The 89,799-nt window shown below is 72.3% G+C and carries 56 protein-coding genes and 3 pseudogenes; 29 read left to right on the top strand and 30 right to left on the bottom strand.

Going from position 1 to position 89,799, the window contains the following annotated elements; all coding sequences use genetic code 11:
* A partial coding sequence (locus ACZ7KF_RS38110) for an alpha/beta fold hydrolase (RefSeq protein WP_471086084.1) occupies positions 1–1,418 on the top strand: 1,418 nt, incomplete at its 5' end.
* A 563-nt stretch (positions 1,419–1,981) separates the two neighbouring features.
* On the opposite strand, the gene sbnB is transcribed toward ACZ7KF_RS38110, so the two are convergent.
* The 6 genes from sbnB to ACZ7KF_RS38080 form a co-directional block, all read right to left on the bottom strand.
* Positions 1,982–2,989, bottom strand: a complete 1,008-nt coding sequence (sbnB, locus tag ACZ7KF_RS38105; RefSeq protein WP_471086081.1) for a 2,3-diaminopropionate biosynthesis protein SbnB — start codon at positions 2,987–2,989, stop codon at positions 1,982–1,984.
* 38 nt (positions 2,990–3,027) lie between these two features.
* Positions 3,028–3,975 carry a 2,3-diaminopropionate biosynthesis protein SbnA gene (gene sbnA, locus ACZ7KF_RS38100; protein ID WP_471086079.1) on the bottom strand — a complete coding sequence of 316 codons (948 nt, stop codon included), beginning with the start codon at positions 3,973–3,975 and terminating at the stop codon, positions 3,028–3,030.
* Positions 3,972–5,198 carry a glutamate synthase-related protein gene (locus ACZ7KF_RS38095; protein WP_471086075.1) on the bottom strand — a complete coding sequence of 409 codons (1,227 nt, stop codon included), beginning with the start codon at positions 5,196–5,198 and terminating at the stop codon, positions 3,972–3,974. Before ACZ7KF_RS38095 ends, sbnA begins: the two co-directional genes overlap by 4 nt.
* Positions 5,195–6,208, bottom strand: a complete 1,014-nt coding sequence (locus tag ACZ7KF_RS38090; RefSeq protein ID WP_471086072.1) for an asparagine synthetase A — start codon at positions 6,206–6,208, stop codon at positions 5,195–5,197. The genes ACZ7KF_RS38095 and ACZ7KF_RS38090 overlap by 4 nt, the downstream gene beginning before the upstream one ends.
* Positions 6,209–6,293: 85 nt before the next feature.
* A complete protein-coding gene (locus ACZ7KF_RS38085; protein WP_471086069.1) occupies positions 6,294–7,577 on the bottom strand; it encodes a methylaspartate mutase in 1,284 nt (427 codons plus the stop codon).
* A complete protein-coding gene (locus ACZ7KF_RS38080) occupies positions 7,564–8,034 on the bottom strand; it encodes a cobalamin B12-binding domain-containing protein (protein ID WP_471086067.1) in 471 nt (156 codons plus the stop codon). Before ACZ7KF_RS38080 ends, ACZ7KF_RS38085 begins: the two co-directional genes overlap by 14 nt.
* 365 nt (positions 8,035–8,399) lie before the next feature.
* Between ACZ7KF_RS38080 and ACZ7KF_RS38075 the strand changes: the two genes are divergently transcribed.
* Positions 8,400–17,237 (top strand): non-ribosomal peptide synthetase, encoded by an 8,838-nt coding sequence (locus tag ACZ7KF_RS38075; RefSeq protein WP_471086065.1) that lies wholly within the window; start codon positions 8,400–8,402, stop codon positions 17,235–17,237.
* 95 nt (positions 17,238–17,332) lie between these two features.
* Here the strand turns inward: ACZ7KF_RS38075 and ACZ7KF_RS38070 are convergent, their stop codons facing one another.
* Positions 17,333–18,328: a LuxR C-terminal-related transcriptional regulator gene (locus ACZ7KF_RS38070; RefSeq protein ID WP_471086062.1), complete on the bottom strand. Its 996-nt coding sequence runs from the start codon at positions 18,326–18,328 to the stop codon at positions 17,333–17,335.
* 578 nt (positions 18,329–18,906) lie between these two features.
* Between ACZ7KF_RS38070 and ACZ7KF_RS38065 the strand changes: the two genes are divergently transcribed.
* Complete coding sequence (locus tag ACZ7KF_RS38065) at positions 18,907–19,083, top strand: hypothetical protein (RefSeq protein WP_471086059.1); 177 nt, start codon at positions 18,907–18,909, stop codon at positions 19,081–19,083.
* 78 nt (positions 19,084–19,161) lie between these two features.
* Positions 19,162–19,368, top strand: coding sequence for a hypothetical protein (locus tag ACZ7KF_RS38060; protein ID WP_471086056.1), 207 nt, complete (start codon positions 19,162–19,164; stop codon positions 19,366–19,368).
* A 414-nt stretch (positions 19,369–19,782) separates the two neighbouring features.
* Here the strand turns inward: ACZ7KF_RS38060 and ACZ7KF_RS38055 are convergent, their stop codons facing one another.
* The 8 genes from ACZ7KF_RS38055 to ACZ7KF_RS38020 form a co-directional block, all read right to left on the bottom strand.
* On the bottom strand, positions 19,783–22,698 hold the full coding sequence (locus ACZ7KF_RS38055; RefSeq protein WP_471086053.1) for a helix-turn-helix transcriptional regulator: 2,916 nt from the start codon (positions 22,696–22,698) through the stop codon (positions 19,783–19,785).
* A gap of 259 nt (positions 22,699–22,957) precedes the next feature.
* Positions 22,958–26,137 carry a type 2 lanthipeptide synthetase LanM family protein gene (locus tag ACZ7KF_RS38050; protein ID WP_471086050.1) on the bottom strand — a complete coding sequence of 1,060 codons (3,180 nt, stop codon included), beginning with the start codon at positions 26,135–26,137 and terminating at the stop codon, positions 22,958–22,960.
* Between the two features lie 158 nt (positions 26,138–26,295).
* Positions 26,296–27,036: a Type 1 glutamine amidotransferase-like domain-containing protein gene (locus tag ACZ7KF_RS38045; protein ID WP_471086047.1), complete on the bottom strand. Its 741-nt coding sequence runs from the start codon at positions 27,034–27,036 to the stop codon at positions 26,296–26,298.
* A gap of 263 nt (positions 27,037–27,299) precedes the next feature.
* Positions 27,300–28,730, bottom strand: a complete 1,431-nt coding sequence (locus ACZ7KF_RS38040; RefSeq protein WP_471086044.1) for a cellulose binding domain-containing protein — start codon at positions 28,728–28,730, stop codon at positions 27,300–27,302.
* Positions 28,727–30,292, bottom strand: coding sequence for a beta-N-acetylhexosaminidase (locus ACZ7KF_RS38035; protein ID WP_471086041.1), 1,566 nt, complete (start codon positions 30,290–30,292; stop codon positions 28,727–28,729). Before ACZ7KF_RS38035 ends, ACZ7KF_RS38040 begins: the two co-directional genes overlap by 4 nt.
* Positions 30,293–30,343: 51 nt before the next feature.
* Positions 30,344–31,180, bottom strand: coding sequence for a carbohydrate ABC transporter permease (locus ACZ7KF_RS38030; protein WP_471086038.1), 837 nt, complete (start codon positions 31,178–31,180; stop codon positions 30,344–30,346).
* A complete protein-coding gene (locus ACZ7KF_RS38025) occupies positions 31,177–32,145 on the bottom strand; it encodes a carbohydrate ABC transporter permease (protein ID WP_471086035.1) in 969 nt (322 codons plus the stop codon). The genes ACZ7KF_RS38030 and ACZ7KF_RS38025 overlap by 4 nt, the downstream gene beginning before the upstream one ends.
* Positions 32,146–32,182: 37 nt before the next feature.
* On the bottom strand, positions 32,183–33,451 hold the full coding sequence (locus ACZ7KF_RS38020; protein ID WP_471086032.1) for an extracellular solute-binding protein: 1,269 nt from the start codon (positions 33,449–33,451) through the stop codon (positions 32,183–32,185).
* A gap of 278 nt (positions 33,452–33,729) precedes the next feature.
* Between ACZ7KF_RS38020 and ACZ7KF_RS38015 the strand changes: the two genes are divergently transcribed.
* Entirely contained in the window at positions 33,730–34,539 is an 810-nt protein-coding gene (locus ACZ7KF_RS38015; protein ID WP_471086090.1) for a GntR family transcriptional regulator, read from the top strand.
* Positions 34,540–34,580: 41 nt separating this feature from the next.
* On the opposite strand, the gene ACZ7KF_RS38010 is transcribed toward ACZ7KF_RS38015, so the two are convergent.
* The gene (locus ACZ7KF_RS38010; protein WP_471086029.1) at positions 34,581–35,174 is read right to left on the bottom strand and encodes a DUF4291 domain-containing protein; all 594 of its coding nucleotides are present in this window, start codon (positions 35,172–35,174) and stop codon (positions 34,581–34,583) included.
* 480 nt (positions 35,175–35,654) lie between these two features.
* Between ACZ7KF_RS38010 and ACZ7KF_RS38005 the strand changes: the two genes are divergently transcribed.
* The 7 genes from ACZ7KF_RS38005 (at position 35,655) to ACZ7KF_RS37975 (ending at position 42,197) form a co-directional block, all read left to right on the top strand.
* Entirely contained in the window at positions 35,655–36,608 is a 954-nt protein-coding gene (locus ACZ7KF_RS38005) for a phosphotransferase family protein (protein WP_471086026.1), read from the top strand.
* Positions 36,609–36,902: 294 nt separating this feature from the next.
* On the top strand, positions 36,903–37,190 hold the full coding sequence (locus ACZ7KF_RS38000) for a metal-sensitive transcriptional regulator (RefSeq protein WP_471086023.1): 288 nt from the start codon (positions 36,903–36,905) through the stop codon (positions 37,188–37,190).
* A 470-nt stretch (positions 37,191–37,660) separates the two neighbouring features.
* On the top strand, positions 37,661–38,890 hold the full coding sequence (locus ACZ7KF_RS37995; protein ID WP_471086021.1) for an NAD(P)/FAD-dependent oxidoreductase: 1,230 nt from the start codon (positions 37,661–37,663) through the stop codon (positions 38,888–38,890).
* 132 nt (positions 38,891–39,022) lie between these two features.
* Complete coding sequence (locus ACZ7KF_RS37990) at positions 39,023–40,381, top strand: MBL fold metallo-hydrolase (RefSeq protein WP_471086017.1); 1,359 nt, start codon at positions 39,023–39,025, stop codon at positions 40,379–40,381.
* A gap of 139 nt (positions 40,382–40,520) precedes the next feature.
* Positions 40,521–40,793 carry a rhodanese-like domain-containing protein gene (locus tag ACZ7KF_RS37985; protein ID WP_471086014.1) on the top strand — a complete coding sequence of 91 codons (273 nt, stop codon included), beginning with the start codon at positions 40,521–40,523 and terminating at the stop codon, positions 40,791–40,793.
* Positions 40,790–41,533: a sulfite exporter TauE/SafE family protein gene (locus ACZ7KF_RS37980; RefSeq protein WP_471086010.1), complete on the top strand. Its 744-nt coding sequence runs from the start codon at positions 40,790–40,792 to the stop codon at positions 41,531–41,533. The genes ACZ7KF_RS37985 and ACZ7KF_RS37980 overlap by 4 nt, the downstream gene beginning before the upstream one ends.
* Positions 41,534–41,621: 88 nt before the next feature.
* Positions 41,622–42,197: a rhodanese-like domain-containing protein gene (locus tag ACZ7KF_RS37975; RefSeq protein ID WP_471086007.1), complete on the top strand. Its 576-nt coding sequence runs from the start codon at positions 41,622–41,624 to the stop codon at positions 42,195–42,197.
* Positions 42,198–42,229: 32 nt separating this feature from the next.
* Here the strand turns inward: ACZ7KF_RS37975 and ACZ7KF_RS37970 are convergent, their stop codons facing one another.
* Positions 42,230–43,615, bottom strand: coding sequence for a helix-turn-helix domain-containing protein (locus ACZ7KF_RS37970; RefSeq protein ID WP_471086004.1), 1,386 nt, complete (start codon positions 43,613–43,615; stop codon positions 42,230–42,232).
* Positions 43,616–43,875: 260 nt separating this feature from the next.
* Between ACZ7KF_RS37970 and ACZ7KF_RS37965 the strand changes: the two genes are divergently transcribed.
* The 3 genes from ACZ7KF_RS37965 (at position 43,876) to ACZ7KF_RS37955 (ending at position 46,419) form a co-directional block, all read left to right on the top strand.
* A complete protein-coding gene (locus ACZ7KF_RS37965) occupies positions 43,876–44,487 on the top strand; it encodes a hypothetical protein (RefSeq protein WP_471086001.1) in 612 nt (203 codons plus the stop codon).
* Positions 44,488–44,609: 122 nt separating this feature from the next.
* Positions 44,610–45,068, top strand: a complete 459-nt coding sequence (locus ACZ7KF_RS37960) for a hypothetical protein (RefSeq protein WP_471085998.1) — start codon at positions 44,610–44,612, stop codon at positions 45,066–45,068.
* A 469-nt stretch (positions 45,069–45,537) separates the two neighbouring features.
* A complete protein-coding gene (locus tag ACZ7KF_RS37955) occupies positions 45,538–46,419 on the top strand; it encodes a GNAT family N-acetyltransferase (RefSeq protein WP_471085996.1) in 882 nt (293 codons plus the stop codon).
* Positions 46,420–46,467: 48 nt separating this feature from the next.
* Here the strand turns inward: ACZ7KF_RS37955 and ACZ7KF_RS37950 are convergent, their stop codons facing one another.
* A complete protein-coding gene (locus tag ACZ7KF_RS37950) occupies positions 46,468–48,828 on the bottom strand; it encodes an ATP-binding protein (RefSeq protein WP_471085993.1) in 2,361 nt (786 codons plus the stop codon).
* Positions 48,829–49,107: 279 nt separating this feature from the next.
* Between ACZ7KF_RS37950 and ACZ7KF_RS37945 the strand changes: the two genes are divergently transcribed.
* From ACZ7KF_RS37945 to ACZ7KF_RS37925, 5 genes are all read left to right on the top strand, one after another.
* The gene (locus ACZ7KF_RS37945; RefSeq protein WP_471085991.1) at positions 49,108–50,007 is read left to right on the top strand and encodes a PIG-L deacetylase family protein; all 900 of its coding nucleotides are present in this window, start codon (positions 49,108–49,110) and stop codon (positions 50,005–50,007) included.
* 82 nt (positions 50,008–50,089) lie between these two features.
* Positions 50,090–50,788 carry a DUF4232 domain-containing protein gene (locus tag ACZ7KF_RS37940; RefSeq protein ID WP_471085988.1) on the top strand — a complete coding sequence of 233 codons (699 nt, stop codon included), beginning with the start codon at positions 50,090–50,092 and terminating at the stop codon, positions 50,786–50,788.
* Between the two features lie 736 nt (positions 50,789–51,524).
* Positions 51,525–61,994, top strand: coding sequence for an HAD-IIIC family phosphatase (locus ACZ7KF_RS37935; protein ID WP_471085985.1), 10,470 nt, complete (start codon positions 51,525–51,527; stop codon positions 61,992–61,994).
* On the top strand, positions 61,987–64,443 hold the full coding sequence (locus ACZ7KF_RS37930; RefSeq protein ID WP_471085982.1) for a thioester reductase domain-containing protein: 2,457 nt from the start codon (positions 61,987–61,989) through the stop codon (positions 64,441–64,443). Before ACZ7KF_RS37935 ends, ACZ7KF_RS37930 begins: the two co-directional genes overlap by 8 nt.
* Positions 64,440–65,516 carry an alpha/beta hydrolase gene (locus ACZ7KF_RS37925; protein WP_471085979.1) on the top strand — a complete coding sequence of 359 codons (1,077 nt, stop codon included), beginning with the start codon at positions 64,440–64,442 and terminating at the stop codon, positions 65,514–65,516. The genes ACZ7KF_RS37930 and ACZ7KF_RS37925 overlap by 4 nt, the downstream gene beginning before the upstream one ends.
* 51 nt (positions 65,517–65,567) lie before the next feature.
* On the opposite strand, the gene ACZ7KF_RS37920 is transcribed toward ACZ7KF_RS37925, so the two are convergent.
* Together ACZ7KF_RS37920 and ACZ7KF_RS37915 are read right to left on the bottom strand one after the other, a co-directional pair.
* On the bottom strand, positions 65,568–67,784 hold the full coding sequence (locus ACZ7KF_RS37920) for a protein kinase domain-containing protein (protein WP_471085976.1): 2,217 nt from the start codon (positions 67,782–67,784) through the stop codon (positions 65,568–65,570).
* Positions 67,785–68,065: 281 nt separating this feature from the next.
* Complete coding sequence (locus ACZ7KF_RS37915; protein ID WP_471085973.1) at positions 68,066–68,680, bottom strand: TetR/AcrR family transcriptional regulator; 615 nt, start codon at positions 68,678–68,680, stop codon at positions 68,066–68,068.
* A gap of 68 nt (positions 68,681–68,748) precedes the next feature.
* On the opposite strand from ACZ7KF_RS37915, the gene ACZ7KF_RS37910 reads away from it, so the two are divergent.
* Positions 68,749–69,642, top strand: a complete 894-nt coding sequence (locus tag ACZ7KF_RS37910) for an NADP-dependent oxidoreductase (RefSeq protein WP_471085970.1) — start codon at positions 68,749–68,751, stop codon at positions 69,640–69,642.
* Positions 69,643–69,929: 287 nt separating this feature from the next.
* On the opposite strand, the gene ACZ7KF_RS37905 is transcribed toward ACZ7KF_RS37910, so the two are convergent.
* Positions 69,930–70,313 (bottom strand): hypothetical protein, encoded by a 384-nt coding sequence (locus ACZ7KF_RS37905; protein ID WP_471085967.1) that lies wholly within the window; start codon positions 70,311–70,313, stop codon positions 69,930–69,932.
* Between the two features lie 283 nt (positions 70,314–70,596).
* Here ACZ7KF_RS37905 and ACZ7KF_RS37900 point away from each other — a divergent pair, with 283 nt between their 5' ends.
* Both ACZ7KF_RS37900 and ACZ7KF_RS37895 read left to right on the top strand, forming a co-directional pair.
* Complete coding sequence (locus tag ACZ7KF_RS37900; protein ID WP_471086087.1) at positions 70,597–71,130, top strand: P-loop NTPase family protein; 534 nt, start codon at positions 70,597–70,599, stop codon at positions 71,128–71,130.
* A 400-nt stretch (positions 71,131–71,530) separates the two neighbouring features.
* Positions 71,531–72,286 carry an alpha/beta hydrolase gene (locus tag ACZ7KF_RS37895; protein ID WP_471085964.1) on the top strand — a complete coding sequence of 252 codons (756 nt, stop codon included), beginning with the start codon at positions 71,531–71,533 and terminating at the stop codon, positions 72,284–72,286.
* Between the two features lie 152 nt (positions 72,287–72,438).
* Here the strand turns inward: ACZ7KF_RS37895 and ACZ7KF_RS37890 are convergent.
* Positions 72,439–72,825, bottom strand: a pseudogene (locus ACZ7KF_RS37890) (ADP-ribosylglycohydrolase family protein); the annotation flags it as partial.
* Positions 72,826–72,995: 170 nt separating this feature from the next.
* On the opposite strand from ACZ7KF_RS37890, the gene ACZ7KF_RS37885 reads away from it, so the two are divergent.
* Positions 72,996–73,496: a hypothetical protein gene (locus tag ACZ7KF_RS37885; RefSeq protein WP_471085961.1), complete on the top strand. Its 501-nt coding sequence runs from the start codon at positions 72,996–72,998 to the stop codon at positions 73,494–73,496.
* Positions 73,497–74,022: 526 nt separating this feature from the next.
* Here ACZ7KF_RS37885 and ACZ7KF_RS37880 read toward each other — a convergent pair.
* The 3 genes and pseudogenes from ACZ7KF_RS37880 to ACZ7KF_RS37870 form a co-directional block, all read right to left on the bottom strand.
* Positions 74,023–74,208 (bottom strand): annotated as a pseudogene (locus ACZ7KF_RS37880) (IS110 family transposase); the annotation flags it as partial.
* A 191-nt stretch (positions 74,209–74,399) separates the two neighbouring features.
* The gene (locus ACZ7KF_RS37875; RefSeq protein WP_471085958.1) at positions 74,400–75,377 is read right to left on the bottom strand and encodes an L-threonylcarbamoyladenylate synthase; all 978 of its coding nucleotides are present in this window, start codon (positions 75,375–75,377) and stop codon (positions 74,400–74,402) included.
* Positions 75,378–75,425: 48 nt separating this feature from the next.
* Positions 75,426–76,545 (bottom strand): annotated as a pseudogene (locus ACZ7KF_RS37870) (MFS transporter).
* Positions 76,546–77,134: 589 nt separating this feature from the next.
* Between ACZ7KF_RS37870 and ACZ7KF_RS37865 the strand changes: the two are divergent.
* Complete coding sequence (locus tag ACZ7KF_RS37865) at positions 77,135–77,527, top strand: hypothetical protein (RefSeq protein WP_471085955.1); 393 nt, start codon at positions 77,135–77,137, stop codon at positions 77,525–77,527.
* A 183-nt stretch (positions 77,528–77,710) separates the two neighbouring features.
* Here the strand turns inward: ACZ7KF_RS37865 and ACZ7KF_RS37860 are convergent, their stop codons facing one another.
* Positions 77,711–78,325, bottom strand: a complete 615-nt coding sequence (locus tag ACZ7KF_RS37860) for an FMN reductase (protein ID WP_471085952.1) — start codon at positions 78,323–78,325, stop codon at positions 77,711–77,713.
* A complete protein-coding gene (locus tag ACZ7KF_RS37855; RefSeq protein ID WP_471085949.1) occupies positions 78,322–79,407 on the bottom strand; it encodes an LLM class flavin-dependent oxidoreductase in 1,086 nt (361 codons plus the stop codon). The genes ACZ7KF_RS37860 and ACZ7KF_RS37855 overlap by 4 nt, the downstream gene beginning before the upstream one ends.
* A 645-nt stretch (positions 79,408–80,052) precedes the next feature.
* On the opposite strand from ACZ7KF_RS37855, the gene ACZ7KF_RS37850 reads away from it, so the two are divergent.
* The 4 genes from ACZ7KF_RS37850 (at position 80,053) to ACZ7KF_RS37835 (ending at position 86,828) form a co-directional block, all read left to right on the top strand.
* Positions 80,053–83,442 carry a CHAT domain-containing protein gene (locus ACZ7KF_RS37850; RefSeq protein WP_471085946.1) on the top strand — a complete coding sequence of 1,130 codons (3,390 nt, stop codon included), beginning with the start codon at positions 80,053–80,055 and terminating at the stop codon, positions 83,440–83,442.
* A gap of 164 nt (positions 83,443–83,606) precedes the next feature.
* On the top strand, positions 83,607–84,521 hold the full coding sequence (locus ACZ7KF_RS37845) for a GNAT family N-acetyltransferase (protein ID WP_471085943.1): 915 nt from the start codon (positions 83,607–83,609) through the stop codon (positions 84,519–84,521).
* A gap of 304 nt (positions 84,522–84,825) precedes the next feature.
* On the top strand, positions 84,826–85,668 hold the full coding sequence (locus ACZ7KF_RS37840; RefSeq protein ID WP_471085940.1) for a hypothetical protein: 843 nt from the start codon (positions 84,826–84,828) through the stop codon (positions 85,666–85,668).
* 308 nt (positions 85,669–85,976) lie between these two features.
* Positions 85,977–86,828 (top strand): NmrA/HSCARG family protein, encoded by an 852-nt coding sequence (locus tag ACZ7KF_RS37835; RefSeq protein ID WP_471085937.1) that lies wholly within the window; start codon positions 85,977–85,979, stop codon positions 86,826–86,828.
* Positions 86,829–86,987: 159 nt separating this feature from the next.
* Here the strand turns inward: ACZ7KF_RS37835 and ACZ7KF_RS37830 are convergent, their stop codons facing one another.
* The 3 genes from ACZ7KF_RS37830 to ACZ7KF_RS37820 form a co-directional block, all read right to left on the bottom strand.
* The gene (locus ACZ7KF_RS37830; RefSeq protein WP_471085934.1) at positions 86,988–87,425 is read right to left on the bottom strand and encodes a universal stress protein; all 438 of its coding nucleotides are present in this window, start codon (positions 87,423–87,425) and stop codon (positions 86,988–86,990) included.
* 482 nt (positions 87,426–87,907) lie between these two features.
* Positions 87,908–88,435: a DUF488 domain-containing protein gene (locus ACZ7KF_RS37825; protein ID WP_471085932.1), complete on the bottom strand. Its 528-nt coding sequence runs from the start codon at positions 88,433–88,435 to the stop codon at positions 87,908–87,910.
* Between the two features lie 364 nt (positions 88,436–88,799).
* Positions 88,800–89,375, bottom strand: coding sequence for an AMIN-like domain-containing (lipo)protein (locus tag ACZ7KF_RS37820; protein ID WP_471085929.1), 576 nt, complete (start codon positions 89,373–89,375; stop codon positions 88,800–88,802).
* Positions 89,376–89,799: the final 424 nt, after the last annotated feature.

The raw sequence follows: 89,799 nt of genomic DNA, 5'->3' as shown, positions 1-89,799 counted from the left end.
AGTTCATCGGCCGGATCGACAACCAGGTCAAGCTGCGTGGCTACCGCATCGAGCTCGGTGAGATCGAGAACGCCCTGATCTCCCACCCGCACATCGACACCAGCGCGGTGACCACGCGCGAGGACACGCCCGGCAACAAGCAGCTCGTCGCCTACGTCGTCCCCACCCCGGGACACCATCCCACGGCCGCCGACCTGCGCACCCACCTGCAGCAACAACTGCCCGACTACATGGTCCCCAGTCTCTACGTCACCCTGGGCCGGCTCCCCCTCACCCCCAACGGAAAGGTCGACACCAAGGCCCTGCCCGCACCCGACCACCACCGACCCGAACTCGCCACCACCTACACCGCACCCCGGAACTCGACCGAGGAGACCATCGCCGGCGTGTGGTCCGACGTCCTCGGCGTCGACACCGTCGGCATCCACGACAACTTCTTCGAACTGGGCGGACAGTCGATCAGCTCGGTGCGGGTGGTGTCCCGGCTGCGGGGGGCCGGTCTGGGCGTCGCCCTCCAGCAGATCGTTCGGCACCCGACGGTGGCCCAGCTGGCGGCCGCGCTGGACGTCCCGCAACCGGCGTCGTCCGGGCTTGTGGTGCTCCTTTCGTCCGTGGCCGATCCCGAGCTGCCCGTACTGTTCTGCGTACACCCGGGTGGCGGCAGCACCCACCCGTACCGGGCGCTCGCACGGAGCCTGGCGGGCACGTACACCGTGTACGGCGTCCAGGCTCCGGGGCTGAACGCGGACGAGGCGCCGCTCGTCGGAATCGAGTCGATCGCGGAGCGGTACTGGCGAGAGATCCGCAGGGTGCAGCCCGTGGGCCCGTGCACGATCCTCGGATGGTCGACGGGCGCCGTGATCGCGCACGCGATGGGCGCGGGAGCCCCGGAGGAGGTGGCCGGTCTGTTCCTGCTGGAGCCGGCGGTGACCGGTGACGACCAGCGGGACCGCTTCCAGCGGCACGCCGAGGTGTACCGCCGGGTGAACGCGTTGTGGCGCCGTGGCCAGGACGAGCACGGCGCCGAACGGAGCGCCACGGAGCGGGAGTTGCGGCGCCTGGCACCGGAGATGAACCTGGACGAGAATCTGGTCACGCTCGACGAGTGGCTGCCCTATGCGGTGCTGGAGGCCGAGGTGCGCTCGCTCGCCGCCTACCGGCCCGGACGCTCGATGGCCAGGGCGACGCTGTTCGTCAGCGACACGGTGCGTGACGGCAGTGGCGACGAGGTGCCGGAAGCCCGGTACATCGCCCACTGGCGCGGGCTGTACCCGGCGGGTCTGGCCCAGCGGGCGATGCCGGGTCGCCACATGGAGATGGTCAGGGGCGACGAACAGCTGGACCTGGTGGTCGCCACGCTGCGGGAAGCCGTGCCTGCGGCCGCCCCCGACCGGCAACGGGAGCTGCTGCCGGCCTGACCGGCAGACTTCGCCGTTACCGGAGCCCACAGCCGACGAGGGGCCCGCCACGAACGTGGCGGGCCCCTCGTGCTGTTCATCGGCCGGGCGTCGTCCCTGAGTGGTGGGGCCGCGGCCCCGGGAGCGCGCCGTCTGGCTCGGCCCCTCCCCGCCCGGCGCCCCCTGCTTCACTCGGCGTCACCGGGTCTCGCCCGGATCGGCCAGGTCGCGGTGCGCGCCGTGCACCCGGGCCCGGAAGGCCGCCGCGGGGATCGGGCCTGTGCTGTCGGCCGGGGCGGCGGGGCTTCGCAGCCGGGGGACTTCGGAGCCTCGGGACTCACGGCCCTGGACCATCTCGGACTCCGCGGCCGGTGACGTCGCAGCCCCGCGCTCTCTCCACCCCCCGTCCCCCCGGCCTCCCCCCGTCCCCTAGCCCCCCGGCCCCCCCGTCCTGCGCCCCCGGGCCTTTCTTCTCCCCTCGCCCTCCGGCGCACGCGGCGACGCCCCGGTCTCGTGCTCCCACCTTGTGTTCGGTGGGAGCACGAGACCGGGGCGTCGGGGGCAGCGGCCGGTGCCGCCCGGCTTCACCAGCGCTTCAGCTCGGGGAAGAAGCCCGGTATCTCGGTGGCCCGGCCGGTGCGCACGGCGGTCCGGTAGATGTGGTAGCCGACGGCCAGGTCGAGGACGCCGAGGCCGAACGGAGAGAACACGGTGGGACGGTCGTGGCCGAGGGTCACGTCGCCGCGCAGCACGTCGGCCAGCGTGCCGTCGATGAAGTCGCGCGTGCCGTACTCCGTCTCCGTCAGATGGGGCGAGGTCTGTGCGGTGAGGCAGTGGTCGATGTCGTCCAGGACGTTGTGACACTTGATCATGACGGTGGGGTGGATGTCGCGCAGGGACAGGTTCAGGATGAGCTGGCCCGGCAGGAGGGTCTGCCCGTCCGCGAGCCAGGGCGCCGGCGCGGTGGTGGCGAGGACGACCAGGTCGGCGGTGGCCAGGGCCGCGTCGATCTGTGACACGGTGCGGGTCTGCCAGCCGTGGGTGTCGGCGGCATAGGCGGCGAAGGTCTGGGCGTACGCGTCGACGTGGTCGTGGACCAGGCATTCGCGGACTTTGGTGCCGCGGGCCGCGAGGAAGTCGGAGACGGTCCGGCCGATGATGCCGGCGCCGACGAAGAGGACCGTTTTCGGGGTGTCGCCGTCGGCGAGAGTCTCCACGGCGAGCGCGGCGGACGCCGCGGTGCGGGCGGCGCTGATGCCGGACGCCTCCAGGCAGGCGAACGGGTAGCCGGTCTCGGCGTCGTTCAGCAGGAGGACGGCGGAGGCACGCGGCAGGTTCTGGCGTACGTTCTGCGGGTAGCTGGCGATCCACTTCAGGCCGGAGACCGGTGTGTCACCGCCGAGGTGGGCGGGCAGGGCGATGATGCGGGCACCGGGATCGTGCGGAAAGCGCAGGAAGTGGCTGTTGGGGTTGACGGTGGCCCCGCGGCTGTGCTGGAGGTAGGTCTCCCGCACGAGGTCCAGGACGTCCGACGGCGCGGAGCCGATGACATCCTGGGCGACGGAGCCGTCGATCACGTGGAAGGTCGACATCGGTGATTGCCTTTCGAGGGCAGGTGGCGCGGGCGGGATCACGTCAGGGCGCCGAAGTTCCGCTCGACCCAGTCGTCGTTGTAGACCGTGCCGAGGTAGCGCTCGCCGAGGTCGGGGGAGATCGCGGCGATGCGGGAGCCGGCCGGGAGGGTGTCGGCCCGGCGGCGGACGGCGGCCAGGACCGAGCCGGTGGAGCCGCCGGTGAGCAGGCCGTGGGTGCGGGCGAGCAGTCGGCACTCGCGCACGGCGTCCTCCTCGGCGACCAGTACGACGTCGTCGGCGAGGCCGGGTTCGAACAGTTCGGGGACGCGGCTGGCGCCCAGTCCGGGGATGCGTCGCGGACCGGGAGCGGCGCCGAGGATGACGGAGCCGAGGGCGTCGACGGCGACGATCCGGGTGTGGGGCGAGAATTCGCGCAGGTACTGCGCGCAGCCGACGAAGGTGCCCGTGGAGCCGACGCCGATGAACAGGTAGTCGAGGTGCTGGACCTCCTTCAGCAGGGTGCGCGCGGTCTGCTCGTAATGGGCGCGCGGGTTGGCCGGGTTGGCGTACTGGTTGAGCCAGACCACGGTCGGGTCCGCTTCGATGTGGCGGCGGATGTGGGCGATGCGTGACTGGAGGAATCCGCCGTTGGCGTCGACGGTGTCGACGACGACCACCTCGGCGCCCAGGGCGCGCATGTGATCGATGCTGGTGGCGTTGGTGTTCGGGTCGACGACGCAGGTGAAGCGGTACCCCTTGGTGGCGCAGATGGAGCTGAGGGCGATGCCGAGGTTGCCGGAGGAGGACTCGATCACACGGGCGCCGGGCGTGAGGACGCCGCGGTGCTCGGCGTCCTCGATGAGGCTCAGCGCGGTCTTCAGTTTGACGGAACCGGCCGGGTTGAGGCCCTCGATCTTCAGGAAGACGTCCGAGCCGGGCACCATCCGGGGCAGCAGGACGAAGAAGTCGTCGGTGACCAGCTCATAGGCGTGCTCGTAGATCATGACCGGGGCTCCCACAGGTCTTCGGGGCCGGTCTCCTCCGCCGCGTAGCGGCCCAGCGCGCTGACGGCCATGCGCAGTTCCAGCGCCATGGCGTCCAGCAGGCGCTCGAGTCCGTGCTCGGGGTCCTCGTCGGCGGCGATCAGGGCGGCGCGGCCGAGACCGACCGCGCGGGCGCCGAGGGCGAGCAGCTTCACGGCGCGGATGCCGTCCCAGACGCGTCCGCTGGCGAGGAGGGTGCGGCCGGCGGGGTCGACACGGCGCAGGCATTCGGCGAGGGGCAGTCCGACGTGGCCGAGGAAGCCGACAGGGGCCCAGCCGGTGCCGCCCTCGGCGCCGTCGACGGCGACGGCGTGCGCGCCGGCGTCCCAGGCGACGGTGGCGGCATGGCCGACGTCGCGGCCCGGGAAGAGCTTCACCCAGCAGCGGGCGCGCGGGTAGTTGTTGCGCATGAGCTGGATCTGCCGGCGGAAGATCTCGTCGGTGAAGGTGCCGGGGCTCGCACAGCGCAGGATCGACGAGGCGCCGGGGCCGAGCCGTTCCACCGCGTACTGCCCGGCGAGGTCGGACGCGACCGCTTCGCTGATCATGGTGAGGCCGCCGAGGCCGGGCTTGGCGCCCTGGCCGACCTTGAGTTCGAAGCCGAGGCGGCCGGAGGCGAGGAGGCCGGTGACGGCGGGGTCGCTGTAGACGTGGTTCCATACCTCGGAGTCGGCGTCCTCGGTGCTCTGCTGGACGCAGATGCCGCCGACACCGTCGGGGAGTTCCTCGCAGTACGCCTGGATGCGTTCCAGCAGGCCCTTGCGGTGGTCGTCGCCGCTGGAGCGGAAGCCGTTCATGGGGGCGACGTTCTCGCCGATGACCATGGGGATGCCGAGGCGTCCGGCCTGGCGGCTGAGAGCGAGGCTGGTGCCGGCGACGCGGGTGGAGCCGAGCGCCGACAGGTAGACCGGCAGCGGGGCGGTGAAGCCGCCGAGGTCGGTGTCCAGGCGGACGTCCGAGTAGAGGGGTTCGCGGCCGAGGTCGATGAGTGCGGCGAGGCGGCCCGGCATGAAGACGGGCGGGACCAGGCGCAGCGCGTCGATCTCGTCGCCGGCGGGCTCGGGGGCGGCGCCGAAGACGGCGGTGCCGTAGCTGCCCAGGGGCGGGAAGACGGCGGCGGCGCCGTCGCGGGCCCGGGCGCGGACGGTGTCCTCGGGCAGGCCGGGTGCGGTCAGCTCGTTCACGGCGACACGACCCCCGCGATCTTCGGGAAGGCGGTGGTCCGCCAGGCGGAGTCCAGGCCGGTGACCCAGCGGGTCAGGCGCTCCAGGCCGATGCCGAAGCCTGCGCTGCTGGGGATGCCGTGCCGGGCGACGTCGAGGTACCAGGCGTACTTGGAGGGGTTCTCGCCGGTCTCACGCATCCGGGTGACCAGGGCGGCGTAGTCGTATTCGCGTTCACTGCCGCTGCAGAGTTCGCCGCAGCCCTCGGGGGCGATGAGGTCGAAGTTGAGCAGGGTGCCGGGCTCGGCGGGGCTCTCCTTGTCGTAGAAGCCGCGGGAGCCCTTGGGGTAGCCGACGATGAAGAACGGGGCGTCCGCCTGGCGGGAGATGCGCTCCTCGGCCTCCCACTCGATCTCGGTGCCGGCGGCCTGCGGATAGCCGTCACGGCGCAGGCCGTCGACGACCTCGCCGTGCGGGACGCGGGCGAACGGCCGGGCCACGTAGCGGCGCAGGGCGTCGGGGTCGCGGCCGAGGACGGCGAGGTCGTCGCCGCACTCGTCGACGGCGGTGGTGACGGCGTGGCGGACCAGCTGCTCGGCGACGGCCATGGCGTCGTCGCGGGTGGCGCCCGCGTACTCGACGTCGATCTGCCGGAACTCGGCGAGATGGCGGTGGGTGCTGCTGGTCTCGATGGGTTCGAGGCGGACGTTGGGGGCGACGAGGAAGATGCGGTCGAAGGCCAGCAGCGATGCCTGCTTGTAGAGGATCGCGCTGGTCATCAGCTTGTAGCGGTGGCCGTAGTAGTCGACGTCGACCTGCTTGGCGCCGCGCGAGCCCGGGTCGGTGACGGGGCCGATGACCGGGTGGGCCATCTCCACGGCGCCGTCGGAGCGCAGGAAGGCGCGGGCACCGGCCACGAGTGCCTGCTGGACGCGCAGGGCCGCGCGGGTACGCGGGTCGCGCAGGTGCTCCAGCGGCGAGGGCAGCGCGAGGGCCTCGGGCGCCGGCGGGAGATCCATCTGGAGAGTCATGTTCGTCGTGTCCTGTCCTGTCGATACCGGGTGGGAGTGACCGGCCACCGGTCGCGGAGGGGGTCCGGGGCGGCGGCCGCTCGGGTCAGCTCGCCCTGCCGAGGAGGGCGGCGGGGGCGTCGTAGCGGTTCTTGACGTGGTTGAGCGCGTGCAGCAGTCCGGACGAGGTCAGCCGCCGGGACGGCGTTGCGGCGGTGGGCCGGCCGAGCGGGAGCGATCCGGTGCGGGACCACTCCAGCCGGCCGCGGTCGGAGATGAAGCTGCGGGTGCGCCCCGCGTTGTCGGGGTGCAGGCAGAAGGGGACGTCGAGGTAGCCGTGCGCGAAGGCACGGATCAGGGCCTGGCCGGGATCGTCGTGCAGGTGCAGGACGGCCTCGACGAGGGAGCGGGCCTCCGCCTCGACGCCGGTGGACGGCGGCGGAGGGGCCGGCCGCGCGGTGCGGGCGGCGGCTGCGGCGGTCTCCAGCGCGGTGACGTTCTCCTCGACGGAGGGGATGCGGGCCGACTCCGCCGGAGTCTTGACGATGAGACGGGTGGCCCCGGTGCGCACGGCGAGCCGGGCGGCGTCCGCGACCAGCCGCAGCGCACCGGCCCGGGTCTCCGGGTAGACACCCATGTACGCGTAGACGACCACGTGCCAGGAGGTGTCCGGGAGGTGCTCGGCGGCCAGGGCGCGCAGTGCGTGGACGGCCTCCTCGTCCTGTTCGGGGCTGATCTGCTGGGCGTAGCTGAGGGAGACGCTGCGCAGGCCGTGCCGGCGGAAGAACGCGGCTTCCAGGACGGAGAGGGCGACGAGCAGGGAAGGCGGGCACAGCTGGCCCAGCATGCAGCCGCCGAAGGTCTCCAGGTGCGGTTCGGTGCCGGTCTCACGCAGGGCGGCGAGGCTGCGGCACGCTTCGGCCCAGGCACGGACCGAGGTGGCCAGCGGGGTGCGGCCGTAGGGCAGGCAGTAGGAGACGGGACCGCCCTCGGTGGCGTCGAGCCCGGCGGCGATGAGGGCTTCGACGATCCGGCCGGGCCGTGCGGAGCCGTGCCGCACCTGCACGGGGAAGGCGGGTCCGTGGACGCCGTCGAGGAGACCGGTGGTGGTCTCGCGGTCCATGCTGACCAGCGGATAGCCGTTGAGGTGGTGGCCCTGGGCGACGGCGCGGGCGGCGGCGGCGTAGTCGCCGACGCGGGTGAAGCTGTCCAGGGTGAGGGTGCCGACGGTGGTGGCGTCGGCGGCCCGGGTGGCGATCAGGCCCGAACGCATCCGGGCGGGGTCGGCGAAGCCCATACGGGGCTGCACGACGAGGGTGCCCGTGCGGGCGGCGTCGGCCATGAAACGGTGGAAGGCGCCGGCGGCGGGGGAGGCTTCAGCGGACGGCATCGGCGTGGGACCTTCCGTGCCGGTGCTCGGGCAGGGCGTCCAGCAGGGCGAGCAGGCCGGAGACGGCGTTCGCGCCGGTCAGGACGGCGTCGAAGCCGGCGTCGAGGAGCGAGGCGTGGACGTCCGGGGCGGTGGTGCCCGAGGTGTCCAGCTTCCCTCCGACGACGAGCGGCACCTCGGCCAGTGCGGGCACGGCGCGCACCGCCCGGGCCAGGCCCGGTGCCTCTTCGGCGCCGTGTCCGTTGACCGTGCTGACGACGATGAGGTCGGGCGTGCGGGCCGTGGCCTCCTCGACCAGGACGTCGACCGGGACGCACGCGCCGAGATTGGTGACCTCCAAGCCCTGTTCCTCGAGCAGCAGTTGCAGGAAGAGCAGGTTCCAGGTGTGTGAGTCCGAGGCGATGGTGGTCAGGACCGCGTGGCGCGGGCTGTCCGGGGGCTGGTGATGCGGGTACACCGGCTTTTCCTCTCGACACCGTGATGGGGCCGCGACCGCTGCGATCGGGCCGGGTGCCCGTGAAGGCGCCCTCGGTCGGGGCGTCCGGGCTGTCCACTAGTGACGCCGTCCATGGTGGCCAGCGGTGATCGCGGGCGGCACTGGGCAGTTGTGACCACCCCGCGGGGAGTCATTTGTGCCCACTGGGGGCGCCCGCCCGCGCGCCCTAGCGTGCTTCTCGCGGACGTTCTGCCGGGGTCGTGGTCTTGCCGGCGGCGCGGCTCCCGGCCTGCTCGGAGGTGCCCCGCCCCACCCCTCACCGCGCGTCGTACGACGTGCCGCCCGTGAACCGCTTGTACCGATGTCCTGACGATGGGGAGTGAACGGTGGCTGATCACCAGCTGGGGGAGTGGCGGCACGAGTCGGCGGGCCTGGAACCGCTGGAACTGCCGTCGGACCGCCGGCCGTCGGAAGACGGCCCGGGCCCCGTGGACCGCGTCCTGTTCGACGTGCCCGCCCGGACCGCCGACGCGCTGGCCGCGCTGGCCGGCGACGGCGGCGTGGAGCTGCCCGCGGTCCTGCTGACGGTGTTCCACACGCTGCTGAGCCGGTACGCCGGCCGGGGCGACGTCCCGGTGGCGGTGCCGGCGGACGCCCCGGACGCGGCGATCGTGGTGCGGGGCGCAGCCGGCGACCCGACGTTCACCGAGGCCGTGGCGCAGGTCGCGCGGGGCCTGGCGGACGCCACCGGCCGGGGGCCGGTGCCGCTCGCGGCGCCGGCGGACGCGATGGCGTGGTTCGCGTGGCGCACGGCGGTCCGGGAGGCCGCCGTGTTCCCGCGGGCCGCGCACGTCACCCTGGAGGTCGTCGCGGACGGTGGCGGGCTGAGCGGTGTCCTCGGCTACCGGACCGATCTGTTCGAGCGGGCCACGGCGGAGCGGATGGCGGGGCACTTCGCGACACTCGCGTGCTCCGCCGGCGACACTCCCGGGGAGCCGCTCAGCGCGCTGGAGATGCTGACGGAGCCGGAGCGGCACCGGATCCTCATCGAGTGGAACGGGCCGCGGTCCGCGTTCCCGGACACCGCCACCGTGCACCGGCTGGTGGAGGAGCGGGCCGCTCTCCAGCCCGGTGCGGTGGCCCTGGAGCACGGCGGCCGGCAGCTGACCTACCGGGAGCTGGACGAGCGGGCCGAGGGGCTGGCACGGTACCTGGCGGAGCGGGGCGTCGGCCCCGGCGCGCTGGTCGCGGTGTGCCTGGACCACGGCCCGGACCTGGTGTGCGCGCTGCTCGGCGTGCTCAAGTCCGGTGCCGCCTACGTGCCGTTGGACCCGGCCTACCCGTCCGAGCGGCTCCGGTACATGGTCGAGGACAGCGACGCCCCGGTGGTGGTGACGCAGTCCGCGCACGCGGACCTGTTCGCGCCGGGCACCGCGCTGCTGCTGGCCGACCGGGAGTGGCCGGCCGGCACCGGCACCGCCCCGGCCGTCGCCGCGGGCCCCGACGACGTGGCGTACGTCATCTACACCTCGGGTTCCACGGGTCGCCCCAAGGGGGTGCGGGTCGCGCACCGTGGCGTCGTCAACTACCTGCACTGGTGCGACCGGAACTACCCTCCGGCACCCGGCGCGCGGATAGGTTCGCTGCTGTGCTCGTCGGCGGCGTTCGACCTGACGGTGACCGCGCTGTTCCTGCCGCTGGTGCAGGGGCTGTGCCTGGTCGTGCCGCGGCCGGAACCGGGCCGCTCGGTGTTCGACGCGGCCGTGGACATCGTCGCGACCGGGGTCCCGATCAGCTTTCTGAAGGCGACGCCCTCGCACCTGGAACTGCTGACCGCCCGGCTGGAGCAGGACGGCGTCCGGCACGGCATCGTCACGGTGGTCGCCGGCGGCGAGGACCTGACACCGGCGCTGGCACACCGGGTGCTGGCCCTGGGCGGCGGGGACACGGCGATCGTCAACGAGTACGGGCCGACCGAGGCGACCGTCGGCAACGTGGTCAGCCGGTCCGTGACGGTGGACCCGGCGGCGGACCACGTCCCGATGGGCCGGGCGATCGACAACACCGAGGTGTACGTGGTCGGGGCGCACGGTGAGGTCCAGCCGGTCGGAGTCCCCGGTGAGCTGCTCATCGGCGGCGTCAACGTGGCCCTCGGCTACCTGGGCCGGCCGGAGCTGACGGCACGGCGGTTCGTGCCGCACCCCTTCTCGGCCGATCCCGAGGCCCGCGTGTACCGCACCGGCGACCTGGTGAAGTGGCTGCCGGACGGGCGCCTGGTCTACCTGGGCCGCATGGACGACCAGGTCAAGCTGCGCGGACACCGGGTGGAACTCGGAGAGATCGAGAACGCCCTGCTGTCCCGGCCGGACGTCGCGGCGGCCACGGTCGTGGTCCGCGAGGACGTCCCCGGTGACAAACGGCTGGTGGCCTACCTGGTGCCGGCCGGCGGCGCGGCCGTGGCCGTGGCCGGGCTGCGCGCGGCCCTGGCGCGGGAGCTGCCCGCGCACATGGTGCCCGCCCGGTACGTCGTACTGGAGCGGCTGCCGCTCACCCCGAACGGCAAGGTGGACCGGCGGGCCCTGCCCGCACCCGAGAGCCACCGCCCCGACGTCTCCGCCGCGTTCACCGCGCCGCGCACGCCCACGGAGCGGGCGATCGCCGGCATCTGGACCGAGCTGCTGGGCGTCGACGCGGTCGGCGCGGACGACGACTTCTTCGAACTGGGCGGGCACTCCCTGCTGGCCGCCCGGGTCGCCTCCCGGCTGCGCCGGGACCTCGGCGTGGACGTGCCGCACCGCACGCTGTTCGACGCGCCGACGCCGGCGCTGCTGGCGGCTGCCGTGGACACGCTGGGGCCGGGCACGTCCGCCGCGATCCCGCGCGCGGACCGGTCGGCGGGACCCCTGCCGCTGTCCTTCGCGCAGCAACGCCTCTGGTTCCTGGACCAGTTGGCGCCGGGCCGGGCCGAGTACGCGATCCCGGTGGGACTGCGGCTGGAGGGGGACTTCGCGCCGGAGGCGTTCGGCGCCGCGCTGACGGCGCTGATCTCCCGGCACGAGATCCTGCGGACCCGGTTCGTCGCGGACGGCACGGGACGCCCGTTCCAGGTCGTCGACGCCGTCCGGGAGGTGGCCGTGGACGTCCACGACGCCCGCCGGCTCGGGGCCGCCGCCGCGCGGGAGATCCTGCGCGAGGCGGCGGGACGGCCGTTCGACCTGGCGGCCGGGCCGCTGCTGCGCGCGGTGGCGGTCCGGGTGGCCGACGCGGAGTGGCTGCTGCTGCTCGCGGTGCACCACATCGTCTCCGACGGCTGGTCGGAAGGCATCCTGGCGCGGGAGCTGGGCGAGCTGTACGGCGCGGCGGTGGCCGGCCGGCCGGACACCCTGGCCCCCCTCGGCCTGCAGTACGCGGACTTCGCGAGCTGGCAGCGCCAGGCGCTGGACGGTCCGGCGCTGGCGGGGCAGTCCGCGTACTGGCGGGAGCGGCTCGCCGGAGTGCGGCCGCTGGAACTGCCGGCCGACCACCGGCGGCCGGCCGAGCGGTCGGGCCGGGGCGGCACGGTCTCCTTCTCGGTGCCCGCCGACGTGGCCGGAGCGGCCCGGCGGCTGGCGGCGGGGCAGGGGGCGAGCCTGTTCATGTCCCTGCTGGCGGTGTTCCAGCTGCTGATGGCGAAGTACAGCGGCCAGGAGGACATCGCGGTCGGCAGCCCGATCGCCGGCCGCAACCGCGCCGAGACCGAGGACCTGATCGGTTTCTTCGTCAACACCCTCGTCCTGCGCACCGACCTCTCCGGCGACCCCGCCTTCACCGAACTCCTGGACCGGGTCAAGGACACCGCCCTGGGCGCCTACGACCACCAGGACCTGCCCTTCGAACGCCTCGTGGAGGAACTCGCCCCCGACCGCGACCTGTCCCGCACCCCGCTGTTCCAGACGATGTTCGTGCTCCAGAACACCCCGGACGGCCACGCCTGGCGCCTGCCCGGAACGGCGGTGGAGCCGTTCGCGGTCCGTGCGGAGGAGGCCAAGTTCGACCTGACCCTGTTCCTCACCGAGCGGCCCGACGGCTCGCTCGACGGCGACCTGGTCTACGCCCTCGACCTGTTCGCACCGGACACGGCCGAGCGGCTGGCCGGCCACTTCACCACGCTGCTGCGCGCGGCGGTCACCGGACCGGAGCGCCGGCTGTCGGAACTGGAGGCGCTGGCCGGTGCCGAGCGGCGCCGGGTGCTGGCCGACTGGAGCGGGACGGGGCTCGCCGCGGACACCGGGGCCGAAGCCGGCGCCGGGGCGACGGTGCACCGGCTCGTCGAGGAGTGCGCCGCCCTGCGGCCGGACACCACGGCGGTGCTCTCGGCCGACGGGGACCTGACCTACCGGGAGCTGAACGCGCGGGCCAACCGGCTCGCCCGGCACCTGCGCTCCCGAGGAGCCGGTCCCGGTACCGCGGTCGCCGTGTGCCTGGAGCGCGGCCCCGAGCAGATCACCGCACTGCTCGCGGTCCTCAAGTCCGGCGCCGCCTACGTGCCGCTGGACCCCGAACACCCGTCCGACCGGCTCGCCCACATGGTCGCGGACGCGCGGGCCGCGCTCGTCGTCACCGACGGCGCCGGGGCCGCACGGCTGCCCGAGGAACCGGGCCGGTTCCGCACCGACCGGGACTGGCCGTCCCTCGCGGACCTGCCGGCGCACGACCCGGAACCCGCGGCGGCCCCCGGCGACCTGGCGTACGTGATCTACACCAGCGGATCCACCGGCCGGCCCAAGGGCGTCGAGATCGAGCACCGCAGCCTGGCCGGCCTGGTCCGCTGGACGGCCGACACCTTCGGCGCGGCCCCGGGACGGCGTGTCGCGCTGCTGGCGGGGGTCGGGTTCGACGCGGCGGCCTGGGAGCTGTGGCCCGCGCTGGCGACCGGTGCCACCGTGTGCGTACCCGACGACACCGTGCGGCTGACGCCGGCGCTCCTCCAGCGCTGGCTGACCGAGCGGCGTGTCACGGGCACCTTCGTCTCGACACCGATGCTGGAGGCACTGGCGGCCCTCGACTGGTCGGAGCCGACCTCCCTCGAGTACGTGCTGACCGGTGGTGACGCACTGCGCCTGCCGGCCGGACTGCGCCTGCCCTTCCGCGTCGTCAACAACTACGGACCGACCGAGTCGACGGTGGTGACGACCTCGGCCGAAGTCGTCCCCGGCACGGCCGTACCACCGATCGGCCGGCCGGTGCCCGGCACCTTCGTGTACGTCGTGGACCGGCACGGCCGGCCGGTGCCGACCGGAGTGCCGGGCGAACTCCTCGTCGGCGGGACCGGACTCGCGCGCGGGTACCGGGGCCAGGCGGGCCAGACGGCCGAGCGGTTCGTGACCGTCCACGTCGACGGCACGCCGCGCCGGGTCTACCGCACCGGGGACCGGGTGCGCTGGCTGGCCGACGGGCAACTGGAGTTCCTGGGGCGGCTGGACGAGCAGGTGAAGCTGCGCGGACACCGCATCGAGCCCGGTGAGATCGAGGCGGTGCTGCTGGCCGGCCCCGACGTCGCCGCGGCCACCGTCGTCGTCCGCGAGGACGCCCCCGGCGACAGGCGCCTGGTCGCCTACGTCGTCCCGGCGGCGGGCGGCACGCTGTCGAGCGAGGCCCTGCGCGGGCGGCTGCGCCGCGAACTGCCCGACGTCATGGTGCCCTCCGCGTTCGTGGCGCTGGAGCGGCTGCCGCTCACCCCGAACGGGAAGGTGGACCGGCGGGCGCTGCCCGCGCCGCGGCCCCGCGCGTCCACGGCCGGCGGTCCGGCCCCTCGTACCCCGGTCGAGCGCGCGATCGCGGCGGCCTGGTCCCAGGTGCTGGGCACCGAGGTCACCGGCGTGGACGACAACTTCTTCGAGCTCGGCGGCCACTCCCTGCTCGCCACCCAGGTGACGTCACGGCTGCGGGACGCGCTCGGGGTGGAGGTGCCGGTGCGGGCCCTGTTCGCGGCACCCACCGTCGCCGGACTGGCCGCGGCCGTGGCGGAGCCCGCGGCGGACGGGACGGCCGGCGCCGGACGGATCACGCCGGCCGACCGGACCGGCGGGCCGCTGCCGCTGAGCTACGCCCAGCAGCGGCTGTGGTTCCTCGACCAACTGGAGCCCGGACGCGCGGAGTACGCCGTGCCCTTCGCACTGCGCGTCAACGGTGCGCTGGACACCGCTGCCCTCGACGCGGCGCTGACCCGCATGCTGGCGCGGCACGAGATCCTGCGGACGCGGTTCGTCGCCGACGACAACGGCGAGCCGGCGCAGGTCGTCGATCCACCGGCACCGGTGCGCACGGCCGTCCACGACCTGCGGCACATCGCCGATCCCGAGGAGCGGCGGGAGGCGGCACGGAACTTCGCCCGAGCGGAGGCCGCCCGCCCGTTCGACCTGGCGGCGGGACCGCTGCTGCGCGCGCACCTGGTGCGGCTGGCCGACGAGGAGGCGCACCTGCTGCTGACGGTGCACCACATCGCCTGCGACGGCTGGTCGGAACCGCTCATGGCGCGCGAACTGCGGGAAGGCTATCGCGCGGCGACGACCGGCACCCAGCCGGAGGACACGGAACTGCCCGTGCAGTACGCGGACTTCTCCGTCTGGCAGCGACAGAGGCTCACCGACGAGGTGCTGGAGAGGCAGCTGGCGTACTGGCGGGAGCGGCTCGCCGGTGTGGAACCGCTGGAACTGCCGACCGACCACCGCCGTGCGGCGGGACGGCCCGGCGGCGACACCGTGACGTTCGAGGTGAGCGCGGCGGTGGCCGCCGGGCTGCGGAAGGCGGCCAGGAGTGGCTCCGCGAGCCTGTACATGGTGCTGCTGGCGGCCTTCCAGGTGTTGCTGGCCAAGTACGGCCGCCAGGACGACGTGACCGTCGGCAGCCCGATCGCCGGCCGCAACCGCGCCGAGACCGAGGACCTGATCGGCTTCTTCGTCAACACCCTCGTCCTGCGCACCGACCTTTCCGGCGACCCCGCCTTCACCGAACTCCTCGACCGGGTCAAGGACACCGCCCTCGGCGCCTACGACCACCAGGACCTCCCCTTCGAACGCCTCGTGGAGGAACTCGCCCCCGACCGCGACCCGTCCCGCAACCCCCTGTTCCAGACGATGTTCGTGCTCCAGAACACCCCGGACGAGCACGGCTGGAGCCTTCCGGGACTGGACGTGGAGCCGTTCACGGTCACGCTGCCGGACGCCAAGTTCGACCTCACCCTGATGATGTCCGAGGCCGCGGACGGCGGTCTGCGCGGCGCCCTGGAGTACCGGACGGACCTCTTCGAACGGGAGACCGTCGCCCGGCTGGCCGGCCACCTGGGCACCGTGCTCGAGACGGTGGCCCACGAGCCCGCGGTACGGATGTCCCGGCTCTGCCTGCTCACCCCCGAGGAGCGGCGGCGGACGGTGGTCGAGTGGAACGACACCGCCACCGCCTTCCCGGACACCGCCACGCTGCACGGCCTGTTCGAGGAGCGGGCGGCGCTGCAGCCGGACACGGTGGCCATCGAGGGGCCCCGGGGCACGCTGACCTACGGCGAGCTGAACGCGCGCGCCAACCGGATCGCCCACCACCTGCGCACCCGGTACGGAGTGCGGCCGGACATGCCGGTCGCGGTGTGCCTGGAGCGCGGCCCGGATCTGGTGACGGCCGTACTCGGCGTCCTGAAGGCGGGGGCGCCGTACGTGCCGCTGGACCCGGACTATCCGGCCGAACGCCTGGCGTACATGGTCCAGGACACCGCGACCCCGGTCGTCCTCACCGGCACCGCGCACACCGGCCGGCTGCCCGCGGACACACCGCTGCTGCTGCTCGACCAGGACACCGCGACGCTGGCCGGCGAGCCGGACACCGACCCCCGGCCGGTCACCGCATCCCACCACCTGGCCTACCTGATCTACACCAGCGGATCCACCGGCCGCCCCAAGGGCGTGCAGGTCGAACACCGCAGCGTGGTCAACCTGGTGCACTGGACGGCGCGGGAGTACGGGCTGGAGCCCGGGCAGCGGATCGCGCTGCTGGCCGGGATCGGCTTCGACGCGGCGGCGTGGGAGCTGTGGCTCGGCCTGACCCGGGGCGCGACCTGCTGCGTCACCACCGAGACCGTCAGGCTGACCCCGCACCTGCTGCGGGACTGGCTGTGCGAGCAGCGCGTGCACGCCACGTTCCTGTCCACGCCGATGCTGGAGGCCCTGGTGGCGCTGCCGTGGGCGGCGGACAGCACCCTCGACTACGTGCTGACCGGCGGTGACCGGCTGCGGATGCCGGCACAGGCCCGGCTGCCGTTCCGCGTGATCAACAATTACGGCCCCACCGAGACCACGATCATCGTCACCTCGACGGTGGTCGAACCCGGCGACCCGGTCCCGCCGATCGGCCGGCCCATCCCCAACGTCCTGGCGTTCGTGGTGGACCAGCACGGCCGGCCGGTGCCGGTCGGGGTGCCCGGCGAACTCCTCATCGGCGGGGCACCGGTGGCCCGCGACTACCGGGGCAGGCCGGAACTGACCGAGGAGAGGTTCACCGCGTACGAGGCCGAAGGGGTGAGCACCCGGGTCTACCGCACCGGGGACCTGGTGCGGTGGCGGGCGGACGGACAGCTGGAGTTCCTGCGGCGGATCGACAACCAGGTGAAGATCCGCGGCAACCGAATCGAGCTGGGCGAGATCGAGACCACTTTGCTGACCCATCCCGGCATCGGCGAGGTCAGTGTGATCGTCCGCGAGGACACGCCCGGCGACAAGCGGCTCGTGGCGTATCTCGTGGCCACCGGCGCGGACACGCCGAGCACCGCGGAACTCCACGCCCACCTGGGGCGGTTCCTGCCCGACTACATGATCCCGGCGGCGTTCCTCACGCTGGAACGGCTCCCGCTGACCGCCAACGGCAAGGTGGACCGGGCGGCCCTGCCGGCGCCGGACCACCAGCGGCCGGATCTGGGGACGGAGTACACGGCGCCGCGCAACGCCGTCGAGCGGACCGTCACCGTCGTGTGGCAGGAGCTGCTGGGCATCGAGCGCGTCGGCGTGCACGACGACTTCTTCCAACTGGGCGGGCATTCGCTGCTCGCCACGCAGGTCGCCTCTCGGCTGCGCAAAGCGCTGCGGGTCGACGTGCCGGTGCGGGCCGTGTTCGACTCGCCCACCCCGGCGCGACTCGCCCAGGGCATCGCCGACCTGATGATGGCGGCGATCACGGCGCAGTTCTCGCCGACCGGGTGACGGCGCCCGGTGCCACGCCGTGAAGGGGCCGGACCTCGTGGTCGTCGAGGTCCGGCCCCTTCACGGTGCGCCGCTCACGCCGGGTGCGGGACGGTTCAGGCCACGTCCTCGGCGCGGATGCCGCCGCTGGCGAGCGCGAGGGCGCCGAGTTGAAACCGGCTCTGGGCACCGAACCGGTCGGTCAGCTTCTCCGAGAGCCGGCGCACCGTGCGCAGTGAGACGTCCATCCTGCGGGCCGCCGCCGCGTCCGTGAGCCCTTGCGCCCACAGCTGGAGCACATGCTGCTCCTGGAGGGAGAGGTTGCCGCGGGTGCGGGGGCGCGCCTGCGCGAGCGGCAGGGCTTCCTTCCACAGCCGGGCGAACAGGGTCGCGAAGGCTTCCGTGACCGACTCGACGCCGCACGCCATCGCGCCGACCACGCTGCGGCCGCCGATGACCGGCACGACGACATGCCTCCGGTCGGAAAGGATCATCCACACCGGCAGCGACGGCAGGGTGCGGACCGTGCCGCCGCACTCCTCGGTCCGGCGCAGGCGCTCCGTCGCCCCGGGGTCGTTGCGGACGCTTTCCAGCACGATGGCGCGTGCGGGAGTGCCGCGTCGCCGCAGTATCTCGTCCACCGGGCGGCCCGCGTCGAGGACCGCCGCGTCCAGCCGCTCGGCCGGTCCGACGGTCAGCCATTCGTTCGCGCACTCTTCGGCGAGAGAGGTGATGTGCCGCCATACGGCGTCCGCGCCGGCCAGCCACTCGACGTCCGGAACGCTCTCCCCACCGCGCCGCCCGCGCTCCGACAGCAGCCGCGTCACCTCCAGCCGGCTGCCCTCCACCTGGAGGCGGTGGCGGGCCAGTTCGTCCTGCTGCCGGGCGAGCATCGCGGCCAGCCCGACCTCCGGATCGACCGGACGCCAGCCGCTCGCGGAGTCGCCCGGAACGACGAGCAGCAGGGCGGACAGCCGCTCCAGCCCGTTCCGGACCGATTCCTCGGTCTCCCTCAGATACTCGGCCAGCTCGGCCACCTCCGCGCCGGGCCGGTCGACCATCGCGATGTACACACTCCGCGCAACGGAGTCGATACCCAGAGAGGTCCGCATGTCGTCCACTCCTGTATGTCTTGTCGTACGGCACCTGTTGGCTGCGGGACACCGGTCGTCATCGGCCCGAGGGCGCTCGCTCGGGCCACGACCGCGGTCCGCCGGCCGGACACCAGTAGAGCGGGAGCCGCCGCGACGGCGGATGCGGGCCGATCACCCAAGTTCTTCCTGACCACCCGCGCGTGGGGCGGGCGAGGGCCCCGCCACGGGCGACGCCCGCTCGCGGACGCGCCGGTCCCCGGCGCGGAGGCCCCCTGCGCCCGGAGGGCGGGCCGGACCCCACCGTGCACGGTGGCGCGCGCGCCGGGTCGGGCAGGCCCCCATATACCCGCGGGTCCGAGCGCCCGCCCGTACACCCCTCGGCCACGCCGCACCCGGCCCCGTCTCCAGCCGCAGTTACGTCGCCGGCCTGCGCGTTTCATCCGGTCAGCCGGAACGGTCCGACCCGTCGTCGCCCGGCGCCGCGCGTTCCGCGGCCCCCGGCCCCCCATCGGTCAGGGGCGCCGGACATGGGCTGCCGGAGAATATGGGGGACAGTTCCCCATGCGGGCCCCCACCACATCTGTGACCTTGTTCTCGTGACCGAATCAGCCGCACCGGCGACTCATCCCAGCGCGAACCCCCCGGCCCCCGCCCGGCGGGCCGCCACGAACCTCCAGGCCGGGACCGGCCGCGACCCGCTCCGCACCGGCGTCCCCGTCCCGACCGCGCCGATCACCGAACTGCGCTGTACCGGACTGGCCTTCGCACGCTGAGAGTCACCGGGCGGACCTCCCGACGCCGCCTCGCTCACCTTCCCCGCACCCGCCCTCACAGACACGAGGTTTCTCACCATGGCCGAGCTGCGCCGCAATGACTCCTCCGTTCCCGCCGACCTGCCCGCCCGTCCGGCCGACGACACGGACGCCGCCGGCGGCATCACCCTGTCGGGCCGCAACCGCGCCTGCGCCCGAGCCCGCGTCCTGGCGGGCATGGTCCTCACCAGCGGTCTCGTCATCACCCTGACCTCGATCGACACCTCGGTCTCGGCCCCGCACTGAGCGCCCGCCCCTCCGTCGGGCGCCGAAGGCAGCCGGCCCGGCCGCACCCCGTCCCCACCGACACCGGGAGGCGCATCCCGCCGGACCGGCGGGCACGAGTCGGCGCTGGGGGCCGGGCCGCCCCGGCCGACCGGGCACGGCCCCTCCTGGACGCGGTGCGGCCGGCACGCACAGGGCTGCCACCCCGTGCCGCACCGGGTGCCGGACCGACACGGACGGCCGCCTCCCACTCGCCGGGCCGGCCCGGAAGTCCTAGGGCCTCTCGTTTGGATCATGCCGGGCTCGCGGGGTCTGGTGCCGCGCCTCGCCGCGTTGTCGTCGGTTGCCATGGCTCCGCCATGGCGCCCTCCTCCGACTTGCGATGCACGGCACCAGACCCCGCTCCCTGATCCGGCCTGATCCGAACGAAAGACCCTAGGCGTCCCGCAGGGCGGCCGACCGGGCGCACAGGTCCGCGCGGTTCACCGCCCCCGTCTTCGTGACCAGGCTCGCGATGTGCTTCTCCGCCGTGCGCGGTGAGATGAACAGCCGATCGGCGATGTCCTTGTTGCTCAGTCGCTCCGCCAGCAACCGGAACACCTCGAACTCCCGCACCGTGACGCCTTGGGCGCGCAGCCGGTCGGGAATACCGCTGGTGCCGGTGCGGTGCTGGTGCACGGAGGCGCCGAGCCGGCGCAGCCCGGCCCGGCAGGCGCCCGTGACGGCCTGGACGTCCCGCTCGTGGAAGTAGTGCTCCGCCCGCCGCAGCCAGCCCACCGGATCACCCCAGCCGTCCTGGTGCGCCGCGTCCGCGATCAGCCGCAGCCCGAGATGCTGGGCCAGCGGGTACGGCTCGGCCACCGCCAGCGCGGCCTCCATCGTGGCCGCCGCCCGCTCAGCGGCGTTCTCGCGGCCCAGCAGGACGGCCTCGGTGAGCAGCACGAACTGACGGTTCCAGCGCATCCGGGCGACGGCGGTGGCGGTGATCTCCTCGAGCCGGGCCCGGTCCGCGTCCCCGGCGAGCACGTCCAGCAGCAGGACCAGGCCGTGGGTGCCGCCGAGATGGTAGGTGGAGGGGTTGCCCGCCTCCAGAGCCAGCACCTGCCGCAGCTCCTCCCGGGCGAGGCCGCGGTCCTCCTCCAGCAGAGCGCAGAAGGCCCGGGCCAGACCGCGGCCGAGCGCTTCCTCCTGCGAACCGGCACCGTCCCACTCGGCGAAAGCCGCCAGCGACCGCTCCATCGCCGCCCGATCGGCGTGGTGGGCCGCCAGGACGGCCTGGGCCATCAGGACGTACCGCACGACGGGCGCGAGACGCAGCCGTCGTACGACGGCCATGCACTCGTCGGCGGCCGACCGGGCGGCGTCGTAGCGACCGCTCAGCACCGCGTCCAGGACGAGGATGCCGTCCACGGTGTGGACGATGTTCACCGAGCCGAGCCGCAGCGCCTCCTCGCGGGCAGCCAGCAGGCCCGTGGTGTCGCCGTCCTCCAGCCACGCGTTGCCGCCGAGCCGGGTGGCGGCGTACATGCGTTGCAGCGGGAGACGGTGGCGCTCCGCCGTGGCCAGTGCCTGCCCGAGCATCGCCGCCGACTCCTCGGGGTCCCGCTCGCGGGCCACCGTCGCGAGGAGTTCCCAGGCCTGGCAGGCGACGACGGGCAGACCGTGCCGTTCGGCGGTGTCGGCGGCGGACCGGGCCAGTTTCTCCGCGTGCTGGGTGCGGTCGGGCCCCGGCGTGTCGAGGGCCAGGTAGGCGGCCGTGACGTCGACGGCCGCGGCGGCCGACTCGTCCGGAGCCGCGGCCAGCACCTCACGGGCGCGGGCTATCTGCCGGTTGCCGTCGCTCCACCGGCCCGCCGTGTGGGCGACCTTGGCCAGCCGGGTGTGCAGCGTGGCCAGGCGGACGGGGCTCAACCCCGAGCCGTCCAGCGCGTGCAGGTCCTCGGCCAGGTCGAGGGCGCGGGCGAAGTCACCGGCCTCCGCGAGGGCCGGCAGCAGGTTCTCCAGCACCATGGCCCGCGCTTGCGGATCGCCCGCGTCGGCCAGCAGGCTCTCGGACCGGCTCAGCAGGGTGACGGCGGAGCCGAGCGCCCCGGCCGCCAGCGCCCGCCCGCCCGCGTCCGCGAACAGCAGGCCGGCGTCCACCTTGTCGCCCGCCGTGCTGCGCAGCCCGGCCGCGAGCGGGCACCAGTCACCGGCCAGGTCCGGGTGCAGCTCCTCGACGGCCTCCGCGCCCCGCCGGGCCAGGTCCGCGCGCAGGCCCGGGGTCATCTGCGTGAACAGGGCCTCCACGGTGAGCGAGTGACGGAAGGAGTACCAGTCCGGCGCGGGTTCGTCGGGAACCACCAGCCGCGCGGCCACCCCGGCGTGCAGATGGCTGAGCAGGGCCCGGTCGTCGACTCCGGTCATGCGCTGCAGAACTGTGAGCGGGAAGCGCCGTCCGAGCACGGCGGCGGCCGACAGCAGGGTCAGGCCCTGTGCGCCGAGTCGGTCGATGCGCCGCAGAATGCCACGCGCCAGCGACGAGGAGACGTCGCTGCGCAGGTCGCCGACGGCCTGCCAGCCCTCCGGCCCCTGCACCAGGGTGCCGGACCCGATCATCGACTGGAGTAATTCCTCGACCAGGTACGGGCTTCCCGAACTGTCCTCCCACAGCCGCTCCAGCACCGCCGCGGGCACCTGCTCCGGGCTGTCGGCGCCGAGTTGTGCCGCGATCATCTCGTGCGCCTGGGGCCGGGTCAGCGGCGGCAGTTCCACCAGGGTGGCGGCGCCGCGCCGGCGGGCGGACTGCGCGAGGTCGAGGGCGTCGCTGAAATCCGTCCGCACCGTGGCGAGCAGCAGGACGGGCGAGTACTCCAGGTTGTCCACCAGGTATTCGAGAACGCCGAGCGTTTCCGGGTCGGCGTCGTGCAGGTCCTCCAGCAGCAGCAACTGGCCCTGCCCGCGCCCGGCGGCGATGAGCAGGCGCAGCACGGCCTCGCCCAGGATCACCGTGGAACTGCTGTCCCGTTCCCCGGTGTCCCAGTCCGGGATCAGCCGCCCGAGGACCGGCCGGTAAGGGCCGAGCGCCAGGTCGTCCATGGGTTCGCCACCGCGGAACAGCGACATCAGGGCTTCGGTGAGCGGCCGGAACGGCGCGGCCGGTCCCGTCGTGCTGCTGCGGCCCCGCAGCACCCGCATTCCGGCGCCCAGGGCCCCGCCGACGGCCTCCGCGGCGACCCGCGACTTGCCGACCCCCGCCTCTCCCACCAGGAACACGACACCGCCGCGACCCTGGCGCGCGTCGGCCAGGGCACGTTCGAGCAGGGCCATTTGGGAGTCCCGCCCGAACAGAGAAGGCGTATGGGAACGCATGAGCGCAAATAGTAATCGGACATCGCGGCCCGCGGCAGGTCGCGCGGCCGGGGGCCGGCTCCCCCACCGCCGCGGCCGCCGTGCGCAGGCCCTCGCCGGCACGTCCGCGAGGACCGGGCCGGTGCCACCGTGTCGGCGGGAGGGAGGGGCCGAGCGTGCTGCGCGTGGTGACGACGCCGCTGGTGAGCACCATGGCGGCCCGTGCACGGGCCCCGTCGGGGCCCGCGAGCGTGGTACGAGGGAGCGGGCACGTGATCGGTCAGTGACCGGGCTCTTCCGGGAGCAGCAGGGACGGCACGGTTTCGGGGCGGGCGAGCCGGAGGAGACCGTAGCCGATGCCGGACAGTCCCGTCAGCAGCCCGGGGGAGGGGACGTGGTCGGGAGTGGCGCAACGGTGGCTCTGCGCCTCGACGAGCGCGAGCACCTGTCCGGAAGCTCGGGACAGCGCCCCGGCGGCCACCGTGTCGCCCCGCCCGGCGAGCAGGGCCAGCGCCTCCAGCGTGCCGAGCGTGCCCTGTCCGAGACTCAGGTCGGGGCGCACCTCGGCGTCGGCCAGGAAGGGCGTCAGCGCGCCGGCGGCGTCCAGGGGCGCGGCGGCGGCCACGCCGGCGAGCCCGGAGACCCAGGAGAGGTCCGCGGGCGCGGTCCGTGCCGTGCGGACCGCGGCACGCAGCAGGACGTCGGCGACGCCCGCGTGCGCGGCGCCGCGCTCCGGGCGACAGCCGGCGTAGCGCCGCAGGGCCCAGCCGATACCGGCCGCGCCGTCCGCGAACCCGGGTTCGCCGCCGACACCCGCAACACCCGCAACACCCGCAACGCCCGAGACGCCCGCAGCGCCCGCGACGCCCGCGGGCGGGCCCGGCCGGTCCGGTCCGCGCACCGTCGCCAGCAACAGGTCCGCCACCGCGTCGGCCAGCCGCAGGGCCTCAGGGACCCCGGTCGCCTCGTGCGCGGCGACGGCAGCGGTCAGCGCCCCGGCCGCGCCACCGGCCAGCCCCGGGTCGGAGCAGGCGGCGACGGCGTGCCCGAGCGCGGTGAGCGCGTCCGGCAGACAGCCCGTCACCTCCTCGCCGAGCAGTGCCGGCAGCCTGACGAGCGCGTGGACGATGCCGGCGAGCCCGGCGTAGGCGCCGGGGCCGGCCGCCGCGCTCAGTTCCGGATCGGCGGCCAGCGCCTTCATCAGGGCGGGCAGCGGCCGGACCGCCTCCCGGGCCAGCGCGGCATAGCGCCCGGCCCCGGTCAGCGCGTCCACCTGGGCCAGGAACAGCGCCACCCCGCAGTACCCCTGCCCCAGCCCGGCACCCATCGGCAGCACGGCCCAGTGCGGACCCGACACCTGCTCCAGGCCCAGCCAGTTGGTCCGGCCGCCGCCGCGTGTCGCGCGTGCGGCGATCTCGTCGGCGATGCCGCACGCGGCGGCCAGCAGCCGCGAGGTGTCCGGCACGACCGCCGGGAGCGGGGCGGGGGCGAGTTCGGAACGCCGCGCCAGGGGCGAGCCGTTGCCACGCGCCGCCAGCGTGGCCGAGATGATCCACTCCTGGTCGTGGCAGTCGACCTCGTCCATCCGGGCCAGCTTCTCACCCACCGCGGCCAGGGCGGCCACGGGCAGTACGTCCGGCAACCAGGTGCCATCGGCCGTCCGGACCCCTGTACCGGACGGCCGATGCACGAACAGGGGGACGTCACCGCGCCACAGCTCCGCGGTCTCGTGCTCGACCAGGCGCCGGCGCGCCTCGTCGTGCTCGGACTCGGTCCACAGCACCGCGAACACGCCCTCCCGAGCGAGGGCGTCGCCGAGCAGTGAAGGGTGGGCGGACTCCTCCAGCAGCGTGGCGTACAGGCGGGTGGAACGCGCGATGAGCCGCGCGGAGCTGTCCGCGTGCTCCGCCAGTGGCCCGCCCGGGGCGAGCAGTTCACGACCGTGCGCGGCCAGCGCCGCGTAGCCCGTGCGGAATCCCTCCAGCAGGGCCGCCCGGTGGTCGGCCCCTTCCAGGGGCACCCCCGCGGGCAGCGGCTGGTTCTGCGCGGCCGGGCTGAGCACCGGCCCCCGCACGGCCCGCATCGTGTCCGTGCCGCTGTCCTCCCAGTGCAGGCCCTCGCTGGGGAAGGTGCCCTCGGCGTTCCGGCCCAGCGCGGAGATGTCCAGCGCGCCTGCCTCGCCGATCAGCAGGTGGGGCAGCAGACAGGTGCGGTGCACGGAGGCGTGCAGGGCGTCCGCGGCCGGATCGGCGCCGGCCGTCATGGCCTGCGGAAGTCCGGTGTGCAGCAGGGTCTCCGCGTCCACCAGGACCGGCTGGTCGCCACAGGCGATGACGTTCTCGTAGTGCATGTCGGCGCCGTCCACCGCGTACAGCAGGGCCAGCAGCGCCCCCTGGTGCCGGTAGAAGGCGTCGGCCTCGGTGACCGACCGGCACCAGCGGTGCTCCACGAACTCCAGCCAGCCGTACCCCGGCCGGCGCACACTGCGCGGCGTGCGCAGCGCCAGGCCGGGCACCTTGGCGCCGAGCCAGTCCGCCAGGTCGTCCAGCAGGGCGTGCTGCTCGAGCGGCCGGGGCTTGTACACAAGCCGGTCGCCGCCGGCGAAACGCAGGATCGCGACCGCCCGGTTGCCCTGGTGGGCGTCGCCCAGACCGAGGTCCACCCCGGCGAGCGCACCGGGCCCGTGCCCGTCGAGGAGCCCGGCGACCAGGTGCTCCCGGTCGGCCTGGAACCGCGTCACCAGCTCCGCCGCGGCGTCCGCCGCGTCCAGCGCGGTCTGCGCGAGCATCCGGGCCAGCACCGGGTAGGCCGCGAAGAGGGCGGACAGGCCGCGCCGGCTGCCGGTGGCGGCGACGAACCAGGCGAACCGCTCACGCGGGCCCTCTCCGGCGAGCCGCCGGGCGCGCCGGGCCTGGGACAGCTCGTGGACCAGGGTCCGGGCGGCCTGCCGGGTCAGCTGCTCGGTCAGCCGCCGTTCGAACGCGTCCCGCCACACGACCCGTTCGGCCGTGGGAACGTCCGCCGTGCGGCGGGCGAGCCGCTCTGCGGCCGGGATGACGAGCGGCCGCACGACGGCGGCGAAGACCCCGGGACCCACGCCGTCCGCGGTCGGCTCGTCCAGGCTCTCGGGGGCGGCGGCCAGTGCCGCCTCGGCGTAGTCGGCCCAGCGGGGCTTGGCCGCGCGGGCGGCGAGGCGCTCGGCGGTTTCCGAGGCGAGGGCCGCCGCGGTCGCCCCGTCCACCCCCAGGTGGGCCAGCCGCAGGGCGAAGCCCTCGCCGTCCCCGAGGTCCCATGGAGCGCGCCCGGCGGCGGGACCGGCGGACGCCGCCGGGAGTCCGGGCGCGGCGAGCCGCTCCGCGAGGGTCAGTGCCGGGGCCCACCAGGTGAGCGGCAGGCGGGCGCTGAGCGGAGTCGGGAGGCTGGCGATCCGGGGAGCCGGGAGCTTGGCGGTCTCAGTCACGAGGAAGAAGGTGTCAGACCTCCGCGACCCCCACATGGGGAAGTGACCCCCATATTCCTGCGCGCCCGCCCCACCGGTGGGGCGCGGCCGCCGCGTGAACGCCCCGCACCGAGGGAAACGGCAGGCCGCGCGTGTCCCCCGACGGTGCCAGGAGTTGCTCAGAACCGGGGTGCAGGCAGCAGCCGCGGTTCGATCCGTTCCTCCACCGCCCCGGCGCCCGCGCGGCCGACCACGTAGGCTCCCTTGCCCGGCAGTTCCGCCACGGCCTCGACCAGTTCGGTGCCCCGGTAGACCAGGCCCACCCCGTCGTCGATGCAGTGGGCGGTCCGGAAGGCACCCTCGGCGACCAGCCGGTGGATCAGCGGACGCCGGCCCGCGTCGGAGTCGTAGTGCACGCCGTTGCCGTACGGCAGCAGGCCCAGCCCGTCGGTGACCGGGCGCAGCCCGGGGCCGAAGGAGTCGGTCGCGCCGCCCTCGAACCAGCAGATGGAACCCGCGCTGACCCCGGCGAGCACCACGCCCGCCCGCCACGCGCGCCGCATGATCACGTCCAGGCCGTGCACCCGCCACACGGCGAGCAGGTTGGCCACCGAACCGCCCATCACCCAGACCACGTCATGGGCGAGGACCGTGCCCTCGACGTCCTCGACGTTCGGCATGGGGAACAACTGCAGGGGAGTGAGGTCGAAGCCCGCCACCCGGGCCGCCTCCGCCACCCGCGCCGTCACGTGCTCGGCGTCACCGGTCGCCGTGCCGACGTACAGGATGCGGGGACGCCTGCCGTGGACGCCGGAGAGGTCGACCGCGTGGTGGACCAGGGCGTCGAAGAGCAGCCGGGTGCGCGTACCGACACGGTGCCCTCCGGACGTGGCGAGGATGGTCGGTTCCGGAGCGGTCACACCCGTGATCGTAGCGCCCCGAACTCCTCCTATGAACGGAGGATCCCGGCTGGAACCCCGTGTGGCATGTCAAGACCGTCCTGCTCCAAGGGAGCCTGCCCGTCACCGCGATGTACCTTCCCCCGCTGGTGACCCCGATGCTCTGCTGCCTTTCGTCGTCCGTCTCCTGACGCGGCGGCCCGAGGGCCCCGAGTCTGCACCGGCGTACCCGCACGACGGCGGCGGCGTGCGGGTACCCGGGCGGTTCGGGGCCGGCCCTCACATCACGTCGCGGGCACCGTGTCCTCGAAGGCGGTGCCCGCGCCGCGGTAGGCGGCGACCTTGGCAGCCACCTGCGCGGGGGTGAGCACCTGGTCCTTGACGTGCAGGACGTAGTCGACCTGCTGGTCGTAGGCGCGGGGGCTGGTGCTCGTGTTGCCGGCCAGGTCGATCAGCCACTGGTTGAAGTTGATCGACATGGGCCGCTCGGGAAGGTACTGCGCGTCGTGGGTGCCGAAGAGCTGCCCGTCGATGTAGTAGCGGATGGTGCTGTTGTCGATGGTGAGGACGAGGTCGTGCCAGCCGCCGTAGCTCTGCCGGCCCTCGGTGTGCTGGTTGACCGCCTGCCACGGGTCCGGGTTGTAGGTCTCCCAGGACGTCGTGTAGAGGATGTTCGAGGACTCGCCCCAGCCTCCGTTGGGGAGGTACTCGAAGTCGTACTCGGCGTAGTCGTCCGCCATCGGCGCCTTGAGGTCGTTGATGGTGAAGAACGTCTGCACCAGGTGGTCGCCGTCCGGGCCGCTCCTGGGCGCGTCCGCGAACTTGACGCGCGCCGCGTAGGTCCCGTTCTTGAACTTCATGGCCTTGGTGAGCACTTCGGTCTGCTTGGTGCTCTCGCCGGTCCCGGAGGTCGACGTCTCCAGGTTCATGACGGTGTTGCCGCCGGAGGAGGAGAACGTCACGTTCTGCGGCGCCCAGGTGGCGCCGGGCACGCCGGGTCCGCCGGAGTTGGAGCGCACGTTCCAGCCGTGGGCGGAGATCGCCGGGTCGTCGTACTTCGTGTAGCTGAAGTCGTCGAAGAGGGTGGCCCCGTCGCCGGGCGGGTCGGTGGGGTCGGTGGGGTCCGTCGGATCGGTCGGGTCGTTGCCCTCGGGGGCGGTGCCGAACACCGTCCTCCCGTCCAGTTGGGCGGTGACTTTGGTCCAGTTCGCGTAGGAGGTCTGCGCGGCGCCGAAGGAGTAGTCGTCGGTCTGGTTCAGGGGCTGCCAGTCGGAGCGGTAGAAGCGCAGCTGGAGGTCACCGCTGTCGGCGTTGGCGGCGAGGGATCCGGCGCCGGAGGTGAAGCCGATCTCCAGGTAGCGGTCGGCGGTCGCGGTCGGGTGGGCGAGCGTGCCGAACGTGCCGGTGACGTTGGCACAGCCACGCGTCGCCCATGAGCAGGCGAATCGGTAGGCTGCGCTCGCGGAGTCCGCCTTGAAGTAGTAGCGGAGCTTCACGCCGCTGAGAGCCACCGAGGACGACCCGGTGTTCTTTACCTTCAGCCACGGTTCGGCCTGGTCACTGCCGGTGGAGCCGGTGTGGTACTGCACCGACAGACCGCTCTCGGCGGCCGACGCCGCCGGCGGGAGCGCCAGCAGTCCCGCGCAGCCGAGCGTGGCGACGATGGCGCAACTGATCGATCGGGTACGGGCCTTGGGGCGGGAGTTCCTTCTCATGACGGGTCCTCTCCGGAACGCTGGGGGATGGGGCCGTGCGGATCGAGCGGCCCGTACCGCACCCTGAGTGCGGCGAGCCGAGCGACGTGCGTGACGATCCGGCCGCGGAAGCCGGGCCACGACGGGCTGCCGTGCCAGGCCCGGTCGGCAAGCGCGCATAACCGGGGAAAGGTCAGATAGTCGATGTGGTCGGCGCCTGGGGCGAACTCGGTCCACACCTGCGCCTGTACGCCAAGGACCCGCCCGGGCATGCCGGTGTCGTCCGGGGGCGTGTGGGCGTGAACCGCGCGCAGGTCGACGACGTCGCCCGGCTGTCCCTGAGGTTCCTCGGGGCGCGCGGACTGCGCGTAGTCCAGGTAGGTCGCCTGGTGCTGTGCGCTGATCACGTCGTGCCCGCGCTTCAGCGCGATCCTGGTGTGCTCGGGGTCCCGCCAGGTCATCAGGGTGAACTGTGGCGGCAGGCCCTCGCCGGTCTCCGCCCACGCGGTCGGGATCCGTCCGCGTTCGATCAGATGGTCGCCGACCCGGCCGAGGAACCAGCCGTGCAGGGCAGCCGTGTCCGCCAGCCCCTCGGCGGCGGCTCGGGCGCGGGCCGCCGGGCTCGCCGCCCATTCCGTGGTGGGGCACTCGTCGCCGCCGATGTGCACATGCGGCGATGGAAAGACGTCGAGGACCTCGTCGAGGACCGTGCGCACGAAGCGGAACGTCGGTTCGTGGACACCGAGGATGGTCTCGCACACCCCCCAGTGGGTCCACACGTCGAGCGGGCGCTCGGGGAAGTTCCCGAACTCGGGATAGGCGGCAAGGGCGGCCCGCATGTGTCCGGGCATGTCGATCTCCGGGACGACGGTGATCCCGCGCGCGGCGGCATACGCCACCAGCCCGGTCACCTCGTCCCGGGTATAGGCGCCTTCGTGGGGGACACCGTCGAAGACACGGCTGCCGGCGGGGCCCACCATGGACTCGGCGCGCCGTCCGCCGACCTCGGTGAGCCGGGGATATGCCGCGATCGGCATCCGCCAGCCCTGGTCGTCGGTGAGATGGAGTTGCAGCACGTTCAGCTTGTGCAGCGCCATCAGGTCGACGTACCGGCGCACCAGTGTCATCGGCTGGAAGTGCCGCGCGACATCGAGGAGGAACCCGCGCCAGGCGTGACGGGGCACGTCGGTGATCTCCACGCAGGGCAGCCGCCAGGCCACGCTAGGCCGCGGCTCGGGCGCGAGAGCTTCGGGAGGAAGGAGCTGGCGCACGGTCTGGACGCCTCGCAGCAGCCCGGTGGGATGGGCGGCGCGCAGAAGTATCGCGTCGGGAGAGACCGTGAGGCCGTACCCCTCTTCGCCCAGACCACCCAGTCGCGGATCGAGCGCGAACACGAACGGCCCGTCCGGGGAGGCGTACAGCGGCAGGCCGGTGGCCGGGGCGAGGAGGGTGCGGAGCAGCGCGGCGGCGGGTGCCGCGTCGTGGGGGACGCGGAGCGTGGTGGTGGCGTCCAGGGTGAAGTGGCCGGGGCGGAAGGCGAGACGGGTGGGCAGGGGGACGAGGGCAGGGCGCGGTGCGGGCACTGCGGACCTCCGGACGGGGGGCGGGGCCTGCGGACGGGGGAGCGGGGAAGGTCAGCCCTTGACGGCGCCGGACGCGAAGCCGGACGTGACGTGCCGCTGCAGCAGCAGGAAGATCACCAGGGCGGGCAGTGCGAACAGGGTGGAGGCGGCCATCGTGGCGCCCCAGTCGGTGCCGAACGTGTTCTGGAACGAGGACAGCCACACCGGCAGCGTCCGGTGGTCCTGCTGCTTGATGATCAGGAAGTTGGCGTACGCGAACTCGTTCCACGCCGTGATGTAGCCGAACAGCGACGTGGCCATCAGCCCCGGCGCGAGGAGCGGGAACGCCACGTGTCGGAACGCGCCGAGCCGCGTACAGCCGTCGACCTGCGCCGACTCCTCCAGTTCCGCCGGGATCGTGGCGATGAAACCGCGCAGCACGACGATCGTGAACGGCAGCGTCATCATGAAGTAGATCAGCGTCAGCGTCGGCAGCCGGTCCAGCATTCCGGTGTCCCGGGAGATGATGTAGACGGGGATGACCAGTGATTCCCAGGGCGCCATCTGGGCGATGAACACCAGGAGCATGAACTGCCGCCGGCCGCGCCAGCGCATCCGGGCCACGGCGTACGACGCGCCGAGCGCGACCACGAGTGCGAGAAGCACCGCGCCGAGTGTGACGAGCACGCTGTTGCGCCAGAAGAGGCCGAAGCCGTCGGCGTCGACGGCCCGTCGGAAGTGGTCGAACGTCCAGCTCCGCGGCAGCAGTTGCGGGTGGTCCGACTGGATGTCCCGGTTCGGTTTGAAGGCGGTCGTGACCATCCAGTACACGGGGAAGAGACAGACGGCCACGGTCACCGTCGCGGCGAGGTGGAGGGGGAGGCGGCGCAGGGCACGCGGAGTGGTCACCGCTCGTTCTCCTGTCGGAACATCTGCCGGAAGTACGCGACCAGCACCCCGGACATCAGCAGCACCGTCACCATCGACGCCGCCGCACCCAGGTCGTAGCGCTGTCCGGACAGAGCCGTCTGCACGGCGTACACGGGCAGGATCGTCGTCGCGTCCCCCGGGCCTCCCCGTGTCATCACCCAGATCTGGACGAACGCCTTGAACGTCCAGATCACTTCGAGCGAGAGCACCAGCATGAAGAGGGGCCGCACGATCGGCAGGGTGACCGAACGGAAGATCCGGAAGCCGGACGCTCCGTCCAGGCGTGCGGCCTCGTACAGATCGGCCGGCACGGTGGTGAGCGCCGAGTACAGGGTGATCGCGGCGAACGGCACCGACTGCCACACCACGAGCGTCACCAGGATCGCGAACGCCGCGGGGCCGTGCGCCAGCCACGGATAGCCCTCGAAGGAGGAGAAGCCCAGACCGGTCAGGGTGTGGTTGACGATCCCGAACTGCGAGTGGAACAGCCACTGGAACACGGTGGTCGCCGCGACCACGGGCATGGCCCAGGTCAGCACGAGCGCGCTGAGCACCGCGGTTCGCCAGGCCTGCCCGAGCCGCTCCACCATCAGCGCGACGAGCGTCGACAGTCCCATGATCAGGGCGACGTTGACGGCCATGAACAGGAACGTGCGGTGCACCACGGCCCAGAAGCGCGGATCGGAGAGCAGGGTCGTGTAGTTGTCGAATCCGGTGAAGTGGGCGTCGCCGAGGATGAGTTGGCGCAGTCCGAAGTCCTGGAAGGAGATCAGGACGGCCCGCGCGAGTGGGTAGACGAGCAGGTACAGCATGCCGAGGACTGCGGGTGCCACGAGCAGGTACGGCCAGCTGCCGGACATGGTGACGCGGTGGGTGCTGCCCGGTGTGCGCCGGGGCGGTCGGGATGGTGGTCGGGACACCACCGGGTCGCGGACGATCGTCACGGCGCACTCCTCTCGGTGCCGGGGGTGAAGGGGGCGGTCAGGAGCCCGACTTCATGGCGTTGGTGATCGCGTCGGACGCTTCGGCGGCCTTGCTCTCGGGGTCGCCGCCGGTGAGGACGGCGGTCAGGTAGTCCTTGATGGGGTTCTTGGCCTCGACCGCGGCCCAGCCTGGCGTGTTCGGCGTGGCGTGGCCCACGGCCGCGCCGACCGCCATCGCGGAGGCGCCCGGGTCGCCGGCGACGGCACCGGCGAGCGTGGTCTTGTTGGGGACGTAGCTCATGGCGACGGCGAGCTTCCTCTGCCACGTGTCGCCGGTGAGCTCCTCGATGAAGGTGAGCGCGGCGTCGTGGTGCCGCGAAACGGTGGGGATCACCAGGTCGGAGCCGCCGGTGAAGACAGCGCCCGGGGTATCCGCCGTCTTGCCGGGGATCGGGAAGAAGCCCAGCTTGCCCTTCAGTTCCGGGTTGCTCTGGGTGACGACGTTGGCGCCGCCCGGCGTGCTGATGACCTGGGCCACCCGGCCCTTGGCCATCACCTCGGCCTGGGGCGGCTGCGCCTCGTCGGAGTCCTTGGGCCCCTTGCCGAGCGCCTGGAGCCGCTTGTAGAAGGCCGTGGCGCGCAGCGCCTCCGGGCTGTCCAGGGAGCCCTTCCACGTGCCGTCCGACTCGGTGGCGAGATCACCGCCCTCGTCCCAGACGAAGCCCGCGAAGGTGTACCAGTTCTGGCCGGGCAGGTAGATCCCCTGCTGGGGGCCCTTGTTGAGCCTCTTCGTCGCGGCGATCCACTGGTCGCGGGTCTTGATCTCCGCAGCGTCGACGCCGGCCTTCTCGAAGAGGTCCTTGCGGTAGATCACGACGCGGTTGGCGGCGTAGTACGGAATGCCGTACTGCCGGCCCTCCCAGGAGCCCGGCTCGGCGAGCCCCTTGAGCCAGTCCTTCCCGCCGAGGGCGTCGACCTTGTCGCTCAGGTCCAGCAGGCCGCCGCTCTGCGCGAACTGGGCGACCTGTGTGTTGCCCGTCTCGATCACATCCGGCGCGTCGTTGCTGGCCAGCGCTGCAGTGACCTTCTCGCCGATGCCGTCCCACTCCTGGATCTGGATGCGGACGTCGATGTCCGGGTGGGCGGCCTCGAAGCCCTTCTCGAAGTCCTTCTGGAAGGCCGCCGATACGCTGTCACGCATCAGCCACACGTCGATCGCGGTCTTCCCGCCGCCGGCGGACTCCGCGTCACCGGAGCCGGACGAACAGGCACTGAGTTCGACGACCGCGACGAGCGCGGACGCACCGGCGAGCAAACGGAACTTCACGGTTCACCTCTGTAGTTCCGGACCTGACCAGTGGCTAACTGGTCAGGTGACCTCTGGTGAGTGAGAAAGCTGGCATAGACCAATGGCCGCGTCAACCCCACTGCAATAGGGAGGAGTTGGCGGGCGAGTTTGTCGATCTCCGCGCTCTCGTGGTCAACTGGTCAGGTAGCTGGTCGTACGGATCAAGGGGGCGGACAGTGGCCACCAAGGCGAACGACGCGAACGACGCGGGCGGAACAGCGGGAGCGTCGGTCGGCCGCCGCTCCTCGGGAGCGGTACTGAAACGCGAGCGGGTCCGCGATCATCTGCTGCAGCTCATCGAGTCGCGGCGCCCTGGTGAGCCGATTCCCTCCGAGCGCACGCTCTGCGCGGACCTGGGTGTCTCCCGCCCCACCCTGCGCGCGGCCGTCGACGAGCTGGTCGCGGCGGGCGTTATCGTTCGCGAACACGGACGCGGCATGTTCGTTGCCCCGGAAAAGATCACCCAAGAGCTGATCGCGCCCGAGCAAGGACTCGAAGTGCCGCGCGCGGCGGGCGCCTGGTCCAGCCGGCTCCTGGAGTTCACCACGATTCAGGCCGGTGCCCGCGTCGGCCGCAAGCTGCGCCTGTCTCCCGCCGCCCGGATCGTCTACGTGGCGCGGCTACGGCTCGTCGACGGCTCGCCGATGGCCATCGAGCACCTCCACATCCGCGCCGATCTGGTGCCCGACCTCACCGCGCGGGAGTTGGAGAGCGGCGATCTGTACGAGCACCTCCGCGAGCACCACGACGTTCATGTCCGCGAAGCGATCCAGACCATCGAGCCGACGGTGGTGACCCGGGCCGAGGCCGAGGTGCTGGACGTGCCCGAACTCTCCCCCGCTCTGCTGGTCGAGCGGCTGACCTCGGACACCTCCGGCTGCCCGGTCGAATACGTCCACTCGCTGTACCGCGGGGACCGCTACCGCATCGTCTCGCGCCTCACCCTCGGCCCGGCCGCGACCGAGCCGGAACCGCTGCCCGGCCATCATCCCGGCATCCCACCGGGAGACTTCGCCCACCGTGACACGGTCGTCTCCTCCACCCGCGGTGACGTGCAGGCCCTCTGACGGAGCGGCGGGCGGTGCGTGGGGCGGTGTGTCACGTGCACCTACCGGCGTAGATGAGCCAGGGCCTCGTCGCTCACGGGATACGGCCGTTCACGGGGCAGGAGTTGTCGTGCGGCGTCCAGGTCTCCGTCTCGTACCTGCGCGTGGATCGTGTGGGCGAGCGATGTGACGTCGGTGATGGAGACGATCCACTCATCGGCGTAGAGGCGCGCGGCTTCGCCGGTGAGGCCGAGCTGGAGCGACCGGTGGGCCAGCGGCTGAAGGTGCAGATCGCGTTCGGGGTCCCATTGCACCCGGGCCGGAGCCCGCTTCAATTGGCGCTTCCAGGTGGCGCGGTCGGTGTGGAGCCCCTGCTCGTAGTGGGACAGGCAGGCGTGTTCCAGTGCCCACTCGAAGCCGTCACGGGCGATCTCGACGGAGAGGACGGTCTCCTGTCCTTCTTTGGTGCCCCACCCGCAGCGGTACATCATCCACAGGAACGACGGCTTGATCCATGTCATGCGATCCCGCTGCCACATCGCCGGGAAACGGCCCTCCCGAGCCGCCGGCAAGCCTATCTCCGGGGTATACGCCTGGTACACGGTGACCGTGGAGTCCGTGTGCAAAGCTCGAATCTGGTACTTGGGTTCTGCCACGGGGACCAGGGTGGGCGCACTGCTGCGTACGCGCCATCGAATTACCGCACGCGAAGCCGCCGGACCACGGACGGCATCCTGTGGTCGACGACGGTCGCACGTGGGTGATCACCTGCCCCGGGACTCGACCGATCCGGTCGTCGGGGCAGGGTCGGGTGTTCCTGGTGCCTCGCCGATCACATGCCGCCGGGCCCTGCCGTGGGGAACTGGGGCGGCGGCACGTAGTGGCGGGCGAGCCCGGCATCCCGGTTGTGGCGGGGGAGACGGTGTGCTTCGGGGTCGCCGTACTTCGCAAGTCGACGGCGGCCGGAAACAACGTCCCGGAGGAAAGTGCCGGCTCGGATCAGCAAGGTCATAGACGTTCTCCCCGTGTGTGCTTGTGCCTAAGGAGAACTATGCGACTGCCGCTCGGGGAGTACGCGTGTTTTGAGCGAACCTTGAGCCTGCCGCGCCTGAGACCTCGACTGGTCTAATACGCCGATGGAGACCAACCCGAACGCGGAAGCCTCATTCTCCGACCCATGGCTTGCGTACTTCGCCGACCGCGGGCACACGGGTGTCCGCCGTATCGGCGCTGGTGTCGAGGGCGTCGTCTACGGGCTGGGCGAGGGCCGGGCCGCCAAGGTGTGGAGCGGTCGGCCGCCTGCCGACTTCGGTCTCACCCGCCAGGTGTACGCGGACATCGCGCGGCCCCCGCTGCCGTTCGCCACCCCGGAGATCTTCGACGTCGAGCACCACGAAGGCGTCCTGGTGACGTACGAGCGTGAGCTGCCCGGAGCCCCGATGCGAGTCGACTCCGCGCACGCGGCCTTCGAGCGCGAGCTGCCCACGCGTCACAGTGACGCGCTCCTTGCCGTTCTGCGTGGTCTGGCCTCCGTGCCGGGCACCGACGCCATGCGCCAGTTGACCGTCCAGGGTGACGACCGTCCGCTGTGGCGGGACCACGACTGCTTCCGCGACGCCCTCGCGGCCCTGGTCGTCCGGGCAGCGGCACGGCACGGTGCCGCCCTGGCCGCTTATGTGACGGACTTCGAGGCGGGAGTTGCACGCACGCAAAGGGCACTGCGCTCGCTCCCCGCCGCCCCGGTGACGGCGATCCACGGCGACCTCGTCCCGCCCAACATCCACGTCGACGCGGCCGGTCGGCCCGTCGCGGTGCTCGACTTCGGCTTCTACACGACCGCGGGCGACCCGGCCTTCGAGGCCGCCGTCACCGCCGCCGTCTGGGACATGTACGGGCCGTACGCCGAGCAGCACACCACGGAACTCACCAGGCTCTTCGCCCACGAGCTCGGGTACGCGCCGGTGACCCTCACCGTCTATCAGGCCGCATACGCCCTCACGACCTACGACCTCTTCGGCCTGGACGACCGAGACGGGCACTTTCGGTGGTGCGCAGACCAGCTCCGCCGCAACGCCGTGTTCAGCGCCTGAAGCGGGCATCCGTCACGGCCACCCGTCGATGGCAGCGACGAGGGCGGTCGCGTCGTAGCGGACCGCCGGTTTGTCGTATTCCGATGGCGATGGCGATGGCGCGGTGCTTCTGCTTCTGGTGGCGGTCGATACCGCGCTCGGCCGGTTCGGGGGGCCCGGTGTCCCGGCGGCGGATGCGGCGGGAGAAACGCCGACCTGCGTCGGACCCTTGGCCACGGGCCTGTCCCGCCCGAGGGTCGCCGCTGTGCCGGACCGGGACGTAGAGTACCCCTAGGGGTATGGCGAGGAGTGATCGTGGAACTGGAGCTTGAGGGTGCGTCCCTGAAGGCCGTGCTGAACCGGCTGCGGCGGGCGCAGGGCCAGATCTCCGGCGTGATCCGGATGATCGAGGAGGGCCGGGACTGCGAGGACGTCGTCACGCAGCTGGCCGCCGCCTCGCGAGCGCTCGACCGTGCCGGTTTCGCGATCATCGCCACCGGACTGCAGCAGTGTGTGAGCGACATCGAGTCGGGCCGCGGGAACGGCGAGAGCACGGAGGCGATGCGCGCGCGCCTGGAGCGACTCTTCCTGTCACTTGCCTGAGGAACTCCTGGCAGGGGCGGCAGGCCACGGGGTGACGGGGGCCTTCTCGATGTACGCCCCGAGCGTCCTCGGCGCCGGCGATCCACCGCGCTCATCGAGCCGGGAAGCCGACAACCTTCACCGGACGCTCCGATAGCGCCGGCGGGCGGCGCCACTCTGATCACGCTGACCACTGTCGTCACGCGGTATTTGCCCCACAGGCAAATACCCGCTGGGGTATTTGACCCGCCTCCTGGGGACCCGTAGCCTCGCCTCGATAAACCCCCCGGGGTATTTGAGACGGCAACCGCTGGTGGGCGGAGGGACTCGCGCCGTGTTCCCGCCGCGAAGCACCCGCGCGCGTCGGCACTCGCCACGCGCCCTCGCCGCCGGTTCGCACCAGCACTGCAGGCACCGGCGTACCGGCGTACTGGCGTACCGGCACAACCCTCTGCCTCATGGCCTCAGGGCCGACGGGAAGGAGTACGACCATGGTCGACAGCCCCTCGTCACGCAGCGACATGATCGCCGGCCCGCACCGCGTCGCCGTCATCGGCGGCGGCAGCGCCGGAATCAGCGTCGCCGCCCGCCTGCGCCGCGCCGGCGTCACTGACATCACCCTCGTCGAACCGTCCGACAGCCACTGGTACCAGCCCCTGTGGACCCTGGTCGGCGGCGGTCAGGTACCTCTGCGCAGGACCCGGCGTTCCGAGGCGTCCGTCATTCCGGACGGAGTGCGCTGGATACGCCGCCGCGCCCTCGCCGTCGACCCCGACGCGCGCACCGTCACGCTCACCGGTGGCGCCCGACTCGCCTACGAGTACCTCGTCATGGCTCCCGGACTGCAACTCGACTGGGATGCCGTGCCCGGCCTCGCCGGAGCGGTGGGACATGGCCCGGTCTGCAGTAACTACGCGCCGGAACACGCTCCGCGCACCTGGGATCTGATCAAGGGCATGCGCTCCGGCACCGCCGTCTTCACGCATCCGGCCACACCGCTGAAGTGCGGCGGAGCACCGCAGAAGATCGCGTACCTGGCCGCCGACCACTGGCGCAGGCGGAAGGTCCTGGACCGCATCCGGATCATCCTCGTCATACCCGACCCCGTCCTGTTCAAGGTGCCCGAATGGGCCCGCACCCTGGAACGGGTGGCCGACAGGTACGGCATCGAAGTGCGGCTTCGGTCGGAGATGACCGCCGTGAACGGCGACCGCCGTGAAGTCGTCCTCACCGACCACATGAGCGGTACCGACGAGACGGTCCCCTACGACTTCCTCCACGCAGTGCCTCCGCAGAGCGCGCCCGACTGGGTCAAGGACAGCCCGCTCGCCGACCCCGCGAGTCCCTGGGGCTTCGTCGCCGCGGACAAGAACACGCTGCAGCACCCGCGATACGCCGACGTCTTCGCCCTCGGGGACGTGGCCAACCTGCCGACCTCCAAGACCGGTGCGGCCGTCCGCAAGCAGGCTCCCGTGGTGGCCGCCAACCTGCTCGACGTGATGAACGGTGAGAACCCGGCGAGCCACTACGACGGCTACACATCATGTCCGCTGGTGACCGCCCGCGACCGCGTGCTCCTCGCCGAATTCGACTACGGCCTCGAGCCGTCACCCACTTTCCCGCTGCTCGACACCTTCAAGGAGCGGCGCGACATGTGGGCCTTCAAGCGGTACCTCCTGCCGCAGATGTACTGGCACGGCATGCTGACCGGCCGCCTCTGACCGACCGGCCCGGGCTCCCCCCCCGCCCGGGCCGGTCTTTCGCACCCCCACCCTTCCAAAATACCCCCCGGGGTATTGATGCTAGGGTTGCGCATACCCCGGGGGGTAATTTGGCGGGAAGGAAAGATCTCCGTGTTCTTCATCGAAACCATCGACCTCGCGGGCCTCGGCAACCGCAGCTACCTCGCCGGCGGCAGGCAGACGGCCGTGGCCGTGGACCCACCGCGCGACCTCGACCAGGTACTGGCAGTGGCCGCGCGTCGCGGCGTACGGATCTCGCACGTGGTGGAGACCCACATCCACAACGACTACGTCACCGGCGGTCTGGAGCTGGCACGGGTGACCGGTGCCGCCTACCTGGTACCGGCCGGGGCTCACGTGTCGTTCACGCGGGTACCGGTGGCCGACGGCGACACCGTCCCCATCGACAGCGAGCTGGAACTGCGCGCCGTCGCCACCCCCGGCCACACCCCGCACCACACCTCCTACGTCCTCCAGGAACGAGGGCAGCCGGTGGCGGCGTTCACCGGCGGGTCGCTGCTGATCGGCACGGTGGGCCGGCCGGACCTGGTCGAACCCCGCCTGACCGAGCACCTGGCACGTGCTCAGCACGCCTCCGCGCATCGCCTGGCGGCCGAGCTGCCGGACGAAACGCCCGTCCTGCCCACGCACGGCTTCGGCAGCTTCTGCTCCTCCGCACAGAACGCCGGGGACGCCACCACCATCGGCAGGGAGAGGACCGCCAACGCGGCGCTGACCACCGACGCCGACTCGTTCGTCGCGCGGCTGCTCGCCGAGCTGGACGACGTCCCCGCGTACTACACGCACATGGGTCCGCTCAACGCCGCGGGGCCCGCACCCGTGGACCTGACCCCTCCTGCCGTCGCGGACGCCGACCAGATCGCCGCCCGACTCGCGGCCGGCGAGTGGGTCGTGGACCTGCGCAGCCGGGTCGCGTTCGCCGAGGCCCACGTCGCGGGATCCTTCAACTACGAGGCCGACGGCAAGATCGCCACTTACCTCGCCTGGATGATCCCGTGGGGCAAACCCCTGACGCTGCTCGCCGAATCCCCCGGGCAACTCGCCGCCGCGCAGCGCGAACTCGTCCGGGTCGGCATCGACCGGCCCGCGGCCGCCGCGACCGGCACACCGCGCGACTGGGTGCCCAAGGGTGACAGCCCGGCCTCCTTCACCCGCTCCACCTTCACCGGGCTGGCCGAGCACCGCATGGACGACATCGTCGTCCTGGACGTACGGCGCGACTCCGAGCGAGCCGCCGGCTACATAGAGGGCTCCGTCCACATCCCCGTCCACCAGCTGCACAAGCGGCTCGGCGAGGTGCCCGCCGGCACCGTCTGGGTGCACTGCGCCGGCGGCATGCGGGCCGCCATCGCCGCCTCCCTGCTGGACGCCGCCGGCCGTGACGTCGTGGCCGTCGACGACGGCTTCGACGCGGCCGAGGGCGCCGGGCTGACCGTCGTCGCCGGCTGAGCCGACGGCTCCGGGCAACCGGCAGAACTCTCCGAGAGGTTGTGTGATGTCCCCTTTCCCTCGTAGCGCAGACCGCGTCACCATGAACGAGGCCCACCGGCGCACCCGAGGCCCCGACGCTGTGACGGTTCCGCCGGACGTGCGTGAACCACCCGAGTGGAAGACCGGGCACGCGCCCGACGCCGCCCACACGCCGCTGTCCCGGCCGGCCGCCGGCGCAGCAGCGCCCGGCGTGGCCCCGGCACCGCCGCCGGTGGTGATCTGCCGCAGCGGGCACCGCTCGCGGCAGCCCGCCCGACTGCCGACCGCACGAGGCGCCGACACCGTCGACGTGAAGGGCGGCATGCGGGCATGGGCCGCCGTCGGTCACCCGGTCGTCGAGCAGCAAGGGAACAACGGCTCGACAGCATGACCACGCTGATCCTCGCGCTCGTCGCCGGTGCCGTCATCGGCCTGGCCCTGGGCGGACTCGGCGGAGGCGGCAGCGTCCTCGCCGTCCCCGCCCTCATCTACCTGCTCCGCTTCACCCCGGCCGAGGCGACGACGGCCGGCCTGGTCATCGTCACCCTCACCTCGGTCACGGCACTGACCGCCCACGCCCGGGACGCCAACGTCGCCTGGCGGACGGGACTGTTCTTCGCCGCCGCGGGCATCGTGCCCGCGACGATCGCCGGAGCCGTCTCCAGCCGCCTCCCCGCACCCATGCTGACCGGCGCCTTCGCCGCCACAGCCGCGGTCGCCGCCCTGCGCATGCTGCGGCCCACGCGAACCGAACCGGCCGGCAAGGCGCACCCCGGCACGGCCGGAGCGGCCGGCGCCGGACTCGGCGCGGTCACCGGGTTCCTCGGCGTCGGCGGCGGTTTCCTCGCCGTACCCGCGCTGGTGAGCGTCCTCGGTCTGACCATGCGCCGGGCGGTCGGCACCAGCCTGCTGGTCATCACGATCAACTCCCTGGCCGCTCTCGCGGCCCGGGCCGGTACCGGCACGCACCTGGACTGGGCGGTCATCGCGCCGTTCACCGCGGCGGCGATCCTGGGTGCCTGGGACGGCAAACGCCTGTCCCGCAGGCTCAAGGGCGTGACCCTTCAACGGGTCTTCGCCTGCGTGCTCCTCACGGTCGCCGCCTTCATGCTCGTCGACGCGCTCCGCTGACCGAGGAGCTTCTCCAAGAGCCCGCGCAACTGCTCACGGGCCGCACCGGATTCGTCGCCGTGGCCCACACCCGAGGAAGAAGTTCGCCATGACCACCCCCACCACCCTCGACCCCCGCCAGGCCCACGGCCGCCTGCACGAACTCACCGTGATCGACGTGCGCACCCCCGGCGAATACGTCGGCGGTCACATCCCCGGTGCCCTGAACATCCCCCTGGACCAGCTCCACCGGGCACTGCCCGACATCCGCACCGCCGCCCACCGCGGTGAAATCCTCGTCGTCTGCGCCTCGGGCGCCCGCTCCGACAACGCGTGCCGCACACTCGCGGAAAACGGCATCCACGCCGCCACGCTCGCCGGAGGCACCGGCGCCTGGGCCGCCCAGGGCCACGACCTGCACCGGCCCGAGGGCCCGCGGAAGGCGACCTGGGGCATGGAGCGCCAGGTGCGACTCGTCGCCGGTTCACTCGTCCTGCTCGGCCTGGCACTGGGCGAGGTCGTTCATCCGGCCTTCCGGCTGCTGTCCGCCGGCGTCGCCGGTGGGCTGGTCTACTCCGCCCCGACGAACACCTGCGGTATGGCCGCCGTGCTGGCCAAACTCCCGTACAACCAGCCCCGCAGGGCAGACCTCGACGCGACGCTGGCACACCTGAGGGGTAACTGACGCCGCCACAGGGCCCGTCGAAGAGACACGTGCTAGCCGCCGTACGGGACCCAGGCACGCACGCCTGCGTCGTTCGTGCCGTACCAGTAGCGGGGCACTCCCTTGATGCCGGTGGTGTGGAACGGACGGCCGTGGTCGTCGATGCGGATCGTGCCGGTGCGGCCCTGGCAGGACCAGTCGAGTTCGAGGTACCAGCGGGCGTCGTGGGTCTGTGTCGTCGCGTCGACCAGCAGCACCTCCGGGTCCTCGGCGGACACGCGGTAGGGGAAGTGCACGGCCGGGATGGTGTGTTCGCTGTCGGCGCCGTCCTTCGGGCGGGCGATGGGCCGGTCGGCGTCGAGGTTCACGGTGAAGCGACGGGGCGTGAGCTCGCCGCCGCACCCCTGGTCCATGGCGTACGCGTTCCCGGCGGCCGGGTTGCCGCGGCTGACGATCCGCACGCGCAGCGACTCGAGCACCACGGCCGTGGACGACCGCCCCTGCACCGAGATCTGCACCATCGTCTGCCGCCCGTGCAGCGCGCCCTGAGTCGCCGCCCACGCCCCGGCGTCCTGCTGCACCGGCGGCGGAGGCACCTGCGCGGGCGACTTGTCGATGACGTAGTCGTGGCCGCAACCCATGTTCCATACCTGGGAGTCGGCGCTCCAGGTGAGCGGCAGCCCGCCGGCCGGCTTAGCGGCCGAGGTGGGACCGCCGCCGGTGGCGGACGGGGCGGGGGCCTTGTGCCGGAGGCCCGGCGACGCACTGCTCTTGGAACGGGAGGGGGAGGGCGAGGCTGAGGGGGAGGGGGGCGCCGATGGTTTGGCCGAGCGGTGGGGTGTGCCGGGGGTGGTTGTCCGCGGGCCCGCGGAGCGGGAGGCGTCCGTCTCGGGGGAGTGGTCGTCCGACAGGGCGGACGTGATGCCCAGAGTGGCGAGCAGTACGCAGGCGACGGCGGTGGACGCCACGATCCGTCGGCGGCGGTACCAGGGGCGGGCAGCGGGCGAGGGAGCGGGCGAGGGCACGGGAGAGGAGGCGGTCGCGGGGGCGGGTGAGGGGGCGGGCATGTCCGGGGCGGGATCGTCCCCGGGCTGCTGAGCGGAGTCGCTTTCATCGATGCCCGCCCCGTCCGCTTCCGGCACCGGAGCCAAGGCCGTCGCCTGCGTCGAACCGGCCCTGGGCACCCGCTGCCGAGCCGCCACCGCCGACAGCCACAGCCGGTGCAGTTCGAGCCGCTCCTGCGGTGTCGCCTCACAGAACGCCGCGAGCCGCTCCACGGGCGCGAAGTCCTGCGGTACCGCCTCGCCCGCGCAGTACCGGTGCAGCGTGGAGGTGTTCATGGTGAGGCGGCGGGCCAGGGAGCCGTAGCTCCGGCCCGTGCGGTCCTTCAGCCGGCGCAGCAGCGCCGCGAACTCCTCGACGTCGTCGCGAACCGACACCCGTTCCCCCGTCGTCCGCCCGCGATCCCGTATCCCAGGCACTCATATACCTGCACGTCAGATGGGCTGGGATGGTTCCACCGTCGCCAAAAGGGCGCCGGTCGTTGCACGGGGATCCACTGACCGGCGATGCTCTTGGTGTCGCGCCGACCAGGGCCGGACCGACCAACCGGCGTCGGGCGACATCCGCCACGTAAGCACCGCACGTATGCGTTCACCGCACTCGTGCAACCACCGCACTCGTCTATGGGGGGACACCCATGCCCAAGCGCACCCGAGCAGGCGCGCTCCTCGCAGTCGCCGTCACGGGGCTGACCGCGGCGCTCGCCGGACCGGCCGTCGCCGCTGCCAAAGCGCCCGGCTTCCTCGCGGCCGCGGACCTGCCACCGCACCCCACTTCGTCCTGGACGGCCGGCCGGGTCACCGCCGGCGTACCGGAGGAGACGGACCGGGACACCTGCCTGCGGGCGCTGCCGGGCCACGGCTCCGCCTGGCACCGCGACTTCCGCACCGACCTCGACACGAACGCCCGGCAGATCACCGTCGTCCTGCGCGACACCCGTTCGGCGAAGCAGCTGACCTCGCGGCTCAACAAGGACATGAAGTCCTGCGCGGCCCGCATCGAGCAGCGGGAACCGGACACCGAGGCCACCGGCAAGGACTACGGGAAGCTGTCCGTCGAGGAGGGCGCCCACGTCTACGGCGTCCACACCGAGACCTCCTGGGGCGCGAGCGACGTCCGCCTGCTGTCGGTCGGCCGGGACGGCCGCACCGTCACGGTCGTGAACTGGGCGCAGCTCGGCGGCTTCGCGGGCGCTCCGGTGAAGGCATTCAAGAAGACGACCGCCCAGGCCGTGAACAAGCTCCGCTGACGGGGCCCCGGCGCCGTCCTCCCGTCACGGGGGTCGGGAGGACGGCCCGGCACCCACGGTCACATCACAGCCCGACCACTCGACCACTCGATCAATCGATCACTCGCAAACGGAGAACAGACATGAACAGCAAGACCCGCACCGCCCTCACCGCGGGCGTCCTCGCCGTCGCCCTCGGCATCGGCGCCACCGTCCAGGCCTCCGCAGGGACCCCGCGCAGCGTCAGCGGCAAGCCGTCGGACAACATCACCCGCATCGCCGACTTCTACGGCGCCTACATCGACGCGGTGACCGACGAGGACAGCGGCGGCCTCGGGAAGGCCCTGCGCAGCCACTACCTCACCCCCGGCTTCCAGAAGGAACTGAACGCCTGGGAGGAGAAGAACCACGCCAACGGCGTCCTGCGCGCCCAGAACGTGCCGCTCGCCTGGAAGGTCACCGACAACGGCACCGCCGACTACACGGAGGCCGTGATCACCCTCACCTGGAGCAAGTCCAGCACGACCAAGCTGATCGTCGACATGACCCGCGGCAGCCACAAGATCTTCCACATCGGGGAGAAGGGCATCGGCGGTAAGTGACGACCGGCACGGGTCCGGTCGGTCAGGTGCGGAGCCGGATGACGTGGGCCGCTGCGGTTGCAGTGCCGTGGAGGACATAGCCGCGGACAGGGTGGGCGAGCCGCCGGAGCCTGGTCGGCGGGCGGCAGCGGTCACGGTGTGAGCGGCCTCGATGCCGGTGCCCTCGGGGAGGGCGCCGGCATCCTGGGCGCGAGGGGACGGCTACCGCCCTGCGTCTGCCCACCCCGCCCCATCCGAGGCCGCACGCTCGACCTCGATCTCCCACCGGCCCGTTCCCGCTCCATCGCGGCATGGCACGCCGCGTCCCGGCCGCGAAGAGCGGCCCGCAGAGACGCAGGCCCGGCGGCCCGCAGACACGCAGGCCCGCAGGCCCGCAGACACGCAGGCCCGTCGGTCCGTCGGTCCTTCGGTCCGTCGGCCGGAGGGTAATTGGGAGGCGCGGTGCGCCCGGCGGGTCAGATCATGGGCCATGCCCTTCGACGACTGGTACCTGACCGACGACCTCACGGAATACCTGACCCGCGCCGACGGCTTCCTGCGCTCCCGGCCGGACCGGCATACCGTGCAACTCACCGTGACGGAGAACCTGCGCACCCGTGGCATACGACACTACGGCGAGGCCCCGCCCGAGTTCGGGGTGCTGCAGGCGAACGGTGCCGTGCGGGCGGCCTTCCTCCGCACCCCACCGCACCCCCTCGTGGTCACCCCGCTGACCGAGGAGGAGGCCGACGGCCTCGCCCGCCGGCTCGCCGCGGCCGGACGCATGCCGGACGGCGTCAACGCCGACCACGACACCGCCGCCGCCCTCGCCGCGGCATGGGAGCGGCACACCGGCATCCCGTCCGCGCTGCACAAACGCCTGCGCCTGTACAGGCTGGGGGAGCCGACGGCGCCGCAGCCGGTGCCGCCGGGACGGGCCAGGGTGGCGGGAGCGGCGGACCGCGCGCTGATGGCGCGCTGGTACGCGGAGTTCTGCGCCGAAGTCGGCGAGTCGGCCGGCCGCGCCCCCGGGGACTGGGCCGACGACCGGACAGAGCGCGGCGACCTGCTGTTCTGGGAGACCCCCGACGGCACCCCCGTGTCCATGGCCGGCACCTCCCCCCGGGTCGCCGGGCAGATCCGCGTGGTCGCCGTGTACACCCCGGCGGGGCTTCGCGGCCGCGGTTACGCGGGTGCCGTCGCCACCGAGGCCGGCCGTGCCGCGTGGTCCCGCGGGGCGGAGGAGGTGCTCCTGTTCACCGACCTCGCCAATCCGACCAGCAACGCCCTGTACCAACGCATCGGCTACCGGCCGGTGTCCGACTTCGCGATCCACCGCTTCGGCGACCGGAATCGCCCTGTTCCGGAGTGAGCCGGACCGGCGGCGGATGCGGGCGGCCGACTCGGACGCGGAACCCGTTCAGGAGGGGAGCCGGGTACGGCCCCTGGCCGCCGGCGGCGCGGCGGTGCCGGCACCGGCACCGGCACCGGTCTCGTCGAGTGCGGCGAGTGCCTCGACGGCCTCGACCTGCCGCGGGCTGCGCAGCGCGGCGAGGGCGTCGCGAGCGGTGAGCAGCGTCTCCCGGGCCTCGGGATGCCCCGTGGCGCCGAGCACCTGCCCCAGGTCGAGCCGGGCCTGCTCCGACCAGGCCGGCATCTGCGCGGCGTCGAAGGCGGCGAGGGCCTGCCGCAGCGGCGTTTCGGCCTCGTGCCACCGTTCCAGGGCCGCCAGGTCGTTGCCGATCTGCTGCCTAGCGACCGCGTGGTACAGCGCGATCACCTCGTCCGTCCGGCCGGGGACGCCCGCGCGGCAGATCCGTTCGCTGCGGCGGTGGATGTCCAGCGCCTCGGCCGCCCGGCCGGTCTGGCGCAGCAGGGTGCCCAGGGTGTTGAGGATCGTCAGCTCGGCCAGCCGGCCCTGCGGGGACTCCTGCGAGGCGAGGCAGCGGGCCGCTTCGCGCAGGCGCTGTTGGGCCTCCTCCGTCCGGCCCAGCCGGTGCAGGGCGCCCGCGCCGTAGCCGAACGCCCAGCCCTGCTGGAGCCCGTCCCCGCAGTCGCGGGCCGCCGCCAGCGCGCCGTCGGCGGCCGTCAGGGCGGCGCGGGGGTCGTGCACGCAGAGGTTGTAGGCCCAGGCGAGGTAGTTGAGGTGAACGGCCTCCTCCTGCCTGGCGCCCAGGCAGCGGGCGGAGTCGGCGGAGCGCTGGAAGACCTCCACCCACTGCTCCCAGTGCTGGTTGAGGTCGGAGAACCAGTGCATCGCCTGTGCCGTGTCCAGGACCTCCCGGTGCAGGCCGGTGTCATGGGCGCGGCGCAGGGCGGCGAGCCACTGGGCCCGCTCGGCCTCCAGCCAGGCACGTGCCTCCTCCCGGCCGGTGGGCGCTCCGTCCGGGTCCGGGTCGCTGTGCGACGCGGTCCGTTCGTGGTCGACGTCGAAGTGCAGCGCCGCTGCGGTGGCCCGGCGCAGCATCCATTGCGTGGTCCGGTCGAGGGCGGCTTCGCGTACCTCGGGGCCGTCCTCGGCCTCGACCTGTTCGGCGGCGTAGAGCCTGAGCAGGTCGTGCAAGCGGTACCGTTCGGCCGCGGGATCGCTCTGGAGCAGCCCGGCGTCGGTCAGTTCCTCCGCGCAGGCGACCGCCTCGTCGTGGGTCAGGCCGGCCAGGAGGGCACCGGTCTCGGGGCTGAAGTCCGCTCCGGCGGCCAGCGCGGCGCGGCGCAGCAAAGTCCGTGAGTCGGGCGGCAGTTGCCGGTAGGAGAGCGCGAAGGCGGCCCGTACCCGCAGGCTTCCGGCCTGCAGGCCGTCCAGTCGGCGGCCCTCGGCGGCGAGACGGGCGACGAGCTTGCCGAGGCGTTCGTGCGGCCGGCTCAGGAGCCGCTGGCCGGCGATCCGCACGGCCAGCGGCAGGTTCCCGCACAGGTCGGCGAGATCGCGTGCGGCCTGCGCCTCGGCCCGCACCCGGTCCGGGCCGATGATGCGGGTCAGGAGTTCCACCGCCTCCTCGCGCCGCAGCAGGGCCAGATCGGTGCGGTGGACGGACTCCAGACCCGCCAGGGCGTGCCGGCTGGTGACGATCGTCAGGGACGGACCGGTGCCCGGCAGCAGCGGGCCGACCTGGGACTCGTCGGCCGCGTTGTCCAGCAGCAGGAGCATGCGCCGCTCACCGGCCAGGGACCGCCACAGGCCGGCCCGGTCGTCCGTGCCGGACGGGATCGCCGCGTCGGCGACCCCCATCGCGCCCAGCAGCCGGGCCAGCGCGTCCCGCGGGGTGGTCGGCTCGGGGTCCATACCGTGCAGGTCCAGGGCGAACTGCCCGTCCGGGAAGTGCGGGGCGAGGTGGTGCGCGGCGTGCACCGCGAACGCGGTCTTGCCCAGGCCGGGCTGCCCGGCGACCACGGTGACCGCCGGCCGGCCCGGATCGGCGTCCCGCGCCAGTTCCAGCAGCCGGGCCAGGGCCGGGCCGCGCGCGGTGAAATCCTGGATGTCGCGCGGCAGGGCCAGGGCGCCGGAGCCCGCCGGGCCGGTGGCCGCCCGGGGGCGCGGACGGCCGACGGCGGCGGATTTCTCCAGGGCCGCCGACTCGGAGTCGTCCAGTCCCAGTGCTTCGGCCAGCGCCTGCACCGTGCGGCGCTGCGGCCCCCGGGTGCGTCCGCGTTCCATGTCGGCCAGCGCCCTGACGCTCACCCCGGCCGCGTGCGACAGCGCCTCCTGGCTCAGCCCGGCGCGCACCCGCAGGTGCCGCAACTGCTGCCCGAAGTCCCCGGTGGAAGCCGTGCCGTCGCGCACCGTCGTCGTCCCCGATCATCCGGCTCGTGCCGATGCGAGCCCTCGGCAGAAGTATGACCGACGGTAGTTCTGCCGGGAGAACCGCCTGGGCGAGCGGGACCGGAAATGATCGACTGAAGGCAGACGCGGGACGCCCTCCAGGTACACGCACTCCGGTCGACACCCCCCGGCGAAGTCCGCCGAAGGACGGGGCCGGTGCGGTGCGGGGACGGCGCCGACCACCCGCGGTCGACAGACCGTCACCTGCATGCCGTAGCCCACCGAACGGGGACCTCCCACATGAACCACAGCACCGAGCACACCGCAGGGCCGACCAGGCGGAGCGTCCTGGCCACCGGTGCGCTGGCCGCCGCCGCAGTGGCCTACCAGACGGGCCGTGCCCCGGCGGCCTCGGCCGCCGCCAAGCCCGCCATCTTCTACGCCCCGCACCAGGACGACGACGCGATCGGCCTGGCCGGGTCGATCCTGGAGCACAAGGCGGCGGGCCGGCCCGTCTACCTCGTCCTGGTGAGCAACGGCCGCAACCCCGATCTGGCCGTCCGCATGAACAGCGACCCGTGCCCCCTGACCCAGTGGTCCAGCCCGCACCCGTGCGCCGCGGGCGGCCGGCACAACCTGTCCTGGCCGACCGATGGAACCACCCAGGTCGTCGCCGCCCGGACCGCCGAGTTCATGGCCTCCGCGAAGGCGCTGGGCGTCGACAAGGTCATCAACTTCAAGGTGGTGGACGACGGTTTCGCCAGCACCTCCGCCTACAACAAGCTCGTCGACCGGATCGACGCGAAGGTCAGGGCGCTCGCCGCGCGGTACCCCGGTGCCTCGCACAAGTTCACCGCCGGCTGGCTCGAGCACACCGAGACGCACAAGGGGTGCAGCGACGTGGCCTACCGCCTGATGAACGACGGCACGATCTCCGACGTGCGCTTCAACCACGTCTACGCCTACGAACGTCCCCGGGAGGACCGTGCGGACGGCGCGGCCTACGTGCTGAACATCCCCGGCGCCCACATGAAGACCAAGCGCAACGCGATGTACGCCTACAACACCTGGGACCCGAGCCGGAACCTGTACGCCCTCGGCTATCACAGCGTCCCGGAACTGCTGGAGGCCGCACACGCCGACCCGCGCGAGTTCGTCCACACCCTGCCCTCCGACTACCGGCCGGGCAAGGGCAACTGACCACCGAAAAAAGCAAACAGACGGAACGACACCGGCCGACGGCACCGGGCCGCGGCCCCGAACCACTCACGGGGAACTCTCCATGAACACTCTGCTTCACCGCTCCACGCTGCTCGCCGTCGCGGGCACGGCTCTCGCGATGTCCCTCACCGCCTGCCAGAGCGACTCGGACACCACCTCCTCGTCCGCGGCGACCCCCGCGGCCACGGTGGCGTCGTCCCCGGCGGCCACCGCGTCGACGGCCGACAAGGGCACCGGCACGTCCGGCGCGACGGGATCGACCGCCTCGGCGGGGTCGGCGGGCTCCACCGACGCCTCGGCGGGCTCGGCGGACGCGACCGGCGAGCAGGTTGCCGCCTCCACCCCGGCGTGCACCGCGGGGGACGTCCGCGTCACCGCCGCCCGGCAGGACGGTCCGCCCACCACCCACATCGTCCTGACCGCGAAGAACACCACTCGGCACTCCTGCCGGCTGACGGGCTTCCCGCACGTCCAGTTCCTGGAGAGCCACAAGCAGGACGTCCCGGCCGTCGCCAAGAGCAAGCCGGCCACACCGGTCGTGCTCACGGCGGGCGCCCCCGCCTACGCCCTGGTGAAGCTGTCGGACGGCGGGGTCGACGAGGACAACGAACCCGTGTCGGCGTTCTCCCTCACACTGGAGGGCGACTCCACGGTCATCGCCGTCACCGCGCCCGGCAGCGGCGGCATCGCCGTGGACCCGGCGAAGGCCCTCACCGGCTACTGGACTCCTGAACTCCGCAACGGCGCGGACGACTTCTGAGCCCTTCCGCACGGGACGGCGTCCCCCGGCGGCAGGCACAGGACGGCCGTTGCACGAGCCCTCCCGGCCGCCTGAAACGCGCCCACATCATCACGGGCGCACGCCGGGCGGACGGCCGCCGGAGGGACGTTCCCGGCCGGACGGCAGGCGGGACACCTCCGGCCGGATCACCGTCCTCTCGACGAGGAGCTGTCCCGGGCCCGGGCATTCCCCTTCCCGCAGCGGCGGGTGCCCGGGACAGCAGCCCCCACCTGCTCCTGGGCCTCACAGGACGCCACCCGCACCGGCCTCTCGGGCCTTCCGCAACAGCGTGGGCCTTCGCGAACAGCGCAGCACGGGCCGGACGCACAGGGACACGACGACGCCTCGGCGAGCCCCGTCGCACGGCTTCGTCCGGGCGTCCCGAGGGCCTTTCCGAACCTGGCCAGAATCGAACAGAGCGATCCAGGCCCTCTTATACAGTTGCCCGCGTCCTATACCGACTCACGTACCACCGGACCGTCCGAATGATCACCTGACGACACGATCCGTCGCGGGAAACGCCGGTCTTTCCCGGCTGATGGTTGTTTGTTGGCCATGCTCACGGGCGATCTCGACACGTTGAACGGCGCATGAACACGCGAGCGGTGCGATTGCGCCCTTCCCGGGACTGTGCAGAGCGTCTGGTCGACAACACAGCGTCGTGTCGTTGGTCGTGCCTGTTCGATTCGAGGATGAGCTCGGCAGGAGGCCCTCCGTGAGCGCTCTGCGGGATGATTCATCGCCGGACACCACGCCGCTGACAGGCGAGGCGGCCGGCCTGCCCCGGGATCCGGACACCGCGCCCTCGGCCGACGCGGTCCCCTGGCTGCTCGCCGCGGACGGCCCGGACCGATTACGGGCATGGGCGGGGCGACTGGAGACCTTCCTGGCCGGGCAGCCGGACTGGTCGCCGCGTGACGTCGGCGCCGCACTGGCGCGACGAGCCCGAAGCGCGGCCGAACACCGCGCCGTGGTGACGGCCGGCGCCCGCGAGGACTTCCTGGCCGGCCTGACCGCCGTGCGGCTCGGCCGCACCGCCCCCCACTTGCTGCGCGGTACGGCGCGCGAGGGCCGGATCGTGTTCGTGTTTCCCGGGCAGGGGCCGCAGTGGCCCGGGATGGCCGCGACGCTGGCACGGCAGAGCCCGGTGTTCCGCGCAAAGCTGGACGAGTGCGCCCAGGCGCTGGAGCCGTTTCTCGACTGGCCGCTGGACGCGGCGTTCCAGCCGGACTCCGCTGTCGGCGGCGACCTGGACCGGGCGGATGTCGCCCAGCCCGCGCTGTTCGCGGTGATGGTGGCGCTGGCCGAACTGTGGCGCGCGCACGGCGTGACACCCGCGGCGGTGGTCGGCCACAGCCTGGGCGAGATCGCGGCCGCGGTGGTGGCCGGCGCGCTCTGCCTCGACGACGGCGCCCGCATCGCGGCCAGATGGAGCCAGGCGCAGGCGACGCTGGCCGGGCAGGGCGACATGGTGTCGGTGCGGGCACCGGAAGCCGAAGTCGAGCGATTGCTCACCCGCTGGAACGGCCGCCTGGTGGTGGCCGCGGTGAACAGCCCCGCCTCCGTCGTGGTCGCGGGCGACCACGACGCCGCGGCGGAACTCCTCACCCTGCTGCGGCAGCGGGACGTCCGGGCCAGGAAGGTCGCGGTCGGACTGGCCGCGCATTCACCGCACATCGACCGCATCCAGCCCCGGCTGCGAGCGGACCTCGCCGGCCTGCGCGCGCAACCGCCGACCGTGCCGATCTATTCATCGTTCCTGGGCCGGGCACTGGGGGACACCCCGCTGGAAACCGACTACTGGTGCCGGGCGCTGCGCGGCACCGTGCGCTTCGCCGACGCCGTCCGCGCCTGCCTGACGCACCCCTCTTCGCTGCTGGTGGAGGTCGGCCCGCACCCGGTGGTGACGGCCGCGCTCGACGAGATCTGCGCGTCCGCCGGCGCCCGCACGCAGGTGGTCGGCACCCTGCGCCGTGACGACGGCGGGCTGGACCGCTTCCACCGCTCCCTCGCCGAAGCCTATGTGGCCGGCGCGGAACCGGACTGGACAAGGGTGTTCCCGACGTCCGGCCGCCCGGTGCCGCTCCCCCCACCGGTGCCGGCCGAGCCGCCGCCCGGCACGGCGGCGGACGAGGACGACGGCGCCGGCCGTCCCCTCGAGAGCGGCGACGGTGCCGGCCGTCCCCCCGGGAGCGACGACGGACTGCGGACCGACCTGGAGCGGCTGCCGGCCGCCGCGCGCCGGGACGAACTGCTGGACCTGATCCGCCGGGAGCTCGACTGGTTGTCCGCGCAGCAACGGCCCATCGGCCCGGACGAGTCACTCCACGCGTTCGGCTTCGACTCGGTCACCGCCGTCGAGGCCGGCAAGCGGATCGGCACGGCCCTCGCGACCACGCTGCCGGTGACGGCGCTGTTCGACCATCCCACCCCGCGGCGGCTGGCCGCGCACCTGGCCGCAGAACTCTACGGCGACGGCCTGTCCGCCGAGCGGGGAGACCCGGCGCAGGTGCGCCCCGAGGCCGCCGACGCCGACGACCCGGTGGTCATCGTCGGCATGGGATGCCGGCTGCCGGGCGGCATCACCGATCCCGAGGGGCTGTGGCGGCTGCTCGCGTCCGGCGGCGACGCGGTGACGGCGTTTCCCCAGGACCGCGGCTGGGACGCGGCCGCCGCCTACGCCGATGGCCGCTACTACCAGCGAGAGGCCGGATTCCTGACCGAACCGGACCGCTTCGACGCCGCCTTCTTCCGGATCTCGCCGCGCGAAGCGCTGGCCATGGATCCCCAGCAACGGCTGCTTCTGGAGACCACCTGGGAGGCCCTGGAACGGACCGGCATGGACCCCACGACGCTGCGCGGCACCCGGACCGGGGTGTTCGTCGGCGCGATGACCATGGAGTACGGGCCGGGCCTGGACCAGGAGTCGCCGGCCGGGGGCTATCTGCTGACCGGCCGTACCGGCAGCGTCCTGTCCGGCCGCATCGCCTACACACTCGGGCTGCGCGGGCCGGCCGTCACGGTGGACACCGCGTGCTCGTCCTCGCTGGTGGCCCTGCACCTGGCCGCGCAGTCGGTGCGGCTGGGCGAGTGCGAACTGGCGCTGGTCGGCGGAGTCACCGTCATGTCCACGCTGGGCATGCTGGTCGAGTTCAGCCAGTTGGGCGCGCTCGCGCCGGACGGCCGGTGCAAGGCGTTCTCCGCCGCCGCCGACGGATTCGGCCTCGCCGAGGGCGTCTGCTCCCTGGTGGTGGAACGCCTGTCGCAGGCGCGTCGCCGCGGCCACGAGATCCTGGCGGTGCTGCGCGGCAGCGCCGTCAACCAGGACGGAGAGTCCAACGGCCTCACCGCGCCCAACGGCATCGCCCAGCAGCAGGTCATCCGGCAGGCCCTGGCGAACGCCCGGCTGTCCCCCGCAGAGGTGGACGCGGTCGAGGCGCACGGCACCGGGACCAGGCTCGGCGACCCGATCGAGGCCGGAGCGCTGCTGGCCACCTACGGCCGCGACCGCACCGATCACCGGCCGCTGCTGCTGGGCTCGGTGAAGTCGAACCTCGGGCACACCCAGGCGGCGGCCGGCGTGGTCGGCGTACTGAAAATGATCCTGGCGATGCGCAACGGGACGCTGCCGGCCACCCTGCACGTGACCGAGCCCTCGCCCCAGGTGGACTGGGCCGAGGACCGGCTGAAGCTGCTGACCGAGGCCGTGCCGTGGCCGCAGACGGGCCGGCCGCGGCGGGCGGGAGTGTCCTCGTTCGGTGTCAGCGGCACCAACGCCCACGTCGTGCTGGAACAGCCGCCGGCGAGCGAACCCCGACGAGCACGGCCGACCGCCCCGACGCCGGGCGAGCCGACGGTGGTGCCGTGGGTGCTGACCAGCCGGACGGCCACCGGACTGACCGGACAGGCCGACCGGCTGCTGGCCCGGGTCGTCGACGACCCCCGGGTGCGCCCGGTGGACATCGGGTTCTCGCTGGCCGTGGACCGGACCGCGTTCCAGCATCGCGCGGTGGTGCTGGGCGGTGCGCGCGCCGAACTGATCTCCGGCCTGCGGCAGTTGGCCGAAGGGACCGCGACACCCACCGTGGTGACCGGGGTCGCCGCGCAGGATCCGCAAGTGGCGTTCGTCTTCCCCGGTCAGGGCACGCAGTGGGCCGGGATGGGACGGGACTTGCTGTCGTCCGTGCCGGTGTTCGCCGAGCGGATGGCCGAATGTGACGCGGCACTGCGCGAGCACGTGGACTGGTCGGTGCTCGACGTGCTGCGGGGCGCGGACGGCGCGCCCGGCCTCGACCGGGTCGACGTGGTGCAGCCGGTGTCGTTCGCGGTCATGGTGTCGCTGGCCGCGGTCTGGCAGTCGCTCGGCGTACGGCCGGCCGCGGTGCTGGGCCACAGCCAGGGAGAGATCGCCGCGGCCTGTGTCGCGGGCGCGCTGACCCTGGCCGACGCCGCCCGGGTGGTGGCACTGCGCAGCGCGGCGCTGCGGACACTGGCCGGGCAGGGCGGGATGCTGTCGGTGCTGCTGCCGGTCGAGCAGGTACAGAACCGGCTCCAGGGCCGGGCCGGCCGGCTGTCCGTGGCCGCGGTCAACGGCCCCGGCTCGACCGTGGTCTCCGGCGACACCGAAGCGGTGGCCCAGGCGCTTGCCGACTGGCAGCGGGACGGCGTGCGGGTCCGGCGGATCGCCGTGGACTACGCCTCGCATTCCGCCCAGATGGAGCACATCGAAGCCGACGTGGCCAAGTCGCTGGCACCGGTCGAGCCGCGCACCGCCGAGGTGCCGTTCTACTCCTCGGTGACCGGCCGATCGCTGGCCGGTACCGCGCTGGACGCCGGCTACTGGTACCGCAACCTGCGCCAGACGGTCGAGTTCGAGGCGGCCACCGGCGCGCTGGCGCGGCGCGGAATCGGAGTCTTCCTCGAGGTGAGCAGCCATCCGGTGCTCACGGTCGGGATGCAGGAGACGATCGACGGACTGGGCGCCACGGCGGTGGTCCTGGACACGCTGCGCCGCGACGACGGCGGCCTCGGCCGGCTCCTCGAGGCCGCGGCCGAGGCGTTCGTGGCCGGGGCGCCGGTGGCGTGGGAGAAGGTGCTGACCGGCGGACAGCGGACGCCGCTGCCCACCTACGCGTTCGACCGGCAGCGCTACTGGCTGCCCGACACGGCCGGCACCACCGGGCTCGACGCGGCCGGCGTGCCGCCGCTGGACCATCCGCTGCTGCGCGCCGCGGTGCTGCTGCCGCAGGAGCGGGGCGCGGTGCTGACCGGACGCGTCCGGCCGGGCACGCACCCGTGGCTGGCCGACCACCGGGTCCGGGGACAGGTGCTGCTGCCGGGCGCGGCCTTCGCGGAACTCGCGCTGACCGCCGGCGCCGAACTGGGCTGCCACCATCTGCTCGAACTGACCTTGGAAGAGCCGCTGATCCTGACCGAGGACCGGGGAGTGCGGCTGAACGTCCTGGTCGGCCCGGCGGACGGGGCCGGTGTCCGGTCGGTGACGGTGCACTCCGCGCCCGACGCGCCCACGGACCGGCCGGCCTGGACCCGGCATGCCGGCGGACTGCTCGCCGCGCGGGACGATGCCGCACCCCCGCCCGCCATGGCGGACCTGGCCGGGACCTGGCCCCCGGCGCAAGCCCGTCCGGTAGCGCTGGAGGAGTTCTATCCCGAACTGGACCGGTCGCTGGGCCTGGGATACGGACCGGCCTTCCGCGGGCTGTCGGCGGCCTGGCGGCGAGGCGAGGAGATATTCGCCGAGGTCGCCCTGCCGCCCGAACTGGAAGCGGACGCGGAGCACTTCGAGGTGCATCCGGCGCTGCTGGACGCGGCGTTGCAGGCCGGCGCACTGGGCGGCCTGCTGGGCTCCGTCCGGGAGTTCCTCCCGGGTCCGCCACGACGGTCACGACACCCCGCCGCGCCGTCGCAGCCGACAGAGTCGTCGCAGCCGTCGGAGTCATCGGATCTGTGGGAGTCGGCGGAGCCTTCGGAGTCATCGGATCCGTGGGAGTCGGCGGAGCCTTCGGAGCTGTCGGGGGCCGTGGAGGGTGTCCGGTACGAGGCCGGTCCTCCGCCCCGCGACACACCGCACCCGACGCCGCGCCCCGACCCGCGAAGAACGCCCGGGCAGGACACGGCCGACGCTGGCGCGAAGGAGCCCGTCCGGCTCCCGTTCGCCTGGACGGGGGTCACCCTGGCCGCGCGGGGAGCCACCGCACTGCGGGTGAGGATCGCCCTGGAAGGCACGGACTCGGCGACCATCCAGCTGGCCGACCCGGCCGGTGCGCCCGTCGCGTGGGTCGACTCACTGCTGGTGCGCCCGGCCGCCGCCGCGCGGCTCGGCACGGGACGCCGCAGCGAGGGCGCGGAAACCCTGCTACGGCTGGCCTGGGTCGAACACCACCTGCCCCCGGCCGACTGGCCCGCCGGCCTGGCCCTGATCACCGGCCCGGACAGCGACGGCGGGACGGTACCCGGTGTCGCCGAGCGGGCACAGGTGCACGCCTCGGTCGAGGACCTGGCGACCGCCGTGCGCGATGGCGCCCCGTCGCCGGACGTGGTGCTGCTGGCGATACCCCCGTCACCGGCCGGGGCGGACGTGGTGCCCGAGGCACGCCGGCTGATGCGCCGGGTCCTGCGTGACATCGCGCGCTGGTCGGCCGAGGACGCCCTGGCCTCGGCCCGGCTGGCGGTCCTCACCCGATCGGCGGTCCACACCGGAGCCGAGGCCGAGCCGGCCCCGGATCTCGCGCAGGCACCGCTGTGGGGCCTGCTGCGGACGGCGCAGGCGGAGAACCCGGGGCGGCTCGCCGTCATCGACCTGGACGCTGCCGCAGGTCCCGACGCGCTGGCCGCCGCGCTCGCCGCGGACGCGCCCCAACTGGCGGTCCGCGGCGGCCGCGGCTACCTGCCCCGGCTGCACCCCCTCGCCCCGCCGACCGACCCGCCAACCGCCCCGCGGACCGCCGCGTCAACCGACCCGCCGACCGAGGTGACCGACGTCCCGCCGACCGCGCTGGCCACCGGAACGGTGTTGATCACCGGCGGCACCGGCGGCCTCGGCACGGAACTGGCCCGTCATCTCGTGCGCCGGGGCGCCCGGCACCTGCTGCTGCTCTCCCGCAGCGGCGAGCACGCCGAGGGAGCCGCGGCACTGCGCGCGGAACTGGCCCTGTCGGGAGCCGAGATCAGCATCCGGTCGTGCGATGCCGGCGATCGCGACCAGCTCCGGGCGGCGCTGACCGCGATTCCACCGGCACACCCCCTGACCGTCGTGGTCCACGCGGCCGGCGTACTCGACGACGGACTGATCCCCTCGCTCACCCCGGAACGGGTGGACACGGTGTGGCGCCCGAAGGTGGACGCCGGCTGGCACCTGCACGAGCTGACCGAGGGCATGGACCTCGCGGCGTTCGTGGTGTTCTCCTCGGTGTCCGGCGTACTCGGCGGACCCGGACAGGGCAGCTACGCGGCGGCCAACGTCTTCCTGGACGCGCTGACGCAGCACCGCCGTGCCACCGGACGCCCGGCGCTGTCGCTGGCCTGGGGACTGTGGGACGACCGTACCGGCATGACCGGTCAGGTGGCGGACACGGACCTGGACTGGGTACGGCGCGACGGACTGACCACGCTGAGCACCGAACAGGGAATGGCCCTGTTCGACCTCGCGTTCGACAAGGTCCTGGCCAGTCCGGAGGCAGGCACGGTCGACGAGGCGATGCTGGTGGCCGTAGGACTGGACCGGACCGCGCTGCGCGCCGCCGCCCCGAGCCGGCTGTCACCGCCGCCGGCCGACTTGCTTCCCCGACCCCGGCAGGCCGCCCCCGCCCCGCCCCGGACCGCGCCCCCGGCCCGGCCACGCAGCCGGGACACGGTACTGGCGCTGCTGCGGGAGCGCGTCGCCACCCTGCTCGGCTACCCGGCCGGCCGACTCGACAGCACCACACCCCTGGTCGACCTGGGCATGGACTCGGTGACGGCGATGCGCACCCGCTCCCTGGTGGAGTCGGACCTCGGCGTGAACCTGCCGGTCGCACGGCTCCTGAACGGCGCGAACCTCGACGACATCGCCGACCAGGTGCTGGCCGGGTCCCCGCGCCGGATTGCCGAGAGCCGTCCGGCCACGGAGGCGGCCGGGATCAACGCCCGGCACCCGGCGACAACCTCCGAGGACACGAGCGCCCGGCTCCCGGGAACGGCCCCCGAGGACACGAGCGCCCGGCACCCGGGAACGGCCCCCGAGGACACGAGCGCCCGGCACCCGGGAACGGCCCCCGAGGACACGAGGGTGCCGCGGCCGGCGACCGACCCCCAGGACGCGAGCGTGCTCCGGCCGGCGACGCGGGATGTGCTGCGCCTGCTGCGCGCGGAGCAGCAGGGCACACCGGGCGTCACACACAACATCGGCTACGCGATCGCACTCGACGCCCCCACCACGCCGGACGTGCTGGCCGAGGCACTGCGCGCACTGGCCGCCCGGCACGCGGCGCTGCGCACGACGATCGTGCCGGACCCCGAACACGGCGCGCGACTGCGGACCCGGCCGGAACCCCCCGCCGATCTGCTGCGCTGGTCGGTGGTCGGCGCGCGGACGGACGTCCAGCAGCGGTTGCTGGACCTGCTGGCGACACCCTTCGACCTGGCCGAAGGCCCGCTGTGGCGCTTCGAGTTGCTGGCCGGTCCCGCCGACGAGCAGGTGCTGATCTACTGCGCCCACCACGCCGTGTCCGACGCGCCTTCGCTCGCGCTGGTCGCGGCCGAGATCGGCACCGTACTCGCCGGTGCCGAACTGGACACCACCCCGACCGACCAGGACATCGAGGATCTGCTGAAGGCGCAGCCGGTCAGGCCGGCCGACCGCGACCCGATGGCGGCGGAGCGGCACGAGCAGTTCACCGGCTGCTCCCGGTTGGAACTGACCCTGGCCGGCCCCCGGCCGCCCACCCGCAGTTTCCGCGCGGGCAGCCATTTCGCCGAGGTGCCCGAGCAGCTACCCGAACGGATCGCCCGGCGGGCCGGCCGGCTCGGCATCACCCCGGCCGCGTTCTGGCTGGGCACACTGACCGTCCTGTTGGCCCGGCTGCGCGGGCGGCAGCGGTTCGCGCTCGCGGTACCGGTGGACACCAGGGCGCAGGTCGGCGCGGACCAGGCCGTCGGCTTCTTCGGCGTGCCCATCCCGTTCGCGGCCCAGGCGGCGCCGGACGAGCCGATCGAGGCGGTGCTGCGGCGGACCGACGCCCGGCTGCGCGGCGTGCTGGACCGCGGCGCGTCGTTCTTCGACGCCATGTCCACCCTGGTCCGGCAGGGCCTGTACCGCGCGAACGCGCCACTGATCGAGGTGTATTTCAACTACCTCCGCGGCACCTCCCGGCCGGGACCGGGCCAGCGGTTCCTTCCGGTCGGCACCGGCCACTCCGATCTGGACCTGATGGTCACCGTGCTGTCCGACCTGGGGCACGTCCGCATCGACTACAACACGGACATCATCGACGAGGCGGCCTGCGTCCGGTTCGCACAGGACTATCTCGACCTGCTCGCCGAAGTGGCCGAGAACACCGAGGCACCCGTCACGGCCACGCCGCCCCGCGCCGCCGGAACCCTTGCCCTCGCGGCCACCTTCACGCTCGGGAACCTGCCGGCGCTGCTGACCTCGGCCACCCGACTGCCGGTCACCGAGGCGCCGTACCACCAGGTACTGGCGAGCATCCTCGATCCGGCCGGAGTGTTCGCCGCGCCGTCGACGACGGCCGGCGTGGTGCTGCTGCGCGCCGTGGACTTCGCCCGGTTCGCACCCGTGACCGGCCGACTGCTGGCGCAACTGGCCGAGGAATACCCCGCCGCGATCCAGGAACTGTCCCGGCGGACCGGCCTGCCGCTGATCGTCGGTTTCCCTCCGGCAGCCGGCGCGGACGACCGGATGCGCCGATGGGAGCGGGAGCTGGCCGCGCGACTGCGCCTCCTACCCGGCATCGCCGTGCTGGACGGCGAGGACTGGCACCGGATCGCCCGGGTGGCGGAGCCCTTCGACGAGCGCACCGAAGCCATCGCGCACCTGCCGTTCCCCCCGGAGTTCCAGGCGGTCGTCGCGCTCACCGTCGCCGAGGTCCTCACCGCGATCCGCCGGACACCGCCCAAGGTGATCGTGGTCGACGGAGACGACACCCTGTGGAGCGGCGTGGCCGGGGAGATCGGGCCGGAGAACGTGGACCTGACCGGCCCACGAGCCGAGCTGGCCGCCCGGCTGGCGCAGTGGCGGACCGCCGGGGTCCTGCTGGTGCTGGTGTCCAACAACGACGAGGACACCGTACGGGCCGTGCTCGACCGGCCGGAAAGCGTGCTGCGCGCGGAGCACTTCGCCGCCCTCTCCGCCGAATGGCGGCCCAAGCCGGTGCGGCTGGCGGAGGTGGCCGAGCAGTTGCGGCTCGGCCTGGACAGCTTCCTGTTCCTCGACGACAACCCGGTGGAGATCGCCCGTATGCGGTCCGCCCTGCCCGAGGTGCTGAGCGTGACCTGCCCGCCGCAGCAGCGGCTCAGCGACTTCGTACGGCGGCTCTGGCCACTCACGCCCCGGCCGGCCACCCGGGAGGACGCCGCGCGGGCCGAGTCCTACCAGCAGGAGCGGCTGCGCGACCGAGCCCGCGCCGAGTCGGGGTTCGCCGAGTTCCTGGAGCGGCTGGAGATGAGGATGGACTTCCGGCCGCTCACCGCCGACACCACGGAGCGGTCCATCCAGCTCAGCCGGCGGACGAACCAGTTCAACCTGCGGCCCGTGCCACTGGACGCGGAGGCATTGGCGCGCTGGCGGCGGGACGGCGAGATCTGGACGGTGTCAGCCCGCGACCGGTTCGGTGACTACGGGCAGATCGCCGTCCTGGTGCTCCACCCGGACGGTGCCGTCCTCGAGGTGATGGCCTGGATGATGAGCTGCCGCATACTCGGCCGGGGCGCCGAGGAACGCGTGCTGCGGTGGCTGGCCGAGCGTGCCGAGGCGCTGGGCGCCGACGCGGTGCGCCTGGTCGCCGAGCGCACGCCGCGCAACATTCCCGCCCGGCGGCTGGTGTCCGCGCTGGGCGGCGGAGATGTCGACGACGAGCAGTTGGTGGTCCTGGCCGCCCCGGCGGAACTCCGCGAGTTCGCGTCCCGGGCCGCCGGTCAGGCAACGGTTGGGGAGGTGGGCAATGGATGAACCGGACGGCATGGCCACGGCACGCAACCCGGGGGTCGACCGCCGGCACGAAGGCGAGTTGATCGAGACCGGCCTGACCGGACCGGCGGCAGTGGCGGACCTGCTCGCCGGACTGCGGCCACCGACGTCCGCACCGCCCGCCCCACCCACCCCACCCGTCCCGGAGGGGCCGGACACCCCGGACGGACGTAACGGGCCCAACGGCCCCAACGCGCCCGGCGGCCCGGCGACCACCGGCGCGGACGACCGGCCACGGGACCGGCCGTGGGACCTGCCGAGCCTCGCCTCGGCCATCGCCGCCACGGCGTCCCGGTTCCTCGACCACCGCACCCTCGATGTGGAGACGGACTTCTTCGACGCCGGAGCCTCGTCGGTGAGCGCGGTGGAACTGGTCGCCGCGCTCGACCGGGAACTCGACGTCCGGATCAGCCTGGACGACGTGTTCGCCGACGGCCGGCCCCGAAGGCTGGCCGAGCGCTGGCTGCGCGCCACCGGCCAGGCCACCGCGACCAGCACGGACCTGCTGGTGGCAGAGCCCCGCCACCTGCTGCCGCACTCCTTGGCGAACGAGGAACTGGCCATGATCGCGGCCGACCTCGCCATGGCGGACAGCCTTCCGTTCCGCCCGGAGCCGCTGCGCCTGGCCCCCCGGCGCATCCTGCTGACAGGCGCCACCGGATTTCTCGGCAGCCACCTGATGTTCGATCTGCTGCGCTACGGCGACGCGCACGTCGTCTGCCTGGTGCGCGGCGAAGACGACAAGGCCGCCGAGAAACACCTCGCCGAGTCGCTGGCCTCGTTCGACCTGCCCTGGACGGGCGAGCTCCGCCGCCGGATCACCGTGCTCCGCGGGGACGTCCGCGAACCCCGGCTGGGCCTGACCGAGAACCGCTGGAACGAACTCGCCAGGGACACGGACGCGATCGTCAGCGTGGCCGCGGCGGTCGACTTCCTGCGCGGCTACGCCTCGCTGCGCAACACCAACGTGCTCGGCCCACTGACCCTCGCCGAACTGGCGATGACCGGCCCGCCGAAACCACTGCACCACGTCTCGTCGATCGCGGTGTTCAACGAGATCGGCATCTCCTCGATGGGTGAGGACGATCCGGTCGCGCACATCGACGGGCTGGTCGCCGGATACGACAAGTCGAAATGGGCGGCCGAGGCGGTGTTGCGGCGGGCCAGGGAACACGGCCTGACCGTGACGCTGCTGCGCCCGGGCGGAATCGCCGGCCACACCCAGACCGGCGCCTACAACGCGCACGATCTCAGCTGTGGCTTCAACACGGCGTTCTTCCGCTACCGCACCGTCCCGGCCTTCCGGAACTTCAACTTCTCCGCCGTGGACTGGGTGAGCCGGATCTCCGCGGCCATCGTGTACGACCCCGGCGCCTGGGGCCTGAACTACAACCTCGCCGGCCGGCCCAACACCCTGCCCGAACTCCTGCGGGACATGAAGCTGTCCGGGATGAACATGAAGGTGATGGAGTGGGACGAGTGGCGGGCGGACTTCCTGTCCCGCTGGGAGGCCGACCCCATCCCGCAACTGGACTTCCTGGCCCGGGTCATGCGCAGCCCCACGGCGGTCAAGCTGTGCGAGGCGACCCTGCTCGGACCGCCCGCCCGCGGCGAGCGCACCGAAAGGTTCGCCGCCCGGCACGACCTGCCCGCCCCGTTCCGCTACGACGCGGCGGCGGGCCTGAAGAACTACGAGCGGCTGGCCCGCGACGGCCTGATCGCCCTGCCCAGCCGCACCGATCCGCCGCTGCTGTGGTTTCCCGAAACCATGCGCGGCCGACTGGGCCCGGTCGGCGGCGTGCCCGACACGCCCTGCCGGCTGCGGATGACACTGTCGATAGCGAGCATGTACCAGCTCACCAAGAAGCGCGGGCACACCATCGACATCCGCGGCGGCGAACTGATCTGTCCCCAGGTGCACAAACAGCCGGTGACCGTCGAGTCAGGCGAGATCGACATCCGCCCCGACGACGGGATGCCGTTGCCGTACGGTGAGTCTCATCCGTTGCTGCACTACCGGTTGCGGCTGCGCGACCGTGACGGGCAACTGTGGTGGCTGGAAGGCTGGAAGACCGCCCGGCCGCACCATGATCTGTGGAAACAGGCGCGGACCCTGAGCATCGAGATCGGCAAGGACGGCGGGCCGGCCGTGTTCGCCGGCCGGGTCAAGGTGCGGTCCAAGAGCTATCTGCGCGAACAGGTCGACGGCATCCGGGTCAATCCGGACCTGTCCCTGCAGGAACAGCGGATCGCGAAGGCGACGTGGCTGGCCTGGTTCGTACCGGAGATGGTCAAGGGACTGGCCGAGCCGTGGCTGCGCGCCGCCGCGGACGTGCTGGACCTGCGCCGGGACGCGATCGACCGGCAGACCGACAACGACCGTGCCCAGGACCGCAAACGGGTCAAGAGCAGGGAGAGGTGGCCGCGGTGACGCTTCGGCAGCTGGACGCCCGACTGGACGACGCCGTGATCGAGAACATCCCGTTCGCCGCGGGCGACGGCACGGAACTCGGGCTGTGCCGGATCACCCGCGACGACCGGGCCCGGCCGGCCGTGCTGCTGCTGCACGGCCACACCGCATCCGCGGACATGTTCGTCCTGCCGGAGACACGCAACCTTGCCGAAGCGCTGCTGGACGCGGGCTACGAGCCCTGGTTGCTGGACTGGCGCGGAAGCTGCCGGCTGCCGCACAACGAGGGCCGGGTCCGCTACAGCTACGACGATGTCGCGCTGTACGACATCCCCGAGGCGGTGCGCTACATCCGTTCGAGAATCGGATCCCAGCGGCTGTTCGTGGTGGCCCACTGCATGGGTGCGCTGTCGTTGTCCATGAGTATGGCCGCCGGACTGGTGCCGGAACTCGCCGGTGTGGTCGCGCAGGGCGTGTTCCTGACACCGAAGATGTCCTGGCCGGTGCGGACCCGGTTCCACTTCGCCGGTGAGCTGCTCCGGTCGCGCTTCACCCATCTGCCCGTCGACATCAAGAAGGTCGGGCTGCGGTCGAAATACACCCCGATCTTCGCGTTGGCCTCGCTCGGCGCCGACTGTCCCGACCCCAACTGCCAGATGCTGCACAACTCCTCGTGGGGCTCGGGCGGATCACTGTTCGAGCACGACAACCTGGACATCCGCACGCACGATCGACTGGCCGAGTTGTTCGGGTCGGTGCCGACGTGGATACTCCCGCACATCCGCCGGATGGAAATGGCACACGCGGTGCTGCGGTGGAACACGGGGGACTACCGGTACGACCGGCTCCCGGACAACGCGGTGGACCACGCCGACCGCATCGACTGCCCGGTGCTGCTGATGTCCGGCAGCAAGAACAAGATCTGGCAGGACTCCAACGAGCTGTGCCGCGACGTGCTGTCCCGCCGCCACCCGCAGCTGGACGTCCGCTACCTGGAAATACCTTCCTACGGACACGTCGACACGTTCATCGGCCGCGGCGCCGCGCTCGACGTGTTCGGCCACATCATCGACTTCCTGGACCAACACCGGTGAAGGCCCCACCGGCCGAACCAGCCGCCCGTCCCGACGTTGCCATCACGCTCATCACGGCCGTCGCGGGGCGGGCTTCAACTGGGGACGGGCCGGATCGAGGGTGAAGAGGGTGCCGTCGGAGGCCGCCAGGACCAGTGCGCCCTCGTGGAACCACACGGTGGGAAGCAGACCACTGTCGAGCACCTCCCCGCGTGGCGCGGATTCCCACAGCGGGGTGCCGCGGGCCGCGTCGAGGGCGGCCACCCGGCCGCTGCCGCCCGCGAGGTAGACGGTGCGTCCCGCTGGGTCCACCGACACCGTGCCCGGCGTCTCCAGGGTCGTATGGCTTCGCCACAGCCGCTTGCCGGTCACGGGGGAGACGGCGGTGACCAGACCGCTGGAAGTGGCGAAGTACAGAGTGCCGTGCGCCAGGGTGGGCGTCCCTCCCCGGGGGTGCTCGGGCAGGTTCGTCACCGAGCGGTCGGCGGTGTCCGGGTCGACGCGCACGATCCGGGTGTAGATCAGGTCGGGGCTGTTGGTCACGGGCCGGTCGTCCGACTCCACGAAAAGGAGCCGACCGCCCTGGACCCCGGCGAAGCTGCGCTGCTGGGCGGGAGACGTCAGGGTCTGCGCGGAGGTGCCCGTGGGGTCGACGACGAGGAACTTCGTGGCGTGGGAGTCCTCGCCGCGGGCGACGCACTCCACATAGGGGCGGTCACCGACGGCGAGCGGCGAGCAGTCGTACGCCGGGGGAAGAAGGATCTGCCGGCGCACCGTGCCCTGGCGTGCGGAGCGGACGGTCACCGTGCTGCCGTCGCCTTCCTGTGTCAGTGTCAGCCCCGCGGCGTAGGCCGATCCCAGGCTGTCGGTGCGCACGCGATGGGACCAGAGTTTCCTGCCGTCGGCGGCATCGAGCGCGAGGACCGACTGGGACACCCCCCTGCCGTCCTCGCCGGTGATCGTCAGCTCCACGAGGACGACGCCCTCATGGGCGCCGAGGACGGTCGTCACGTACCGGTCGGCGGGCAGGGCGGCAGGGGTGATCCCGGAGCGCCACAAGGTGCGGCCGGTGGAGGCGTCGATGCGTTCGGGCAGGAGCGCGCTGCCGGCGCAGTAGAGGGCGTCGCCGTCCGGTAAGCAGGCGGGTGCTCTGTCGCCCTCGTACCCCGGGGCCTTCCGCACGCCCTGTTCGGCGACCGCGTACGCCGTCGTCTGCCACGGTGTCCAGCCGGCGGGCAGGGCGCCCCACCGGGCGGCGGGTGCGGAGTTCGCCCGTGCGGTGCCGTCGCCGTCACCCGGGGCGAACAGCAGGTACCCCGTCAGGGCTGCGGCGAGCACCCCCGAGACGGCCATCAGCGTGCGTGCGGCGCGTCGCCGCGGGCGGCGATCGACGGCGGTCTCACCGTCGGCGTGCAGCGGGTTGCCGGGGGACGCGGCGGGCGGCCACGGGGCCGGCACCTGCGGCTCGCCGACGGGCGGCTCCGGCAACACCTCGGCCAACTCCCGCGCCAATTGCTCCGGCTCGGGCCTGTCGGCGGGGTCCTTCGCCAGACAGCGGTCCAGCACCGCGCGCACCGATCCGGTCACCCCGTCGAGGACGGGCTCGTTGTGCACCACCCGGTACCCGGTGAGGAAGGGATTGTCGGCATCGAAGGGCCCGTGCCCGGTGAGGCAGTACACCAGCAGCGCGCCGAGGGAGAACACGTCCGAGGCGGGGCCGGCCGTGCGGGCGTCGGCGAACTGCTCGGGGGACATGAACGACGGGGTGCCGATCACCTGACCGGTCTCGGTGAGGGCGTGGTGGCTCTCAGCGGCCCGGGAGATACCGAAGTCGATGACACGGGGACCGTCGTCGGCCAGCAGGACATTGGCCGGTTTCAGGTCGCGGTGCACCACTCCGGCCCGGTGGATGTCCCGCAGCGCCTCCACCAGACCCAGTGCCAAGGGCCGTAACTGGGCGACACGCAGAGGACCGTGGTCGCGAACGAGAGCGGCGAGCGACTGGCCGGGCACGTACTGGGTCGCCATCCAGGGGGTTTCCGCCTCGGGGTCGGCGTCCACCACGGCCGCGGTGAAGGCGCCGCTGACCCGGCGGGCGGCCTCGATCTCCTGCCGGAAACGGGCACGGAAGACGGCGTCGCGAGCGTACTGGTCGTGTACGACCTTGACGGCGACCTCGCGACCGGAACGCGACCTGCCCCGATAGACCCTCCCCATGCCGCCGGCCCCGAGCCGGCCGACCAGCCGGTAGCCGCCGATGGACCTCGGGTCGTCCCTGTACAGCGGCACGCGCACCCCCTCAAGTCGCCCAGTGCTTCATCGTGCAGCGCTTCAAGTCGCCCAGCGCTTCAGTCGTCCAGCGTTTCGCGACGCCGAAGGCGCCAGCATACGGAAGCCGGCCCCGCCGCCACCTCGCCGGCTGTAGCCGTTCCGCCACCCCACTCGGGGCGCGACGGTGGCCGGCCTCTCGCCGCCCGCAACGCCTCGCCGGACCGCCCCTCCCCGTCGCGATGCCCCCGCGTCACGGACGGAGGGCCCTATGTCCGGCCACACTTGCGGGCCGGGTCTGACTACGGTCCGACCTCGCCGTTCGCGCCGTCGGTGTTCTCGGAGGGGCAGGTGACCTCCCAGGCCGCCTCGATCATCCGGAAGATCTCGTCCACCGCGGCCTCCGGATCGTCCGCCTCACGCGCCAGCGCATAGGCGTCGATCGCGAACCGCGCGATCGCCCGACAGGCCGTCGGGGTCCGTGACAGACCGGGATCGGCGGCGATGGCCTTCGCCAGTGATTCCGCGTGGCGCAGCCTCATCGACTCCTCGTACTCCCGCAGGGCGGGTGATGCGTCGATCATGCGCCATACCGGGGCGGCGCCGTCCGCGGAGCAGTGTCGCACCAGGGCGTGGATCTCGCGGCGCAGGGCGGGGATGAGCGGCCCGTGCGGCGCCCGGTCGGTGACCGCCTGTGTGAGGCGCTGCTCGAAGTCCTCGTCCTGCTCGAACACCAGGGCCTCTTTCGAGGCGAAGTGAGAGAAGAGCGTGGTGACGGCCACGTCGGCCTCGGCGGCCACGTCACGGATGCCCACGGCTTCGTACCCGCGTTCCAGGAAGAGCCGCAGGGCGGCGTCGGCGATCTTCTGGCGGGTCGCGGCCTTCTTGCGCTCACGGCGTCCGGTCGGTGTGGTCATGCCTCACCCTATCAAGTGCAAATCCGTAACGGTTTCAAAACCCTAACCGTTAGTGTTACGGTCGCGGCATGAAGAAGGTGAGCTTCGCCGAGTTCGGCGGTCCGGACGTCCTGCAACTCATTGACGCCGAGGAGCCCCACCCGGGCCCCGGCCAGATACGCATCGCCGTACGGGCGGCGGGTGTGAACCCCGTCGACTGGAGGATCCGTGAAGGCCAGGTCCTGGGGGCCCATCCGGTCGAGCTGCCCTCCGGAGTAGGGCTGGACGCCGCCGGGGTGGTGGACGAGGTCGGCGCGGGCGTCGAAGGGGTCGAGGTCGGCGACCACGTGTTCGGCGAAGGGGCAAGCACGTACGCCGAGTTCGCCGTGCTGTCGGCCTGGGCCCGTATGCCCGAGGGCTTGACGTTCGAAGAGGCGGCCGGGTACCCCTCCGTGGTGGAGACCGCGCTGCGCATCATCCGCGAGGCCGGTGTGCGGACCGGGCAGACGCTGCTGGTCAGCGGTGCGTCCGGGGGAGTCGGATCGGCGGTGCTGCAGATCGCCCGTGACCGCGGCATCACGGTGATCGGCACGGCTGGGGCCGCGAACCAGGACTACCTGCGCAGCCTGGGCGCCCTCGCCACGACGTACGACGAGGGCTGGCCCGAGCGGGTGCGGCAGCTCGGCCGGGTCGACGCGGCTCTCGATCTGGCGGGCTCGGGCGTGATCCGCGAACTCGTCGAGCTGACCGGGGATCCGCGAAAGGTGATCTCCATCGCCGATCTCGACGCGCCGAAGCTCGGCGTCCGCTTCTCCGGAACAGCCGGCAGCGTGCCGGACGCACTCGCCGAGGCCGTCAGCCTCATCTCACAAGGCAAGCTCCGCATCCCGGTCGAGAAGTCCTACACGCTCGCCGAGGCCGCGGCGGCGCACACCGACAGCCATGCCGGTCACACGCGCGGGCGCCGGGTTCTGGTCATCTGAAAACCGGATGCGCGGCGCCCACCGCCTCGGCCATCAGCCGAACCGCGGGGGGCGCCGAGGGGACACAGGGGGCGTGGACGCGGTTCGCTTACGCGCGGCTGCCACCTGCCCCTGCCCCGGCCGCGCTCGCCTTCCGGCCGCATGGTCCTGCTGCCGATGACGGACCAGGTGCGCGCCCCGGACGTGGCCGACGGTCCACCACTCCACCGTGCGGATGGAGGCCCGAGAACCGCCCCTGGGGTGAGCCGGGAAACGGCCGGTTCACCGCTCGTCGCCCTTACGGCCCGTCAGCGGGCCAGCCAGATCGCGGCGGCCGACATGACGAGCACGGAAGCACCACAGAAGGCGAGGTGTGTGCGAGGGTAGTCGTACCGCTCGCGTGTCACTCCCTCGTTGATCTCCTGCGCCCACTCCGAGAACAGCTTGCGAGTCGGGTACATGCCGATCGTCAGTCCGATGAGCGCGAACGAGCACACGACAAGCATGTCTTCCAGAGCGAAGCCGCGCCACGTGCCGTACGCCACCGCTCCGGTGCCGCACACCACCCAGATGAAGGGGTACACCGTCCACAATCTCTGGATCGGTATCCACTTCGCCACGGCGGAGCAGTGGATCACGAGGGCTGCGATGGCCAACAGCCACAGCCACTCCGTGGCAACCGACGTGAGCACGGACTTCCCCCTGAGTCGTTCGAACCCGCAGAGAATAACAGCGAGGGGAGAGACAGCCCGTTGGCAGGCTCGCCCGCCGGTGCCGCCATGTGCCAGCCGGCGTCCTCGCGCATCGGGCAGGCCGGCGTGTTGTGTCGGCTCAACGCGCCACCCTCCGCGCTTGGTGCACATACTGGGCAGGTCCCGCTGGCTGGAGCGCTCCCACCTGCGGCAGCGGGCCCCGAGAGGTAACGCGAGATCCGGCACCGCTTCATCGGCGGCTGCCGATAGCGTGAGCGCCGTGATGGTGGGCACTGAAGAATCCCGGCTGGTCGTCCTGCGCGGCAACAGCGCCTCGGGCAAGTCGTCCGTCGCGGCCGGTCTGCGCGAGAGGTTCGGCCGCGGTCTGGCCTTGGTCGGCCAGGACAATCTCCGCCGCGTCGTGCTGCGCGAACGCGACCGGCCCGGCGCGGCGAACATCGGCCTGATCGACGTGACGGCCCGCTACGCCCTTGACGCCGGATTCCACGTCGTCGTCGAAGGCATCCTCTACGCCGACCGCTACGGCGACATGCTCGCCCAGCTGCGCGCCGACCACCGCGGCCCGACCCACGGCTACTACCTGGACGTACCGTTCCACGAAACCCTCACCCGGCATACCACCAAGCCGATCGCCGACGACGTCGACGAGACGCAACTGCGCGACTGGTACCGGCCGCTCGACCTGCTGCCCGACGGGCTGGAGACGGTCATCGGCGCCGACAGCGCCCTGCACGAGACCGTCGACCGCATCATGCTCGACACCGGTCTGGCTCACATGCCCGCACTGGATCGCTGACCGGAAAACCGCTGCGGCAGAGGGTGCGCCTGCCTGTCGGCCGGCTGCGACGGGTGTGGCGATGCTCGTCGCACGAGCCCTCACAGCCGTGTCGGAGGAGGGGCGGACACAGCTGCCCGGAGTGAGCTGCTACAGGGTGCCCGAGGGCAGCCGCTCGAAGAGCGGGCCGTCCGACAAGGCTACGAACGCGTTGGCGTGCGCTCGGGTTCGCCCACGACGGCGAGTGTCTCCTCGGGCACGTCCGGCGACTGCCCGCGGTGACGTTCGGTGGGCCGGGACGGATGACCCGCCAGCCCCTGAACGCGTGCGGCTTCGGGAGGAGGCGTTGACCGGCAGTCAGGTCGGCGGACTCCCGCAGGTAGCCTGCATTGTTCGTGGCGGATGAGGCGGGGGTGTCGCGGTGGGTACAGAGGTTGTCGTCAAGGTGGGTCTCGGGTACGGGGCTCATGGCAAGCTGATGGATGTGTATCAGCCTGCGGGCGCGTCGGAGCCTGTGCCCGCGGTGCTGCTCTGGCACGGCCGCGGCCCCGACGAACGGGACGTCCTCGCGCCGATCGCCCGCGCTGCGGCGGAGCGCGGCGTCGTCGTCATGGTGCCCGATTGGCGCCCCGACGCTGCGGACGGCGGGCGAACGCACCTGAGGGAATCGGCCGTGTTCGCACAGCAGAACGTGGTCCACTTCGGCGGGGATCCCGAGCGGATCACGCTCGCCGGTTGGTCGCTGGGCGGGCTGGCCGCAGTGGGTGTCGCCGTGAACCCGGCCGCATTCGGCAGCTGGAGGCCGCGAGCCGTCGTCGGGATCGCTGGTGCGTACGGATCGCCGGCGCCTACCACCGGCACCGTCCCGATCGACGACCTGCGCCCGGGTGGCGGCCTGGTGCCGCCTACGCCCGTGTGGCTGGTACACGGCACGGTCGATCCAGTGGTGGACGTCGAGCGTTCACGCGAGTGGCGCACGGTTCTCGAGGAACAGGGCTGGCCTGTGTCCCTCCACGAGGTCGCGACCGATCACGCGGGCGTCATCATGACCGAGTTCGTTCCCGAGCACGACCGCTGTCTGCCTGGCACCGCCGACCACGCCCTTGAGGCGGGGGCGCGGACCGCCGACATACTGGCCCGCGCCGCTGGAATCACTGATCAGCACCTCAGCCCTTGATCGCAGTCCACCTGCCGGCCCGGGGAACGCCAGCCGGTGAGTGGGATGGGCGTGAGAGCCGAAGTGGTGCGTGAACTGTTGCGCATGGCCCCCTTGGCCGCGGCCTCCTCCCGCACGGCCAGCTCGCCGTTTGCGCGGGCTCCCCACCTGTCTCAGCAACGGCGTTCTCCGAGGCGTTGCGCAAGGTGGAGCAGATCTGCCCGGCGCAGCCCCCGTCCGTCGAATCCCGGAAGCGGGACATGGAGCGGCCCAGTCCAGTGGGCGGGGATGGCGTCCGGTCCGTAGTACGCCCCCGCGAGGCCGCCCGTGACCGCGGCGACCGTGTCCGTGTCACCGCCGAGGTCGATCGCCGCGCGTATCGCGTCTTCGAAGCTGCGGGTGGTGCGCAGGGCCCAGACGGCGGAGCCCAGGCGGGGCCAGACGGCACCGTTGAACTCGGTCGCCTGATCGGGATGCCAGTGGGGGGTGAGAACCGTGGCATAGCGGCCGCGGTGGTCGGGATGGACAGGAGCCAGGATGTCCGGGAGCGCTGTGAGGGGGGTCGGCGCCACGCGGACGTTGTTTCGGCTCCCCGAGCCGTCGGGAGAAACACACCGACCCAGGGCGGGCGGTGGCAGCCGGCATGCCCGGCACCGGTGTCGAGGGTGCCCCTACGTCGTGGTCAAGGAAATGGGGTGTGTTGGGTCTGTGGGCCAGGCAGCATGACGTTGTGGCTGATCTGCTGTGGGATGACGTGAGCTGTTTCTTCAACCAAGGCGTGATGGGGATATTGGTGGATGTGCGGGTCCCGAATACCTCGGTGGAGGACTGGCAGGCGCTCCTCGATCTTTTCGCGGAGAGGGGCTGGAAGTGCCAGTACTCCGAGGGGAAGACGGTGCTTCCGGTGCCCCGGGCGGAGGCCGTGTTGTCCCGCCCGGCGGATGCCGAGTGCCCGGACCTGCGGGTCTGGCCGACTGCCGACGTGATGGCGATCTTCCGTTTCTACGCCGCCGATGAAGTCGACTGCGATTTCGACCTGTATGAGTTGCAGGGCCAGGATCGACTCGATGTGTTCTGCGGCTTCCTTCGGGAGATCGGGCAGCGGTTGGGTAAATCGGTGCTGATGCTCCAGGGATGCGAAGACGACCATGGCTCCCGTCCGGTACTCGGCTTCGACGTCGAGGCAGATCGCTTCGTTGTCCTCGCAGACCCGCAGGTCACCGGTGACTGAGACCGACGGCTGCGGTTCTCAGACTGTGTCCCACATGATCGGTTTGAGGAGCCGTTTGTAGCAGCAGAGTGCGGCTGCCCGGCTGAGAAAGGCCAGGTAGTTAGGGGGGTGACATTCATAGCGGTGGTTGAGACGCGCCCCAGGCTGGTCGCCGACCCGCCACCGTACCGGCCCAGCCCCGTTCTTCGGGGGCCGATCCATCTGGACATCGAGCAGGGTGACGGTTGACACGATCGCAGCTCAGGTGATCAGCGCCGTACGAGGGACGTATCCCCGGTGCGGCTGCATTTCGGTTGCGCAATCGGCGCTCTTTCGGACTTGCCGTTCCGACGGAGACCGTGTGGCACGGTACTCCGGAAAACCGTCACGAAGTCAGCGTACGGCGGCACCGATAGTGGTGAGTCCGACGGCCCGGGAGGTGAACGCCACGGGTACCGCCACGAGCTGCCCCGACCTCCCGCCCCACGACGGCTCTGCCTCAAGAAGGCCGCGTCGCGGCGCATTGCGAGCAGGACGTCGGCCTGGTGCCCGGCATCGAGGTCAGGATGTTCGAAAGAGGTGGGCGTCCAGGGGGGTCCTCGATCCGCCCGGCCGGCAGTTTCCGCTGGTCCGGCACGGCCGTGAGCGAGGCGGCCGGGCTCGGGACGATCAGCGCGGCCGCCTCGGTCCCCGGAACGGTCGCGGTCTGCTCGTCCCGAGCGGCGAAGACCTCGCCCAGCACTGTCCCCCGGGCCGACCTGGCGCGACCGCGGGGTGCGAGGTGTGCCGGGGAGGGGGAACGCTCGTCCCGGCGGCGGGCGGCGCGAACGGTGTCCGGGCTGGAAGAGCGATGAGTGCTCGGCCCAGTCCGCCACGGATCCGTCCGGCCCCCGTCTCCGGCAGCGGTGAGGGCGCCGATGCAGGTCACACGGTGGGCCGGGGCCCCGCGGCGCGGCGGAGGCGATTGGCGATCGCCAGTCCCAGCCCCTCCTCCACCGGCAGCGACGCAATGATGAGGTCGCAGCCCTGCTGGTCGAGTTCGCGCAGGAACCCGTACAGCCCGCGCGCGTAGGCGGCCGTGGAGGCGGGGACCGTCACCACGGCGTGCGCCTTCACCGGGGCGTCGGCGAGAGAGGCAGGCAGGAAGACGCCCACCTGGTGCCCCAGCTCCCGAGCCTGCTCCGCCTCGGCGACGACCTTCTCCGGCTCGACGAGGACGACCCGCGCCCGCGGCGCGTAGTGGGACGGGTGCTGGCCCGGCACCCGGACCCGGCTGGTCGAAGGGACCGCAAGCGGGTACCCCAGCACCGCTTCGAGGTCCTCGCGCGTCACTCCGCCCGGCCGGAGAATGCTCAGGGCATCGCCGGTGGCATCGACGATGGTCGACTCCACGCCGACCTCACAGGAGCCGCCGTCCAGCACGAAGTCGACGGCATCACCGAGCTCGGCACGGACGTGATCCGCCGTCGTGGGACTGACCGAGCCGAAGCGGTTGGCGGACGGCGCCGTGATACCGCCGCCGAAGGCCGACAGCAGCGCGCGTGCGACGGGGTGGTCGGGCACGCGCACGGCCACCGTCTCCAGGCCGCCGGTCGCTTCGAGTGGCACGCGGGAACCGCGCCGCAGGACCAGCGTGAGGGGTCCGGGCCAGAAGTGTTCGGCCAGCAGGCGCGCCGGCGCGGGCACGTCCTCGACCCAGTCGTCCAGCTGCTCCGCGCCGCCGATGTGGACGATCAGCGGGTGGGAGGGCGGCCGCCCCTTGGCCTGGAAGATTCGCGCGACAGCGGCTGGGTCCTCGGCGTTGGCGCCCAGACCGTAGACCGTTTCGGTCGGAAGGGCCACCAGGCCGCCGGCGCGCAGCACACTGGCCGCCTTCTCGATATCACTGGTTCTTGCCGTCACCCTGCCAATCCTAGAAGCACAGAGGACCCGCGACGGCCGTGATCCATCTCAGCGCCGACCACCATTCCGTCGCTCCCGCCCGCACAGCAGCACCGCGCAGGCTCCGACGGTCAGCAGCCCACCGGCCAGGAACGTGTCCCGCACGCCGGCCAGTGGCAGATCCAGTCCTCCGAGGGCGGCGCCCGCCGCCATACCGGCGTTGTAGGAACCGGAGTTGGCCGCGAGTGCGATATCTGTGCGGCCCGGCGCGCAGCGCAGCATCGCGTTCTGCGTGGTCATGAACACCGGCCCGAGCGCACCGCCCATCAGCGCCAGGAACACCACAGCCGCCACCGGATCGGCGCCGGCCGCGTACAGGCCGAGCATGCCCACTGCCTGCGTCGCCACGGCCGTGGTCGGTGCGGACTGCGGAAAGCGGTCGAGCAACGCACCGGTGATGCTCACCCCGACCAGACACGCCAGACCGAAAGCCACGAACAGTGCGCTGACACTGCTGGGGGTGAACCGGCTCACGTCACCCAGGAACTTCACGATGTAGGTGTATCCGGTGAACGCCCCGGTGGCCGGAGAGCGTCCCGGCCACGAGCACCGTCGCGAACCGACGGGCATCAGGGCTGATCGCGTAGGCGGCGGGCTCTTCTTCCGGACGAGAGGTCGGCAGCACAACGGCGATCGTCACCAGAGAGACGAGCCCCAGGGCCGCCGGCGTGGCGACGGGCACCTGCCAGTCGCTCTGCCGGCCGAGCCAGGTGCCGGCCGGAACACCGAGCACCAGGGCCAGCGAACCAGCGACGGACAGCGCCCCGACCACACGCCCACGAACCTCGGGCGCGAACAGACCCACCGCGACCGGCCCCATCACGGCCCAGAACAGCGCCTGGGCGAGCGCCGTCAGCAGCCGCGCCACCAGGAGCGACCAGTAAGAGGCCGACAGCGCCGCACCCAGACTGGACACGACCAGCGCAGCCAGCAGTCCCGTGAGCACGTGACGTCGGGGCACGGCCCGCACGCAGTGGGCGAGCGGCACCGACGCGACGGCCACCGTGACGGCGTAGCCGGTCACCAGGAGACCGACCGCTGACAGGGGCACCCGAAGGCTTTCCGAGATCAGCTCCAACAGGCCGACCGGCAGGCTCTCCGCAGTGTTGAAGGTGAAGGCCGCCAGCATCAGGGCCGCGAGCACCGGCAGAGCGTGCCAGGGAGCCGGTTGCCCTGGGACCGCGCTGTCTCTGCCTTCTCCCGCCCGATGCGTCTGCTCCACGGCACTGTCCATGGAAATACCTCACCGGGCTCACCAGTCCCGCCGCAACCGAATTGATCTGCCAGACATGGGCGAGCTCGGGGGAACAAGTACGGCCTTCGGGTTCGGCCGGTCACCCGGGTTCGAAAAGCCGACGGAGAACTGCGGGCGGAGCGTTCTCACCCCACCTGGCGGGCCCGTGGCCGGTGCGGTGCGGCCTCTCCAGGTGAACGACTTCCTTCCCCGTCATGGCCAGGAAATAAGACAGCCCCTGCTGCTCAAGATGAAGAGCGCGGAAAGTAACAGGGCGGCTGCCGCCTGTCAAGTCCCGAATTTCAGGAACATGAATCTACGTGAGCTCTTCGGCTTAATGGAAGCAGGCCGGAAAAAGCAGCCGGCCCGACAAAATGATCCGACACCCGTAAGGCGGGATCTCATCCGCCGGGCCAGGGCCGCTGAACAGGGCACCTGAATCCTCAAGGGTACGGACCGACTATTTTCGATAGAGGAGAAAACCATGAACCGCATTTCTCGCAAGCAGCGTTTCGCCCTGCTCGCCGCCACGTCCACGCTCGCCGCAGGCGGAGCCCTCCTGCCGTCCGGTGCCTTCGCTGCACCGGCACCGCACGCGCTGACCGTGGCCGCGGCTCAAGCGCACAACCACCCCGATCACTTGGCCGATCGGAACAAGGTCACCACCATCACCAAAACCTCCACCCGGACCAGCACCAGGAGTCTGCCCGGCCACAGGCTTCAGGTCACCGTCACGGAGACCAAGACCGTCATCAAGATCAAGAACGGGAACGTGGTCTCGAAGAAGGTCACCGTGGTCAAGCGTCAGCAGATCATCAACCTGGACTTCCGTGACCACAACCAAGGCCAGGATGGAGGAAACGCCGACGACGAATAAGGGAACGCCTGCCATTTCGATGGCGACTGGTCTGGCCAGGATTAGCGAAAGCGTCCTGGCCAGACCAGTGGGTCGCGCATGAATATCCCCGACTCTTTACGTCCCGAGGATCCGACGCCCCCGCTGGGAATCCGGACACGGTACTTGTAGGAGATTACAGCCGTGCGTCCGGGTCGTCCCGGCTCAGTCGAACCGCAGGTCGGAAAGCTGTCGTTCGAGAGTGGTGACGTCGTCCTCGGACGTCTCCCCGGTCGGGCGGGCGGCCGTGGCGGCGGCCAGCTCGGTGGCCGCCCGCCGGATGCGCGCCGGCAGACCCTCGGTGTACTCGTCCCCACCGGAACCCCAGTCCTCCGACGCCGCGTACACCGCGGTGGGGACGACGGCGGCGCGCAGGTAGGCGAAGAGCGGACGCATGGCGTGCTCCAGTACCAGGGAGTGGCGGGCCGTGCCTCCCGTCGCCGCGACGAGAACCGGCTTGCCGGTGAGGGCGTCCGGATCGATCAGGTCGAAGAAGGACTTGAACAGTCCGCTGTAGGAAGCCGTGAAGACGGGGGTGACGGCGATCAGGCCGTGGGCGCCCGTCACCGCGTCGATGGCGGTGCCGAGGGGAGCCGACGGGAAGCCGGTCACCAGGTTGTTGGCGATGGCGCCGGCCAGTTCCCGCAGCTCGATGACGTCGACCTGGACGTCGTGGCCCTGGGCGACGAGTTCAGCGCGCGCCGCCTCGGCGAGACGGTCGGCGAGCAGGCGTGTGGAGGACGGGGTGCTCAGGCCCGCGGACACGGCGACGATCCTCACGCGGCGGACACCTCCTGGGCGGCACGCAGGGACTCGTGCGTGGGGGCGTCCGGCACATCGGCCGGGCGGCCGACCGCGAACTCCTTGCGCAGCACCGGCACCACCTCCTCGCCGAGGATGTCGAGCTGCTCCAGCACCGTCTTCAGCGGCAGCCCGGCGTGGTCCATCAGGAACAGCTGGCGCTGGTAGTCGCCGACGGTCTCACGGAAGGACAGCGTCCGCTCGATGACCTGCTGCGGGGAGCCCACGGTCAGCGGGGTCTGCTCGGTGAACTCCTCCAACGAGGGCCCGTGCCCGTACACGGGCGCGTTGTCGAAGTAGGGGCGGAACTCCTTCACGGCGTCCTGGGAGTTCTTGCGCATGAACACCTGGCCGCCGAGACCGACGATGGCCTGCTCGGGCCGGCCGTGACCGTGGTAGGCGTAGCGCCGCCGGTACAGCTGGACCATCCGCTTGGTGTGGTCGGCCGGCCAGAAGATGTTGTTGTGGAAGAAGCCGTCGCCGTAGTACGCGGCCTGCTCGGCGATCTCCGGGGAGCGGATGGAGCCGTGCCAGACGAACGGCGGCACACCGTCCAGCGGGCGGGGCGTGGAGGTGAACCCCTGCAGCGGGGTGCGGAACTTCCCTTCCCAGTCCACGACGTCCTCGCGCCACAGCCGGCGCAGCAGCGCGTAGTTCTCCTTGGCCAGGTTGATGCCCTGCCGGATGTCCTGCCCGAACCACGGATACACGGGGCCGGTGTTGCCGCGGCCCATCATCACGTCGACCCGGCCGCCGGCCAGGTGCTGGAGCATCGCGAAGTCCTCCGCGATCTTCACCGGGTCGTTGGTGGTGATCAGCGTCGTGGACGTGGAGAGGATCAGCCGCTCCGTGCGGGCCGCTATGTAGCCCAGCATGGTGGTCGGCGACGACGGCACGAACGGCGGGTTGTGGTGCTCACCCGTCGCGAAGACGTCCAGCCCGACCTCCTCCGCCTTCAAGGCGATGGCGACCATCGCCTTGATCCGCTCGTTCTCCGACGGGGTACGGCCGTTGGTCGGATCGGGGGTGACGTCCCCCACCGAGAATATTCCGAACTGCATGGAGCCTCTTAGTGCCGGCAATGGTGTGTGCCGGAAACTTAGGCCTGGATCAGGCCGTCGTCATGCCTGTGCGTGCAGGAAGATTGGCCTGTGGACGCCCTTTCGCGACGGTCCTCCGCCGTGCTGCCCCGTCACCCACGAGCCCGCTGAGCCCGTCGGCACGCGGACACCGCGCACGCACGTCGTGGCGTGGCTGCGGGGCTTGTCATCGATCTCGAGACACCGCTCGCCCGCGCCACCGAAGAACGAAGCTCCCCGCGCAGGCAGAACAAGCTGAGCACGGCCGGAACCGACCCGCCGCGGTCCGTGGCGACTGCCGTGGCGTCGGGCGCATGCCGGTTGTGAACCGGGTGCCTTTCGGGTCAGGGCTTCACCCGCGGGGACCGTGCTGCTTCGCTGGCGGGGTGAGGGAAAGCAGCCGGACGCGGGTGCCCGGACCGGAGCAGGCGGCGTGAGCAGAAACGGGCGGAACGGCGGCGGGCGGGGCGCAGCGGACCGAGGCGCAGCGCTCCGCCCGTGCCGCGCCCCACACGGCCGCACGGCATCACCCGACGCACAGGGGGATCGGCTGCACACATTGCGGCGGGTGACATGGGAAGAACTGGGAGCAGCAGACACGGACGCTCGACGAGGCGAGGGGGCGCGGTGACCGACGCGGAGACCGAGGAGAGCGGAGGCGTCCGGGCGCTGCGCGCCTGGGTGCTGGCCGCCACGAAGCGAGCGCTACGGCTGTACCCGCCGGCCTCCGCCGCCGCCGACCCGAACGTGTACGACGGCTCGATCGCCGAACTCGAACAGCTGCTCCGGCTGCTGGAGCACGACGCGGAACTGCGTGCCACGGTGACGGTCCAGCTCGGCTCCGTCCTGACGATGCGGCACCTGGCGAGAGGCGGCGTGCCGCACGACCGGGAGCGTGCCCGGCGGCTGCTGCGGGAGGCCCGGGATCCCTCCACGGCGACCGGAGCGGCGACGGACGCGGACGACAGACGGTGGGCCGCGCTGTCGCTTCTCTCCCTCGTGCTGCCCTTGCCGAAGACGCGCCTTGCCGATGACCGGCCTCCCGCTCTGTCCGGCCTGCTCGACTGGAACACCGAGTTGGGGCCGGCGGGGATGGCGGACGCCGTCGTCGAGATACGGGAGTTGCTGGCCGAGGTCGAGGATCTGCCGCTGCCGCCGGAGCGGCGCGCGGAGCTGCGGCAGACGAGCACCGTGCTCGCACAGCTGGCCGGACCCGGCTCGCCCTTCCACGCCGTGCACAGGTTCATGGACGGGATGTCCGGCGGATTCCCGCACGGGGACGATTTCCAGCGGGTGGCGGACATGTTCTCGGGTCTTTCCGACTCGCAGGCCGGCCCGGAGTCCGCCCCTCGCGAGGAAACCTCCGCCACGCCAGGTCCGGCCCCCGGCGGCACCGAGTCGATCGTCGCTCTGAACGCCGTCGTCCCCTCGATGTTCGAGGCGATGGAAGCGGTACAGAGCGGCGATCCGGAGGCCCTCGACCGTGCGCTGGGCCGCCTGCGGGACGCGCACCGGCGGATGCCGCCCGGCCACGAGATGGGACCCCAGGTCGAGATGGTCACCGCCGCCATGCTCCAGCTGAGCAAGCTGGTCGGCGGAAGCCTCCACGACGAGGCGCTCGGCCGTACCTCCCTGGAGACGCTGGGCGAGCTGACCGGCGAGTTCGCACCGGACCCCGCACATCCGGTCAGCCGCGAGTTCGCGCTCCTGCTGCGCGTGCTGCCCCTCACCATGCGACTCCGTGCGGCTCACGAGTCGGAGGACGTCGAGACCGTGCGCGCCGTACACGCCGAACTCGTCGCACTCGAAGCCGAGACACCGCGGGATCACAAGCTCCGTAGCCTGGTCATGGGGGGTCTCGCCCAGTCCTGCATCACGCTCGGCATGCTGACGAACGACAGCGGCATGCTGCTTCGCGGCACCGACTGCCTCGACGAGGCCACGGCGGCGGCGGACTCGCTGCCACCCATCGTCAAGCAATGGATGGACCAGGTCGGCCTCGCCTCCGACGTCCTGCGCGCCAGGGTCACCGACGACGCGACGCTGCTCCAGGAGCACACACCCCCGCCTCCCGACGCATCGCAGGCTCAGCAGTGGACCTCCATGATGTCCCAGTCCCTTCAGTACGGCCTCACGCACGATCCGGCGAAACTCGACCCGCTCATCGGGGAACTGGAGCAGATCCGCGACAAGACCCGGCAGGGTCGGCAACCCTGGTTCGCCGCCGACGCCCTGTGGCAGCTGGCGTTGGCCTACCGTGCCCGCTGGCACCACACCGAGGACGCGACGGCTCAGGCCGCGGGCACGGACACCGCGTGGGAGGCGCTGCACGCACTGGCGGGCGACGTCATCCTCCAGCGCGGCGCCGATCACGGTCTGCTGACCGCACGCTCCGGGGCCGAGCGCGGCGTGGAGGCCGCCGCATGGGCCGCCTCACAGGGGCGCGTGGAGGATGCGCTGGCCGCGTTGGAACTGGGCAGGGCCCTGGTGCTGCACGCGGCGTCCACCGCACGAGCCGTACCGGAGCTCCTCGAAGCGCGCGGGCACGGGGAGCTCGCCGCGGCATGGCGGGCCGCCGGCGCGCGGGCGACCGGCACGGGAGACGACGGCACCGAGGGCGGGCCGCCGGGGGAACTGCCGAGCACGTTGCGCCGCCGCGCCATGGAGGCGCTCGGCCACCGGCAGCAGCGTCTGTTCACGACGCCCACGGCGCACGAGCTGGCGGACGGCCTCGCCGAGGCCGGAGCGGACGCGCTCGTCTACCTGCTTCCCGGCAAGGGCGAGACGCAGGGGCTGGGGATCGTCGTGTGCCCGGACCACAGCGTCGGCGTGGGAGGTCTTCCCCTGCTGTCGGACACCGGGAGCGCACCTCTCGAGCACTACCTCGACGCGGCGGCGGCACGCTCCCGCAACCCCGGCGACCCGAGCACCGAACAGGCATGGGAGGAGGCGTTGTCGGAGCTGTGCGACTGGGCGTACCACGCCGGGCTCGAAGATGTTCTCCAAGGCGTCGAGAAGCGGCTGGCAGCCGCTTCACCCGGCGGTGAGCGCCGTCCGGGCCCGCTCAGGATCGTCCTGGTGCCGTGCGGGCGGCTGGGCGTCGTCCCCTGGCACGCGGCCCGCCTGCCCGCGGCGGCGCCCCACGACTACGTCTGCCAGAGCGTTGTCATCAGCTACGCGGCGTCCGGCGGCCAACTGCTGCAGGCCGTGCGGCGCACTCGCCGGGACACGGCCGACGCCGCGGTCCTGATCGCCGATCCCCGGCTGACGCTGACCTACGCCGAACGGGAGGCCACGGCGCTCCGCGAGACGTTCTACCCACAAGCACGACTGTACGGCGAGTTCTACGAACCGTCTGTGGAACCGGTGGCGCCGGGTACCCCCGACGAGGTCCTCGCGCTCCTGTCCGAGTCCCCCTCCCTGCTGCACGTGGCCTCGCACGGCTCTGCCGGGGTGCGTCCGACGGTGTCGGCGCTGCACCTCGCCTTTCCGGACGGGACCGACATGCTGCCGGCCGAGGAGGGCGGTCCCGGGGCCCAGCCGGACCTGGGCATGCTGACCGTGACCCGGCTCCTCGACCGGCCGTGGCACGAACAGCAAGCCTCGCACGGTCCGTTGGTGGTCCTGAGTGCTTGCGAGACCGACCTCAGTACCCGTGACCACGACGAGGCGCTGACCCTGACGACGGCCTTCGTCTCGGGTGGGGCACGCAACGTGGTGGGATCGAGGTGGACCGCTCAGGACGGGGCCTCGGCGCTGATGATGGCGGTGTTCCACCACTACCTGACCGTCGAGGGGCAGGAACCGGCGGACGCGCTCAGGGCCGCGCAGTTGTGGATGCTCGACCCGGATCGTGAGAATCCGGGCTCGCTGACCGGTGAACTGCTGCGCGAGATCCGGCGCCCGGAACTCGAACGGCTCTCGGTCTGGGCGGCGTTCATCCACCAGGGGCACCCGGGTCCAGCACGGTCGAGGGTGGGCGCGGATCGGCCCACCTCCGCGGAGGGAGCCGTATGAACCCGCAACGGCTGCTCGGCCCAGGGATTCGCGTTCGGAGTCCGTGACGGCGCGTTCGTGAACACCGGCAGGTCAGGGGCTCGGCACTCCCTTTCGCCGGGGCCGCCGCCCAGGCACACCACGTCACGACTCCCGGTGGGGCACGAGGTGGTTAAGGTGCCCCGGTGACAGAATTCAACGTTCTTGGCGACATCACCGGCTGGCAACGGGACTTCGAGCAACGGCTGCACACCTCGTACACGGCGGCCGGGATCGGTGAGGCCGCGGCGGAACGCGTGCTCGAGGAAGCACGGGCCGGCATCGGCGACTGGACCGTCGTCGAGATCACCGACGCCGGGACACGGGTGGGACACGTCGCCGTCGTCACGGCCGACGACGGCGACACGCGCGTGGGCCGGATCGGCGACCTGTGCGTCGACGCCCGCCATGCCGGCCGGGGGCACGAGGAAGCCGCCCGTCACTGGGCCGAGGAGTGGTGCGCGGAACGCGGCGCACGCCGACTGGACATACGGCTCGCCGGGCCCGCGGGCAAGCTGTTCGACGGCTACGACATCCGCGGGCAGCTCAGGGCGCGGCCCGTCGGTTCCCCGCCGGAATCACTCCACGGTGTCACGGGGCGACCGATGACACGGGCCGAGTACCCCGAGTGGGCCGCCGCGGAGAAGGCCGCCTACGTCGGTGACATCGTGCGGGCAGGAGCCATGAGCCGCGAGGAGGCCGTGCGCAAGGCCGACCGCGACTTCGCGAAACTGCTTCCCGAGGGACTGACGACGCCCGACAACACGTTCCTGGTGCTCGAGGCGGCGGGCGAGCGGATCGGCACCGGCTGGCTGAAACACGGCCATCTCCCCGGGGTCACCTACGGTTACTCGCTCCACATCCAGGAGCGGCACCGCGGCAAGGGCTACGGCCGAGCCGCGATGGCGGCCGGCGAACAGGCGACGTTCGCGGCCGGTGACTCGGCGCTGATGTTCACCGTGTGGGGCGGCAACCAGGTGGCCATGAACCTGTACACCGGCGCCGGCTACCGGGTCGTCGAGGAGAGCCGTTCCACCATCCTCCCCCGCTCGGCGTCCTGACACGAGAAGTCGCGGCGTCCGCCCACCCCGAGCGCGGGAGCGTGCGCGAGGGGCCGGGTTCGCGTCACGCGATCCTTCGGGGCCCCGGTCCTCGTCCGTGACGGGGAAGCCTGCGTCCCGGTGAGCCGGCATCCCCGGCTGCTCCCGTCCCGGAAGACCTCGCGGTCCTCCGGCTCGCGCACCTTCCGGTGGCGGACGCGGCCCTGGGCGGTCGGGCGGTACCTGTCCTCGCATGCTTCCCGACGGCTCGGCAGGACGGCGTTTCCCACGCCGCCCGGCCCCGTTCGAGGTCTAAGCTCGGCCCGTGGGGCAGCCGGAGCAGCGTGCCGAGGGCGCGGGACCGTTCACCACCAGACTCACCTGGCACCTTCCCGGTGGCGGCAGCGCGGTGTGGGACTCACGGATCGCGCGTCGGCGCGGAATGCTCGCCGTCCGTCCTCCCGGTGCGGCGGACAGCCGGCCCACCCGTGCGGACGCCGTTGCCATCGGCCGACTGCGCAGGCTCAACGCCATCGCGGCGGTCGCCTTCGTCGTCGGCGGAGCCCTCTTCGCCGCCGGCGCGGCCGTTGCCCAGTTCGGCTCCGGCGACGCCACCGAGTGCGCCTCGATCTACTTCGTGGGCGGCTTGTTCTTCAACACCGGCGGTTACGTCTCGCTGCTTCAGGTGATCAACTCTCCCCGTCACGTCGCCGGCGGCGAGGGCCGGCTGGTCACCCACCGCTGGCGGTGGTGGAGCTATGAGCCGATGCGAGTGGACTGGCTGAGCACTTTCGTCCTCTTCGTGGGCACACTCGTCTTCGCCGTCTCCCTGCTGGACTCGTTCCTGCGGGGCCTGAGCGTCCAGCAGGTCAACCGGCTGATCTGGGCGCCGGACCTGGTCGGCTGTCTGCTCTTCCTGGTCTCCGGGCACCTGGGCTTCGTGGAGATCTGCCACGGCGGCCTCTGCGTACGCTCACGCAGCCTGGGCTGGTGGATCGTCGCTGTGAACCAGTTCGGCTCCATCCTGTTCATGGTCTCAGCGATCGCCGCCTTCACCCGCCCCGCCACCGGAGACCTGATCGCCTCCGGCATCGCCAACTGGGGCACCCTCATCGGCGCCCTGTGCTTCTCGCTCGGCGGCCTCCTCCAGCTCTACGAACACCCCTGAATCCGAGGGCCGCTCGTCGGCCGATCGGCCATGAATCCGAGACGGGCCGGTCAGCCTGTCACCCCGCGTGGGCGACTGGCGGCCTGGATCTTTCGGGCGCCGCCGAAACCGGCAGCGCGGCGCCGCCGTGGTGGCGGTGGGGGAGCGGCATGACTGTGCGCGCACAGCACGCGACTCGCAGCGCCCTGCTGCGGCTTTTCGGGTGAGCCGTGACGCCTGTCCGACCTCCTTGGCGGATCATGGCTGTGACCAGGGGGCTGTGAACGCAACACGTGAGAAGACGCAGCACAGGAGAAGAGGAGTTCTCGATGGTCGACGCACCGGTTCTGGTTCTCGCGGCAACCGGCGGTCAGGGCAGAGCTGTGACGGGCGCGCTGCTGGGCCGCCAGGCCCGGATCCGGGTGCTGGTCCGTGACCCGGACCGCGGAGCCGCGCGGGAACTGGCGGAACGGGGAGCCGAAGTGGTGGCGGGGTCGCTGAGCGACCACCGTTCGCTCGCCGCGGCCATGCGCGGGGTGAGCAGTGTCTTCGCGTTCACCACCCCCTTCGAGGCGGGGGTGGAGGCGGAGGTGGGGCAGGGAAGGGCGATCCTGTCCGCTGCGACGCAGGAGCGCGTCCCGCACCTCGTGTTCAGCTCGGTGGCGGGAGCCGACCAGGACAGTGGAGTGCCGCACTTCGAGAGCAAGGCGCGCATCGAGGCGGACTTGGCCTCCGGCGACGTGCCGTACACGATTCTGGGGCCGACCTACTTCTTCGACAACGCGCTGGGCGGACAGGAACGCATCCGCCAGGGCTTTCTGGACCTGCCGCTGCCTCCCGACCGGCCGTTGCAGCAGCTTGCCCGCGCCGATCTCGGCGCGTTCGCGGCGGAAGTGATGCTCGACCCCGCTCCCTACATCGGGCGGCGCATCGAGCTGGCCGGCGATGCCCCCACTCCCACGCAGATGGCGGCATCGCTGAGTACGGCGCTGGGTCGGGAAGTCCGCCACGCACCGGTACCCCTGGCGGCGGTGGACGATCCCGATATGCATGCGATGTGGAGCTTCCTCAACGGATCCGGCTACCGCGTCGACATCCCCGCGCTGCACGAGGCTCACCCGGAGATCCACTGGACTCGCTTCGCGGACTGGGCCCACCGGACGTGGGCCGGCGCGCGCTGAGCCGTCCGTCCGAGTGTGCGAAACAGGTGCGGCCCGCGTGTGCGGGCCGCACCCTTGTTGCGACGGTCGGTACGGCGCGGCCGGGGCCTCGGCGCAGTCGGTCCTCCACGGCCGGCAGGTCGAGGGCGGGGCCCCGCGGCACGCGCAACCGCGCTCGGATCAGTGCTGGTCGCCGGACGGGTCCTCGGGCGCCAGGAGTACGGCTACACGGCTGTTGTGGACAACGGCGTCGCTCACTCGGGGGTGGACGAGGGCCTCGAGTGTTCCGCGGTGGTGGGGGCTGAGGATCAGGAGGTCGGCCTGCCATTCCTCGGCGGCGGAGGAGATGATGGTGGCTATCTGGGTCGTCAGGGCGTTGGTGACGGTGCCCTCGGCCTCAACGCCTGCGTCACGCAGGCCGGTGACGGCCTCATCGAGGATCGCCTTGGCTTCTGTGTCGTCCTCCAGGGGGACCACGGCGGCAAGCGTCGCCGCGGAAGCGGCCACATGCAGAACACTGACCTTGGCCCCGGTCAGCCGGGCCATGTCACCGGCCAGGCGTACGACGGCGTGGCGGGCGGGGCTGGAATCAATAGGGACAAGAATGCGGTGGAACATTACTTTCGTCCTTTTTCGGTTATATACGGGGTGCTATGGAGATGTGGCTATCGGGTGTGTCCGCGCGCTGGGCGCGACGCCCGTGCCGTCGAGTGCCTGGAGGGCACGGTCAAGCACTCTCCTGAACGTTCCGTCAGTACCGGTGTATTCCGGGGGAGTCGAGTGATCCTCCGTGACCGTGGAGCCCTCGGGCCGGCAAGGCAGGACGCCACCACCCGAGGTGGGCAGAAGACGCGGGGCCGGACCACGTGCCCGGATGTACCTCGGTGTGTGGCTGGGCGCATGCACTCGACCGCTTTTGGTGCTCGCCGACGGTCCGCGGTTCGCCCGGCAGGGGGCTGGGTCTGGCCATCGTCGCGCAAGGGATCGCCGGCCTTGAGTCGTTCCGCGATCGCCAGGGTGGCTCGACGAGAAAGGTGGTGAGGCTGCGTGCTGGGCCACGAGTGTGGGGGTCACCCGCCGGCGCGGCCGCGAGTGCTTCGTCACGGAGGCGGCGGGTAGACCAGGTGCCCTTCGCGGACCCGCGCGTTCTCGTTCAGCACGGCCGGCTTCGACGTCGTGGGGGACATGATGTGCACCACCTCCGCGCCGGCGACGAGCAGGGCGTCGGTGACGAGCCGCCGGTGGCAGCGCCAGGGCACCGCCTCACTGCACATGATCGCCGGCCGTTCGTGCTCGGCCAGCTGCAGGAGTTCGTCGAGGCCCGCCGCGAATTCCTCGCCTGCCATGTAGTCGGCGTAATCGCGAAAGGCCTTGACCCGCCACGCGCCGTTCTCGCTCGGTACTCCCTTGGGGGTGTGCCGGCGCCCGCCGAGGCGGCGGATCCAGCGGTATCCGATGTCGGACGGCAGAGACTCCTCGATCGCGGACCGGTTCCACTGCGGGTACGTCCTGGACGACGGGAACGAGCGGACGTCGACCAGGAACGTCACGTCATGAGCCCGCAGCATCTCCATCACCTCGTCGAAGCCGCGCGTCGAATGCCCGACGGTACAGATACGGTTGGTCATCCGGCCGGCACACCTTCGTCAGTGATCCTCTGCTCCTGACACACGTACCCCATGGACCGGCGCAGCGCAGATCAGCGCAGGCAGCGCCTGGGCCACTTGGCGGGCGTACCTCATTTCGGCGACTGCCGCTGCTCTGCGCGAGGCCCTTGACCCGCACGTGGCGGTCAGGCCGCGCAGCCGGTTGTGACGCAGCTGATGCGCCTGCTCATTGATCTTGGTTGTGACCTGCTGTAGCTCAGCTGTGCCGAGCGGGTCCGTTCCCCGCGAACCGCCCCCGGCCGCAGTACGGAGCCGACGGGTAGCTGATTGAGCCGGGCACCAAGGGACACGGAACCCGTGGTGTCCATGCCGGGCCGGGCGTGGGCTAACTCGTCCAGCCGTGGGCCACGTCGACCACGACCCGGTCGTCCAACTGGGTGACGCGGAACGGCAGTCGGGCGCGTACACCCAGACCGACCTGCGTCTGTCCCTCGAAGGTGCCGCCGAACCGGGTGTCCCGGAACGCGCTGTACCCGCTGACGTCCACGCCGGGCAGGGCCTTGCCCACCTTCCCCGGATAGGTCGGCACGCCGGCCTCCACGTCGTAGCTCCACGCGCCGACGCGGATGTCGAGGATCGCCCCGCCGGTGACGGGTATGTACTCGCCCGAGGGGTCCGCGTAGAACCGGTCCACGTACTGGACGTGGTAGCCGATCCGGTCGCCGCCGCCGGGGACGTCGAACACGATGCGGTCGTAGCACTCGTGCTGTCCGGTCCTGATGTCCTCCAGGTGAGCGGCCCCCATGGCGGTACCACCCTTGGCGCCGCTGCCCCAGCCCGTCGGACAGGCCGCCGCCGCGCGCGGCCCCTCCGCCGCGGCCGCGCCCGCGGTGCTCGCCGCCGTCCCCAGCATGGCGCTCGCGAGCACGAGCGCCGCCATTGCCGCTCTGACACGTCGCATCCTGTCCTCCTTGGTCGCGTGACTCTGATACCAGGTGAGACGGCCGGCAGTATCGGATGGTTGTACGCGAGATGGGGACAAATGGGGAATCTTGGCGTCCGTGGGTCCGTGGGTCCGTGGGTGGTCTGCTGCTGGACGTCGCCGGTGGGCGCCGTAACAGTCCGGCGGCGGCGTTGCCCTGCTCGCCGAGCTGTCGTGTCGCGGTGGCCCGGCGGCTGTGCCCTGTGCGACCCCGGCGTCGGCGGCACACTCCGACCGCGGCAGTTCATGGGTCGGTGCTGCGGTGCGTGAGCGGCGGGGTTGGGGGAACCATGCATGACGCGCGGCGTGCATATGCCCCGTACTTCGTGGAAGTAACCCGCACTTTGTGTGCTTGTAGGCGTGATGTAAGGGCACCTGGTGGCCAGGAGGTTGATAACGATGG

Source organism: Streptomyces sp. NPDC038200, assembly GCF_055600785.1.
The sequence above is the reverse complement of the archived record's forward strand: the minus strand, read 5'-3'. Positions and strand labels throughout refer to the sequence as shown.

Bases quoted from the DNA above. Each gene is read 5' to 3' on its own strand.
- sbnB (WP_471086081.1), bottom strand. From the start codon at position 2,989: ATGTCGACCTTCCACGTGATCGACGGCTCCGTCGCCCAGGATGTCATC.
- sbnA (WP_471086079.1), bottom strand. From the start codon at position 3,975: ATGATCTACGAGCACGCCTATGAGCTGGTCACCGACGACTTCTTCGTC.
- ACZ7KF_RS38090 (WP_471086072.1), bottom strand. From the start codon at position 6,208: ATGACTCTCCAGATGGATCTCCCGCCGGCGCCCGAGGCCCTCGCGCTG.
- ACZ7KF_RS38085 (WP_471086069.1), bottom strand. From the start codon at position 7,577: ATGCCGTCCGCTGAAGCCTCCCCCGCCGCCGGCGCCTTCCACCGTTTC.
- ACZ7KF_RS38070 (WP_471086062.1), bottom strand. From the start codon at position 18,328: ATGCGGACCTCTCTGGGTATCGACTCCGTTGCGCGGAGTGTGTACATC.
- ACZ7KF_RS38060 (WP_471086056.1), top strand. From the start codon at position 19,162: ATGGCCGAGCTGCGCCGCAATGACTCCTCCGTTCCCGCCGACCTGCCC.
- ACZ7KF_RS38055 (WP_471086053.1), bottom strand. From the start codon at position 22,698: ATGCGTTCCCATACGCCTTCTCTGTTCGGGCGGGACTCCCAAATGGCC.
- ACZ7KF_RS38040 (WP_471086044.1), bottom strand. From the start codon at position 28,730: ATGAGAAGGAACTCCCGCCCCAAGGCCCGTACCCGATCGATCAGTTGC.
- ACZ7KF_RS38005 (WP_471086026.1), top strand. From the start codon at position 35,655: ATGGAGACCAACCCGAACGCGGAAGCCTCATTCTCCGACCCATGGCTT.
- ACZ7KF_RS37995 (WP_471086021.1), top strand. From the start codon at position 37,661: ATGGTCGACAGCCCCTCGTCACGCAGCGACATGATCGCCGGCCCGCAC.
- ACZ7KF_RS37980 (WP_471086010.1), top strand. From the start codon at position 40,790: ATGACCACGCTGATCCTCGCGCTCGTCGCCGGTGCCGTCATCGGCCTG.
- ACZ7KF_RS37975 (WP_471086007.1), top strand. From the start codon at position 41,622: ATGACCACCCCCACCACCCTCGACCCCCGCCAGGCCCACGGCCGCCTG.
- ACZ7KF_RS37965 (WP_471086001.1), top strand. From the start codon at position 43,876: ATGCCCAAGCGCACCCGAGCAGGCGCGCTCCTCGCAGTCGCCGTCACG.
- ACZ7KF_RS37960 (WP_471085998.1), top strand. From the start codon at position 44,610: ATGAACAGCAAGACCCGCACCGCCCTCACCGCGGGCGTCCTCGCCGTC.
- ACZ7KF_RS37955 (WP_471085996.1), top strand. From the start codon at position 45,538: ATGCCCTTCGACGACTGGTACCTGACCGACGACCTCACGGAATACCTG.
- ACZ7KF_RS37945 (WP_471085991.1), top strand. From the start codon at position 49,108: ATGAACCACAGCACCGAGCACACCGCAGGGCCGACCAGGCGGAGCGTC.
- ACZ7KF_RS37940 (WP_471085988.1), top strand. From the start codon at position 50,090: ATGAACACTCTGCTTCACCGCTCCACGCTGCTCGCCGTCGCGGGCACG.
- ACZ7KF_RS37930 (WP_471085982.1), top strand. From the start codon at position 61,987: ATGGATGAACCGGACGGCATGGCCACGGCACGCAACCCGGGGGTCGAC.
- ACZ7KF_RS37915 (WP_471085973.1), bottom strand. From the start codon at position 68,680: ATGACCACACCGACCGGACGCCGTGAGCGCAAGAAGGCCGCGACCCGC.
- ACZ7KF_RS37910 (WP_471085970.1), top strand. From the start codon at position 68,749: ATGAAGAAGGTGAGCTTCGCCGAGTTCGGCGGTCCGGACGTCCTGCAA.
- ACZ7KF_RS37900 (WP_471086087.1), top strand. From the start codon at position 70,597: ATGGTGGGCACTGAAGAATCCCGGCTGGTCGTCCTGCGCGGCAACAGC.
- ACZ7KF_RS37865 (WP_471085955.1), top strand. From the start codon at position 77,135: ATGAACCGCATTTCTCGCAAGCAGCGTTTCGCCCTGCTCGCCGCCACG.
- ACZ7KF_RS37855 (WP_471085949.1), bottom strand. From the start codon at position 79,407: ATGCAGTTCGGAATATTCTCGGTGGGGGACGTCACCCCCGATCCGACC.
- ACZ7KF_RS37835 (WP_471085937.1), top strand. From the start codon at position 85,977: ATGGTCGACGCACCGGTTCTGGTTCTCGCGGCAACCGGCGGTCAGGGC.
- ACZ7KF_RS37830 (WP_471085934.1), bottom strand. From the start codon at position 87,425: ATGTTCCACCGCATTCTTGTCCCTATTGATTCCAGCCCCGCCCGCCAC.
- ACZ7KF_RS37825 (WP_471085932.1), bottom strand. From the start codon at position 88,435: ATGACCAACCGTATCTGTACCGTCGGGCATTCGACGCGCGGCTTCGAC.
- ACZ7KF_RS37820 (WP_471085929.1), bottom strand. From the start codon at position 89,375: ATGCGACGTGTCAGAGCGGCAATGGCGGCGCTCGTGCTCGCGAGCGCC.